Source organism: Bradyrhizobium sp. R2.2-H (assembly GCF_004346455.1).
GTDB lineage: Bacteria > Pseudomonadota > Alphaproteobacteria > Rhizobiales > Xanthobacteraceae > Bradyrhizobium > Bradyrhizobium diversitatis.
Map to the genome: position 1 here is coordinate 393,186 of NZ_SMBR01000001.1, position 113,387 is coordinate 506,572.

At 64.7% G+C, this 113,387-nt stretch carries 102 protein-coding genes and 1 pseudogene (1 of these 103 only partly in view); 51 read left to right on the forward strand and 52 right to left on the reverse strand.

Going from position 1 to position 113,387, the window contains the following annotated elements; translation table 11 throughout:
* Positions 1 to 188, reverse strand: the 5' end (the start) of a protein-coding gene (locus EDE08_RS01895; protein WP_131866622.1) for a hypothetical protein. The gene continues 268 nt to the left of window position 1, outside the view; the window shows 188 of its 456 coding nt (coding positions 1-188); it begins with the start codon at positions 186 to 188; its stop codon lies off the left edge, out of view.
* A gap of 148 nt (positions 189 to 336) precedes the next feature.
* Here EDE08_RS01895 and EDE08_RS01900 point away from each other — a divergent pair, with 148 nt between their 5' ends.
* From EDE08_RS01900 to EDE08_RS38185, 12 genes are all read left to right on the forward strand, one after another.
* Positions 337 to 792, forward strand: coding sequence for a hypothetical protein (locus EDE08_RS01900; protein ID WP_131866624.1), 456 nt, complete (start codon positions 337 to 339; stop codon positions 790 to 792).
* Positions 785 to 2,020, forward strand: a complete 1,236-nt coding sequence (locus tag EDE08_RS01905; protein WP_131866626.1) for an HlyD family secretion protein — start codon at positions 785 to 787, stop codon at positions 2,018 to 2,020. The genes EDE08_RS01900 and EDE08_RS01905 overlap by 8 nt, the downstream gene beginning before the upstream one ends.
* A 14-nt stretch (positions 2,021 to 2,034) precedes the next feature.
* Complete coding sequence (locus tag EDE08_RS01910; protein ID WP_131866628.1) at positions 2,035 to 2,451, forward strand: hypothetical protein; 417 nt, start codon at positions 2,035 to 2,037, stop codon at positions 2,449 to 2,451.
* Between the two features lie 84 nt (positions 2,452 to 2,535).
* Positions 2,536 to 3,327, forward strand: coding sequence for a DUF2092 domain-containing protein (locus tag EDE08_RS01915; RefSeq protein ID WP_131866630.1), 792 nt, complete (start codon positions 2,536 to 2,538; stop codon positions 3,325 to 3,327).
* Positions 3,324 to 3,608: a hypothetical protein gene (locus EDE08_RS01920; RefSeq protein WP_131866632.1), complete on the forward strand. Its 285-nt coding sequence runs from the start codon at positions 3,324 to 3,326 to the stop codon at positions 3,606 to 3,608. Before EDE08_RS01915 ends, EDE08_RS01920 begins: the two co-directional genes overlap by 4 nt.
* 94 nt (positions 3,609 to 3,702) lie before the next feature.
* Positions 3,703 to 5,586 (forward strand): sensor histidine kinase, encoded by a 1,884-nt coding sequence (locus tag EDE08_RS01925; RefSeq protein ID WP_131866634.1) that lies wholly within the window; start codon positions 3,703 to 3,705, stop codon positions 5,584 to 5,586.
* A 129-nt stretch (positions 5,587 to 5,715) separates the two neighbouring features.
* Positions 5,716 to 7,350: a DUF3300 domain-containing protein gene (locus EDE08_RS01930; protein WP_165935718.1), complete on the forward strand. Its 1,635-nt coding sequence runs from the start codon at positions 5,716 to 5,718 to the stop codon at positions 7,348 to 7,350.
* The gene (locus EDE08_RS01935) at positions 7,347 to 8,261 is read left to right on the forward strand and encodes a DUF2950 domain-containing protein (protein WP_131866638.1); all 915 of its coding nucleotides are present in this window, start codon (positions 7,347 to 7,349) and stop codon (positions 8,259 to 8,261) included. The genes EDE08_RS01930 and EDE08_RS01935 overlap by 4 nt, the downstream gene beginning before the upstream one ends.
* A complete protein-coding gene (locus EDE08_RS01940; RefSeq protein WP_131866640.1) occupies positions 8,245 to 8,712 on the forward strand; it encodes a hypothetical protein in 468 nt (155 codons plus the stop codon). Before EDE08_RS01935 ends, EDE08_RS01940 begins: the two co-directional genes overlap by 17 nt.
* A 450-nt stretch (positions 8,713 to 9,162) precedes the next feature.
* The gene (locus EDE08_RS01945) at positions 9,163 to 10,728 is read left to right on the forward strand and encodes a glycoside hydrolase family 17 protein (RefSeq protein ID WP_131867420.1); all 1,566 of its coding nucleotides are present in this window, start codon (positions 9,163 to 9,165) and stop codon (positions 10,726 to 10,728) included.
* A gap of 216 nt (positions 10,729 to 10,944) precedes the next feature.
* Entirely contained in the window at positions 10,945 to 11,778 is an 834-nt protein-coding gene (locus tag EDE08_RS01950; protein ID WP_131866642.1) for a universal stress protein, read from the forward strand.
* Positions 11,779 to 11,905: 127 nt separating this feature from the next.
* Entirely contained in the window at positions 11,906 to 12,103 is a 198-nt protein-coding gene (locus EDE08_RS38185) for a hypothetical protein (protein WP_165935690.1), read from the forward strand.
* A 12-nt stretch (positions 12,104 to 12,115) separates the two neighbouring features.
* On the opposite strand, the gene ppsA is transcribed toward EDE08_RS38185, so the two are convergent.
* The gene (gene ppsA, locus EDE08_RS01960; RefSeq protein WP_131866646.1) at positions 12,116 to 14,536 is read right to left on the reverse strand and encodes a phosphoenolpyruvate synthase; all 2,421 of its coding nucleotides are present in this window, start codon (positions 14,534 to 14,536) and stop codon (positions 12,116 to 12,118) included.
* Between the two features lie 120 nt (positions 14,537 to 14,656).
* Between ppsA and EDE08_RS01965 the strand changes: the two genes are divergently transcribed.
* Positions 14,657 to 15,790, forward strand: coding sequence for an SbmA/BacA-like family transporter (locus EDE08_RS01965; RefSeq protein ID WP_131866648.1), 1,134 nt, complete (start codon positions 14,657 to 14,659; stop codon positions 15,788 to 15,790).
* Here EDE08_RS01965 and EDE08_RS01970 read toward each other — a convergent pair.
* Entirely contained in the window at positions 15,777 to 16,718 is a 942-nt protein-coding gene (locus tag EDE08_RS01970; protein ID WP_131866650.1) for a 1-phosphofructokinase family hexose kinase, read from the reverse strand. The two genes, EDE08_RS01965 and EDE08_RS01970, sit on opposite strands and share 14 nt — an antisense overlap.
* 4 nt (positions 16,719 to 16,722) lie before the next feature.
* Positions 16,723 to 18,159, reverse strand: coding sequence for a GH1 family beta-glucosidase (locus EDE08_RS01975; protein WP_131866652.1), 1,437 nt, complete (start codon positions 18,157 to 18,159; stop codon positions 16,723 to 16,725).
* A 45-nt stretch (positions 18,160 to 18,204) separates the two neighbouring features.
* Between EDE08_RS01975 and EDE08_RS01980 the strand changes: the two genes are divergently transcribed.
* Positions 18,205 to 19,050, forward strand: a complete 846-nt coding sequence (locus EDE08_RS01980) for a CBS domain-containing protein (RefSeq protein ID WP_245524672.1) — start codon at positions 18,205 to 18,207, stop codon at positions 19,048 to 19,050.
* Between the two features lie 40 nt (positions 19,051 to 19,090).
* Here the strand turns inward: EDE08_RS01980 and EDE08_RS38190 are convergent, their stop codons facing one another.
* The 7 genes from EDE08_RS38190 to groL form a co-directional block, all read right to left on the reverse strand.
* Complete coding sequence (locus tag EDE08_RS38190) at positions 19,091 to 19,255, reverse strand: hypothetical protein (RefSeq protein ID WP_165935689.1); 165 nt, start codon at positions 19,253 to 19,255, stop codon at positions 19,091 to 19,093.
* Between the two features lie 28 nt (positions 19,256 to 19,283).
* On the reverse strand, positions 19,284 to 19,484 hold the full coding sequence (locus EDE08_RS01985) for a hypothetical protein (RefSeq protein ID WP_131866654.1): 201 nt from the start codon (positions 19,482 to 19,484) through the stop codon (positions 19,284 to 19,286).
* Between the two features lie 257 nt (positions 19,485 to 19,741).
* Positions 19,742 to 19,921, reverse strand: a complete 180-nt coding sequence (locus EDE08_RS01990) for a hypothetical protein (RefSeq protein ID WP_061878337.1) — start codon at positions 19,919 to 19,921, stop codon at positions 19,742 to 19,744.
* 23 nt (positions 19,922 to 19,944) lie between these two features.
* Positions 19,945 to 20,667 carry a CBS domain-containing protein gene (locus EDE08_RS01995; protein WP_131866656.1) on the reverse strand — a complete coding sequence of 241 codons (723 nt, stop codon included), beginning with the start codon at positions 20,665 to 20,667 and terminating at the stop codon, positions 19,945 to 19,947.
* 77 nt (positions 20,668 to 20,744) lie between these two features.
* On the reverse strand, positions 20,745 to 21,266 hold the full coding sequence (locus tag EDE08_RS02000) for an Hsp20/alpha crystallin family protein (RefSeq protein WP_131866658.1): 522 nt from the start codon (positions 21,264 to 21,266) through the stop codon (positions 20,745 to 20,747).
* A gap of 242 nt (positions 21,267 to 21,508) precedes the next feature.
* Positions 21,509 to 21,727: a ChaB family protein gene (locus tag EDE08_RS02005; protein ID WP_131866660.1), complete on the reverse strand. Its 219-nt coding sequence runs from the start codon at positions 21,725 to 21,727 to the stop codon at positions 21,509 to 21,511.
* A gap of 20 nt (positions 21,728 to 21,747) precedes the next feature.
* Positions 21,748 to 23,370, reverse strand: a complete 1,623-nt coding sequence (groL, locus tag EDE08_RS02010; protein ID WP_131866662.1) for a chaperonin GroEL — start codon at positions 23,368 to 23,370, stop codon at positions 21,748 to 21,750.
* 263 nt (positions 23,371 to 23,633) lie between these two features.
* Between groL and EDE08_RS02015 the strand changes: the two genes are divergently transcribed.
* From EDE08_RS02015 to ftsH (EDE08_RS02030), 4 genes are all read left to right on the forward strand, one after another.
* Positions 23,634 to 24,908 (forward strand): efflux RND transporter periplasmic adaptor subunit, encoded by a 1,275-nt coding sequence (locus EDE08_RS02015; RefSeq protein ID WP_131866664.1) that lies wholly within the window; start codon positions 23,634 to 23,636, stop codon positions 24,906 to 24,908.
* Positions 24,905 to 26,131 carry an ABC transporter permease gene (locus EDE08_RS02020; protein WP_131866666.1) on the forward strand — a complete coding sequence of 409 codons (1,227 nt, stop codon included), beginning with the start codon at positions 24,905 to 24,907 and terminating at the stop codon, positions 26,129 to 26,131. Before EDE08_RS02015 ends, EDE08_RS02020 begins: the two co-directional genes overlap by 4 nt.
* A complete protein-coding gene (locus tag EDE08_RS02025) occupies positions 26,124 to 26,807 on the forward strand; it encodes an ABC transporter ATP-binding protein (RefSeq protein WP_131866668.1) in 684 nt (227 codons plus the stop codon). The genes EDE08_RS02020 and EDE08_RS02025 overlap by 8 nt, the downstream gene beginning before the upstream one ends.
* A gap of 154 nt (positions 26,808 to 26,961) precedes the next feature.
* Entirely contained in the window at positions 26,962 to 28,806 is a 1,845-nt protein-coding gene (ftsH, locus tag EDE08_RS02030) for an ATP-dependent zinc metalloprotease FtsH (protein ID WP_131866670.1), read from the forward strand.
* A gap of 64 nt (positions 28,807 to 28,870) precedes the next feature.
* Here the strand turns inward: ftsH (EDE08_RS02030) and EDE08_RS02035 are convergent, their stop codons facing one another.
* On the reverse strand, positions 28,871 to 29,209 hold the full coding sequence (locus tag EDE08_RS02035) for a hypothetical protein (protein WP_131866672.1): 339 nt from the start codon (positions 29,207 to 29,209) through the stop codon (positions 28,871 to 28,873).
* A 330-nt stretch (positions 29,210 to 29,539) separates the two neighbouring features.
* Between EDE08_RS02035 and EDE08_RS02040 the strand changes: the two genes are divergently transcribed.
* A complete protein-coding gene (locus EDE08_RS02040; protein ID WP_131866674.1) occupies positions 29,540 to 29,767 on the forward strand; it encodes a DUF6894 family protein in 228 nt (75 codons plus the stop codon).
* 181 nt (positions 29,768 to 29,948) lie between these two features.
* Positions 29,949 to 30,155, forward strand: a complete 207-nt coding sequence (locus EDE08_RS02045; protein WP_349627609.1) for a hypothetical protein — start codon at positions 29,949 to 29,951, stop codon at positions 30,153 to 30,155.
* 83 nt (positions 30,156 to 30,238) lie between these two features.
* Here the strand turns inward: EDE08_RS02045 and mgtA are convergent, their stop codons facing one another.
* The 5 genes from mgtA to EDE08_RS39575 all read right to left on the reverse strand — a co-directional run bounded on the left by mgtA (position 30,239) and on the right by EDE08_RS39575 (position 34,988).
* Positions 30,239 to 32,779, reverse strand: a complete 2,541-nt coding sequence (mgtA, locus tag EDE08_RS02050; protein ID WP_131866676.1) for a magnesium-translocating P-type ATPase — start codon at positions 32,777 to 32,779, stop codon at positions 30,239 to 30,241.
* A gap of 110 nt (positions 32,780 to 32,889) precedes the next feature.
* Positions 32,890 to 33,096 (reverse strand): hypothetical protein, encoded by a 207-nt coding sequence (locus EDE08_RS02055; protein WP_131866678.1) that lies wholly within the window; start codon positions 33,094 to 33,096, stop codon positions 32,890 to 32,892.
* 47 nt (positions 33,097 to 33,143) lie between these two features.
* A complete protein-coding gene (locus EDE08_RS02060; protein ID WP_244430020.1) occupies positions 33,144 to 33,497 on the reverse strand; it encodes a hypothetical protein in 354 nt (117 codons plus the stop codon).
* A 583-nt stretch (positions 33,498 to 34,080) separates the two neighbouring features.
* Positions 34,081 to 34,359: a hypothetical protein gene (locus EDE08_RS02065; RefSeq protein ID WP_131866682.1), complete on the reverse strand. Its 279-nt coding sequence runs from the start codon at positions 34,357 to 34,359 to the stop codon at positions 34,081 to 34,083.
* 362 nt (positions 34,360 to 34,721) lie between these two features.
* The gene (locus EDE08_RS39575; RefSeq protein WP_502700557.1) at positions 34,722 to 34,988 is read right to left on the reverse strand and encodes a hypothetical protein; all 267 of its coding nucleotides are present in this window, start codon (positions 34,986 to 34,988) and stop codon (positions 34,722 to 34,724) included.
* Positions 34,989 to 35,412: 424 nt separating this feature from the next.
* Between EDE08_RS39575 and EDE08_RS02080 the strand changes: the two genes are divergently transcribed.
* Positions 35,413 to 35,646, forward strand: coding sequence for a hypothetical protein (locus EDE08_RS02080; RefSeq protein WP_131866686.1), 234 nt, complete (start codon positions 35,413 to 35,415; stop codon positions 35,644 to 35,646).
* 43 nt (positions 35,647 to 35,689) lie between these two features.
* Here the strand turns inward: EDE08_RS02080 and ftsH (EDE08_RS02085) are convergent, their stop codons facing one another.
* Complete coding sequence (gene ftsH / locus EDE08_RS02085) at positions 35,690 to 37,531, reverse strand: ATP-dependent zinc metalloprotease FtsH (protein WP_131866688.1); 1,842 nt, start codon at positions 37,529 to 37,531, stop codon at positions 35,690 to 35,692.
* Positions 37,532 to 37,776: 245 nt separating this feature from the next.
* Positions 37,777 to 38,055, reverse strand: coding sequence for a hypothetical protein (locus tag EDE08_RS02090; RefSeq protein ID WP_131866690.1), 279 nt, complete (start codon positions 38,053 to 38,055; stop codon positions 37,777 to 37,779).
* A 338-nt stretch (positions 38,056 to 38,393) separates the two neighbouring features.
* Between EDE08_RS02090 and EDE08_RS02095 the strand changes: the two genes are divergently transcribed.
* The 3 genes from EDE08_RS02095 to EDE08_RS02105 all read left to right on the forward strand — a co-directional run bounded on the left by EDE08_RS02095 (position 38,394) and on the right by EDE08_RS02105 (position 41,676).
* Positions 38,394 to 38,756: a copper resistance CopC family protein gene (locus EDE08_RS02095; protein ID WP_061878327.1), complete on the forward strand. Its 363-nt coding sequence runs from the start codon at positions 38,394 to 38,396 to the stop codon at positions 38,754 to 38,756.
* 7 nt (positions 38,757 to 38,763) lie between these two features.
* Positions 38,764 to 40,419, forward strand: a complete 1,656-nt coding sequence (locus tag EDE08_RS02100; RefSeq protein WP_131866693.1) for a CopD family protein — start codon at positions 38,764 to 38,766, stop codon at positions 40,417 to 40,419.
* A 69-nt stretch (positions 40,420 to 40,488) separates the two neighbouring features.
* On the forward strand, positions 40,489 to 41,676 hold the full coding sequence (locus EDE08_RS02105; protein ID WP_131866695.1) for a CaiB/BaiF CoA transferase family protein: 1,188 nt from the start codon (positions 40,489 to 40,491) through the stop codon (positions 41,674 to 41,676).
* Between the two features lie 241 nt (positions 41,677 to 41,917).
* Here EDE08_RS02105 and EDE08_RS02110 read toward each other — a convergent pair whose 3' ends face one another.
* The 8 genes from EDE08_RS02110 to EDE08_RS02145 all read right to left on the reverse strand — a co-directional run bounded on the left by EDE08_RS02110 (position 41,918) and on the right by EDE08_RS02145 (position 51,513).
* Positions 41,918 to 42,640, reverse strand: a complete 723-nt coding sequence (locus EDE08_RS02110; protein ID WP_131866697.1) for a DUF72 domain-containing protein — start codon at positions 42,638 to 42,640, stop codon at positions 41,918 to 41,920.
* A gap of 95 nt (positions 42,641 to 42,735) precedes the next feature.
* Entirely contained in the window at positions 42,736 to 43,884 is a 1,149-nt protein-coding gene (locus EDE08_RS02115) for an amidohydrolase (protein WP_131866699.1), read from the reverse strand.
* A gap of 187 nt (positions 43,885 to 44,071) precedes the next feature.
* Entirely contained in the window at positions 44,072 to 45,160 is a 1,089-nt protein-coding gene (locus tag EDE08_RS02120) for a mandelate racemase/muconate lactonizing enzyme family protein (protein ID WP_131866701.1), read from the reverse strand.
* A gap of 148 nt (positions 45,161 to 45,308) precedes the next feature.
* The gene (locus tag EDE08_RS02125) at positions 45,309 to 46,502 is read right to left on the reverse strand and encodes a M20/M25/M40 family metallo-hydrolase (RefSeq protein ID WP_131866703.1); all 1,194 of its coding nucleotides are present in this window, start codon (positions 46,500 to 46,502) and stop codon (positions 45,309 to 45,311) included.
* 33 nt (positions 46,503 to 46,535) lie between these two features.
* Entirely contained in the window at positions 46,536 to 47,780 is a 1,245-nt protein-coding gene (locus EDE08_RS02130; protein WP_131866705.1) for an MFS transporter, read from the reverse strand.
* 104 nt (positions 47,781 to 47,884) lie between these two features.
* A complete protein-coding gene (locus EDE08_RS02135; protein ID WP_245524673.1) occupies positions 47,885 to 48,052 on the reverse strand; it encodes a hypothetical protein in 168 nt (55 codons plus the stop codon).
* 20 nt (positions 48,053 to 48,072) lie between these two features.
* Positions 48,073 to 49,203, reverse strand: coding sequence for a PepSY-associated TM helix domain-containing protein (locus tag EDE08_RS02140; RefSeq protein WP_131866709.1), 1,131 nt, complete (start codon positions 49,201 to 49,203; stop codon positions 48,073 to 48,075).
* 21 nt (positions 49,204 to 49,224) lie between these two features.
* Positions 49,225 to 51,513: a TonB-dependent siderophore receptor gene (locus tag EDE08_RS02145; protein ID WP_245524674.1), complete on the reverse strand. Its 2,289-nt coding sequence runs from the start codon at positions 51,511 to 51,513 to the stop codon at positions 49,225 to 49,227.
* A 144-nt stretch (positions 51,514 to 51,657) separates the two neighbouring features.
* Between EDE08_RS02145 and EDE08_RS02150 the strand changes: the two genes are divergently transcribed.
* A complete protein-coding gene (locus tag EDE08_RS02150; RefSeq protein ID WP_131866711.1) occupies positions 51,658 to 52,338 on the forward strand; it encodes a TetR/AcrR family transcriptional regulator in 681 nt (226 codons plus the stop codon).
* Positions 52,339 to 52,411: 73 nt separating this feature from the next.
* Here the strand turns inward: EDE08_RS02150 and EDE08_RS02155 are convergent, their stop codons facing one another.
* Both EDE08_RS02155 and EDE08_RS02160 read right to left on the reverse strand, forming a co-directional pair.
* The gene (locus EDE08_RS02155) at positions 52,412 to 52,681 is read right to left on the reverse strand and encodes an HGGxSTG domain-containing protein (RefSeq protein ID WP_082821971.1); all 270 of its coding nucleotides are present in this window, start codon (positions 52,679 to 52,681) and stop codon (positions 52,412 to 52,414) included.
* Positions 52,678 to 53,280: a hypothetical protein gene (locus EDE08_RS02160; protein ID WP_131866713.1), complete on the reverse strand. Its 603-nt coding sequence runs from the start codon at positions 53,278 to 53,280 to the stop codon at positions 52,678 to 52,680. The genes EDE08_RS02155 and EDE08_RS02160 overlap by 4 nt, the downstream gene beginning before the upstream one ends.
* A 128-nt stretch (positions 53,281 to 53,408) precedes the next feature.
* On the opposite strand from EDE08_RS02160, the gene EDE08_RS02165 reads away from it, so the two are divergent.
* Entirely contained in the window at positions 53,409 to 53,693 is a 285-nt protein-coding gene (locus EDE08_RS02165; RefSeq protein ID WP_131874984.1) for a hypothetical protein, read from the forward strand.
* 17 nt (positions 53,694 to 53,710) lie between these two features.
* Positions 53,711 to 54,694 carry a Bug family tripartite tricarboxylate transporter substrate binding protein gene (locus EDE08_RS02170; RefSeq protein ID WP_131866715.1) on the forward strand — a complete coding sequence of 328 codons (984 nt, stop codon included), beginning with the start codon at positions 53,711 to 53,713 and terminating at the stop codon, positions 54,692 to 54,694.
* A gap of 10 nt (positions 54,695 to 54,704) precedes the next feature.
* Here EDE08_RS02170 and EDE08_RS02175 read toward each other — a convergent pair whose 3' ends face one another.
* The 5 genes from EDE08_RS02175 to EDE08_RS02195 all read right to left on the reverse strand — a co-directional run bounded on the left by EDE08_RS02175 (position 54,705) and on the right by EDE08_RS02195 (position 59,169).
* A complete protein-coding gene (locus EDE08_RS02175) occupies positions 54,705 to 55,163 on the reverse strand; it encodes an NUDIX hydrolase (RefSeq protein WP_131866717.1) in 459 nt (152 codons plus the stop codon).
* Between the two features lie 68 nt (positions 55,164 to 55,231).
* Entirely contained in the window at positions 55,232 to 56,209 is a 978-nt protein-coding gene (locus tag EDE08_RS02180) for a lytic transglycosylase domain-containing protein (protein WP_131866719.1), read from the reverse strand.
* A gap of 396 nt (positions 56,210 to 56,605) precedes the next feature.
* Positions 56,606 to 56,881, reverse strand: a complete 276-nt coding sequence (locus EDE08_RS02185) for a hypothetical protein (RefSeq protein WP_131866721.1) — start codon at positions 56,879 to 56,881, stop codon at positions 56,606 to 56,608.
* Between the two features lie 78 nt (positions 56,882 to 56,959).
* Entirely contained in the window at positions 56,960 to 57,817 is an 858-nt protein-coding gene (locus tag EDE08_RS02190; RefSeq protein WP_131866723.1) for a VOC family protein, read from the reverse strand.
* A 149-nt stretch (positions 57,818 to 57,966) separates the two neighbouring features.
* Positions 57,967 to 59,169, reverse strand: a complete 1,203-nt coding sequence (locus tag EDE08_RS02195) for a urate hydroxylase PuuD (RefSeq protein ID WP_131866725.1) — start codon at positions 59,167 to 59,169, stop codon at positions 57,967 to 57,969.
* Positions 59,170 to 59,408: 239 nt separating this feature from the next.
* Between EDE08_RS02195 and EDE08_RS02200 the strand changes: the two genes are divergently transcribed.
* Positions 59,409 to 60,734, forward strand: coding sequence for a PQQ-dependent sugar dehydrogenase (locus EDE08_RS02200; RefSeq protein ID WP_502700566.1), 1,326 nt, complete (start codon positions 59,409 to 59,411; stop codon positions 60,732 to 60,734).
* A gap of 270 nt (positions 60,735 to 61,004) precedes the next feature.
* Here the strand turns inward: EDE08_RS02200 and EDE08_RS02205 are convergent, their stop codons facing one another.
* Entirely contained in the window at positions 61,005 to 61,805 is an 801-nt protein-coding gene (locus tag EDE08_RS02205) for an SDR family NAD(P)-dependent oxidoreductase (RefSeq protein ID WP_131866729.1), read from the reverse strand.
* 256 nt (positions 61,806 to 62,061) lie between these two features.
* Here EDE08_RS02205 and EDE08_RS02215 point away from each other — a divergent pair, with 256 nt between their 5' ends.
* Genes EDE08_RS02215 through cyoD form a run of 4 tightly spaced genes read left to right on the forward strand, consistent with a single transcriptional unit; the run spans position 62,062 to position 65,909 of the window.
* Positions 62,062 to 62,895: a cytochrome ubiquinol oxidase subunit II family protein gene (locus EDE08_RS02215; RefSeq protein ID WP_131866733.1), complete on the forward strand. Its 834-nt coding sequence runs from the start codon at positions 62,062 to 62,064 to the stop codon at positions 62,893 to 62,895.
* The gene (gene cyoB / locus EDE08_RS02220) at positions 62,885 to 64,885 is read left to right on the forward strand and encodes a cytochrome o ubiquinol oxidase subunit I (protein ID WP_131867428.1); all 2,001 of its coding nucleotides are present in this window, start codon (positions 62,885 to 62,887) and stop codon (positions 64,883 to 64,885) included. The genes EDE08_RS02215 and cyoB overlap by 11 nt, the downstream gene beginning before the upstream one ends.
* Positions 64,885 to 65,526 (forward strand): cytochrome (ubi)quinol oxidase subunit III, encoded by a 642-nt coding sequence (locus EDE08_RS02225; protein ID WP_131866735.1) that lies wholly within the window; start codon positions 64,885 to 64,887, stop codon positions 65,524 to 65,526. The genes cyoB and EDE08_RS02225 overlap by 1 nt, the downstream gene beginning before the upstream one ends.
* Entirely contained in the window at positions 65,523 to 65,909 is a 387-nt protein-coding gene (cyoD, locus tag EDE08_RS02230; protein ID WP_028177683.1) for a cytochrome o ubiquinol oxidase subunit IV, read from the forward strand. The genes EDE08_RS02225 and cyoD overlap by 4 nt, the downstream gene beginning before the upstream one ends.
* Before the next feature lie 320 nt (positions 65,910 to 66,229).
* Here cyoD and EDE08_RS02235 read toward each other — a convergent pair whose 3' ends face one another.
* Positions 66,230 to 67,018: a thermonuclease family protein gene (locus EDE08_RS02235; protein WP_131866737.1), complete on the reverse strand. Its 789-nt coding sequence runs from the start codon at positions 67,016 to 67,018 to the stop codon at positions 66,230 to 66,232.
* A 201-nt stretch (positions 67,019 to 67,219) separates the two neighbouring features.
* On the opposite strand from EDE08_RS02235, the gene EDE08_RS02240 reads away from it, so the two are divergent.
* The 3 genes from EDE08_RS02240 (at position 67,220) to EDE08_RS02250 (ending at position 70,599) form a co-directional block, all read left to right on the forward strand.
* A complete protein-coding gene (locus EDE08_RS02240; RefSeq protein WP_131866739.1) occupies positions 67,220 to 68,818 on the forward strand; it encodes a GMC family oxidoreductase in 1,599 nt (532 codons plus the stop codon).
* Between the two features lie 223 nt (positions 68,819 to 69,041).
* Positions 69,042 to 69,488, forward strand: coding sequence for a hypothetical protein (locus EDE08_RS02245; RefSeq protein ID WP_131866741.1), 447 nt, complete (start codon positions 69,042 to 69,044; stop codon positions 69,486 to 69,488).
* Positions 69,489 to 69,579: 91 nt separating this feature from the next.
* On the forward strand, positions 69,580 to 70,599 hold the full coding sequence (locus EDE08_RS02250; RefSeq protein ID WP_131866743.1) for a S1C family serine protease: 1,020 nt from the start codon (positions 69,580 to 69,582) through the stop codon (positions 70,597 to 70,599).
* A 199-nt stretch (positions 70,600 to 70,798) separates the two neighbouring features.
* On the opposite strand, the gene EDE08_RS02255 is transcribed toward EDE08_RS02250, so the two are convergent.
* Complete coding sequence (locus EDE08_RS02255; protein ID WP_131866745.1) at positions 70,799 to 74,275, reverse strand: indolepyruvate ferredoxin oxidoreductase family protein; 3,477 nt, start codon at positions 74,273 to 74,275, stop codon at positions 70,799 to 70,801.
* A 165-nt stretch (positions 74,276 to 74,440) separates the two neighbouring features.
* Between EDE08_RS02255 and EDE08_RS02260 the strand changes: the two genes are divergently transcribed.
* The 3 genes from EDE08_RS02260 to EDE08_RS02270 all read left to right on the forward strand — a co-directional run bounded on the left by EDE08_RS02260 (position 74,441) and on the right by EDE08_RS02270 (position 78,111).
* Positions 74,441 to 75,394 carry a hypothetical protein gene (locus tag EDE08_RS02260; RefSeq protein ID WP_165935688.1) on the forward strand — a complete coding sequence of 318 codons (954 nt, stop codon included), beginning with the start codon at positions 74,441 to 74,443 and terminating at the stop codon, positions 75,392 to 75,394.
* A 340-nt stretch (positions 75,395 to 75,734) separates the two neighbouring features.
* Entirely contained in the window at positions 75,735 to 76,433 is a 699-nt protein-coding gene (locus tag EDE08_RS02265) for a cysteine hydrolase family protein (RefSeq protein ID WP_131866747.1), read from the forward strand.
* A 10-nt stretch (positions 76,434 to 76,443) separates the two neighbouring features.
* Positions 76,444 to 78,111 carry a regulator gene (locus EDE08_RS02270; protein ID WP_131866749.1) on the forward strand — a complete coding sequence of 556 codons (1,668 nt, stop codon included), beginning with the start codon at positions 76,444 to 76,446 and terminating at the stop codon, positions 78,109 to 78,111.
* Positions 78,112 to 78,164: 53 nt separating this feature from the next.
* Here EDE08_RS02270 and soxA read toward each other — a convergent pair whose 3' ends face one another.
* From soxA to EDE08_RS02305, 7 genes are all read right to left on the reverse strand, one after another.
* Complete coding sequence (gene soxA / locus EDE08_RS02275) at positions 78,165 to 78,944, reverse strand: sulfur oxidation c-type cytochrome SoxA (protein ID WP_131866751.1); 780 nt, start codon at positions 78,942 to 78,944, stop codon at positions 78,165 to 78,167.
* Positions 78,941 to 79,258 carry a thiosulfate oxidation carrier complex protein SoxZ gene (soxZ, locus tag EDE08_RS02280; RefSeq protein ID WP_061878297.1) on the reverse strand — a complete coding sequence of 106 codons (318 nt, stop codon included), beginning with the start codon at positions 79,256 to 79,258 and terminating at the stop codon, positions 78,941 to 78,943. Before soxZ ends, soxA begins: the two co-directional genes overlap by 4 nt.
* Positions 79,258 to 79,725, reverse strand: coding sequence for a SoxY-related AACIE arm protein (locus tag EDE08_RS02285; protein ID WP_131866753.1), 468 nt, complete (start codon positions 79,723 to 79,725; stop codon positions 79,258 to 79,260). Before EDE08_RS02285 ends, soxZ begins: the two co-directional genes overlap by 1 nt.
* Before the next feature lie 4 nt (positions 79,726 to 79,729).
* Positions 79,730 to 80,152, reverse strand: a complete 423-nt coding sequence (gene soxX / locus EDE08_RS02290) for a sulfur oxidation c-type cytochrome SoxX (RefSeq protein ID WP_245524675.1) — start codon at positions 80,150 to 80,152, stop codon at positions 79,730 to 79,732.
* Between the two features lie 214 nt (positions 80,153 to 80,366).
* Positions 80,367 to 81,638 carry an NAD(P)/FAD-dependent oxidoreductase gene (locus EDE08_RS02295; RefSeq protein WP_131866755.1) on the reverse strand — a complete coding sequence of 424 codons (1,272 nt, stop codon included), beginning with the start codon at positions 81,636 to 81,638 and terminating at the stop codon, positions 80,367 to 80,369.
* Positions 81,639 to 81,764: 126 nt separating this feature from the next.
* Positions 81,765 to 83,948: a xanthine dehydrogenase family protein molybdopterin-binding subunit gene (locus EDE08_RS02300; protein ID WP_131866757.1), complete on the reverse strand. Its 2,184-nt coding sequence runs from the start codon at positions 83,946 to 83,948 to the stop codon at positions 81,765 to 81,767.
* 12 nt (positions 83,949 to 83,960) lie between these two features.
* Complete coding sequence (locus EDE08_RS02305) at positions 83,961 to 84,410, reverse strand: (2Fe-2S)-binding protein (protein ID WP_061878293.1); 450 nt, start codon at positions 84,408 to 84,410, stop codon at positions 83,961 to 83,963.
* 340 nt (positions 84,411 to 84,750) lie between these two features.
* Here EDE08_RS02305 and EDE08_RS02310 point away from each other — a divergent pair, with 340 nt between their 5' ends.
* Both EDE08_RS02310 and EDE08_RS02315 read left to right on the forward strand, forming a co-directional pair.
* A complete protein-coding gene (locus EDE08_RS02310; protein WP_131866759.1) occupies positions 84,751 to 86,370 on the forward strand; it encodes a B12-binding domain-containing radical SAM protein in 1,620 nt (539 codons plus the stop codon).
* A gap of 204 nt (positions 86,371 to 86,574) precedes the next feature.
* Positions 86,575 to 88,770 (forward strand): hypothetical protein, encoded by a 2,196-nt coding sequence (locus tag EDE08_RS02315; protein ID WP_131866761.1) that lies wholly within the window; start codon positions 86,575 to 86,577, stop codon positions 88,768 to 88,770.
* A gap of 27 nt (positions 88,771 to 88,797) precedes the next feature.
* Here EDE08_RS02315 and EDE08_RS02320 read toward each other — a convergent pair whose 3' ends face one another.
* Positions 88,798 to 90,186: an MFS transporter gene (locus EDE08_RS02320; RefSeq protein ID WP_131866763.1), complete on the reverse strand. Its 1,389-nt coding sequence runs from the start codon at positions 90,184 to 90,186 to the stop codon at positions 88,798 to 88,800.
* Between the two features lie 183 nt (positions 90,187 to 90,369).
* On the opposite strand from EDE08_RS02320, the gene EDE08_RS02325 reads away from it, so the two are divergent.
* Both EDE08_RS02325 and cax read left to right on the forward strand, forming a co-directional pair.
* Positions 90,370 to 91,431 carry an isocitrate/isopropylmalate dehydrogenase family protein gene (locus EDE08_RS02325; RefSeq protein WP_131866765.1) on the forward strand — a complete coding sequence of 354 codons (1,062 nt, stop codon included), beginning with the start codon at positions 90,370 to 90,372 and terminating at the stop codon, positions 91,429 to 91,431.
* A gap of 325 nt (positions 91,432 to 91,756) precedes the next feature.
* Positions 91,757 to 92,857, forward strand: coding sequence for a calcium/proton exchanger (cax, locus tag EDE08_RS02330; RefSeq protein ID WP_131866767.1), 1,101 nt, complete (start codon positions 91,757 to 91,759; stop codon positions 92,855 to 92,857).
* 90 nt (positions 92,858 to 92,947) lie between these two features.
* On the opposite strand, the gene EDE08_RS02335 is transcribed toward cax, so the two are convergent.
* The 6 genes from EDE08_RS02335 to EDE08_RS02360 all read right to left on the reverse strand — a co-directional run bounded on the left by EDE08_RS02335 (position 92,948) and on the right by EDE08_RS02360 (position 99,619).
* On the reverse strand, positions 92,948 to 93,271 hold the full coding sequence (locus EDE08_RS02335) for a hypothetical protein (RefSeq protein WP_245524676.1): 324 nt from the start codon (positions 93,269 to 93,271) through the stop codon (positions 92,948 to 92,950).
* 149 nt (positions 93,272 to 93,420) lie between these two features.
* Positions 93,421 to 94,695 carry an aminotransferase class III-fold pyridoxal phosphate-dependent enzyme gene (locus tag EDE08_RS02340; RefSeq protein WP_131866769.1) on the reverse strand — a complete coding sequence of 425 codons (1,275 nt, stop codon included), beginning with the start codon at positions 94,693 to 94,695 and terminating at the stop codon, positions 93,421 to 93,423.
* A gap of 30 nt (positions 94,696 to 94,725) precedes the next feature.
* Complete coding sequence (locus EDE08_RS02345) at positions 94,726 to 96,150, reverse strand: amidase (RefSeq protein ID WP_245524677.1); 1,425 nt, start codon at positions 96,148 to 96,150, stop codon at positions 94,726 to 94,728.
* A gap of 64 nt (positions 96,151 to 96,214) precedes the next feature.
* Positions 96,215 to 97,801 (reverse strand): ABC transporter substrate-binding protein, encoded by a 1,587-nt coding sequence (locus tag EDE08_RS02350; RefSeq protein WP_131866773.1) that lies wholly within the window; start codon positions 97,799 to 97,801, stop codon positions 96,215 to 96,217.
* Positions 97,802 to 98,040: 239 nt separating this feature from the next.
* On the reverse strand, positions 98,041 to 98,745 hold the full coding sequence (locus tag EDE08_RS02355) for a TetR/AcrR family transcriptional regulator (protein WP_131866775.1): 705 nt from the start codon (positions 98,743 to 98,745) through the stop codon (positions 98,041 to 98,043).
* A gap of 130 nt (positions 98,746 to 98,875) precedes the next feature.
* Positions 98,876 to 99,619, reverse strand: a complete 744-nt coding sequence (locus EDE08_RS02360; protein WP_131866777.1) for an SDR family NAD(P)-dependent oxidoreductase — start codon at positions 99,617 to 99,619, stop codon at positions 98,876 to 98,878.
* Between the two features lie 141 nt (positions 99,620 to 99,760).
* On the opposite strand from EDE08_RS02360, the gene EDE08_RS02365 reads away from it, so the two are divergent.
* The 5 genes and pseudogenes from EDE08_RS02365 (at position 99,761) to EDE08_RS02380 (ending at position 105,992) form a co-directional block, all read left to right on the forward strand.
* Positions 99,761 to 100,531: a methyltransferase domain-containing protein gene (locus EDE08_RS02365; RefSeq protein ID WP_131867434.1), complete on the forward strand. Its 771-nt coding sequence runs from the start codon at positions 99,761 to 99,763 to the stop codon at positions 100,529 to 100,531.
* Between the two features lie 198 nt (positions 100,532 to 100,729).
* Positions 100,730 to 101,731: a DctP family TRAP transporter solute-binding subunit gene (locus tag EDE08_RS02370; protein ID WP_131866779.1), complete on the forward strand. Its 1,002-nt coding sequence runs from the start codon at positions 100,730 to 100,732 to the stop codon at positions 101,729 to 101,731.
* Between the two features lie 149 nt (positions 101,732 to 101,880).
* Positions 101,881 to 102,360 (forward strand): annotated as a pseudogene (locus EDE08_RS39460) (TRAP transporter small permease); the annotation flags it as partial.
* Between the two features lie 216 nt (positions 102,361 to 102,576).
* Positions 102,577 to 103,857, forward strand: coding sequence for a TRAP transporter large permease (locus tag EDE08_RS39465; protein ID WP_245524691.1), 1,281 nt, complete (start codon positions 102,577 to 102,579; stop codon positions 103,855 to 103,857).
* 206 nt (positions 103,858 to 104,063) lie between these two features.
* Positions 104,064 to 105,992: an alkyl/aryl-sulfatase gene (locus EDE08_RS02380; protein WP_131866783.1), complete on the forward strand. Its 1,929-nt coding sequence runs from the start codon at positions 104,064 to 104,066 to the stop codon at positions 105,990 to 105,992.
* Positions 105,993 to 106,158: 166 nt separating this feature from the next.
* On the opposite strand, the gene EDE08_RS02385 is transcribed toward EDE08_RS02380, so the two are convergent.
* The gene (locus EDE08_RS02385) at positions 106,159 to 107,229 is read right to left on the reverse strand and encodes a glycosyltransferase family 4 protein (protein WP_131866786.1); all 1,071 of its coding nucleotides are present in this window, start codon (positions 107,227 to 107,229) and stop codon (positions 106,159 to 106,161) included.
* A 275-nt stretch (positions 107,230 to 107,504) separates the two neighbouring features.
* Here EDE08_RS02385 and EDE08_RS02390 point away from each other — a divergent pair, with 275 nt between their 5' ends.
* Genes EDE08_RS02390 through EDE08_RS02405 form a run of 4 tightly spaced genes read left to right on the forward strand, consistent with a single transcriptional unit; the run spans position 107,505 to position 113,383 of the window.
* On the forward strand, positions 107,505 to 109,268 hold the full coding sequence (locus tag EDE08_RS02390) for an ABC transporter ATP-binding protein (RefSeq protein ID WP_131866788.1): 1,764 nt from the start codon (positions 107,505 to 107,507) through the stop codon (positions 109,266 to 109,268).
* Positions 109,269 to 109,326: 58 nt separating this feature from the next.
* Positions 109,327 to 111,531, forward strand: a complete 2,205-nt coding sequence (locus EDE08_RS02395) for an amylo-alpha-1,6-glucosidase (protein WP_131866790.1) — start codon at positions 109,327 to 109,329, stop codon at positions 111,529 to 111,531.
* A 23-nt stretch (positions 111,532 to 111,554) separates the two neighbouring features.
* Entirely contained in the window at positions 111,555 to 112,073 is a 519-nt protein-coding gene (locus tag EDE08_RS02400; RefSeq protein ID WP_165935686.1) for a PRC-barrel domain-containing protein, read from the forward strand.
* Positions 112,074 to 112,096: 23 nt separating this feature from the next.
* The gene (locus tag EDE08_RS02405) at positions 112,097 to 113,383 is read left to right on the forward strand and encodes an MFS transporter (RefSeq protein WP_165935685.1); all 1,287 of its coding nucleotides are present in this window, start codon (positions 112,097 to 112,099) and stop codon (positions 113,381 to 113,383) included.
* The last annotated feature ends 4 nt before the right edge of the window (positions 113,384 to 113,387 follow it).

Here is a 113,387-nt window from a genome sequence, read left to right on the forward strand (position 1 = left end):
GAGGCGAGCTTGATCTTCTCCTCCTCCGACTTCCCGGATGGTTTGGTCAGCCGCTCGATCAGGGCCTGCTTCTCGGCCTCGGCGGCGGCGGCGAGGCGGACATACTGCTCCGCCTTCTCGGCCTCCTTCAGCGCGGCTTCCTTCCGGATCTGCGTTGCACTGGGAATGAGATCGTCAATGCCTGGCATGGCGGCGGCTCCTGATTGTGGTTTGTTCCGGCGATCGAGGCTAGGCGGGGCGAAGTGCATTCCCTTGATGCAAATCAAGCAATTCGGGGCCGGCGCCGTCACTCTCGGCGCAGTTCAGGGGACAAGCGGTCCCGGTCAGGAGGGAACGTTGAGCGAGCAGCTGCACCCGATGGGCCCGCATCATCTGCCCTTCTTCATTGTCGCGCCCGGTGAGACCGACTGGCTGATGGTGGTGACCGGGCTATTCTTGATCGGCGCAGTTTTCAGCGTCGGGCTGTTTTACCTGTATCTGCACAGCCTGCCCGAGCGCATGGCCCACAAGACGCAGAAGCTGCAGTTCGAGATTGTGGCAGTGCTGGCCTTGATCGCGCTGTTCACGCACGAGCATCTCTACTGGATTGCAGCATTGGTGCTCGCGATGATCGAGCTTCCGGATTTCGGGACACCCTTGCGCAGCATTGCAGGATCGGTCGAGCGGATCGCTGACGGTGCGTCGCCGAGCGACGACGAACGGGTGACCGCCGTTGATACGCCTTCGACGGAAACACGGCCCCAGGAACTGCATCCGGCGGCATCCGGCAGCAAGGTACCCAGCCATGCTTGAGCTTGCCATCTGCTCACTCTTGACGATCCTTCCGGACTATCTCTACCGCCGTTTCGCGCAGGGCAAGCGGTTCGGCAAAGAGATCACGCTCTTCTCCGTCTGGTACGAGCTCAGATGGGGCATTACCGGCTGCCTGATGCTGACGGTGGCGCTGATCACGAGCGTCTTCTTCTTCCATCCGGCAACCCAGAACGCGGCGCTGATGTTCCGGACCGTCCCGATCCTGCCCGAGGGCTCGGGGCGCGTGGTCGACGTCAATTTCGGCTACAGCGCGGCGGTGAAGAAGGGCGACGTCCTGTTCACGCTGGACAGTTCGAAGCAGAAAGCCGCGCTCGAAACCGCCACGCGCAAGGTCGCGGAAATCGATGCCTCACTGGAGACCGCGAAGTCCGATGTTGCCAAGGCTGAAGCGCAGCTTGGGGAAGCAAAGGCCAACTATCAGCAGGCAAAGGACGAATTGGACGTCAAGATCGAGCTGCAGCGCCGAAATCCCGGCATCGTGCCGCAGCGCGATATCGAGAAGCTGCAGGTTGTAGTCGATCAGCGGCAGGCGGGAATTGACGCGGCGACGGCCACGTTGCAGTCGGCGGCCTTGCGAGTCTCGACGCTCTTGCCGGCGGAGAAGGCGAGCGCTCAAGCCGCGCAGGCCGAGGCTCAGGTTGACCTGGACAAGACCTTCGTTCGCGCCGGCGTCGACGGACGCGTGGAACAATTCCTCATTCGCGCCGGCGACGTGGTCAATCAGTTGATGCGGCCGGCCGGTATCCTCATTCCCGAGGGGGCCGGTCAGGCCAAGTTGCAGGCCGGATTCGGCCAGATCGAGTCCGGCATCATGCGGGAGGGGATGGTCGCCGAGGCGACCTGCATCTCGAAGCCATGGGTGATCATCCCGCTGGTGGTGACGTCCGTTCAGGACTACATCGCAGCGGGTCAGTTCCGGTCCGGCGAGCAACTCATCGAGGCGCAGAACCTTGCAAAGCCCGGCACCATTCTCGTGTTCCTTGAACCGCTTTTCAAAGACGGTCTCGACGGGGTGACGGCCGGCAGCAGCTGCATCGTCAATGCCTACACCAGCAATCACGACGAGATCGTCAATCCCAAGACGTCGACCGGCCGCAAGATCGCACTCCATGTCATCGACGGCATCGGGTTCGTGCATGCCTTGCTGCTGCGCATCCAGGCTTTGCTGCTGCCATTCAAGACGCTGGTGTTCGGGGGCGGTCACTGATGACGAATATATGCATGCATGATGTGAGCGCGCTGGTCGCCGCGGCAGCGCTATCGCTCGGCGCCTTGTTCGCATCAGCCGGTGGCGCGGGGGCCGTCGAGCTGAACGGCGCCTGGGCGAGCAGCGCGGATCAATGCGACAAGGTGTTCACTCGCGAAGGCGGGAAGCTTGGCTTCACGGACATGTCCGAAGTCTACGGCGGCGGCTTCATCGTCGATGGCAGGCAGCTGATCGGCAAGTTCGCGCGGTGCACGGTCAAGGCACGAAAGGACGACGGTCCAAATGTCAACCTGGTCGCGTCCTGCGCAACGGACATCATGCTGTCCAGTGTTCAGTTCAGCCTGAAGCAGCTCGATGCGAACAGCATCGCCCGGCTGTTTCCGGGGATGGCGGACATGGAGATCATCTATCATCGCTGCCCGTTCAACTGACCAAGCGGTCGCGCAGGCTTGATGCATGTCAAGCAACTGCGTGCGCGCAGGCGTCAAGTGCCGTTCATCCCCGGGAGGATAGACATGAAATCCAACAGACGTGTTCACAAGACGATCTACGCGATGCTCGGAGCGGCGACGGTTGTGGTCGCTCCTGGCCTCCGGGCGCACGCGGACGATCCGGCCAAGATTCTCAAGTCGATGTCGGACTATCTGGCCGGCCAGAAGACACTGTCCGCGTCCTTCGACAGCGACATCGAAATCATCACGCCCGAACTGCAGAAGATCCAGTTCGCGAGCTCCGGCGAGATCAAGATGAGTCGCCCGGACAAGCTCCGGGTCAGACGCACCGGCGGTTATGCCGATGTCGAGCTGGTCTATGACGGCAAGCTGATTTCGATCTATGGCAACAATGCCAAGAGCTATGTTCAGGCGGACGCGCCCGGGACCATCGACAAGATGATCGACGCGCTTCAGGCACGTTCCGGCACCGGGATGCCGGGCGCCGACCTGCTGCTCTCCAATGCGTTCGACGAACTGATGGCCACCGTCATCGAGGGCAAGCATATCGGGCAGGGTGTCGTCGATGGCGTCGAGTGCGAGCATCTCGCGTTCCGCACGCCGGACACGGACTGGCAGATATGGATCGGGGCCGGGGCCAAGCCCGTGCCGCACAAATACGTCATCACCAGCAAAACACTCGCCGGGGCGCCGCAATACACGCTCCGGATCAAGGATTGGAAGACTGACGCTCTGAACGCCGATGTCTTCGCATTCGTTGCGCCGGCGGGCGCCACCAAGGTCGATCTGGAGAGTGCCGCAATCGCAGAGTTCGACGAGCTTCCCCCTGGTACACCGACAGGAGCAAAGAAATGATCGCGTTTCGAAAAGTCATCCTGTTTGCCGCAGGGGTAACCGCCTTCAGCATCGGGTTGTCCTCGAATGAAACAAATGGCCTCATCGAAGGAAAGTTCTTTGCCGAGGCCCAGGCGAGGGTCGGACGCCCCTTGACTCCCATGAGCTATGCCGGTGTTGCCCGGAGAACCACACGCCGCGCGGTCGCCGTAGGAGCGGCGGGAGCTGCTGCCGGTGCCTACTACGGCTCGTCCTGCGTGCAGGTCGTCGATGCCTATGGCCGGGTCGTGACGCGCTGCTGACAAGACCCGCCGGGGCGAGACGCTTCTTCCGTGCGGCCGTGCTCGGATTGTGCTTTGATGAGCCGTTCGATCATTGTGGCCGCCGAAAGAGAGCATGAGCGGACGTGTCCCCAGTGCTGCAGGCGCCTCGTCCGGCCGGGCCGCGTGTCTCGCCGCTTGCCTGGTCGCCTTTCTGGTCGTCGTCTCCGCGCCGGCGATGTGTGCCGAGCGTAGCGCGCCCAAACGGATCTTGTTGCTGCATTCCTTCGGGCGAGACTTTCGCCCATGGAGCGAATATGCGCTGAGCATCAAGGCCGCGCTGGAGCAGCAGGCGCAGTGGCCGCTCGATGTCCAGGAGCACACCCTGCTGACGGCACGGTTCAACAATCCCGGGCCTGAGGAGCCGTTCGTCAACTATCTCCGCTCCCTCTACGCGGGCGTACCTCCAGATGTTGTTGTTAGCATCGGCGCGCCGGCTGCACGGTTTGCCCAGAAATATCGCGATCAGCTTTTTCCCGATACGCCGATGGTTCTGACCGTGGTCGAAGACCGGCTGGTGAACCGCTCGGACCTGACCGACAACGACACCGTGATCTCCGTCCGGAACGACTTCACGGCTACCTTCAACGGTGTCCTCAAGGTCCTGCCGGAGACGAAGACGATCGCCGTCGTGATCGGAGCCTCTCGCCTGGAAAAGTTCTGGCTCGACGAGATCAAGCGCGAGACGGCAGCTTTCGAAGGGCGCGTGGCCTTCGTCTGGTACAATGAACTGTCGTTCGACGAGATTCTGAAGAGAGCATCGGTGCTTCCGCCGCACACGGTTCTGTTCTGGGGCTTGATGTCGGTCGACGGGGCCGGCATTGTCCATGAAAGCGATCTTGCCCTGCGCAGTCTTCGCGCCGTCGCCAATGCTCCGATATTTTCCTACCAGGAGCCGTTCTTCAACGGCTATACGGTCGGCGGCCCGATGCATTCGATCGGCGCGACCACTGCGAAGACGGTCGATGCCGTAATCCGCATCCTGGCCGGCGAGAGACCAGGCACGATGAAGTTCGAGCCCCTCCAGTTGGGGCCTCCGAAATACGATTGGCGTGAGATGCAGCGCTGGGGCATCAGCGAGAGCGATCTGCCCGTCGGAAGCGAAGTTCTGTTTCGGCAGGCGGGCCTTTGGGAGACGTACCGCTGGCAGATCGCAATGCTCGCCGCCGTCATCCTGATCCAGGCGGGCCTGATCAGCGGCCTGCTTTACGAGCGACGCCGGCGGCTCGTGGCCGAGGTCGAGTCCCGGCAGCGCCTTGCGGAGCTGGCCCATGTTAACAGATACGCGGCGGCAGGCGAGCTGACCACATCGATTGCCCACGAGCTGAATCAGCCGTTGGGGTCGATCCTGACGAACACCGAGACGGCGGAGCTGATGCTGAAGAGCGAGTCGCCCAATCTGGCGGAAATCGGAGAAATTCTCGCCGATATCCGGCGCGACGACCAGCGGGCCAGCGAGGTGATCCGCAGGCTGCGCAGCATCCTGAAGAAGACGCCGTTCGAGATCGCCAATATCGACCTCAACGACACGGTGGGGGAGGCAATCAGGCTGTTGTCCGCTGTCAGCGATGGACGCCGAATTGCCCTGAAATTTGCGCCATCCGCCAGCGTGCTGCGGGTCAAGGGCGATCCCATTCAGCTTCAGCAGGTCATTCTCAACCTGATCATCAACGCGATCGACGCGATCTCGCAGGCCGGTGCGACCGAGCGGGAGATCAATGTGGCAACTGCCCAGTCCGATGCGTTTGCGGAGATCCGGATCGGCGATAGCGGGCCGGGAATTGCTCCCGCGGACCTGAAGAACATCTTCAACCCGTTCTTCAGCACCAAGCCGCAAGGCATGGGCATGGGCCTTGCCATCGTCAGGACCATCGTTGAAGCCCACGGCGGCAAGATCGCTGCCGAGAACCAGCCATCGCGCGGTGCGCTGTTCACGATCCGGCTGCCCATCGTGCATTGACCGTCTGTCGCTGAACTGTCGACGGGCTGCATCGCAGCACATCGCATGCGCGTGGTTTCTTTGATCTTTGTCAACGAAGGCCGGCTTGGCGCACCGATGCTGACACTTGCCTCGACGATGGAGGATGCGATGTTTCGTAGCGGCAAGACCCTGATTGCGCTCATGCTGTTCATGGCGACACCCGTCGCAACGTTCGCGCAGACGTCCGACAAGCCAGCGGCCCCGGCGATGCAGCCGGCGAGCCCGGTCGCGCCGTCTGCGGAACTGCTGAAGCCCGAGCAGCTCGAGGCGCTCGTGGCACCGATCGCTCTTTACCCGGACGATCTGCTCGCAAACGTGCTGGCCGCCTCCACCTACCCACTGGAGGTGGTGCAGGCAGACCGATGGCTCAAGGAGCGCAAGTCACTGAAGAGCGATGCAGTGAAGACCGAGGTCGACAAGCAGTCCTGGGACGACAGTGTCAAGGCGCTCGCGAGCACGGCGGACGTTCTCGCCATGATGAGCGACAAGATCGATTGGACCAAGAATCTGGGCGATGCGTTTCTTGCCCAGCAGCCGGACGTGATGGACGCGATCCAGCGCCTGCGTACCAAGGCCTATGACAACAAGAAGCTTGTCACGACGAAGCAGCAGAAGGTCAGCGTTCAAACCCAGGAGAACAAGCAGGTCGTCGTGATTCAGTCGGCGGATCCCGAAGCGATCTACGTGCCGTATTATGACCCGGCAACGGTCTACGGAACGTGGCCTTACGCAGAATATCCTCCCTACTATTTCGGATATCCGTCGTATATCGGCGCCGGCGTAATCGCCGCGGGTCTCGCGTTCGGTACGGCCTGGGCGATCGGACGCTGGGGCAATTATTGGGGCGGCGGTTGCAATTGGGGCAACCGCAACGTCTACGTCAATCACCGGGCCACCAACATCAACGCCGGCTGGCAGCATAATCCGACGCATCGTCAGGGCGTGCGCTACAACAATGCCAACGTGTCGCAGCGTTTTGGCAACAACAATATCAAGGCCGGCGCGTCGGACCGGATGGATTTCCGCGGCCGGGACGGACAGCAGGTGTTGAAGCCCGGCCAGGGCGCGGGTGAGCGTGCCGGAGACCGCGCAGGTGATCGGGGCGGTGATCGGGCCGGTGCCGCGGATCGCGCCGGAAACCGCGGTGGCGACCGCGCGGGTCCGGCAGATCGCGCCAAGGGCGGCGGCGATCGTGCCAAAGCTGGTGATCGTGCCAAAGGCGGTGGCGATCGCGCCAAAGGCGGCGGTGATCGTGCAAAGTCTGCGAGCCGCGGCAGCGGCAATCGTGGCGGCGCGATGAACGTGTCGTCGGGCAGGGCTGCTGCGGCGGCGTCGGCGCGCGGTCGATCCAGCATGGCGAGCATGGGTCCGCGCGGCGGCGGCGGTGCGCCGAGTATGGCCGGACGCGGAGGTGGCGGCGGTGCCGCAATGCGCGGCGGCGGCGGTGGCGGACGAGGAGGTGGCGGCGGCGGCCGGCGTTCCGATGTCGCGCTGAAGCATGATGTCGTCCTGCTCGGCCATCTCGGCAATGGGCTCGGCTACTATCGCTTCAGCTATATCGGCAGCGACAAGGCCTATGTCGGCGTCATGGCGCAGGAGGTCGAGCAAATCATGCCGAACGCCGTCATGCGCGGCAGCGACGGGTACCTGTGGGTCCATTACGAGAAGCTCGGCCTGAAATTCCGCACCTACCGCGACTGGCTCGCCGCCGGCGCGACGATCCCGGCGGAGGTGACGCCATGATCGGTCTGAAATCATGTCGTCGCGCTGTTTTACCGAGCGTCTTGGCGCTCGCGCTGATGTGCAGCGCGAGCCTGGCACAGCAATCCTACCGGACGCCCGAGGAGGCGGGGTCCGCGCTCGCCGCCGCGATCAAGAGTGGTCCGCGTGAGATCCTGAAGGTCCTCGGCAGATCGGCGGCCGACATCGTCTCGTCCGGAGACGAGGTCGCCGATGCCGATATCCGTGCACGCTTCGTCTCCATGTATGACTCCAAGCACGCGATCAAGGCGGAGGGCAACAAGAAAGCCACGCTGATGCTCGGACCTGAGGACTTCCCGTTCCCGATTCCGCTCGTCAACACCAGCACGGGCTGGGAGTTCGACACCGACGAGGGACGCATCGAGGTGCTTCGTCGCCGCATCGGCCGCAACGAGCTCGATGCGATCCAGACTTGTCTCGCCTATGTCGATGCCCAGAACGAATATGCCGACAAGGATCGCGGCGAGGGCGCGGGCGTCTACGCGCAACGCATTGTCTCCACCGCCGGCAAGAAGGACGGGTTGTTCTGGTGGGACGACAGCGACCCGAGCCCGCTTGGCGCACTGGCGGCACAGGCCTCGGCCGAAGGCTACAAGGCTGGTGAGAAACCGGCGCCGTATCACGGCTATTACTTCCGTATCCTCAAAGGGCAGGGGTCTGATGCGCCGGGCGGCGCGCTCAACTACGTGGTCAAGGGCAAGATGATCGGTGGTTTCGCGTTGATCGCCTGGCCCGCGGAGTATGGAAATTCCGGCGTCATGACCTTCCTGGTCAATCACGCCGGCGCCGTCTACCAGAAGGACCTCGGCAGGCGGACGGAGTTCGTCGCGCAGCGCACCACGCTGTTCGATCCCGACCAGACCTGGAAGAAAGTCGATGCTGCCAAGCCTTGACCACATGCGTCCTGCACGGCAGGCGTTCGTCATTCGCCTGGCGGCGCTGGCGCTGCTGGCAGTTGCAGTGCCGGTGACGCCGTCGCTTGCCCAGGCATCCGGCGAGGTGCGGGTTAAGATCGTGAAAGCGGGCCTGCTGGTCGGGGGTGGTGCCGGCAGCGGCGTTCTGACCTATCGTGGCCGCAACTATCCGTTCCGCATCACTGGCGTCAGCCTGGGCATCACCGCTGGCGCGACGGTCGGTCGGCTCGATGGCCGGGCGTCAGGAATTCGCCACATCGGCGACTTCGCCGGCACTTACAGTTCTGTCGGTGGCGGCGCCGCTCTGGTCGGCGGCGTCAATGGCGTCCATCTCCGGAACGACAAGGGCGTCACGATGGTGCTGCAGGGACCCAAGGCTGGGGTGGAATTCGCCGCCAATCTCAGCCGCATCACGATCTCGCTGAGATGAGGAGCCGCCGTGGAAGCGCCTTATCGGGGCCCATATCCATACGATCCGGCCGCGGTCTACTATCCTCGAGACCTTGCTATGCACCGTATGGGCTCATCAATTACGGGCCGCGCGTCGCCGCACCGGAATTGGCATGAACGAACCGGCTTGTGGAAACGTGAGCGATCCTATAATTCCTTCGGGAGCGACCGTCGAACAAGTTCAATTGCATGATCCCCTTGCTTCTCATGCAGTCGCGATCGCAGGCGCGCTCTTGAAGCAATGTGGCGCGTCCGCGACATCGCGGCAGGTGAAAAGCGGCACCTCACGTGTGATCAGTTGGTCCATCCTCGGAAAGCAAGCTGGTTCTCCAGGCTGTTGCTCTCGCCAAGCGAGGAAGCCGGTCACGTCGCGCCTGCCGGAAGTCCGCGGGACGCTGTCCGCGTTTCGCTCGCGCTCTTCCTGATATCGCTGGGCGCCATCGCCGGCGTGTGGTGGTGGTTGGGGACTCCAGTCCATCTGGTGCGCGCACCCATCGATCCAAAGGACAAGGTCCAGTGCATCTCATACGCTCCATTCCGCAACCATCAGACGTCGCTTTCGCCTGCGACGCAGGTATCGCGTGAGCAGATCGCGGAGGATCTTGCCCAGCTGGCGGAGATAACCGACTGCATCCGTACCTATGCGAACGATCTTGGTCTCGACCAGATCCCCGAACTTGCGGCCAAAGCGGGCCTGAAGGTCATCCAGGGCATTTTCCTCGACAAGGACAAGCAGAAGAACCAAACGCAGATTTCGACGGCGGTACGCCTCGCCAGGGAATATCCCGAGACCGTGATCGCGCTCGTGGTCGGAAACGAGACGCTGCTGCGCAAGGACATAACCGTATCCGATCTCGCCGACACGATCCGCTCGGTGAAGGCGCAGGTCAGTGTCCCCGTGACCTATGCCGACGTCTGGGAATTCTGGCTGAGCAATCGTGAACTCTATGACGTCGTCGATTTCGTCACGATTCATATCCTGCCATATTGGGAGAACGTGCCGATCCCGGCGGAATCCGCTGTTGCGCACGCCGACGCAATTCGCCGACAGGTCGCGGCGGCTTTTCCGGGCAAGGAAATCCTGATCGGAGAGATAGGTTGGCCGAGCCAGGGACGGATGCGGGAATCGGCGTTGCCGTCCCCTGTCAATCAGGCTCGGGTGGTCTCGGAGGTCCTCGACCTTGCCCGACGCGAGCATTTCCGCGTCAACCTGTTCGAGGCCTATGACGAATCCTGGAAGCGGGAGATCGAGGGCACGGTCGGCGGATCATGGGGCCTGTTCGGAGGCGAGGAGCGCGTGCTCAAATATCCTGCCGGCATCCCCGTCAGCAACTTTCCGCTCTGGAAGCTGCAAATGTGCAGTGGAATTGCGCTGGCGATGCTGGTCTTCGGCGTGGCGTGGTTGACCTCGCGTCGTAAGCCCGGGCGCGCTGGACTTGCTTCGTGGTTTGGGGTCGCAATATCGGCGACGACAGCCGGAATCCTGTTTGGCGTGGCCGCCCAGAAGGTGTTCTTTGAAAGTATCGGAATGGGTGGCTGGCTCCTGTGGAGCTCTCTGCTGGTGGCCGCCACGGTTTCGCCGGTGCTCGGCGCCAACGCCCTGATATCGGGGCGTCCACTGCCCAGTTGTCAGGAATTGCTCGGCCCCAAAGGCTATCGGACGGAGTCGATGCTCGTGACCATGCACGGGTTGGCCCTGATCGGAACGGCCGTGATCGGTACGGCCACCGCACTCGGACTTGTGTTCGACCCGCGCTTTATCGACTTTCCTTTTGCGGCTCTCACCATGGCGGCGCTACCTCTCGCGGCCGTGACGCTGCTCAATCGGCCCGGGAAGGGAAGCCGTCCTGTGGCGGAGACGTTGTTTGCGGGCGTGTTTGTCGGAGCGGCGGTCTACGTAGGGTTCAACGAAGGGCCGGCGAACTGGCAGGCGATATGGACTTGCGCCGCCTATCTCCTGCTTGCTGCGACGCTGTGGCGGGTGCGCGCCTCTTGATCGCCATCGAGGCCGCCTCGGAGCCGGAGCACGCGATGATCGGCACACGCTTGATCTGACGCTCCTCGAGCGGGAGCTGGTTCTCGGCATCTTGCCGCCTCTCGGGCCAGCCGGATTGTTCGGGATCAAGGAGCGCGACCGAACCGCTTGATTTGCGTCAACGGGACGATCGGGAAACGCGAGATAAGAGTCCCATTCGAGTAATGGAGCAACGACATGTCTCTTGCCAGCTCTCTTGCCAGCGTCATGGTCTACGTCGATTCCGAGCAGCAGGACGAAGGGCAGATTGCCGTCGCCGAGACGGTCGCGAGCGGCTTTGAGGCCGCCTTGCTCGGCGTCTCGGCCGTCGCAATGGATCCTCCGTTCGTCGCCGAAGGCGTGATCATCGAACAGACCACTGAGGAGGATCTCGAGCGCATTCGCGCAACGCTGTCGGACAAGGAGGCGTGGTTCAGGCGCATCGTTCGCCTGCCGAGTGAAAAGGTGGAATGGCGCTGGACGATCGGCTTTCCGACCGAGTTCCTGGTCGAGCAGTCCAGGGCGGCGGACCTCGTCGTGGTGCGGCGCAGCCAGCTGAAGCCGAATTACTCCCGTCACCTCGATGCGGCGGGAGCGATGTTGCGGCTGGGCCGTCCGATCCTCTCGGTGCCGGACGGCGTCACCCGATTTTCGGGTGATCGGATCGTGGTCGGCTGGAAGGATGCCCGGGAGTCGCGCCTGGCCGTTCGGGACGCGCTGCCGTTCCTGACCCGCGCTTCGCAGGTCACGGTCGCCGAAATCTGCACATCGAGCGAACAGGATGCGGCGCGAGACCGGGTGCGGGACGTCACCAGATATCTTCAGCGTCACGGCGTGAGCTGCCAGCACGAGGTGCGCGTGCATACGGCGGAGCCTGACGCGGGCTACCTCGTTCGGCTGGCCGCCGATGTCGGCGCCGACCTCATCGTGACCGGAGGCTACGGGCACAGCCGGTTGGGCGAGTGGGTCTTTGGCGGCATGACGCAGAGCCTTCTGCGGCACGCTCCGGTCTGCCTGCTGATGTCGCACTAGAGCGTTTTCGAGCGAAGTGGATACCGGTTCGCGTCAGGAAAACGCGTCAAAACAAGAGTCTAGAGCCCCGTTCCGATTCCATCGGAACGGAAAAGGCTCTGACGTCCACGTCCCAGGAGAGTGTGCAATGGACAAGGATGGCCAGGCGGCGAAGAAGAGCGTGGCCGAGCGAAAGGCGGAGGTGTCCGCACCTGATCGGGACGCGCCGGTCGACGCACCGGTCCTGGAGACCAGGCCGGCCGACCGCGCGATCAAGGATGCCCTAGAGGACGACGAGGTGCGTCAGGCGCTTGGCGTACATCGCAGGAGTGACGGCTCGTCCTAAACTCATCGCGCTTTAGCCAGCAGCCCGCCGGCCTTCCCCACTGTCGCGCTCCGCAGTGCGGACGATCTCGATGGTCCGCAACACACTCGACGGATTCACGCTGATCGAATCGATCCCGAGCTCAGCCAGATATTTCGCGATCTCCGGATAGTTGGCCGGAGCCTCGCCGCAGATGCCGACGTGGCGCCGGTTGCGCCTGGCGCCGAGGACGGCCATCGACAGCATTTGCAGCATGCCGGGATCACGCTCGTCGAACTCGAAGGCGACGATCTCGGAGTCGCGGTCGACGCCGAGCGTCAGCTGGGTGAGATCATTGGAGCCGATGGAGAAGCCGTCGAACAATTGCGCGAACTGGTCGATCAGGATGACGTTGTTCGGGATCTCGCACATCATGAATATCTCCAGGCCGTTCTCACCCCGCTTGAGGCCGTGAGTTGCCATCGCTGCAATGACCTTGCGCGCTTCCTCGACACGCCGGCAGAACGGAATCATGATCTTGAGATTGGTGAGGCCCATCGCCTCGCGCACCCGCTTCAATGCAGCGCATTCCAGCGCAAAACCCTGCGCATAGGCGGGGTGCGCGTAGCGCGCGGCGCCCCGAAAGCCGAGCATCGGGTTCTCCTCGTGAGGTTCGAAGTCGGCGCCGCCGAGGAGGTTCGCATATTCATTGGTCTTGAAGTCGGAGAGGCGCACGATCACCGGCCGGGGATAGAACGCCGCGGCGATTGTGCCGACGCCCTCTGAAAGCCGCTCGACGAAGAACTCGGACGGCTGCTTGTGGCGTGCGGTCAGCAGCTTGATCTTGCGCCGGTCCCGCCCTGAGGTCACCTTGTCGGGGCAGGCGAGCGCCATCGGATGGATTCCGATATGCTGGTTGATGATGAATTCCATACGGGCCAGGCCGACGCCGTCGCTCGGCAGGGATGCGGTCTTGAACGCGACCTCGGGATTGCCGAGGTTCACCATGATTTCGGTGCGCGGCTTCTGCACGCTTTCGGTCGCGGTCCGTTCGACGTCGTACGGCAGGGTGCCCTCGAAGACGTGACCGATGTCACCTTCCGCGCAGGACACCGTCACCGACGTGCCGGTCTTCGCCTTCTTGCTGAAACCGCCCGTTCCGACCACCGCGGGCACCCCGAGCTCGCGTGCGATGATGGCAGCATGGCAGGTCCGGCCGCCATGATCGGTCACGATCGCGGCGGCGAGCTTCATGACGGGCTCCCAGTCCGGGCGCGTGGCCGTCGCGACAAGCACCTCGCCCGGGCGGAATTTCTGGAGATCCCGTTCGTTCCTGATCAGCCGGATGCGCCCCGCGGCGATCTTTTCCCCGACGGCCCGGCCTTCGGCCAGCGCCGTCCCGGACGATTTCAGGACATAGCTCTCGAGCGCCTCCGGCTTCCGCCGCGAGGCGACCGTCTCGGGCCGGGCCTGGATGATGTAGAGCGAGCCGTCCTTGCCGTCCTTGGCCCATTCCACGTCCATCGGGGTCGGCTTGCCTGCCTTTTGCGAGTAATGCTTCTCGACGAGCAGCGCGCATTCGGCCAGCGTCAAGACCTCGTTGTCATTGATGCAGAATTGCCGGCGCGCGTTCGCCGGCGTTGCCTCGTTCCGGGTCGTGTTGTGCCCGCGGCCGTAGACCATCCGCTTTGCCTTCGATCCCAGGCGGCGCGACAGAACCGCGCGGAAGCCGGCGTTGAAGGTCGGCTTGTGAACGTAGAATTCATCTGGGTCGACGACGCCCTGCACGATATTTTCACCGAGTCCGTAGACGCCGGTCACGAATACGACGTCGCGAAACCCGGTCTCGGTATCGAGCGTGAAGGTGACGCCGCTCGCCGCGAGATCCGAGCGAACCATTTTCATCACGGCAACCGACAGCGCGACCTTGAAGTGATCGAAGCCATTGTCGATCCGATAGGAGATCGCACGGTCCGTGAACAGTGAAGCAAAGCAGCGGCGGCAGGCCTCCATCAGCCCGTCTGCGCCCCGGATGTTGAGAAAGCTGTCGTGCTGGCCGGCAAAGCTTGCTGTCGGAAGGTCCTCGGCCGTGGCCGAGCTACGGACCGCAACCGCGACGTTGCGTCCGTATTCCTGCTCCAGCTGCCGATACGCCTGTCTGACCTGATGGCGCAGATCCTCCCGGTCGGTTGCCGCGTAGACGATCGCGCGCGCGGCGGCGGCGCGGCGGGCAAGATCGGCGATCCGCCGCTTGTCGAGGTCGGCGAGTAGGGAGCCGAGCCTGTCCCACGCGCCGGCTTCGGTCAGGGCGTCCCGATACGCGGCCGCGGTGAGCGCAAAGCCGTTCGGGACCTTGACGCCCTCCGGCGCCAGCGCCGAATACAATTCGCCCAGGGATGCGGTCTTGCCCCCGACCAGCGGCACGTCGGCGAGGCGTATGTCCCTGAACCAGCGAATGTAGCTCGATGCGTCCATGGCGCATTCTCCCGCGCTGCAAAATGGGTCGGAATGGCGACAACTTTCGCGCATCTCCGCGCCGTCGGTTTGCGAAAGATCAAGTACGCAGCACATGCTGGCCTTTAGCTGTGAACATTGATGACGATCGAACCAGACGAGAACGGCTCTTCGCGGGCGAGGTCGCGATTCTGGCAGAGCGCCTCCGGCTTCTGGCGGGGAGCAGCGGCTTGGCGCGTATGGGTGCTATGCGTGCTATTGGTGATGGTCGTCGTCCTCCAGCTCTACGTGCAATTTCGCTTCAATTACTGGAACCGCGACTTCTTCGACGCGCTGGAGAGCCGCGATCCTGCGCGGCTGAGGGGGCAGGCGTTCCTGCTCATCCCTTTGTGCATCGGGAGCATCACGCTCGCCGTGGCGTCGGTCTGGGGCCGCATGACCGTGCAGAGAAAATGGCGGGAATGGCTGACCGGCAAGGTGATCGACTATTGGGTCGAGGATGACCGTTACGCCCGCCTCGCGGCTGTGCAGAGCGAGCAGCAGATTCCCGAGTACCGGATCGCCGAGGACGTCAGGATCGCGACGGACGCGCCGATCGACTTGGCGCTCGGACTGGTGTCCGCGCTGCTCAGCGCGGTCATTTTCATTCAGGTCCTCTGGACGGTCGGTGGCGACATCGCGCTGCCGGTGGGAAGTCATTCCGTCCGGATCCCGGGCTACCTCGTCATCGGCGTGGCGCTCTATTCCGGCATCGTGACCACGGCGATGACGACGGTCGGGGCGCCGCTGACCCGGCTGGTTCAGATCAAGAACCAGGCGGAGGCGGAGTTGATCACGGCGGCACACCAGCTCCGCGATATCGGGGAGGGCATCGCGCCGGAAGGACAACGGCCGGAGGTCTGTCGTGACCTTCGCGGCACCCTCAAGACCACCATAGACCAGTGGCGCCGCCTGTGCTGGCAATTGATGCGGACGACGATCGTGTCGCATGGCAACTCGCTTCTGGCACCGATCATCGGGCTGGTGCTGTGCGCGCCGAAATTTCTCGCCGGGGCAATGACACTGGGCGAGCTCACACAAGCCGCCGCGGCTTTCACGCTGGTGCAGGCCTCGTTCAACTGGATTGTCGACAATTATGGGCGCATTGCCGATTGGAGGTCGTCGCTGGGACGGGTCGGCAGTCTCCTGCTGTCGCTCGACCGCCTCAACCGGGAAACGCCGCCGCAGCAGGCGGAGTCCGCGACGCTTCCGACCGGCTCGGTCAAACTGCCGTAGAGAGAATGACCTGCTCGGCGAGACGTTTGATGTCGTCGGGCCGGCAGAGTTCTGTGCCGGGATTGAGCAGGGCGGCGGCGCCGGCAGCGACCGCCTGTCGAAAGCAGTGTTTGAGGCTGGCTCCAGATGCCAGCCCGTAGACCAGCGCACCGAGAAAACTGTCACCTGCGCCAACGGCGCCGACAGGCACGATCGCGAGAGGTTTGGCGCGCCACACGCGGTCGCTCGTCACGAGCGCGGCGCCGAGATGTCCCATCGTGAGGGCGACCATCGCCGCTTTCCTGCTGCGCACCAGCGTTCCGGCAGCAGCTTCCCATTCGGCGGGATCAGACGGCTCGCGGCCGACCAGCTCGCGCATCTCCCGCAGGTTCGGCTTGACCAGTTCGACTCCTTCCGCCACCGCAGCAACGAGGGCCTGACCCGAGGTATCAAGGATCATCTTGGCGCCGCGCTGTTTGACGATCCTGGCCACCCTTGCATAGAAGTCGTCGGGCACCCCTGTCGGCAGGCTTCCGCTGGCAACCACGAAGCTGGGAAACGGCTGCAGCGCCGACAGCAGGGCAAGGCATCTCTGCCATTCGTGCTCGGCAAGAGGCGGCCCTGGCAGGATGAAGCGATAGGGCTGGCCCGTGCCGATCTCGCGGACGAAGAAATCTTGCCGGGTCTCGCCGGCGATCGGAAATGTCAGGCTTTCGACGCCCTCCTTGTCCAGCAATTGACGCAGCAGATCTCCCGTGAGGCCGCCCACCGGATAGAGCGCGGTGGCATTGCCGCCGAGGCGCTTGACCACGCGCGCAACGTTGATGCCGCCGCCGCCGGGATCGCGGCGCTGCCCGATGCCGCGCAGCTTGGCGACAGGAATGATCCTGTCCACCGCCGTCGACACGTCGACCGCCGGATTGGGCGTGATCGTGAGGATCGCGCTCATCGGCCTAGCTGGAGACCGTGGAGGCGGCCATCGCGCCGGGCGTTGCCGTCACGTTGTCGAGCCCTGCACGGTCTGCGGCAATCTGCGACCGTCGTGCCGACCGGATGAGATCGGAATACCAGTTCGCCGACGCTTTCGGGGTTCGCTTCTGCGTGGCAAAATCGACATGAACGAGACCGAAGCGTTGCGAATAGCCCGATGCCCACTCGAAATTGTCGAGCAGCGACCACACGAAATAGCCCTTGACGTCGGCTCCGGCCCGCATCGCTTCCTGCATTGCCCTTGTGTAGGCGTCGAGATAGGCAATTCGTGTGGTGTCCTGAACGCGGCCTGTATCGTCCGGCTTGTCGTCCGCGGCGGTTCCGTTCTCCAGCACGTAGATCGGCAACCGGAAGCGCCGGTGGATGTCGAGCAGCGTATCGCGGAACGCGTCGGGAATGATGGGCCAGCCGATAACAGTCCGGTGCACGCCATCCGGCGGTGCACCGAAGCCGGCGCCGATCGGATTGCTGTCGGCCTTGACGTAGTGCGGCGAATAGTGATTGAGCCCGAACCAGTCGACTGGCCGGGCGATCTGCGCCATGTCGCCGGGCTTGACGTAAGGCTCGATGGCCTCGGCAAGCTCGAGGGGATAGTGGGCAAAGTGCTGCGGATACGGGAATGCGTCATTCCAGTACGGCGCAAAGCGTCGCGTCGCCGCAACATCTTCCTCCCGCGTGGTGACGGGATAACAGGGCTGGCGGTTGTGAATGGCACCGAGCGATGCGCCCGTCACCGATTGCCGGAGCACGTCGATGGCGCGGCCATGACTGAGGTTCACGTGGTGAATGGCCCGGTGCAAAGCGGCCTTGTCGGCAATGCCGGGCGCGTTCCAGCCGAGACCGTATCCGAACAGCGTGAATACGCATGGCTCGTTGAAGGTGGCGAACCGCTTGACGCGGTCGCCGAAGCGGTGGGCCGCCAGCGCGGCATAATCGGCGAACCATCCCGCGATGTCCCGGTTCTGCCAGCCGCCGAGGTCCTGCAGCGCCTGCGGCAGATCCCAGTGATAGAGACAGATCCAGGGTTCTATGCCGGCAGCCAGGAGTGCATCGACGAGCCTGTCGTAGAAATCGAGGCCCGCCTCGTTCGCAGCCCCACGACCGCGAGGCAGGACGCGCGGCCACGAGATCGAGAAGCGGTAGGCGCCGACGCCGATATCGTGCATCATCGCGATGTCTTCACGGTAGCGGTGATAATGATCGCAGGCGATATCGCCGGTATCGCCATTCTTGATGCGGCCCTTCTGTCGGCAATAGCTGTCCCATATGCTGTCGCCGCGCCCATCCACATGGGAGGCGCCCTCGATCTGGAAGCTCGAGGTCGAGACGCCCCACAGAAATGGTTCTGCTGCCGGCACGCGCGTTTGAGGTGAGGGAGCGGCTCCGTCTGTCGTTGTCATGTGCCTGCCTTGCGATGGCGCAGTTCAGAGTGTGTTTGGTCCACAATGCTGCTCTTTGCCGATCGACGTTTGACCGAGATCAAGACCCTGTCGGGGGTGGTGACTACCTGTGAGTTCTCTGGAGTTGAAGACATGCGCGCGCACCAGATCATGTCCCGGCGGGTGATGACCATTCGGCCCGAGGCTTCGATCGCCGATGCCATCAGGGTCATGCTCGGTCACCACATCAGTGGACTGCCGGTCACGGATGCTGCGGGAAAGCTCGTTGGCATCATTTGCGAAAGCGACTTCCTCAGGCGGGCGGAGCTCGAAACGGAGCACACGCGCAACCGGCTGCTGACCGTCCTGCTCGGAACGGACCTAATAGCGCGTGAATTCGTCAAGGAGCACGGGCGCAAGGTCGAGCAGGTGATGACGCGTGATCCGGCGACGACCAGAGAGGATGCTCCCCTCGAGGAGATTGCCGATCTGATGGAGCGCCGAAACCTGAATCACGTTCCGGTCATGCGCGATGATCGCGTTGTCGGCATCATTACCCGGTCCGACTTCCTGTCCGCAGTGGCCGGCCCGTTGACCGGCGCACCCGGCTATTCGGAAGACGACAATCAGATCCGCCGGACGGTCCTTGCGACGATGGCCGGGATGCCCTGGCAGCCCGTCGGTTTGAACGTGAGCGTCAGGGACGGCTTCGTGACGCTGCGCGGTGTCGTCAAGGGTGACAACGCCCGCCGGGCGGCTGTCGTGGCCTGCGAGAACGCTTCAGGCGTTCGCGGCGTCGATGACCGCCTGTGCCTTCAATCGACCTGCGCCGATCCGGAGGACGATTACGGCGGCGGTGACTTCGTCTCGCTGCAGGCAGAACCATCCACGCGCGATGACGAACCGTTGTAACGATCGTTACCGACGCCGCGGTCTCGCGACGCGGATCGACCTAGTCCTCCGCCACGGGACGGGTGAGATCGGGATTCGCGGTCCGGCCGGGTGTCGAACGAACCGGCTGCCTGGCAGCTCTGGCGGTCGACGAAATATAGAGCGCGAGCTCGAGGATGCCGTACATGGCGAGTAGCATCAGCGCCTTGATTGCCTCGTTGGTCATCTGAATATCCTCCAACAGCCGATCTCGACTAGCGTTGGGCCATTTCGGTCAGTGCGTGCATCGGACGTGCCTGGTGGACGGCCAGCATCTTCGCCTTCTGCAAGCCCAATTCAGGCTGGGCCAAGTGCGCGGTCACCGTGGTCGCTGCGACGGTGATGCCGGCAAGCAATCCGGCGACCACCACCTTCAGATGCGTTGCCTTGTCCGCAGTGTAGATCGAGTGGTTCATTTGCAGGCCCCTTGCCGGTGCGTGCTGACAAACCCTTACTAGCGGATAAATTGTCCGGCCGAAATTTGGGAGCTTCACCTAAGGTGAAGTCCGTAGCCGCACGAAAAAGCGCGCGACGTCTGCACTCCTGGAGTACCGGCTCACCGCCATACCTTTGCTGTGCCGGCCGACGCCATCGGGCGGCTTCGCACATCGGTTCGGACAGGAGCGGGCGAGCCGGTCGGCGGCAGGGGCCGGCCACCGTGTCGCGTCGGCAGCTAGCGCGGGGCCTGTCGGTCCCGCCCGGTATATGCGGCAATCAGCCCGACCAGGACAGTCACGAGCAACATGGTCACGATGGTCTGGATCAAGCCGAAGTTCAGTGCATCACGTGCCACGAACAGCGCCGTGATCGGCGCTGCTATGGCGAAGAGAATCCGAACGAACCATCCGAGCATGGTGACCTCGATCCGCGGGGAGTTCAGCCGGCGGCCTTCATGTCTTCGGGCGATTCGACGTAGAATCCGGTGTAGGTATCGACGAAGCAGAGGTGGTCGTGAACTTCCTTGACCCCGGCAGTGCTCTCGGCGGCAACGATTGCGGCCCGACGCGCCTCGTCGGTGGTGACGAGGCCGTGCAGATGCACGACGCCATTGCGGACATTCACCTCGAAGCCGATCGGACGCCAGTCCGTGCCGTTGACCGCGCGCGTGATGCGCTCGCGAATGTGCTCGTCATCGGCGGTCGGATCCGGAATTTCGTGCAGGAGGCTCGCCACGGCCTGCAGCAGGTTCGTCCTCGTGACGATCCCGACGGGCGCCTTGCCCCGCAATACGGGGACGCGCTTGATGTCGTTCTTCTCCATCAGGTCGACCAGTTCGGCCAGATCCGTGTCTTCCTGCACCGAGACGACCTGCTTCGTCATGACGTCCTCGACCTTGCGACCGCGCTCGTGAACGAACTCGGCAGCCGCGCGTCCTGGTCCCATGAAGAACTTCAGCCAGGCGGCGTGCCTGCGGCCGGTTCCGATCTCGCTACGCCGGAGGAAGTCGCTTTCCGAGACCACGCCGACGAGATTGCCGGCATCGTCGATGACGGGCAGGCCGCTGATGTGCATTCGGAGCATGATCCTGGCCGCCTCCTCGATCGTCGTGTGCGGCGTTACGGCAACGAGGTCCTTCGTCATGATATGATGCGCGCGCATGGTGTGTCCTCGAGTTCGCTGGCGAATGTCCTGGGTGAGGCGAGGCTGCGGCTGTCGCAGCCTCGCGTCGGCGGCCGTCAGGCGGCCTTCACGCTGATGGTCTTGGCCGGCTTCTGGGCTTCTTCGGTCTTGGGAAGGACGACCTTGAGCACGCCGTTCTTGAACGTCGCCTCGATCTTGTCGGCGTTGACGCCGTCGGGGAGCGCGAAGTAGCGCTCGAACGAGCCGTAGCGGCGCTCGGAGACGTAGTAGTCCTTCTTCTTCTCTTCGGTCTCTTCCTTCTTCTCGCCTCTGATGGTGAGACCTCCGTTGACGAGCTTGACGTCGATGTTCTTCTCGTCGAGGCCGGGAAGCTCAGCCGTGATCTCGTAGGCCTTGTCGCTTTCGGCGACGTCGACGGCCGGCGCATTGAAGTTCTTGGACAGATCGCGCTCCAGCCGGGCAAGCGAGCGGAACGGCCGTTTCCAGAAGCCGTTGCCGAAATCGTCGAAGATCTGGTCGATTTCGTTTCTCAGCGCCTGGAACGGCTGCCATGCCTCGCCGGCAGCTGCCGGGGCGGTGGACGTCTTGGTGACAGGAAGTTTGGTTTCGGTCGCCATGATCATTTCTCCTTCGAGTTGACCATTCCGGTCGCTGGAAAGAATAGCCATGGCGCGTCGTGCGCTGGTTGATTTCGCTCAAACTCGACAACCTCGCATGCGAGATCAGACGTGTCGGCAGGTCATGGGATGATCATGCCCAATGCGGCTGTGGAACTCGTCGTTCCACATCCGACGTCCCGCAATACGGGCAGATACATGGACGTTTCTCGATGGCCGGGGCAGTCGAGAGTGATGGACCCTCATGAATCCGGTCGTTTTGGCAACCATTGGTCGCCAAATTTCACGTAGGAGCGCTTCACCGCAGCCCAGGCCGTGCGGTGAGCGATCTCTTCCTGCCGGAGGTCCCCGGCATGCGAGGCAAAGGAATGGTTGAATGCCTCCCGGTAGATGTCCAGGGCATGAGGCGGCAAATGGTGCCGCACGCCAGGGGGAAGGTCCTTGTTCGAGCGATAGGGCATCGCCGCAGGGCCTGCGGCTGCTACATCGCCATGTCGGGCTCGGGCATCCGCTCGCGCTTCGGCTCCGGAATCTCCGTCATCGTCGCCTCCGTCAGAAGAAGCACGCTTGCGACGGACACCGCATTTTCGAGCGCGATCCGTACGACCTTCACGGGATCGACGATGCCGGCTTCCACCAGGTCGACATAGACCTTCCGGGCGGCATCGAAGCCGGAATTGCCTTCGCTCGCCAGCATCCTGGCAACGACGACGCCGCCATCGGTTGCGGAATTTTCGGCGATCTGGCGTGCGGGAGCTTCGAGCGCGCGCTTCAGGATCTGCACGCCCGTTCGTTCGTCGCCCTCGCAGGTGGCCTCCTCCTTGGCCACCGCCGCGATCGTGCGGAGCAGGGCAAGCCCGCCGCCCGGCACGATGCCCTCGGCCACGGCAGCTTTGGTCGAGCTGATCGCATCGTCGAGCGCCTCCTTCTTCGCCTTCATCTCGGCTTCGGTCGGTGCTCCCACCCGGATGACGGCGACGCCACCCGACAGCTTGGCGAGGCGCTCTTCGAGCTTCTCGCGGTCGTAGTCGCTGGTCGTCTTCTCGATCTCGACGCGGATTTGCGCGAGCCGCGCGTCGATACGGGCGCGATCGCCGCCACTCCCGATCAGGGTGGTATTCTCCTTGTCGGCGACCACCCGTGCGGCGCGACCGAGCTGCTGGAGGGTGGCACTTTCGAGCTTGAGCCCGATCTCCTCCGAGATCACCTGCGCGCCGGTGAGGATGGCAATATCTTCCAGCATGGCCTTGCGCCGGTCGCCGAAGCCGGGTGCCTTGACCGCGCAAGCCTTGAGCACGCCGCGAAGCTGATTGACGATGAGCGTCGCCAGCGCTTCGCCCTCGATGTCCTCGGCGACGATCAGAAGCGGACGGCCGCTCTTGGCGACCTGCTCGAGCAGGGGAACCAGATCGCGCAGGGCGCCGATCTTGTGGTCACAGAGCAGCACATAGGGGTCCTGCAGCACGGCTTCCATGCGGTCGGCATCCGTGACGAAGTAGGGCGACAGGAAGCCGCGGTCGAACTTCATGCCTTCCACGACCTCCAGCAGCGTCTCGGTGGTCTTGGACTCCTCCACCGAGATCACGCCGTCACCGCCGACCTTCTCGATCGCATCCGCCACCAGCTCGCCGATGGAGATGTCGTTGTGCGCCGAGATCGTGGCGACCTGGACCTTTTCCGCCCTGGTCTTCACCGGTTTCGCCATGGCATGCAGGGCGGCGATGGCAGCCTGTGTCCCGCGATCGAGGCCGCGTTTGAGATCGATCGCGCTCGCGCCGGCGACGACGTTCCGGACGCCGTCTGCAAGGATGGCATGGGCCAGGATGGTCGACGTGCTGGTGCCGTCGCCAACGACATCGCCGGTCTTCTCGGCGGCCTGCCGCAGCACCTGGGCGCCCAGGTTCTCTTCTGCGTCCTTGAGATCGAATTCCTTGGCAATGGTGACCCCATCGTTGCACACGATGGGCGCGCCCCACGACTTCTGGATCAGGACGGATTTCGACTTCGGGCCGAGCGTGACGCGCACGGCATCGGCGAGAAGGGACGCGCCGCGCAAGACTTTCTCACGAGCCGCCGAGTGAAACAGGACCTGCTTGTGCGCCATTTCTCATGTCCTCTGCTTTGCTGCCGCTGCCCACGCGATTTTGCGGGCCAGTTTGGACGAGTGAGCTGCGGCCGGATTGATCTTCGTCAACGTGCGCATGCCGGCGTCGAAGCCCCAGGAGCTGTCGACAGGCCGTCGATCGATGCTAACGCGACAATGTTTTGAGACCGCGCGCATTTTGCCGGCAGGGCGTTGACTTGGCGCAATCTGAAACCGGGGTGGTGCGGTATTGAGTTCGGCGGAATTCGCAGCAGCGCAGAGCCATGGTCGAGCAAACACTACCTCTTCCGAAGCAGGAGCATACGGGTCGGTTCTCCGCCGCGTCGGCGTGGTCGGGAGTCCTCGCCCACAAATGGTTCGTGCTCGCGATCCTCGTTCTGCTCGCCCTTGGTGCCTGGCAGGGCGTCCGCATCCTGTTCGGACCTGCCGTCGTGGTCGACCAGGTCGCGCGCGGGCGATTGATCGAGACCGTGGTGGCGAGCGGACATGTCGAGACACCGTACCGCGTCGAGATCGGCAGCCAGATTACCGGCACGGTTGCGGACGTGCTGGTGCAGGAGGGCGAGAAGGTCAGCAAGGGGCAGCCGCTGATCTCGCTGGAGGCACGGGAACTCAAAGCGAGCGTGATCCAGGCGCAGGGGGCGGTAGCCCAGGCCGAAGCCCGGATCAGGCAGCTCGAAGAGCTGACGCTGCCTTCCGCGAAGGAGGCGCTGACCCAGGCGCAAGCGACGCTTCTGAACGCCCAGCAGACCTATGACCGCACGGCGCAGCTCGAACGCAACGGTTACGCGACCAAGGCAGCCTTGGATGACGCGCAGAAGACGCTCGACGTCGCGCGCGCCGTGAAGCGCGCGGCGGAGTTCCAGGTCTATACCGCAAGCCCGGGCGGCAGCGACTATGTCATGGCGCAAACGCAGCTCAACCAGGCGCGCGCCAATCTGGACACGGCGGATTCCCGCCTGGGCTATGCGACGATCGTGGCCCCTCGCGACGGCGTCCTCATCACCCGGAACGTCGAGCGAGGCACCGTGGTGCAGGCGGGGAAAGCGCTCCTGGTGCTGGCGCCGTCAGGTGACCTGCAGCTGGTCTTGCAGATCGACGAGCGCAATCTCGGCAAGCTCGCGCTCGGACAGAGCGCGCTTGCCTCCGCGGATGCCTACCCGGACCGGCGTTTCGCCGCCAAGGTCTCCTACATCAATCCGGGCATCGACATTTCCCGCGCGACTGTCCAGGTGAAGCTGACGGTGGTGGAGCCATCCGACGACCTGCGCCAGGACATGACCGTCTCGGTCGACATCGAGGTTGCCGCGAAAGACAATGCGAAGGTGCTTCCCGTCCGCTCGGTCCATGACATCCTTTCCGGACAGCCCTGGGTCCTGACCGTGGAGGGCGGTCGTGCGGTCAAGCGTCCGGTGAAGCTCGGCCTGCGCGGCAACAGCAACATCGAGATCGTCGAAGGGCTCGAAGGCGGTGATGTCGCGATTCCGCAAAGCTCCGGCGTCGTGACCGGGCAGCGCGTGCGGCCCGTCCTGCCATGAATCGCTGGCTTCCCTTCGAGTGGATCGCTGCCGTGCGCTTCCTGCGTGAGGGCAGATTGCAGACCGCCTTCATCATCGGCGGCATTTCGATCGGGGTTGGCGTCATTGTCTTCATGTCGGCGATGCTTGCGGGCATGGAGGCGAATTTCATCAAGCGCGTGCTGACGTCGCAGCCGCAGATCCAGCTCCTCACGCCGGATCAGGTCGCGCGCCCGTTGCGCAACGCCGCCGGCGAGATCGAGGACGCGGTGGTGCAGCGGCCGAGCCAGCGGGTGATCTCGATCGACCAGTGGCCGAAGATCAGGGCCCAGATGCTGGCGATGCCCGAAGTCACCGCGGTCTCGCCCACCATCACCGGATCCGCGCTGGCGATCCGCGGCGACGCCAGCCGGGCGGTGACGCTGACCGGAATCGAGCCGGACACCTATTTCAACATCGTCAAGGTGCCGGACTACATCGTCGCCGGCAGCGCGCGGCTGACCAGCGAGGACATCATCATCGGCACCGAGCTCGCCAAGAATCTCGGCGCCACCGTGGGCGACAAGCTGAACCTCCAGGCGGCAAGCTCCGCCAACCGGGTGCTGACGATCTCCGGCCTGGTCGATTTCGGCAACAAGGGCGCCAATCAGCGGGTGGCCTTCATCGCACTGCGGACGGGACAGTCTCTGCTCGGCATGATCGGCGGCGTCACCACCATCGACATGACGATCAAGGACATCTACGCGGCCGAAACCATCGCCAGGCGGATCCAGGCTGCGACGGCCGTCGAGGCCGATAGCTGGATCGCCACCAACGCGCAGTTCTACACCGCGGTCCAGGCGCAGATCTACACGAACACCTTGATCCGTGTGTTCGTTGGCCTGTCTGTGGCCTTTGGCATTGCCGCGGTGCTCATCGTGTCTGTGATCCAGCGCTCCAAGGAGATCGGCATCCTCAGGGCAATGGGCACCTCGCGCGGCCAGATCCTGCGGGTGTTCCTGCTCCAGGGCGGTCTGCTCGGCTTTGTCGGCTCGCTGTTCGGCGCGGCGATGGGCGCGTCTGCGCTGATCTATTGGCACGCTGTCGCCCGCCAGGCGGATGGAAGCGAGTTCTTTCCGTTGATCCTGGAGCGAAACCTCTTCATCTATACGGCGGTGCTCGCCACGGTCACCGGCCTGTTGGCTGCGACAGCGCCGGCGGTGCGCGCCGCGAAACTCGATCCGGTGGTAGCGATCCGTGGCTGAGGAAATCCTGAGGCTCGAGCGCGTCTGCAAGACCTACAATGTGGGCCTGCCATCGGAGGCCGAGGTACTGCACGACATCGATCTCGAGCTCGGCCATGGCGAGTTTCTGGCTTTGATGGGTCCGTCGGGCTCCGGCAAGAGCACGCTGCTCAACATCGTCGGTCTGCTCGATCGGCCGACGTCCGGCCGGCTCCTCATCAAGGGGCGCGACACCGGGCTGCTGGATGACGACGAACTCACGCATCTCAGAGGTCACACCATCGGCTTCGTGTTTCAGCATCATTTGCTGATCTCTGCCTTCACCGCGCGCGAAAACATCATGATGCCGATGCTCGCGGATCGCGGATTTCCGAGCGCGGAGATCGCGGCCCGGGCCGATCATCTCCTTGCCGAGGTCGGTCTCGAGAGATTCGGAAACAATCTCGCCAACAACATGTCGGGCGGCCAGCAGCAGCGGGTGGCGGTGGCCAGGGCGCTCGCGATGAATCCGGATCTCGTGCTGGCGGACGAGCCGACCGGAAATCTGGATTCGAAGTCGGCCGATGCCGTCTTCGAGCTGATGCGACGGGTCAATCGGGAGAGCGGCACGAGCTTCCTGCTCGTCACACATAATCTGGACCTCGCGCGCCGCTGCGACCGTATCATCGAGGTGGTCGACGGCCGGATTGCGCATTGAACGCTGGGACTCCGGCGCAAGCGTCATGTGCTGTCAGCCCTGTCGAGCTCATCGGCCCGGTCGTGTGGGACCGCGGTGTTGACCTGAATCAAGCAGAGGTCGCCGTTCCCTCGTTACCATTCACGGCGCAGCCGACGGTGATGGGAGAAGCAGAGTGGAGTCCGATCAAGGTTCACGGAAGCAGAGCATGGTCATGGCCGCTGTCTTGGCGGGCGGCCTGCTGCTCGTCATGCTGCAGTTCGGGCTCGCGACGTACAGTTCAATCGAAACCATTCCCTACAGCCAATTCGAGCAGCTGCTGGCGCAGGACAAGATCGCCGAGGTGTCCGTCGGCTCGGATATGATTCAGGGAAAATTGAAAGAGCCGCTTCCGAGCGGAAAATCTGCATTCATCACGGCGCGAGTCGACATGGCTCTGGCCGAGAAGCTCGCGGCAAAAGGCGTGAGCGTGACCGGCGTTCCCAGTGGCGGTCTGCTGCAGAGCCTGCTGTCCTGGATCCTTCCGGTCATCGTTTTCTTCGTGATCTGGTTCTGGATCGGCCGCCGCATGGGAGGCGGCCAGGGCCTGGGCGGGTTGATGGCGATCGGCAAGTCCCGCGCAAAGGTCTATGTCGAAAAGGACATCAAGGTCACCTTCGCGGATGTCGCCGGAGTGGACGAGGCGAAGTTCGAGCTCCAGGAAGTCGTTTCATTCCTCAAGGACCCCACGAGCTATGGCCGATTGGGGGCGCATGTCCCCAAGGGAATATTGCTGGTCGGACCGCCGGGGACGGGAAAGACGCTGCTGGCGCGCGCCGTGGCGGGAGAGGCCGGCGTTCCGTTCTTCTCGATCTCGGGCTCGGAATTCGTTGAGATGTTCGTCGGTGTCGGCGCAGCGCGCGTCCGGGATCTGTTCGAGCAAGCCCGAAAGGCGGCACCGTGCATCATCTTCGTCGACGAGCTCGACGCGCTGGGACGCAGCCGCGGGCCGCTGTCGTTCGGAGGTTACGACGAGAAGGAGCAGACCCTCAACCAGCTGCTGTCCGAGCTCGACGGCTTCGACCCGAGCGCCGGTGTCATCCTGCTGGCGGCGACCAATCGCCCCGAGATCCTGGACCCCGCACTGCTGCGCGCGGGCCGGTTCGACCGCCAGGTTCTGGTTGACCGGCCGGACAAGAACGGGCGCGTCGCCATTCTCAAGGTCCACGTCCGCAAGATCCGTATGGGCAAAGACGTTGACCTCGACAAGGTGGCGGGACTCACCACCGGCTTCACCGGCGCCGACCTCGCAAACCTCATCAACGAAGCCGCGATCGCCGCGACCAGACGGAGCGGTGAGGAGGTCACGTTCGACGATTTCGTCACGGCGATCGAGCGGATCGTGGCTGGCATCGAGAAGAAGAGCAGGGTGCTCAGCAAGGACGAACGGCGCAGGGTCGCCTATCATGAGATGGGCCATGCCCTCGTTGCGGCCAGCCTGCCCGGCGTCGACCCGGTGCAGAAGGTCTCGATCATTCCGCGCGGGATCGGCGCATTGGGATACACCATCCAGCGTCCGACCGAGGACAGGTTCCTGCTGACGATCGAGGAACTCAAGAACCGCATCGCGGTGCTGATGGGGGGACGCGCATCGGAGCGTCTGATCTTCGACGGTGCGATCTCCACCGGTGCCGCCGACGATCTTCAGCGTGCGACCGAAGTCGCGATCGAAATGGTGACCAAGTACGGCATGGACGAGACGGTGGGGCAACGCACCTATGCGCCCAAGCCGCAAGCGTTTCTCGGGGCGGCCCAGGACAAGATCGTCGGGGCGGCCGAGGCAACCGGCCGCGAGATCGATCTCGCCGTCCGCAACCTGATCGAGGAGGGCGACCGCCGGGCCCGGGACATCCTCCAGCGGCGGCGTGGCGACCTCGATGCCGGTGTCGAGCTGTTGATCGCCAACGAAACGGTGACGTCCGAGCAGTTCGCGCCGCTGCTGGGCCAACGCAGCGGGGAGAGCAAGCCGGTCGCCGCGTGATCGCGGCACGCATCAAAGGCCGCGGCTCGCTTTGCAGCAGCGCGCATCAAGCCCGCCGACTCGATCAAGAGCCGCGCGAGTTGATCTTCCGGCGCAGGCGATGACACGCATCTTCGAGGAGAGTTTGAAGATTCTCGATGTTCACCAGGTGCTCCTCTGCCTGTCGCCGATCTGGCGTTCCGAACGCAAAGCCGTCGCGTAGATGCGCTACGGTCTCTACGCGCTTGCGTCCGGCTGCGGCTCGATTCTCGAAGAACTCGAGTTGCTCCAGATCATGGCCGAGCCCGTCCGCTTCGGAGATCAGCAACTTGGTGATCGCGCTTCGGCGGTCAGGCATGAGGTCGGCGCCGTTCAACAGCGCGATGTAATGGTCGACATTCGCCCGAGCGATGTAGTGATGCATGGCGCACTCCACCGTCACACAACCCTATATTACCACCGTAAGGGCAGCCGACGAGAGATGACCGCCTTTGGGTGGGTGGGCCATCGGGTATTATAGTAGCGCGGACGAGAGCGGTAAACCAGATTATCCGTGATCTTCCTGAAGGGCGATCCAAGTCGCGAAACAGATGTCGCGGCAGTCGGGCTTGATCCCGATCAAGCTCGGGCTTCGCGGACTCGTTAGGATTATCTCGCGTAACAAGACCCACGGTTACGCCCCCATAGTCGCCGCCGAGGTCCATCCCACCGCATTTCGGCGGCTCTTTTTCTTCCAATGATTATGAATGAGCCGATGCCCACCTACTATTTCGATATCAAGGACGGCGTGCCCGTCCGCGACAAGGCAGGATTGGAACTCGTGAGTGATGGCGCAGCCATCGCACACAGCAAGGATCTCGCCGACAAGGTGCGCAGAGAGAAACCGAAAGGGCATCCCGAGCTCCAGATCGTCGTCATCGAAGAGAGCGGCCGGGAAGTTCACCGCGAACAGATATATTTGACGCGACCTGAGCACCGGTAAAGGGATGTAGCGCAGCTCGCTCCCTGCCGCAGTCTGATCGCTCACATCGCGGAATTCGGCCGCCTCATTGATCTGGCGCAAAGCCTTGGGCCAATCGGCTTGTAGCTTAAATCAAAAGCGCCGGGTCGAAGTGACGGTGTCCCTCGCCCAACAGGTGCTGAACGGAAGGTGCCTGGGAGGGGTGATCACTGTGAAGCGGCACCACGTCAAGCAGACCGTATCGTTTCAGGACCGCCTTTCGGCGTGGGCCGAACAGCTCCGTGAGCAGGCCGCCAAACTGAAGCATGGCCGCGAGCGGGACGACCTGCTTGCTAAGGTTCGCCAGGCTGATGTCGCAGCTCACCTCGACAAATGGGTCAACTCTCGCGGTCTTCAGCCACCGAAGTAGGTTGCTTTGCCTCCAGCTGGATGCAGGCCAGGCGCGCTGTCGCCTTCACGCACGGCATCGAACCAGGTTGATCGTCTCGGGTGTCAAGCCTCTGGGATTGCGAGGCGCTTGGCGGCGTTCGCCGAGACCAGATAGGCCGCCGCGATGGCAATGATCGCAGCAAGCAATCCTCCCGAAAGCGCGGTAAAGCCGAACAGCCCGCGCCACGGACCAAGCGCAAGCGCCAGCCCGGCGAGAAGGGCGCCGACCGACGTCGCGATCAGGATGTTGTGGGGCCGGTTCGCGCGCCATGGCATGCGGCGAGACCGGATGACGAAGATGACCAGGATCTGGGTGAAGATCGATTCCACGAACCACCCGGTTCGAAACAGTGTTGCATCCGCCTCGAACACCTCGAGGAGAACGACGAAGGTGATCGCATCGAACAGGGAGGACGCCATTCCCATGATGATGGAGAAACGCAGGATGCCGGCCATGTTCCACGTTTCGGGCTGGGCCACGTCTTCGCGGTCGACCTCGTCGAACGGGATTCCGATTTCGGAGAGATCGTAGATCAGATTGTTCAGCAGGATCTGCAGCGGCAGCAACGGCAGGAATGGAAGAACGATCGACGCCAGGGCCATCGAAAGCATGTTGCCGAAATTCGAGCTCGTTCCCATTCGGACATATTTCAGGATGTTGGCAAAGGTTCTGCGGCCCTCGCGCACGCCGGCCGCAAGCACTGACAGGTCGGGAGTCACCAGGATGATGTCGGCGGCTGCGCGGGCGACCTCGGTCGCGCCCGTGACGGATATGCCGACATGTGCTGCGTGGATCGCCGGCGCGTCATTGACGCCGTCTCCCATGAAACCGACGACGTGATTGCGGCGTCGGAGTGCGGCAATGATCCGCCGCTTCTGGTCGGGGTCGATCCGGGCAAACAGATCGACGTCATCGACCCGGGTGACGAGTGCGGCATCGCTGAGCTCTGAGATCTCGGCTCCGGTCATGACCCGTTCCGAAGGGAGACCGACCGCTCGCGCGACATGGGAGACCACGGCGTCATGGTCACCCGAGAGGATCTTGATCGTCACGCCGAGCGAGGTGAGCGCTTCGATCGCCGAGGCCGCATCCCGCTTCGGCGGATCGGCGAAGACACAGAAGCCGAGCATGGTCAGATTGGTCTCGTCACCGACGGCGATCGTCCGTTGCCCGGCCGGAATGGACCTGATCGCGACGGCAAGAAGCCGGAAGCCGTCGCGGGCATATCGAGCCTGGATGTCCGCCATTTTCTGTTGCCATGCGGCGTCGAGCGGATGGGCCTGGCCATCGATCTCCACGGCAGCGCAGCTGGCCAGGATGGATTCCGGAGCCCCCTTTGCGATCAGCGTGTGCTCGTCGTGCCGAGCGGCGAGGACGGACAAGCATCTCCGCTCGAAGTCGAACGGGACTTCCGAGAGCCGGACCCAGCCGTCCGCGTCATCGCGGCCCGCTGACAGGATCGCGTCGTCGAGGGGGCTTCGGACGCCGGCCTGGAACGTGCTGTTCAGGCGCGCGAAGCTCAGCACGCGGTCGCTGGGCCGATCCTGCGGATCGATATGCGCCTCCAGCGTGATCCTGGCTTCCGTCAACGTGCCGGTCTTGTCGACGCAAAGCGTGTCCATCGCGCCCAGGTCGTGAATGGCGGACAGTCGCTTGACGATGACCTTTCGCCGCGCCATGCGCAGCGCGCCGCGGGCGAGGGTGACCGTCATCACCATGGGCAGCAGCTCGGGTGTCAGCCCGACGGCGAGTGCGACCGCGAAGAGGAAGGACTCCATTGCGGGACGATGCGCGACGAGATGAGTCATCAGCACGAAGAGGGTGAGAAAGAGCGTCAGTCGAAGGATCAGAACGCCGAGCCTTCGGACGCCCTCCTCGAGAGCCGTCGGCGGTGCGTCGGCGGCCATTGCGGCGGCGATCGCGCCGAAGCGCGTCCGGCCTCCGGTCCACACGACCAGCATCCTGCCGCTTCCGCCCACGGTGCTGGTTCCCGCAAAAAGGGCGTTCGTGGCGTCTGCCGGCAATGCCGCCGCGCAAGGAGCGTCCGTCTTGAAGGCCGGAAACGGCTCGCCCGTCATCAGGGCTTCATTGACATGCAATTCCTGGGCATCGAGGACGATGCCATCGGCCGGTATCAGATCGCCGATGCGGAGCTTCACGACGTCCCCGGGGACGAGAGCCGTCACCGAAACGGTCGTGTCGCTGCCGTCCCTGATGACGTCGGCCTGAATGGCGACGGATTCCCGCAGCGCTTCGGCCGTCCGCTCGGCGCGATGCTCCTGAACGATATCGAGCGTGATGGACAGGGACAGCACCGTCGCGATGATGGCAAAACTGCCGAAGTCGCCGCTCAGCCCGGATACGAGCGCAGCCGCCAGCAGCATCGCAATCAAGGGATTCCAGAGGCGTTGGCCGAGCTTGCGCAGGGCAGACCGGGTTTGGGAGGCGTCGGCGCGGTTTGCTCCGAAGATTGCCAGCCTTCGTTTCGCTTCGGTTTGTGTCAGGCCTTCCGGACCTGAGCCGAGCGCGCGGCAGAGTTCGTCCTTTGGCGTTTGCCAGAACTCGGCAGCCAAAGCTTCCGCCGGAATGGATTGCGCGATCATTGGAAGGGCTCGCCGGTCACTGACATCTGGGCCTGGCGAGGGTAAGAGGCTGCCCGATCCCCGGGTTGATGCAGCTCAACCCGGTTTCGGGTGACACAGCCCGTGCATTGCTAATAGACGGATACAGCACGACCTGCGTCTGCGTGAGCACCGTCCTGATGCGGCCGATCGATAGCGGCGAGGGCGGCCTGTTCCTGCGACAGGCGCCACTCGATGTAGTTGCGCTCGACATCGGTGAGATGCGTCTTCAGCAGGCGATGATAGCGCTCGATATTCCTGCTGTGGGCGCGACTGAGCGCGAAGCTGGCTGCCGGCATGTCACCTCCTCGTGCTGACGTTCAGAGCTGCGCGCCGCTTCAGCGCATCATTTCTTCCGGCTGTTCGCCGATGGCGAGAATATCTGGTTGGCAGGTGGTTGCCCGCCGGTCGGAACGGCGATGGTCACGAAGCCGCGGCCCATCGCGGTGTGGCAGGCGTTGCAGCCGTCGGTCAGCGCGCGCATGGAAGCGACGAACTTGCGATCATCTCCCGCCGCGATCGCGTCGGCGACCGAGACCAGCGGCTCCCTCATCGTGGTCACATTGCTGATGGGCACCGCCGGATAGAAGACGGCTGCTTCGGCCAGGCTATTCGTCAGCTGCCTGAGCTCATACGCGGCCAAGTCCCAGTTCTTCGCCTTGCCTGCATACCACAGCTTGAGATGCTCGAGCTGCGCCATGCCCATGACCTCGACGAGGCGAGGGACCTCCTGTTTCGCGCTCGCGGACGGCGGAAAGTCGGATTGAGCAATCGCGGATGTGACCGCACCCGCCGAAATCACGAAAACCACGCACCAATGTCTTAGCGTCATCCGAGCATTCCCTGTCAGTTTCGCCCTTTACTATCAGGCTCCCGTTCCAGGCCCTTGCGCTGAATCAAGCTTTCGCGTTCCCGCCGCCGGATCTCGTCAGGGAGAGGCGCAGCGAACAGGGCGAGAGAAGCAGCGGACGGTGAATTCGAAATTGGTGCCTCGGCGCGAAGCGCCCGAGCGGGATCAATTCAGCCTTCCAAGAAGTCTGCGGATGATCTTCCTCAAATTGTCGGCGTACTCGTCGATGACCTGGCGCCTCTCGGCCGATGGCGAAAGTCGACGATCATCGCCTTCGTCCGCTGACGGAGTATCCGCCCGGGATCCCCCGCGGATGATGGAGGCAGGGGGCTTTGTCGGCTTCACGGGAATCCTGCCCTCTGGATAAAGCTGTGCGCACTGCTCAGGATAGGAACCAGTTCCATCTGCCTGATCCCGTTCACCCGCGCCGGGCTCAACGCCCCGGGGCCGTCGGATCGCATTTGGGGCAGCATCCGTCGGCGGCTGCTCCGAGCTGACGGCCAATCTCCATCCTGAGGGATTCTTTCTCCCATTTCGTGCCGTCACTTCTGGCCATTCGCTTCACGCGTTCGAAGGCGTGGCTCTCGGCAGCGTCATCTCCGATGCGGACGATCACGTCGCGGTGGAAGGGACAAACAGTCGTCGCGCGGGTCGTCTCCAGTGCGTGGCGCACGACCGCGGCGAGATCGTCGGTGTGAGTGTCGGTAAGCATGTCGGCTCTCCTGCTAGCGTACTCCTTTGCCCGGACGATCCCAAGGGTTCGACGAAAATCGGCCCCGGGCTCCACGGGAGCGCCGAGGCCGATTGTTCGCTTGGTTCTTCCATTCAGAGTCCGAGCTCGTCCAACAAACCCGCGTTGCCGACTTTCGTTCCATCGAACTCTCCGGCGGAGCCGCGCTGCGGCCTGCTCCATGCTCGCGGTTTTCTGCACCTGTCTATGGAGGCGCCGCCCGGAATGCCTGGGAATCCGAACTTCGCTTCCTCCGGCAACGGTACCTCAGCAAGCGTTCCCGATGCCGATATAACGCTACAATCGGGGTCGCCAACATGTCTTGATCCAGCTCAAAGGCGCGATCAGGCGTTCATGTCCCTGAGGTGCTGACGATTGCGCGGCGCGATCTGCCTGGCACCGGAAAAGCCGAGAATGCCTCCGCTGTGGAGTGGGATAGTCCCCGCGTGAATCCGTTCAGGACAGTTGCCTAAGTATTGGCCCGCAATTTCAATGCCGGAGCGGCGGGCGCATATCGTCAATATGGAGCGCAACATCATCTTCAAGTGCCCGCGCACCGGCATGACCGTGCAGCACTGGCTTCCCGGCGCAATGTCGGGAGCCGCGGACACGCACGTCTCCGTCCGATGTCCCGCTTGCGGCTCGCTGCACTTCGTCAACATCGCCACTGGCAAGATGTTGAGCGAAGGGCGTCGTCCGGCGTCGAACGACTACGGCTCCAGCCGGTCTTGGCGCCCAGCCTGATCCCTCACATGCTTGACGCGCTGAGAGTCGCGCCCGCGCTCCGATGCGCCGGGATAACGCGATCACTCCACCCGCCAGAGCCGCCGTTCCGCGTCCCCGTCGCTGCGCTGTCCACCGCGCTCACCCGGCGCATGCTCTGTACGATCCGCCTGACCTCCCCAGCATCGCGCAGCGGCGAAGGAGACTACCAGCTTCTTCTCCGCTGCCGACAGGCTCTTGAAACGCGCAGCTTCCATTCCAATTTGGTCCACGCACGTTCCGATTTGGCTGCACGCATGCTTGACTTTTGGAATGAATGACTATCGTGACCTTGTCGGCGCGGCTCTTGCGCTGCTATGTGCCGGCCTGATGTTGGTGGCCGGCCATATCTTGCTCGAATGGCGCGCCAGGCATGCCGATCCCGGCATAGGGATCGTGGCGCCCAGGAGCGAAGGCACGCCATCGCCGCTCATCTCGAACGGTTCGCCGCCAGACCGGAGGATGATCGAGCTCCCGGCCGGGATCAGGCGGAAGCGCGCTGCGTGAAGCCGCCTTGTGCCAGGGCGCGTGTTGAACGCCGGCGCGAACCCTAGATGGCGCGCAGCGCTTCCTTGGGCATCTCGCGGATCAGCACATCGATATCACTCTGCTCGAGTGTCTCCTTCTCCAAGAGCTTCTTCGCGGCGCGGTCCAGGATCGGCCGCCGTGTGCTCAGGATGCCCTGAGTGCGCTGGAAGACCTGGTCGACGATGGCTTTCACCTCGCGGTCGACTGCGGCCGCAGTCTCTTCCGCATAGTCGCGCTCGCGAACCGGATAGGGGCGGTCGGCGCCGGCAAGGAAATTGCCGGGATCACGCTCATAGGCGACGCTGCCCAGTCTCTCGGACATGCCGTAGCGCGTCACCATGCTGCGGGCGATGTCGGTCACGCGGCGCAGATCGTCGGCTGCGCCGGTCGACAAGTGCCCGAACACGATCAGCTCCGCGGCGCGGCCGCCGAGCAGCACCGCCATCTTGTTCTCCAGCTCTTCCTTCGTCATCAGGAACCGGTCTTCGATCGGTCGCTGGATGGTGTAGCCGAGCGCGCCCACGCCGCGCGGGATGATCGAGACCTTGTGCACTGGATCGGTCCCCGGCAGTGAGAGCGCGACGAGGGCGTGCCCCATCTCGTGATAGGCGACGATCTCGCGTTCCTTGGCGTTGAGCAGGCGGTTGCGCTTTTCGAGGCCCGCGACCATGCGCTCGACTGCATTGTTGAAGTCACTCATGCTCACCGCCTCGGCAGCGCGACGTGTCGCCAGAAGCGCCGCTTCGTTGACGAGATTGGCAAGGTCCGCGCCGGTAAAACCCGGGGTGAGTGCGGCAACGGCGTCTGCATCGACACCGTCCGCCAGCCGCACCTTCTTCATGTGCACCTTGAGGATCTCGATGCGGCCCCTCTTGTCGGGTCGGTCGACCAGCACCTGCCGGTCGAAGCGGCCGGCACGGAGCAGGGCAGGGTCAAGGATTTCCGGCCGGTTGGTGGCGGCGAGGATGACGAGCCCGGAGCGCGAATCGAAACCGTCGAGCTCGACCAGCAGCTGGTTGAGCGTTTGCTCCTTCTCATCGTGGCCGCCGGCGAAAGGGCCGATGCCGCGGGCGCGGCCAAGCGCATCGAGCTCATCGATGAAAATGATGGCCGGCGCCTTTTGGTGGGCCTGCTGAAACAGGTCCCGCACACGCGCGGCGCCGACGCCGACGAACATCTCGACGAACTCCGAGCCCGAGATCGAGAAGAACGGCACTCTGGCCTCGCCGGCGACGGCCTTGGCAAGGAGGGTTTTGCCTGTGCCCGGAGGTCCCACCAGCAGCACGCCTTTCGGCATACGGCCGCCGAGCCGGCCATAATCGGTCGGGTTCTTCAGGAAATCGACGACCTCGCGAAGCTCGTCTTTGGCTTCGTCGACGCCGGCGACATCGGCAAAGGTGACGCCGGTATCGGATTCGACATACACCTTGGCCTTGCTCTTGCCGATCGCCATCAGCCCGCCGCCGATCCCGCCGCCCTCGGCCATGCGGCGGCCGATGTACCACCAGATGCCGAAGAACAGCAGCACGGGCATGACCCACGACAACAGGTCGCGCAGAAACGTGCTCTCGATCTGCCCGGTGAAGCGGACGTTGTATTTCTCCAGTTCCTGCGCGACGTCCTGGTCGACGCGCGTGGTGACGAATTGCTTCTGGCCGCCAGGCAGCGGCTCCTTCAGTGTGCCCTGCAGGGTGCGGTCGGAGATGCCGACGGTATCGACTTTCCCCTGGCGCAACAATTGTTGGTATTCACTGTAGGGGATCACCGCGATTTGGTGCGCCGCGGAGATCAGATACTGAATCAAGAAGACCGCGAAGATCGCCGCGACAGCATATCCGAGATTGAAACGGACATTCTTGTTCATGCGAGAACCAGATCCGATCGTGTTACGCGGCCGGGCTACGTCGAAGCGCATTGTTGCGCGCCCGTTCGGGCCCGGCACGCGTCCGGAACTGCATCCTATCCACAGAACTTCTCCCGCTGCCTTCTGTTCCGGGCAGACCATCGGGCTCGGGTTGGAGGCACTCGCATTCGCAAGGGCCGTGTTCAGGCGATCGGGATGTGAGGCAGCGACAATGCCCGGCTGCAGGCCGGGGCCTTATTCTCGGCTTACCAGGGATACCAATAGGGGTATGCCGCCGGATAATAGCGGACGGTCCGATAGTATCGCGGTCCGTAGTAATATGCCGGTGGACCATAGACCGGCGCATAGTAGACCGGAGGTGCGGTCGCCGCCGCCAGTGCTCCGGTGAACAGGCCGAGCGCCACGGCCGGACCTATCCCTGGACCACCCCAGTGATGATGGCCCCGCCAGTGGGCCGAGGCCGGCGCAACCGTTCCAATGAGGAGCGTTGCTGCCGCGGCGATTGCAAGAGCAAGCTTTCTCATGTGCCTTCCCTCGAACATATGCCCGCGCAAGCGACGGGCTTTTCCTAACCTCAGCATCAGTGTTGATATCGCCGGACCTGCGGGTTCGGCTGTGTTTGACTTAGAATTGCTCGCGTCGACTTCAAGTCTCCGTGCTTGGCTCGACGCGTGCCTCCCGCATCGGCATTTTGCGGCGGCCGGTGTGTCGCGGCGGCAACAGCCGATCCTTTTCCGTCGATTGTAACCGGCTGGCGGCTCGCGCGCCCTTGGCGAAGTGCGCCGCGGTTCCAACATAGGCACGGACCACGCGCCGGGGGCGGTGCAGTGGCGGGACGGCTGCCGACAGCGAGTGACCAACCATGCGCGTATTCGTTCGAATCGCGATCCTTCTATCCGCCATCTGGTGTCTTGCCGACCCGAATGCAGCCTCGGCACACGCCATCATCGTGTCGTCATCGCCGGCGGCCGGTGCGACCGTCTCGGGGGACGCCGTCGCGATCAGCCTGCATTTCAACAGCAGGATCGATCGCGCCCGTTCCAAGCTGACGCTGCTGGCGCCGAACGGCGCCACGCAGGCGCTGACGCCCGCGGCCAATGCGCCGGCCGACGAGCTCAAGGCCGAGGCGACGCGGCTTTCCGGCGGCGCATGGCGCCTGCGCTGGCAGGTGCTGAGCGTCGACGGGCACATCACGCGCGGCGACATTCCGTTCATCGTTCATTGACCTCGCCTTGTACCTGTTTCTCGACATCTTCGGCTATCTGTCGGTCGTTCTGCGCGGCCTGATCCTGATCGCCCAAGCCTTCACGCTCGGCGGTCTTGCCTTTCAGATGCTGTTGTGGTGGCCGCTGCAGCCGCAGCTGTCGGTGTTCGGTCTCACGATCGAGGAGAAATGCCTGACGGTGCTGAAGGTCAGCGCCTTCGCCTGGGCGCTCCTCACCATCGCTTCGCTAGGTCTCAATGCCGCCGCGCTGGTCGGGACGCTTCAGGTGTCGTGGCGCGAGGCGATCAGTGCCGATTTCGCCCGGGCCGGCCTCGTCATTGCGGCGAGCGCATTCGGCCTTGCCGTGCTGGCAAATGGACGCGCGCAGGGTCTGCGATCCCTGGCACTCCTCGCGCTTGCGCTGCTCGCGCTCGCGATGCAGACCCGGCTGACCCACGCGGCGAGCCGGCCGGTCCTCAGCTGGCCGCTGCTCCTGTCCGATGCCGGCCACATGCTGGGCGCCGCGATCTGGATCGGCGGGCTCCCCTATTTCCTGATCGCGCTGAACGGCTGCAAGGTGCCCTCCGACTGGCGCCTCATCGCACGGCGCTACTCGCTGATGTCGATGGCCGCAGTCGCGGCCATCGTCGGCGGCGGCCTCGTCATGGCCTTCGATTACATCGGCTCGATCGAGGCGATCTACGGCACCGCCTATGGCGTCATGCTCCTCGCCAAGATCGGGTTGCTGCTGATGCTGCTCGCGCTTGGCGCGGGCAATTATCTCTTGGTCGAGCGGCTGCGGCGCGACCCCGCAACGCCGATCCTCCGCCTCAAGCGCTTCGCCGAGGTCGAGGTCGGCATCGGTCTCACCGTTCTGCTCGCGGCTGCGTCGCTGACGTCGCTGCCGCCCGGCGTCGATCTGCCGCGCGACCGACTGAGCTGGCAGGAGATCGCCGAGCGCGCCGCGCCGCAATGGCCGCCGCGCCTGACCAGCCCGGACTACGACAAGCTGACCATCGCGCAACTCCAGGCCAGGATCACCCTGGCCGATGCCGGCCGCAGCAGCGCACCGGCCGCCTACGTTCCCGGCGAAGGCACGATCCTGCCGCGCAACGCCGAGGACATCGCCTGGTCCGAGTACAATCATCACTGGGCCGGCGTCTTCGTGGTGCTGATCGGCCTGCTCGCCTTGATCGAGCGGTTTCGCTGGGGCCGCTGGGCGAGGCATTGGCCGCTGCTGTTTCTCGGCATGGCGGCCTTCCTGCTCCTCCGCGCCGACGAGCAGGCCTGGCCGCTCGGGCCGGCCGGATTCTTCGAATCGCTGCGCGATCCCGAGGTGGCGCAGCACCGCATCTTCGTGGTGCTGATCGCAGTATTCGGACTGTTCGAATGGCGCGTGCGGCTGCGCGGCGACAAGGCCGGACGCGCGGCCTTGGTGTTCCCCCTGACGACCGCGCTCGGCGGCGCGCTCCTGCTCACGCATTCCCATGCCATCGCCAACATCAAGGACCAGCTCCTGATCGAGATGAGCCACACGCCGCTTGCGCTGTGCGGGATCGCCGCGGGCTGGGCGCGCTGGCTCGAATTGCGGCTCGACGGCCGCGTCCGCGGCGTCGCGGCGTGGATCTGGCCGGTCGCCTTCGTCCTGGTCGGGCTCGTCCTGCTGGACTACCGCGAGGCCTGAGCGCCGGCGCCATCTTGCCGCGGCGATCATTCCCTGTAATTCTTAAGCAAAACACCGGGGAAGAAGCCGATGCGAGGAGTCTTGGAGGGCGTGCGCGTGCTCGATTTCGGGCGCTATATCGCCGGGCCCTATTGCGCGACATTGCTGGCCGAGTTCGGGGCCGAGGTCATCCGGGTCGAGAAGCGCGACGGCAGCGAGGATCGTTTCGTGGCGCCGGTGGGTGAAGGCGGCGAAGGCGCGCTGTTTCTCCAGGTCAATCGCAACAAGAAGTGCATCACGCTCGATCCGATGAAGGCGGAAGGGCAGGAGGTGATGCGCCGCCTGGTCGCGACCGCGGACGTCGTGGTCGCCAATCTGCCGCCGCAGACCCTGCGCGCGATGAAGCTCGATTATGAGTCGCTGAAGGCGATCAAGCCGGACATCATCCTGACCACGGCGACCGCGTTCGGCGGGCCGGGGCCGTGGTCCGACCGCGTCGGTTTCGACGGCGTCGGGCAGGTGATGTCGGGATCGGTGTACATGACCGGCGCTGGCGATCCGCCGTACCGGGCCGCGGTGAACTGGGTCGATTTCGGCACCGCGCTGCACTGCGCGTTCGGCACGCTCGCCGCCCTGATCGAGCGCGGCAAATCCGGGCGCGGGCAGATCGTGGAGGGCGCGCTGCTCGCAACCGCGTTGTCCTTCACCAATGCGACGCTGATCGAGCAGGCCGTCATCGACGTCAACCGCGTGCCGACCGGCAATCTCGGCCAGACCGCGGCTCCCGCCGACATCTACCGCACCCGGGACGGCTGGGTGCTGTGCCAGGTGACGGGTCATCCGCTGTTCAAGCGCTGGGCCAGGCTGATGGACGAGGAGGAGGTGTGGCTGAACGATCCGCGCTTTGCCGACGATATCAGCCGCGGCAACAACGGCCGCATCATCAGCGAGCGGATGGCGCGCTGGTGCGCCGAGCGCACCACGCAGGAGGCCGTCGATGCGCTGGGCCAGGCGATGATTCCGACCGGCCCCGTGCTCTCACCGCAACAGGCGCTGGATCATCCGCACATTCGCGCCGCCGGCTTCATGCAGGACGTCGATTATCCGGGCCTGCCGAAGCAGGCGCCGGTCGCCCGCGCCGCGGTGCGGCTGTCGGAAACGCCGGGCGAAATCGTGAGCCGCCCGCCGACGCTCGGCGAGCACACCGATCTCGTTCTCGCCGAACTCGGCTATGACAGCGCAACGATCGCAGCGCTCCGGCAAGGCGGCATCATCTAGAGCGGAATGGTTTTAGGTTGAATCGATTACCACGGGCTCGGTGCGACCTCTCCCGCTTGCGGGAGAGGTCGGCGCGTCCGGGCGATGCGAAGCATCGTCCCGCGCGCCGGGTGAGGGCTTTCTCCTCTTGGGGATTGTCCCATTGCGAAAGCACCCTCTCCCCAACCCTCTCCCGCAAGCGGGAGAGGGAGCGCACCTCCATCGTTGCGCGATCAAGCCTCATTCCATCGCGCTTTGGGCGTCACAGCAGCTGCTTCAACGCCTTTGCATCGGCCGGCGCCGCGCTCTTCTGGTCGTTGTCGAAATAGACGTAGACGTCGCAGCCCTGCCGCTTCCAGGACTTGATGCGCTTCGCCCATTGCCCCAGCGTGGTCTTGGTGTAGTGCCCGTGATAGCGCCCGCCGGGGCCGTGTCCGCGCACATAGACGAAATCCGCCGTGCGCTTCCACGGCGCCGGCGCATCGTGATGGTCGGACAGGCACAGCGAGATATTCTCGTCGGCCAGCATCCGCAGGATGCGCGGTTGATACCAGCTCGGATGACGAAACTCGAAACTGTAGCGCCGCTTGCGCGACAGCAGCTTGAAGAAGGAGGCGAGCCTGTCCGCGTTCGCCTCGAATTGCGGCGGCAGCTGGAACAGGATGGGGCCGGCCTTGCCGCCGAGCCCGGAGATGCGGTCCTCCAGGAGCTCGAGGCTGTTGACGGAGCGGTCGGACAGCCGCTTCCAGTGCGTGATGAATTTGGACGCCTTCCAGGCGAACACGAAGTCGCGGCCGGTCTGCTCGCGCCATCCCGTCACCGCCTCCGGCGTCGGCGTGCGGTAGAACACCCCGTTCAGCTCCGTGGTGTCGAACTGCCCGGCGTAGTAGCGCAGCTGCTCCTTCAGCGTCACGCCCTCCGGAAAGAACGGGCCGCGCCAGGAGGCGTAATGCCAGCCGGAAGTTCCGATCAGAACGCGCGCCATGTCTTACGTGCCATCCCTTGCCATGTGCCGGGAGGGAACGCCCGTGCCGCCGATACGTTGCTCGTCGGATTGATCTACGCAGGACCGGAACAGAGTTAGTTCGAGGCCAGCGCCGCCTTGGCCACTTCGGCCATCCAGCCGGACGCGACGGGCAGGATTGCGTCGTTGAAATCATAGCGCGGACCGTGCAGCTCCGCGCCGTCACGCAACTCGCCATTGCCGATCCAGACGAAGGCGCCCGGCCGCTGCTGCAAATAGTGGGCAAAATCCTCGCCGGCCATGCTCGGCGCGAGGTCGCGCCGCACGGGCGCCTGCACCTTCTCCGCGGCGATGCGCGCGAGCTCCGCCTCATCAGGCGTGTTGATCACGACACCCACGCCCCAGACGATCTCGGGCGTGACCTTGACGCCGAAGCTGGTCGCAATGCCGGCGCAGCTGCGCTCGATACCATCGAGGATGACGTCCTTGACCGCCTCGCGATGGTAGCGCAGCGTGCCGCGGAGGGTGACGCGCCCGGCGATCTGGTTCGGCGCGGTGCCGCCTTCGATCGTGCAGAGCGACAGCACGGCGGTGTCGAGCGGATCGACGCTACGCGAGACGATCGATTGCAGCGCCACGATCAAATGACCGGCCGCCACGACAGGATCGCGCGTCAGATGCGGCATGCCGGCGTGCCCGGCATGTCCCTCGATGGTGATGGTGATGCGCCCGCCGGAAGCCATGACGACGCCGTCGTGCACCGCGATGGTGCCGGCGGCAAGGCCCGGCCAGTTGTGGAAGCCGAATATCCGCTCCATCGGAAAGCGGTCGAACAGCCCGGCCGCGACCATCGCGCGCGAGCCACCAAAGCCCTCCTCCGCCGGCTGGAAGATGAAATCGACCGTGCCGCTCCAGCTGCTGTCGGCGGCAAGCAGCGCGGCCGCGCCCAGCAGCGCGGCGGTGTGCCCGTCATGGCCGCATGCATGCATCACACCGGGAGTCTTTGAAGCATAGGGCAGGCCGGTGTCCTCGGTGATCGGCAGCGCATCCATGTCGGCGCGCAGCCCGACGCGGCTCCGTGCGTGGCCGCGCGTCAACGTCGCGACGATGCCGTGCCCGCCGATATCGGCCTCGAAGGGAATGCCAAGCTCGGCGAGCTTGTCTTGCACGAAAGCGGCGGTGGCTTGTTCCTGGAGCGACAGCTCCGGGTGCGCATGAAGGTGCCGGCGCCACGCGGTCAGTTTCTGGTGCAGTTCGGGTGTCAAGCGGGTGTCTCTCGCAGGGTGTCGATTACTGCCACCATAACGGATTGTCGGGCTGACGCATCCTGCGCCAGCGAATGGCTCGCGTGCAGCCACATCGTCATGGCCGGGCTTGACCCGGCCATCCACGTCTTCCTCTCGGCACAAAGAACGTGGATGCCCGGGACAAGCCCGGGCACGACGGCGTGCTCTACCCCGCCAGCTTCGCCAGCCCCGCCCAGTCGAAGTTGATGCCATGCCCCGGCCTATCAGGCGCGCGCGCAAGTCCGTCCTTCAGCACCAGCGGATGCTCGATATGTTTGTCGAGCCCGAAGCCGTGCGCCTCCAGATAGGAGCGGTTCGGGCAGGCCGCGAGCAGATGCACGGTGATGTCGTGCGCGCCGTGGCTGGTGACGGGCAGGTTGAACGCTTCCGCGAGCCGCGCGATCTTCATGAAGGTGCTGACGCCGCCGCAGTTGGTGACGTCGGGCTCGGGATAGGACACCGCGCCTGAGGCGATGTAGTTCTTGAACTCCCACAGTGAGCGCAGATTCTCGCCCGCCGCGATCGGCACGCCGCCGGCCTGCATGATGCGCACATGGCCCGCGACGTCGTCGGGAATGATCGGCTCCTCAAGCCAGGTGAGGTCATAGGGAACGAAGGCGCGGGCGGCGCGGATCGCCTCCTCGACCGTCCATTTCATGTTGGCGTCCACCATCAGCGGAAAACCGTCGCCGAGATGCTGCCGCATCGCGGAGACCTTCGCGACGTCGGATTTCAGGTCGGGCCGGCCGACCTTCATCTTGATGGCCCGAAAGCCCTTGGCGAGATTGCCGTCGGTCTGCTTGAGCAGGGCATCGACGGAAAGGTCGAGGTCGATGCCGCCGGCATAGCATGGCACGCCCGCATCGAAGCCGCCGAGCAATTGGTACAGCGGCAGCTTGGCGCGCCGCGCCTTCAGATCCCACAGCGCGATGTCGAGCGCCGAAAGCGCCAGCACCGCCGGCCCGCCGCGCCCGCCATAATGCAGCGCCCACCAGACATGATGCCAGAGCGCCTCGGTATCGTCGGCCTCGCGTCCCTCGACCAGCGGCGGGATCTCGCGCTTGAGAATGTCGGCGACCGCGCCGCCATTGCGTCCCACCGTATAGGTGTAGCCGACGCCCTCGGCACCGTCGGCATCGCGAATCCGGCAGGTGATCAGCTCGAACGCCGCGATCTCGCCATGGGTGGAGTCGGACAGCGTGACGGGGAGGGGAATCCGGTAGAGTCCGGTCTCGGTGTTCGCGATGCGCGGCATGGTGCCTCCCTTTTGTTCTTGTTTCGTAGGGTGGGTTAGCCGAAGGCGTAACCCGCCATTCTTCATATCCGCGGAAGCAGAAGAGGTGGGTTACGCCCCGTGACTGCGCTTTGCGCAGCCCAGGGCTAACCCACCCTCCAGACGCAACTCACCGCATCGTCGCGAGTTGCACCGCCAGCGCGCAGGCGCGGTCATATTCGTCGAGATTGATCCATTCGTCGACCGTGTGCGCCTCGTTCTGCCCTGCGCCGAACGTCACGGTCGGAATGCCGTGGCGGACCATCCAGTTGGCATCTAGGCCGCCATTGGCCGTGCGCACGTTCGGCGTGCCGCCGACCGCGGACACGGCCTCGACCGCGCGCTTGATCACGGGCTGGCTGTCCTTCATGCGGAACGGGTAATAATCGGTCTCCGCCTTGAACTTCACCTTGCCGGACTTGCCCTGCGCGCTGGTCACCTTCTTGGCCGCCTTCTCGAACGCGGCCTTGTAGGCCTTGGTGATCTCCTTGAAGAACTTGCCGTCATGGCTGCGGCTTTCGCCGCGCACATGCACGTAGTCGGTGACGACATTGGTGGCATCGCCCGCCGGGCGGCCTTCGCCGCCGGTGACCGGGCCGACATTGCTGGTGCCCTGCCGCTTGCCCTTCACCACCTTGCCGAACCAGCCGCCGGCCTTCACGTCCGCAAGCGCGAGCGCCATGATCATGGTCGCGGAGATACCGCGCTCCGGCGCGACACCGGCGTGCGAAGCGCGGCCGAAGATCTCGACGCTCCAGCGGTCGGCGCCGACCGCGCCGATGACGACGTTCGAGGCGGCGCCGCCGTCATAGTTGAACGCCATCACGGGCGAGCCGAGTTCGTCCAGCTTGACGTGGCGCGCGCCATAGAGCCCGCTCTCCTCGCGCACGCAGAACAGCAGCGTGATCGGCGGGTGATCGAGCTTCTGCCTGGCGAGCTCGGCGGCCAGCGTCACCAGCACGCCGCAGCCGCAGCGGTTGTCGCCGCCGAGCGCGGTCCTCGCTTCGTTGACGATCTTGCGTCCCGATTTCTTCGGCTTCGCACCGGCGCAGAGCGGCACGGTGTCCATGTGGGTCATGAACATGATGCGCGGCTGGTTGTGCAGCGCGCCGCGGCCGGGCAGGTCGACGATGAGGTTGCCGGTCTCGGTCGGCACCGGAATGCGGGTATTGGCATCGTCGAGCCGGATCGCCTTCGCCGGCACGCCGGCCTCCTTCAGCGCGGCGGCAAGCTCGCGCCCGATCGCCGCCTCCTGTCCGGTCACGCCCTCGACGGCGAGGAAGCGCATGAGGCGGTCGGTGGCGGCCTTGGTGTCGACGGGCATGAGTGATTCCTTTGGCGAGCGGGGTGCGTCATCCTATGGGCCCCGCGAGGTGTAAGCCAAGAAGATCAGCACACCGAGCGCCAGCATGGCAGCCATGAACAGCAGCACCGCCGGCAAGCCCGCGAGCGCCGCCACCGCGCCGGTCACCGACTGCATCAGCGCCGCGCCGAGGAAGAAGGCGAGGTTGACGGCGGCGAGCGCCTTGCCCGCGACTTGCGCGTCCACCAGCTGCCTGGACATGCCGAACAGCAGCGGCTGGGCGGAGGTCGCAAGCCCGATCAGCACGAACAGCACGAGGTCGTATTGCGGCGGCATCATGGGCAGGCCGAACAGTGTGGAGACCGCATGATGCGGCGCGCCGAACGCCATCAGCGCCAGCAGCACCGCCCCGGCCATATGCGAGCCCGCCACCAGCGCGCGGCGGCGACCGAGCCTGCGGTCGATCATGCCGATGCACAGGGGGCCCGCGATCATCGCCAGCGTGAACGCGCCGAGCTGGTTGCCGGCCTCGACCCGCGAGAGTCCCTTGGCGTCCATCAGCCACGGCCCGCCCCACAGGCCGCGCAGCACCAGCGAAGTTGCCAGCGACACCAGCGCCAGCGCGATCAGCCCGCGCAGCGGGCGCGAGAGGCCGAGCCTGAGCACTTCGATCATCTGCGTCAGCGGCGAGGCCTCGTCCTTGTGCTCGGCCGGCTGGTGTGGGACCAGCGCGAACACCGCAAGCGCCACCGCGATTCCGCCGATCGCCGACATCCAGAATCCGGCGCGCCAGCCGTAGGCGTCCACCACGAAAGCGAGCGGGCTCGACGACAGCAGCATGCCGATATTGCCGATCGAGAGGATCGCGCCCGACCACAGCCCGAAGCGGGCCGTCGACAATTGCTTGGCCGCCAGCGTCATCGGGCACATCAGCATGCCCGAGGTGGCAACGCCCAGCAGCAGCTGCCCGACGGCAAAGCTTTCCGGCCCCGTCGCAAACCCCGACGCGACCGCGCCGAACACGGTCCCCGCGAGCAGGCTCAGCGACACCGGCCGCACGCCGAACCGGTCCATCGCCGCCCCGACCGGGATCTGCGCCGCCGCAAAGGCGAAAGGATAGATCGACGTGAGGCTCGCCAGCGCCTGCGGCTCGATATGGAAATCCGCCGCCATCAGATCGAGGCTCACGGCCGGAATGGTGCGCAGCAAGGTCGAGAGCATGTGGCCGCAGGCAAGCGCCACCAGCGCGAAGATCAGCGCGCGGGTGGCGGTGCCCGCGTCGTTGGCGGCTTTGGTCATGAGCGTTTCGTCCCGGCAAGGGTTTTGGCCGGGTTACACGATTTTGCGGGAGGCCGCCAATGGCGAAAGGTGTAGCGTCGGCGCGGGGGCCGCCTGACCTGACGTCAGGGCTTTTGAGGCGGCGGCATCAAGCCCCGAACGAGGTAATAGAGACTGCAGACGCAGGGAACAGCCAGCGTCGCCCACGAAAGCGGCCACCAGATGCCGCCTTCGCCGATCAAGGCGGCCAGCAGGCCGAGCAGCGTCACGAGCGCCAGCAACGCGGGGATCATCCACAGTGTTCGCCTCGACGTCATCGGGCGAACCCCGTCGAGGCCGCTCGCATGTCGGCCGCGGCCGCGCGGCTTGTCCGCCATCTCGCGAGCCAGAGATAGAGGCCGCTGGCCAGGATGACGATGGTGACGATATCGAGCACGGCCCAGATGATTTTGAGCGGCAGGCCGCCGTAATCGCCGAAATGCAGCGGCTGCGACACGAACAACGCGGTCGCGTACCACGGCATGTCGCGCACCGCGACGACCTCGCCGCTGGCTGCATCGATGATGGCCGGCTTGAGAATGCGGCTCGTGAGCGGCGTATCCCCGGTCAGGAACGCCGCGTAGTGGGTTGGCGTTGAAAACGGGCTGCCGGGAAAGGCGAGCGTCGTGACAGTCATCCCCGGTACGGCCGCGCGGACATTGGCGAGCACCAGATCAACCGGAGCTTTGCGATCGCCCTGCGCTTGCCCGCGGTTTTGCGCGGCCATCTCAAGCAACTGGTTGGACTGCCACATCAGCTCGATCGGCCCCGCCAGCGTATTGATCACTCCCGTCAGCGTGACGATGCCGGACCAGGCCAGCGTGATGATGCCGAGCAGATTGTGCAGGTCGAGCCAGCGCAGCCGGTTGCTGTGCCGCTTGCGTATCTCGCCGAATCTGAGGCGCCGCGCGAACGGCCCGTACAGCACCATGCCCGAAAGGATCGAAACGGTCAGCACCAGCCCCATGCCGCCGAGGAATAGCGTGCCCTTGATGCCGGCAAACAAATCGACATGGAGCCGAAGCATGACGTAGAGGAAACCTTCGTTGGGCTGATCGACGCTGAGTGCCTTGCCGGTCCTGATGTCGAACACCTTGTAGAAGAAGGTGTCAGGAGCGGACGTCATGCTGGCGGCCGTCGGCACTTTCACCATCGGCTTGTCGCGATCGTAGAACAGATAAGGCACTACCTCACCCGGCCGCTCGGCGAGTGCCTCGGCGATCATCTTGTCCACTGACGCGCGGACGCCGGGTTCGACGACCTCGTCGATCGCCGGATTCGGTCCCAGCTCCTCGTGAAAGATGAGCGGCAGCCCCGTGAGACACAGCAGCAGCGCAAAGATCGTGCAGATCAAGCTGCTCCACTTGTGAATCCAGGACCACCATCGCAGCCGTTTCGCCGTCATGGCCGGCACAACATCATGCGATCACCACCTGTAGCGCAGGCCCGCCAGCACGAGGCGGCCATTTCCGAACTGGCAGTAGAAATTGGAGCTGCAGCTGGTGTAGTAGCTCTTGTCGAACAGGTTGGTGACGTTGAGCGTGACCTCCGCGCCCTTCCAGGCTCGCACGAGATTGGCAAGATCGTATCGCACGGCGGCATCGAACACGACGTATCCCGGCGACACCAGGCTGTTGATGTCGTCGCCATAGCTCGGGCCGACCGAACGCACGCCGCCGCCGATGGTCAGGCCGGCAAGGCCGCCGGTAAGAAAGCTGTAGTTGGCCCAGAGCGATTCGAAATGCGTCGGCACGGCTTGCGGGCGCTTGCCGATCGCTGTGAGATCGGTCGATTTCGTCACCTTGGTGTCGAGGAAGGTCGAGGCCGCGATGATCTCGATGTTCTCGGTCAGCTTGCCGCGCGCCTCCAGCTCGACACCGCGCGAGCGGATCTCGCCCTGCTGCACGCTGAAGCCCGGTATGGCGGACGGCGTCAGCGTGTTCTGCTGGCGCAGGTCGAACACTGCCGCCGCCGTGAACAGCATGTCGGCGAAGGCCGGCTTGTACTTCAGGCCGCCCTCATACTGCTCCCCCGTCGTGGGAACGAAGGGCAGGCCGTCGGCACCGACGCCGATGGTCGGCTCGAACGACGTCGAATAGCTGACATAGGGAGCAAGGCCGTTGTCGAACAGATAGAGCAGGCCGGCGCGATAGGTTTGCTTGTCGCTCTCCTGCGACGTTTTCGTCGCGGAGATACGGTTGTCGTTGCTCTGCTCGGTCCAGTCGTGCCTTGTGCCGAGCGTCAGGCGGAAGCCGCCGAACTTCATCTGGTCCTGGACGTAGAGTCCGGTCTGCGACAGCGACTGGTCGTTGTTGATGAACGGGAACAGCGTTCCCACCGGCTGGTAGTAGGCGGGGTTCACGACATCGAGCGACGTCGCACCGCCGAATTGGTAGAGCCACGAGCTGTGCGAATTCTGCTGGTCCCAGCCGGCGAGCACGGTGTGTTCGACAGCCGATGTCCGGAAGTCGAAGCGCAGGCGGTTGTCGGCGGCGATGCCGTCGGCGCTCTCGATCGACCGGATCGCCGCGCGGGGGATGGTCCCGGCCGCGGTCAGCGGGCCCGCCATCTGCAGCGACTGGAAATCGGTGTCGACCTTGGAGTATCGCAGGGCCGAGTGGAAGCTCACGACGTCGTTCAGGCGGCGGTCGAACACATATCCGACGCCCGATTGCTCGCGCTCGAAACGATCGAAGCCGGGATCGCCGATGTTCAGGTTGCGATTGAGGTACGGCCGGTACGCTGCCGGCGCCAGCGACTGCGGATAGAGCGAGTTGAAATAGCCGCCCTTCGGATCGCGCTGGTAGAAGCCGGACACCGTCAGCTGCGTATCGGCATCCGGGCGCCACGTAATCGCCGGCGCTACGCCGAAGCGCTGCTCGTCCACGTCGTCGTAACGCGTGCCGGACATCCGGCCGATCGCGCTGATGCTGTAGAGCCATTGATGCGCGGCATCCAATGCGCCCTGGCTGGTGATGCCGCCCTGGACGCGGCCGTGGCTGCCGCCTTCGATGCGCGCTTCGTTATAGGAAATGTCGCTCGGCTGGCGGCTGACCAGATTGACGAGACCGCCGGGGCTGATCTGCCCGTACAGGACGGCCGAGGGGCCCTTGATGACCTCGATGCGATCGAGCAGGAACGCGTCGATCGACGTGACCGCAAAAGCCTGGCCGCGCGGCAGCTTCAATCCGTCGAGGAAGCTGACGAAATTGGTGGAGGTGCCGAAGCCGCCGATGCCGCGCAGGAACACGCTGTCATAGCGGGTGGTCGCGTCGCGCTCGGAGAGGACGCCTGCCGTGTATTGCAGGGCATTGCCGACGGTCTGCGGATTTTGCGCGTCGATCTGCCGGCGAGTCACCGTGGTGACGGATTGCGGCGTTTCCAGCACCGGCGTGGAGGTCTTCGTTGCCGTCGACTGGCTGGTTGCAACCATCTGGTCGCGCGTGTCTTGTCGGGCCGTCGCCGATGCAGCCGCGGCGGGCGTGGCCCTCGCCGGCGCGTCGGAGCTCGTCCTCGACCGGTTGCTGCGCCGTGTCGCGCTCTGCTGTCGCTGCGATGTCACGTTCCGGGCCGTCCGCTGCGCCTGCGGCGCGTCCACCGTCACCGGCGGCAGCGCGGTGTTCTGCGCAAATGTCGGCCCGTCCAGCGCAAGAAAGGCAGTCGAGCCAAGCAGCAGTGCCGCACCTTGCAGAACCCGCTGCGATCCCCCCGTCATTCCCATCGTCAAAACCCCACCCCAAATCCGGCGGGCAGGGTTAAAACAAAACGGGACGATAGTGTCCAGTTATGAGGTTGGCTTTTTCGAGTATTTAGAACTATTAAAAGTCCAGAAGCGATTCCGGATCGCGCAGGGGAAGGCATGAAGCAGGCAGTCAAGACCGGCAAGCGCACGAAGAGGCGCATCGGCGAAGGTCGTGGCGGGCGACCGACCAAGGCAGAGGCGCAGGCGATCGAGGACCGGATCCTTGCGGTGGCCGCGGATCTATTCGCCCGGGATGGCTATGCCGCGACATCCATGGAGCGAGTCGTCTCGGAGTGCGGCGCAGGCAAGGACACCATCTACCGGCGCTATCCGTCGAAGCGCGCAATTTTCGATGCAGTCCTCGACCGAAGCCGTGGGCGCATCATGGCGCGCCTCGGCGACCTTCAGGTGAGGCAGTCGAGCCAGGACAGCCTCGCGCAGCTCAAGGAGCTGACGAGCCTCCTGCTCGACATCAATCTCGATCCGGAACTGGTTGCCTTCAAGAGGATCGCCGCCAGCGAAAGCCTAGTTGCCGCCGGCAGTCATGCCGCGCCGGAGCCGGATGCCATCATGTCTCTGCTGCGAACATTGGTGACGAAGGCCCAGGCGGATCGGCACATCGTTCCGGGCGATGTCAATTTCCTGACCGATTTTCTCATCAACAGCATCATCGTGGGCCCGACCACGCTGGCGATGTTCGGATACAAGCCGCTCGCCTCGCCCAGGGAGCGGAAGCTGTATTTCGAGAAGGCGTGGAAATTATTCTTGGGGGGAGCTGCCGGTCGGCGGGACGGGTGAGGGCTGCCGTGTTGCCGGCGGCGGGCCGGACTTGATGTGCTGCCGCGGCCGCAGCAGGACGCGACTTCGGAGATCAGGTCATCTCTTTCAGCAATTGCTGCGCCTCATCCAGCAGAGAATCGATACGTTTTCGTTCCTGAATCGCATCCCTGGTAAACAGCCCGTGCTTCCATGCATTCCGGTTTCCTCCTGGCGCTCCCGATCGCCGCGCTCCGCCGTGCATGCGACATCGCTGCTTACCCTTGATGGCCGGTGCGCGGCAGCTAGTCCCATTGCGGGTCATCGCGCCGCAGCGAAGGCTTGACTGCATCGACGCCGTGTTGCGGGCGTGGTCGCCGGTCATCGGTTCGCTGCTTGCATTGCGTCCGAGTTTGCGTCCGAGACAAGTACGCTCGCATGCTGCGTGACGTTGCCGACGATCGCCCGTCCGCCGTCCTGCACCGACAGGTTCTGCACCGTAATCGCGCGCTCGTCGCTGTTGCGGTGGCGGTTCAGCGCTTCGACCTGGGCGGCGAAGGTGCGGGAGAGCCGGGTCAACGCGCGGGCGATGCCCTCCTGCTGCGCGAGATCGTCGGTGCAGGCGAGCCGGCAGGCGCAGCGCATCGCGGCCATGTGCACCGACACCATCTGGGCCACCAGCAGGGCCTCGATGGAATCCTTCGGCGCGATGCTCCTGATCGTCGAGATCATGAAGGCGAGATTGGCCTCATCCGGCGTCTGGCCGACCACGCTGGCCTTGACCAATTGCCTCAAGATGCCGTGCATCGCATCGCGGTCGGCGGCGCCGAGCGCCTCGGCCAGCAGCCGCTCGCCGGCCTGCGAGTCGGGATGGCTGATCGCGATACGCCGCTTGTAGAGCTTGACGCGCGGGGTCACGGCGGGGGCGCTGCGATCGTTTGCCGCGAGCGGCGAAGTGATGGGACGCGAGAGGGCTGTCGTCATGTGCTGTGGTCCTTCTGGCGGCGCAGGCGCGAACGGCCGTTCGCTGCTGCGCGCGAACGCGGATTTCGGGATGTCGATGAAGGGTTTGGGCGCAACCACGTCGGGACGGCTGCGATGGGCAGGCCGTGATGCTCACGCGTGTTGCGATGATGCCATTATGCCACTGTTTTGCCCGACGCGGCAGAATTTATTTTGTAAATCCGAAAAATTTCCACGGCCCTGCGCAAGCCTTTGTTCTGAAAGGGGCGGCCTACTGTGCATGGGGTTGTTTTCGCGCTTTTGTTTTGGAATCGGCGCGTACGTGCCGTGCGACGGAATGCCGGCGCCCGAACGCGATTGCGAAATCCGGCGTGGCCGCTATTCATGATCCTCGAATGCGTCGCACCAACAAACATGCACAAGCGGCGCTGTGAGGCCTGGGAGAGAACGAATGCAACGAACGGTCCGCCTGCTGGCAGTCATCGCCGGATTGTGCGCCTCTGCGGCGTCGACGCAGGCCCTGGCTCAGAAATACCCGGTGCGGCCGGTCAAGGTCATGGTCGGCTTCAGCGCGGGCGGCCCGGTCGATGTGGTCGCGCGCATCGTCGGCGATCGCCTGAGCAACAAGCTCGGACAGCCCTTCGTCGTCGAGAACCGCGCCGGGGCCAACGGCATGATCGCCGCCGAAGGCGTCGCGCGTGCGGACGCGGACGGCTACACCATGCTCGCCTGCAACTCGTCCACGATCACGCTGAACAAGACGCTGTTCAAGGAAGCCCGCTACGACCCGCAGGGAGACTTCGCGCCGCTGACGACCGTCGTCTCGGCGCCGCTCGTGCTCGTCGTCAATCCCGAGAATCCCAAGACGGCCAACATCAAGACCGTCGCCGATCTCGTCGCCGCGGCCAAGGCCGCGCCGGGCGCGCTCGCCTACGGTTCGGGCGGCAACGGCAATCTCGCACATCTTGCCATGGAGCTGCTCGGCCAGAAGGCCGGCATCAAGATGATCCACGTGCCCTATCGCGGCGGTTCGGCCGCCGAGGTCGGCATCCTCGCGCAGGAGGTGCTGGCGGTGTTCGACCCGCTCTCCGCCGTGCCGCTGGTCAAGGCCGGCAAGCTGCGCGCGCTCGCGGTGTCGTCGGCCGAGCGGTTGCCGGCGCTGCCTGACGTGCCGACCGTCGCGGAAGCCGGCTATCCCGGCTTCGACATCTCGTTCTGGGTCGGCTTCTTCATGCCGAAGGCGACGCCGGCGCCGATCCTGGAGACGCTGCACCGGGAGATCGTCACTGCCGCCAAGGATCCCGCGGTTGCGGAGAAGCTCGGCTCGCAGGGCGTCGTCAGCGTGCTCAGCCCCGTCGACTACGCCGCGAAGATCGCGAAGGAGACGAAGGAGCTCGCCGAAGTCGTCGCGGCCGCGAACATCAAGGCGGAGTAGGCGCGAGGCACTAGCCGCCGATCAGCTGCGCCAGCCGGTCAAGCAGCGGACGTTGTCCGGCGTTGATCTTCTGCTGCGCCGCTTCGAGCGTGAACCATGCGGCGCGGTCGACCTCCGGGAACGTCTGCCGTTTGCCGCTGCGCGGCGGCCATTCCATCTCGAACGTGTTGCTGCGAATGCTGGCCGTGTCGATGTCGAGCTCGGCCGCGAACGCGGTGACAACCTTTCCGCCGCGTTGCTTGACCTGACCCAGCGCGATCAGCGGCACCGTCACCTCGAGGCCGAGCTCCTCTGCAAACTCCCGTCGCGCGGCGGCTTCCGCATCCTCTGCGTCCGCGTACTCGCCCTTCGGAATCGACCACGCGCCGAGATCCTTGTTGCGCCAGAACGGCCCGCCGGGATGAACGAGGAGCACCTCGATCATCCGATGCTTTCGATAGGCGATGATCCCGGCGCTCCTCGATGGCATGGCAGGTTCCGTGCAGCAGCGCTCCGGCTTTCTCTCCGGAAACGTGGAGCCGCGCAAGCGGGCTCCGATCACGAGCCGGGTGGCCGATCGCCCGATGCGAAGCGAACGGCGCGCGCCTTTGCGCTCTTGCCGGCGGCGCGTGCCGCGATCATGCTGCGTCCCTTGCGGTGGGCCGCGGCCTTGTTCCGTTGCCGGGTTGCAAACCGCTTATGCGCGCGGTTCGTCGTCGCCCGAGCGGCGATCTGCTCGGCCTTGCGAATGATGCTCGCGACCGAAGCCGTCAGGTTGACCGGAACCCAGGCGACGTCCTTGGCCTTGGAGAGACTGCCGATGCCTTCGCACGGCGCTTCACGCGGCAGGTCGATCCGGATCGCGAGTGCTTCGGAGCGTTCGATCCAGTCCTCGGCCTTGGTGCCGGTGATGATGCGGACATAGTCGCGCGTCTCGCGCGGCAGCCCGCTCTCTCGGGCCAGCCATTTCTGGATGCGGCCGGGACCTGCGTTGTAGGCGGCTGCGGCAAGGCCGAGATTGCCGAAATCGTCGCGAAGTTTGCGCAGAAATTTTGCCGACGCCGGCAGCGCCTTCATCGGATCGAAGGGATCGTCGAGCCCGACCTCCGCGGCCGTCTCCGGCATGAATTGCGCGACGCCCTGCGCGCCGGCATGGCTGACCTCGTTGGACTTGAAGCGGCTCTCCTGCCAGATCAGGCGCGCGAAGAACGGCACGGGAATGCCGCTGGCCTCGGCGGCTTCACGAAGCGCGTGACAGAATTGTTCGGTTGGTGAATCCGGTGCCCGTACCGCCGGCTCGACGGCGCGCGGCGGCTCGATCACCTGCTCGATCACCTGCTCATGGGCAGCGTGCGCGTTCGCGAGCTCGATGGCCTGCACGCTGGCGACGAAGAGTTCGACCACCGGAACAAGTCGCGAGGCATGAATGTTCTGAAGAATGGTGGTGTGGGACGATGATGCTTGCCGGGATGTCGACGGATCGAGGTCGCACATCAGAATCAGGAATGCGGCGCAAGCCGCGACGACAAATCGCATTTGCGGAGACAACCTCGAACTGTGGGATGAACGGTCGGCGACGCGCCGGCGACAAGGAGTTCTTAACCGTCCGATTGCGGCAAAGCTGCGATCTCGTCGGTTCCTTCGGTGCTAATACGGTGTTCCCGAAGTGAAACTCCCGCGACTCTCGGCCGCTTGCGAGGGGGATGTGCGATGACGATGCGATCGATGCTTTGCGCGGTGATTTTCGCTGTGGCTCATCGGCAAGGTCTTCGCGGAGCAGAACGGTATCGCGTCCGACTAGAGCAATAGCCCCGGAAGTGGGACAAGCTGACAGCAGCGAGCGAGGGTCGCATCGCTGACCAATTGGGACGCTCGCGTGATCGGCGAGAACGTCAAGCGCGGCACGCGGCCCACAGCGAGGCGCGCCTCGAACTAGTCCTTGGGGAAATCCTTGCGCATCGCGATCTCGGCGGCATCGCCGGGCGACAGCACGGTCTGCTGGAACGCCGGTTGTGGCGTCGTCATGATGTCGTAGAGTGAGATGCCTTTGATCGGCTTGCCCATGAGCTCGCGGACGCATTCGGCGAGCGTGCCGTTGTAGACGAGATAGGGCGGGCCCCGATCCTTCAGCCTCTCGCCCTTCAGCGACGGCCACTTCTTCAATTCGGCCGGCGCGTCATAGGCGATGGGCGATTCCTCTTTGAACATGCCTATGGTCCCGGCGACTTGGATTGCCGGGAATCCTAGCGCCGCCGGGGTAAACACCCGTTAAAGAATTAGTTCAAATCAGCCGGCAACGAAGGCGAGCAGGGTGCCGTTGGCCTTGGCCGGCGGCACGCAGATCGCATCGCCGCTTCGGACGGCGGCTGAACCCAGCGCCTTCGCGGTTGCCGCGAGATCGCCGCTGAACAGCACCAGCGCTGCACCGCCGCGCTCGGAGAGACCGGTCAGCGGCACGCCGGGATAGCGTTTGCCGAGCTGGTCCAGCGTCAGATAGACGAAGTCGGCGCGATCGCCGCCGGAAGGTACTGTGACCGCGCCGTCCGCCTCAGTTTTCGGCGCGCGGTCGATGAGCCGGCCGAGATGCGCGGCTTCCTGCGCCGGCTCGGGCGTTGCGATCAGCGCCTGCTTGATCCGCCTCGCCGCATTGGCGTGCTGCATCAGTTCGGGAATCCACACGGTCTCGCGCGTCTTGTGCTGGCATGCGAAGATGCGCACGCCGCCGGGCGCTTCCGCGGTCGGCCACATGAAGGTGCGGAATTTCGCCGCCGAGATCGTGCCGTCAGGCAGCGTCACCGGCCGCTCGAAATCGGTCGGGCCGATCGGCGCCAGGCCCCGCGCGCGGATCTCCTCCGCGCCGGCGGCGGAATCGACTGCAGTGAACGCGATGCGCTCGATGCCCTCTCCCTGCCTGTCGAGGAACGCGCGCGCCGGCGCGTTCTGCTCGGTCGCGGCGAGCACGCCGAGCAGCTCCATATAATCAGGGTCGAACATGATGGTGTAGTTGCCGGTGCCCATATGCGCGCTGTGGGTGCCGCGCGGCGACACCGTGAAGCCGAGTTGCCGGTAGGTCTCGGCGGCCTTGTCGAGGTCCTTCACCATGACCACGGCGTGGTCGATACCGATGACGTTCTTGAGGGCCACTGTTCTTTCCCCGATTGCCAACTGATCTTGCGCCGCGCGTCGGCGGCCATGGTCCTGTCTACGCTGGTTAGGCGGTCAAGTCATTTTCATTTCAGCAGGGGAAGCGGAAATTCATTCCGCCGAATGGTCTGGCCGCGCAAGACGGCGCGTCAGCGCGCCTGCGCGATATAGGCGGCGAGGACGGCGCGCTCCTCGCTGGTCATCTCGGTGATGTTGCCCGGCGGCATCGCGTTCGACCAGGCCGCGACACGGCCGATCAGGCGGATGTTGCGATGGATGTGCTCGGGCGCGTCGAGCAGGATGCCCTTCGGGGCGGTCACGATGCCGGCCCAGACCGGTTCGGCTGCGTGGCACATGCTGCAGCGGGTCATCACGATCTCCTCGACATTGGCGAGCGTCGGCTGCGCCGGCAGCGTGCTTGTCTTGACATCGCGCGGGCCGGCCGCGGAGAGGAACAAGATCGCGACCACGCCGACTGCCGCCACGCCCCACGCCCACCACGGCGATTTGCGCCCCGCGTGTCGCTCGTTGAAGAAGTGGCGGATCACCGGGCCGAGCGCCAGAATGATCGCGACGATGATCCAGTTGAAGCGCGTGGCGTAGAGCAGGGGATAGTGGTTACTGATCATCAGCACGACGACGGGGAGCGTCAGATAGTTGTTGTGGACCGAACGCTCCTTGCTCGCCTTGCCGAGCTTCGGATCGGGCGCCTCGCCTGCGATCAGGCTGGCCACGATCTTCTTCTGGTTCGGGATGATCAGCGCGAAGACGTTGGCGACCATGATCGTGCCGATGATCGCCCCGATCTGGTTGAAGGCGCCGCGGCCGCTCAGCACGTGGGTGAAGGCGTAGGTCAGCGCGACCAAGAACAGATAGCCGCCGATGGCGAAGGGCAATTCGTGCTGCGCAAGCCCGCTGCGACAGGCGGCTTCATAAAGCAGCCACGCCAGCGCGAGGCTGCAGAAGCTGAACAGCCCGGCCTGGAAGGGCGTGATGTCGAGGATCGCCTTGTCGACCAGGAACAGGTCGGCCTCGAGATAATACACCACCACCATCAGCGCGAAGCCGGACAGCCAGGTGGTGTAAGCTTCCCATTTGAACCAGGTCAGCTCGTCCGGCATCCGGCTTGGGGCCACCAGATACTTCATGATCCGGTAGAAGCCGCCGCCATGAACTTGCCAGGCCTCGCCCTGCACGCCATCGGGCAGATCGCCTGTCAGGTTGCTCCTGGACCTGAGGCTGAGGTCGAGGGCGATGAAATAGAAGGAACTTCCGATCCAGGCGATCGCCGCCACGACGTGCAGCCAGCGCAGCAGGAGGCTCGCCCATTCCGATATCACGGATCCCCACATGATCTTCCCATCAGTCGCGACGGCGATGTCGCAGCTTTCATGGCTGCAACCGCACCCTTACAATGTGTCGCATCTATCTGCGGTATTTTCCAGTACGGTGGGTGCACCTGATGCACATCGTGCGGGCATGAGCTGACGTCGAATGCGGCGGGCGTTTGACCTGCCGCAGAACGTTTGCCGATGAACGGCGTTGACGCCCGGTACGTACAGGTGGGGAGGAAGACGACGTGAAGAACAGGATGTCGTTCGTGGTAATATCCGCGGGGCTGCTGGTCGCGGTTGCGGCCGGCGCGCAGGCCGAGCCGGTGTTGCAGGGCAAGGACGCCTATGGCGACTGGCGGGCCGACAAGCCCGGCACCGTCAGGTTGATCCAGCCGCAGGATCTGGTCAGGCCCGGCGCCACGCGCTCGGTTGCGAGTTCCGCGCGCGTAGTCCCACGTCCGCAAGAAGCCTCGCTCCAGGTGCCGGCCGGCTTCAAGATCGAGCTGTTCGCCGAAGGCCTGCGCGCGCCGCGCATCATACGCGTGGCCCCGAACGGCGACGTCTTCGTCGCGGAGACACGGGCCGGTAACATCCGCGTGTTGCGCGCGGGGGAGGGCGGCAAGGTCGCGACCAACGAGGTATTCGCCAGCGGACTGCGGCAGCCGTTCGGCATTGCCTTCTTTCCGAACGGCGACAATCCGCAATGGGTCTATATCGCCAACACCGACAGTGTCGTCCGCTTTCCCTATCAGGCCGGCGATCTCAAGGCGCGCGGCAAGGCGGAGACGATCGTGGCAAGCCTGCCGCATGACGGCGGCCATTCCACGCGCGACATCGCCTTCACGCTCGACAACAAGCGCATGCTGATCTCGGTCGGTTCGCTCAGCAACGTCGCCGAAGGCATGGGCACGCCGCCGGGCGGAATGGAGGCGTGGTCGAGAACGCAACCGCTCGGCGCGGCCTGGGCGAGCGAGACCGAGCGCGCCACCGTGCTGGCCTTCAACCCTGACGGCAAGGAGCGGAAGATCTACGCCACCGGCCTCCGCAACTGCGTCGGCCTCGCAATCCAGCCGCAGACCGGTCTGCCCTGGTGCTCGACCAACGAGCGCGACGGCCTCGGCGACGACCTCGTCCCCGATTACGTGACCAGCGTGAAGGAGGGCGCGTTCTACGGCTGGCCCTGGTTCTATGTCGGCAGCAATGAAGACCCGCGCCATGCCGGCGCGCGGCCGGACCTGAAGGACAAGGTGACGGTGCCCGACGTGCTCATCCAGCCACATTCGGCCTCGCTCGGCATGACCTTCTACCAGGGCGCGCAGTTTCCGAGCGAATATCAAGGCGACGCCTTCGCCGCCGAGCACGGCTCCTGGAACAGATCGAAGCGCACCGGCTACAAGGTGATCCGCATCAAGATGAAGGACGGCAAGCCGACCGGCGAATACGAGGATTTCGTCACGGGGTTTGTGGTGAGCGACTCTGAGGTGTGGGGCCGTCCGGTCGGCGTCGCCGTGGCGAAGGATGGATCGCTGCTGATCTCGGAGGATGGGAATGGGACGATCTGGCGGGTGACGCATTCGCGGTGAGCGAACATGCTTCGCCTCTCCCCGCAAGGGCAGGGCAATCGCATATGGTATCACTCGCGAGCTGGGCGCGCGCCTCGTCCTTCGAGACGACGCGCTTCGCGGTCTCCTCAGGATGAGGCTAAGTGGCATCGGTGCAAGCTGAAACTGCTGCCGCGCACTCCGTCCTCATCCTGAGGGCCCGCCAAAGGCGGGCGTCTCGAAGGATGGCCGCAGGGAAAAGCTCTCATCTGCGATAGCCCTGCCGCAGGCGGGGGGAGGAAGAAGTAAGACCTACCCCCGCCTCACGCTTGCGCCGCCGTCCACCGGCAGTGTCACACCCGTGATGAAATTCGCCTCCTCGCTCGCCAAGAACAGCGCGGCGTTGGCGACGTCCCATCCGGTGCCCATCTTCCTGCGCAGCGGCACCTTGCTGTCGCGTTCGGCTTCGACCTCGGCGCGGGTCTTGTGCCATTCGCGGGCGCGGGTGTCGACGGCCATCGGCGTGTTCATCAGGCCGGGCAGGATGACGTTGGCGCGGATGCCGTACTCGGCGTTCTGATACGCCAGCTGCTCGGTGAAGGCGATCATCGCCGATTTCGTCGCCTTGTAGGCGACATAAGGATACGTTGTGATCGCGGCCATCGAGGAGATGTTGATGATCGCGCCGCCTCTCTGCGCGCGCATGATCGGGATCACTTCTTTCGCGGCGAGTATGCAGCTCTTCAGATTGATGGCGACGACGCGGTCGAACGCCTCCTCGGTCAGTTGCAGCAGCTCGGCGTCGCCGCCGGACAGGCTGACGCCGACATTGTTGTGCAGCACGTCGATCCGGCCCCAGCGCGATTGCGCGTCGGCCACCATCGCCTTGATGTCGGCCGCCTTGGTCACGTCGGCCTTGAAGGCCGCGGCGGTGCCAAGTTTCGCGGCGATCATCGCCACCGTTTCCTGCGCCGACTCCAGATGATGGTCGACGCACAAGACCTTCGCGCCTTCGCGCGCGAAGGTGAGCGCGGTGGCGCGGCCGTTGCCCATGCCTTCGCCGGGACTTTGCCCGGCCCCGACGACGATCGCGACCTTGTCCTTCAACCGCATCTCGGTTCACTCCCCGGCACGGGCACCATTCGCCCCTTATTTTCGTGCAGATTAGCAATCGCCCCGACCGGAGAGAAGGGCGTGGCTCCTGCGTGCATGTCATTGACATCACATGGAATTGCATGTCGCGGCCAGCCTGTCGCGCATGACTGAGTCTTGCGGTGCAGGAACTGTTCCGAGGACGCAGCGTTTGCTGCCGGAGCCTTTCCCGCGCTAGGCTCGCTCCCGGGGGCTCTCAACCGCCAGTGGCTTGCCGATGAATCTGCTCGATCCGCAAGGGCCCGTGGCTGCGGGCAACAGCACCATCCTGGTCGATTCCGTCTTCATCATGCTCGTGATCGTGGTGCCCACCATCATCGCGATCCTCGGCTTCGCTTTCTGGTTTCGCGCCTCGAACCCGAGAGCGCGCTACCAGCCTGGCTTCGTCTATTCCGGCCGCGTGGAAATGGTGGTGTGGTCGATCCCTGCACTCACGGTCATCCTGCTCGGCGGTGTCGCCTGGATCGGTTCGCACCAGCTCGATCCGGCCGCGCCCGTGCCGGGCACCGGAAGCCCGGTGCGGATCCAGGCCGTGTCGCTCGACTGGAAATGGCTGTTCATCTATCCGGACCAGCGCATCGCCACCATCAACACGTTGACGGTGCCCGCGGGTGCCGAGCTGAATTTCCAGCTGACATCGTCGAGCGTGATGAATACGTTCTTCATCCCGCAGCTTGGCAGCATGATCTACACCATGAACGGCATGGTGACGAAGCTCAACCTGCGCGCCGACAATGAAGGCAAGCTCCAGGGCCTGTCCGCGCATTTTTCCGGCGATGGGTTCCCCGACATGATGTTCGACGTCAACGTCGTCTCGCCGCTCGCCTTTCCGGAATGGGTGGCGAATACCGCGAAGACGGACGCGGTGTTGAATGCGGACAGCTACAAGAAACTGATGCAGCAGGGTATCGAGAAGGGCCGACCTGTCTACCGCCTGGACGATCCGCGGCTGTTCGACCTGATCGCGAGCCAGCACATTCCGCCGGGGCCGGGGCCGGAGCTCGCATCCGAAGCAGGCCGGTCGCACAGTGGAGGGCATGATGCTCGGTAAGCTCGATTGGTCGGCCATTCCGCTTGATCAACCGATTCCGCTCGTCGCCGGCGCGGTGGTGCTGGTCGCAATCCTCGGCGTCCTGACGTGGGTCGTGGTGAGGGGACATCTGCCCTATCTCTGGAGCGAATGGATCACCAGCGTCGATCACAAGCGCATCGGCGTCATGTACATCCTGCTCGCCTCGGTGATGCTGCTGCGCGGCGGCAGCGACGCCATCATGATGCGGATCCAGCAGGCGGTGGCCTATCAGTCGCAGGGCTATCTGCCGCCGGAGCACTACAACCAGATCTTCTCCGCGCACGGCACCATCATGATCTTCTTCGTGGCGATGCCGTTCGTGATCGGGCTGATGAACCTCGTCGTGCCGCTCCAGCTCGGCGTGCGCGACGTCGCATTTCCGACGCTCAATTCGGTCGGCTTCTGGCTGACCGCGACCGGGGCGCTGCTGGTCAACGTCTCGCTCGTGGTCGGGGAGTTCGCGCGCACCGGCTGGCTCGCCTTTCCGCCGCTGTCGGGGCTGGTCTACTCGCCCGGTGTCGGCGTCGACTATTACGCTTGGTCGTTGCAGATCTCCGGCGTCGGGACGCTGGTCGCCGGCATCAATCTCGTTACGACCGTGCTGAAGCTGCGCACGAAGGGCATGAACTATCTGCGCATGCCGATGTTCTGCTGGACCACGCTGGCCTCGAACCTTCTCATCGTCGCGGCCTTTCCGATCCTCACCGCCACGCTCGCGATGCTGCTGCTGGACCGTTACCTTGGCTTCCACTTCTTCACCAACGAGGCCGGCGGCAACGTCATGATGTTCATGAACCTGATCTGGGCCTGGGGCCATCCCGAGGTCTACATCCTGGTGCTGCCAGCGTTCGGCATCTTCTCGGAGGTGGTCTCGACCTTCTCCGGCAAGGCGCTGTTCGGCTATCGCTCCATGGTGCTGGCGACCATGGCAATCTGCGTCGTCTCGTTCATGGTCTGGCTGCACCACTTCTTCACGATGGGGGCGGGGCCCGACGTCAATGCCATCTTCGGCATCGCCAGCATGATCATTGCGATACCGACCGGCGTGAAGATCTACAACTGGCTGTTCACGATGTATGGCGGCCGCATCCGTTTCGCGACGCCGATGTTGTGGTCGGTCGGCTTCATGGTCACCTTCATCATCGGCGGATTGACAGGCGTCCTCGTCGCGGTGCCGCCGGCCGACTTCATGCTCCACAACAGCATGTTCCTGGTCGCGCATTTCCACAACGTCATCATCGGTGGCGTGCTCTTCGGCGCCTTCGCCGGCCTGGAATACTGGTTTCCGAAGGCATTCGGTTTCCGCCTCGACGAGCGCTGGGGCAAGGCCGCATTCTGGTTCACCTTCATCGGCTTCTACGTCACCTTCATGCCGCTCTACATCGCCGGCATGCTCGGCATGACCCGTCGCCTGCAGCATTACGACGTCGCGGCCTGGCGGCCCTGGATGATCGTCGCGGCAGTCGGCGTGGCCGTGCTGACGATCGGCGTGATCTGCCAGATCGTGCAGCTCGTGGTCAGCATCCGCAATCGCGAGGCGTTGCGCGATCGCACCGGCGATCCCTGGGACGGGCGTTCGCTGGAATGGGCGACCTCGTCGCCGCCGCCTGTATTCAACTTCGCCTTCAATCCCGATGTGCGCGGCGAGGACGCCTATTGGGAGATGAAGGTCCACGCCCGGCAGCAGTCGCTCGCGCACGAACAGCCGCAATACCAGGACATCGAGATGCCCCGCAATTCGCCGACCGGCTTCGTCTGCGCATTCTTCGCCACCATCATGGGCTTCGCGCTGATCTGGCACATCTGGTGGATGGTGATCCTGGGCGGTATCGGCGCGTTCGCGACCTTCGTCGTGTTCGCCTGGCGCGACCATGACGAATACGTCATCCCGGCCGAGGAGGTCGCCCGCATCGACCGCAGCAACATCGAGGAACGGCGCAACCTCGTCAGCATGGCGGGAGCGGTCTGATGGCGATGACCACGACTGCCGACCACGCCCGGGCCGATCCCCATCACATCGGCGTCGTCATCGAGCATCCCGGGCCTGCGCCGAAGCGGATCGTGACCGCCTACGGCTTCTGGGTCTTCCTGCTCTCCGACATCGTGATGTTCTCCTGCTTCTTCGCGGCCTATGCGGTGCTGTCCGGCCAGACCGCCGGTGGCCCGAAGGGCGCGGAGATCTTCGATCAGAGGAATGTCGCGATCGAGACGGTCTGCCTGCTGCTCTCGAGCTTCACCTGCGGAATGGCCAGCATCGCCGCCGACGTGCGCAACCGGTTGTGGTTCTATCTCGGCATGACCGTCACCTGCGTGCTCGGGCTCATATTCCTCGTGCTCGAGTTCCGCGAATTTGCCGATCTCATTGCGCGCGGCTATGGTCCGTCGCGCAGTGCGTTCCTGACCGCCTTCTTCTCCCTGGTCGGTTGCCACGGCCTGCATGTCTCAGCCGGCGTGCTGTGGCTCCTCACCATGATGGCACAGGTGTTCGCAAAGGGCTTTCGCGCCGACATTCTGCGCCGGATGATGTGTTTTGCGCTGTTCTGGCATGCGCTCGACATCATCTGGGTCGCAGTGTTCTCGGTCGTCTACCTGCTCGGAGGTGCGCCATGAGTGAGCAGACGCATGGGATGGTCAAGCACGACCTCGCACCGGGTGAGGAAGAGCAGCATAGTGTCGGCACGAGGGTCGTCGGATACGTGGTCGGCCTCGTGCTCGCGCTGCTGCTTACGGCGACCTCGTTCTTCATCGCCGGCACCGATCTGGTCTGGCAGCCCTCGATTCCGGTCGCGCTGATCGTGCTTGCGATCGCACAGATGGGTGTGCATCTCGTGTTTTTCCTGCACATCACCACGGGGCCCGACAATACCAATAACGTGCTGGCGCTCGCCTTCGGGCTGCTGGTCGTCTTCCTGGTGGTGGGCGGGACGGTCTGGATCATGGCGCATCTCAACGCGAACATGCCGCCGATGGACCAGATCATGCGGATGCAGTGATCACGCGCAACGATCGCAAAAAAGGCGTCACGGTGCATCCGGAGCGCTGACGTTCCTGCGGCGTCATGGCTCGTCCCGGGCACGACGCCTCGGCTTGCAGAGCGGTGCACAGAAAAGAACGGCCGCTTGCTCGTGACAAGCGGCCAAGTCTAGGGAGGAAACGCCCGAGCAAAGACAATCGGGCCGGAGCCGGATTGTTGCCAAGGAAACGCTCGCGCAAGGCGCTCGCGTAGGCATACAAATGCAGCAACTGCCGACGAAGTTCAATCCCGGATCAATACGTAGTCGGAATACTACTCACAGGTGCGGAACCCGCCCGTTCACTTTGACCGGCGGCAATTATAGGCCTTGCGGAAGCCGGCGGCCTGGGCGTCGTCCTCCGAGCAGAACCAGCGGTCGGGTCTGGTGGTCGCGGGATAGCTAGGGCAGCCGCGCAAATGATAGATGCCGATATTGCCGGTGACGCGGGCGCGCACCGCAAGCTTGCCCTTGATGCTGCAGCTGGGCGGCATCGTCAGTTCCTCCGGGAACAGCACGGCGCGAATCTCCTTGTCGCGGTCGGGCCGGCAGGCGGCGCCCAGGAGTGTGCCGTCCTTCTTGCCGGCGCGAAAATCTTGCGGTGCAACAAAGCAGCCCTTCCAGATCCCGGCGGCGGCTGTCTTGGCTTCGGCGGCGGCGGGCTTGACGTTGGCCTTGATCGGCTCCCGGGCGACGGCAAAGCCGAGCCTGACCAGCTGTTCGTTCAGGGTCGACTTGTCGCCCTCGGCCGTGCAGATCGCGCGGTGTCGCTTGCCGAAGCTCTTTTCCGGCCCGACATCGTCGCAGCGCACCACGCGTCCCTTGATCAGCTTCGTGAGCTGATCCCGGGCCTCGATGCCGCAGGTCCAGGCATCGGCGTGATCGTCGATGCAGACCTGGTCCAACTCGGGCGCGTCGACGCCGTCCAGCCGATATGTCACGTCGCCAAGCTGGATGGAGTTGCCGTCGCGGGCCGTCGCGGCGCCGGTCCGCGCCGAGGCAGGGGAGGAGGCGCCCAGAAATCCGGACAAGGCGAAAAACGAAATGAGCGCAAAAGCGCGGGCGCTGGCAATGTAATTTCGGAAGGACATACGGTCTCGCTATCGATGGGCTCGTGCGTCCCGTTCCTAGCATCGGGATGTGGCGATACCAATGGTCTGCACCCCGCGAAGCGCGACATTCCGGCCTCGCGGCTTTACTAGGCCGTCGCTCTGACCCTATCGTTCGCCGGCCTCGCTAGCCGCGAAAGGCCGAATCGCCCGGGAAGCGGCGAGGGGGAGGAAAAGCTTGCGATGAAAGATCCCGTGGACGTCCTGATCATCGGCGCCGGCGCTTCAGGCGCGGCGGTGGCGTGGTCGCTGGCCGAGACCAAGATGCACATCCTCTGCCTTGAGCAGGGCGGCTGGATGAATCCGGCGGAATATCCCAGCACCGGCCGGGATTGGGAGGCCAAATTCTACGGAGAATGGTCGTCGAGCCCCAACGTCCGCGGCCGGCCCGAGGACTACCCGATCAACGACGACAACTCCCCGATCAAGGTCGTCAACTACAATGCGGTCGGCGGCTCGACGGTGATGTACACCGCGCATTGGCCGCGGCTGCATCCCTCCGATTTCAAGGTGAAGACGCTGGACGGCGTCGCCGACGACTGGCCGATCGATTACGACGCGCTGACCCCGTTCTTCGAAGAGAACGACCGCATGATGGGGACATCCGGCCTGTCAGGCGATCCACTCTCGCCGCTGACGCATCCGCCGATGCCGCAACAGCCGATGGGCCTGTCCGGCGCCGTCATCGCCAAGGCCATGAACGAGCTCGGCTGGCACTGGTGGCCCTCGGACACCACGGTCGCGACGATGGACTACGAGGGCCGGGCGCGCTGCATCAATCTCGGCCATTGCACGCCGGCCTGCGCGCAGGGCGCAAAGTCGTCCACCGACATTACCTATTGGCCCCACGCGATCCGCGCCGGCGTCGAGTTGCGCACCCATTGCCGGGTGCGGGAGATCAGCACCGACGAGAACGGCATGGCTTCGGGCGTGGTCTACTACGACAAGGACGGCGTCGAGCAGTTTCAGCCGGCGCATGTCGTCATCATTGCCTGCAACGGCGTCGGCACGCCGCGGCTGCTCTTGAACTCGGCCTCGGGGCGCTTTCCGAACGGGCTTGCAAATTCGTCAGGCCTCGTCGGCAAGAACCTGATGTTCCATCCCTATGCGCAGATCTACGGATTCGTGAAGGAGCCGACCGATAGCAATCGCGCGCCGCCGACCTGCCTGTGGAGCAAGGAGTTCTACGACACCGACCTGTCGCGCGGCTTCGTGCGCGGCTACGGCATCCAGTTCGGCCGCGGCGCGGGGCCGGTGTTCGAGGCGGTCGCGAGCGAGCAAAAAGGCATTCTGCCATGGGGCGCCGACCATCATCGCGTATTCCGTAAGCTCAACGGTCATCGGCTCGCGGTGTCGGCAATCTGCGAGGACCTGCCAGAGGAGCACAACCGCGTCACGCTCGATCCCGTGCTGAAGGACAGTCACGGCATCCCCGCGCCGAAGGTCGACTATACGATCAGCGAGAACAGCCGGAAAATGATGGAGCACGGGCTGGCGCGCGGCCGCGAGATTCTCGAGACCGCCGGCGCGACCGACATCTGCATCAACAATCCGATCCCCTGGGGCGGCTGGCATCTGCTCGGCACCGCGCGGATGGGCACCGACCCTGAACTTTCCGTGGTCAACGAATGGGGCCGCGCGCACGACGTGAAGAACCTCTTCATCGTCGACGGCAGCATCTTCGTCACCTCGGGCGGCGTGAACCCGACGTCCACCATCCAGGCCCTCGCGCTGTACATCGCCGACCAGATGAAGCAGCGCCTCGCCAATTTGTTCGATTGACAATGATTGCATTCAAACGCAGCCGCGCGCTCCCTGCACCTCTCCCGCTTGCGGGAGAGGTCGGCACGTCCGGGCGATGCGAAGCATCGTCCCGCGTGCCGGGTGAGGGCTCTCTCCTCTTGGGGAATCCCTCTGTGGAGATACCCTCTCCCCAACACTCCCCCGCAAGCGGGGAGGGAGCGCACCGGCAACTTGGCCGCAACGTTTCGATGCGAGGAACGCCATGACTGATCAACTCACCCTCACGCCGCGGCAGCGCGATGACCTCCGCACCATCGCCGCGATGATCATTCCTCCGAGCGAGGAATATCGCGTTCCAGGCGCCGATGACGACATCATCCAGGCCGACATAATCGCAACGCTCGGCCGCGACACCAAACAGGTCGTGACGGCGCTGGATCACCTGTCGCGGCTCGCCGGCATGCCGCTCGCCGAGCTCGATGCCGCCAGGCGCGATGCGGTGGCGCAGGAGTTTCGCAAGAGCGGCGTCGCCGCCGCAACGCTCGTCCGCGTGGTCCTGCAATGCTACTACCGCGACGACCGCGTGCTCGGTTCGCTGGGGCTCGAGCTCCGCGCGCCATTCCCCAAGGGCCATGTGCTTCCCGACGGCGACTGGTCACTGCTCGACCCGGTCAAGGCCAGAGGCGGCTCGCTGAGGCGGACGTCCTAGCCATCTGGGCAGTCCAGCCCTGCGCTCCAGGCGGGCACCTTGCGCGGCAGGACAGAGGCCACCATCTGTGTGAGCCTCAAGGACTCTTGCCATGCTGGACTTCACCTCAGACATCGTCGATGACGCCCCGTCATCGCGAACGACGACATCTGCCCCTGTCGACGACCGGGCCCTGCTGGATGCCTATTCCAATGCCGTGATCGACGTGACCGACCGCGTCGGTCCCGCGGTCGTGCGCGTCGAGACCGGGCCGAAGGTGCCGAACGGCCGCGAGCGCGGCGGGCTCGGCTCGGGTATCGTGATCTCGCCTGATGGACTCGTGCTCACCAACAGCCATGTGGTCGGCTCCTCCAAGGAGATTCGGCTGCGCGACGTCGAGGGCCACGTCGGCGACGCCCAGGTGCTCGGCGTTGACCCCGACACCGATCTTGCCCTGCTGCGCGCCAATGGCGCGCGCCACTTGCCCTATGCCGCGCTCGGCAACTCCAAGACGTTGCGGCGCGGCCAGCTCGTGATCGCGATCGGCAATCCGCTCGGCTTCGAATCGACCGTGACCGCCGGCGTGGTCTCCGCGCTCGGACGGTCGATCCGCTCGGTCAGCGGGCGCACCATCGAGGACGTGATCCAGACCGATGCCGCGCTCAATCCCGGCAATTCGGGTGGCCCGCTGGTGTCGTCGAATGCCGAGGTGATCGGCATCAACACCGCCATCATCAACGGCGCGCAAGGGATCTGCTTTGCGGTCGCCAGCAACACCGCGCAATTCGTGCTGTCTGAGATCATTCGCCACGGCTACGTCCGCCGCGCCTATATAGGCGTTGCCGGGCAGACGGCACCGGTCCCGCGGCGGCATGCGGTGCTGGCCGGCGTCGAGAACAAGATGGGCGCGCTCTTGATGCAGATCGAGCCGGATGGACCCGCGGCCAAGGCGGGCCTGCTCCCCGGCGACGTCGTGATCAGGCTCGACGGCGTCGAGATCAACGGCGTCGACGATCTGATCCGCGTGCTCGATCGCGACCGGATCGGCCGGCGGCTCGCCATGGACGTATTGCGGCTCGGCCGCCTGCGGGCGATCGACATCGATCCGATCGAACGCAAACCGGCGCGCTGAACCGGGCAGACGGAGATTTCCGTCTAACCGCCTCCACTGCTGTCATGCCCGCGACGGCGGGCATCCAGTACGCCGCGGCTCATCGATTCAACCACAACCGTCTCGGCGTACTGGATCGCCCGGTCGAGCCGGGCGACGACACTGAATGTGTGGCGAGCGCGTCTCCACAATGCCGGTGGTGACAGCGGTTCGTCCTTCGCTACTCCGCAGCGGCCGCAAAGCGGCTGTTCTCGAGCTCTGCTTCCAGCCGCGCCGTCTCGGCCGCCGCCAGCTTGATGTTGGCTTCCTTGACATGGCCGAAGCCGCGGATGGTCTGCGGCACGCGCGCAAGCCGCGCCAGCAGCGGGATCTGTGCCGCTTGCAGCCCGACGATCCGCTGATCGATCATCGCCAGATAATCCGCGATCAGCTTCCGCTCGGTCCGGCGCTCCTCGGTGCGGCCGAACGGATCGAGCAGGCCGCCGCGCAGGAACTTGAGCTTGGCGAGAATGCGGAAGGCTTGGATCATCCAGCCGCCGAACTCCTGCTTCTGCAGATGTCCCGTCACCTTGTCGCGCTTCGCGAAGATCGGCGGGGCAAGGTGGTACTTCAGCGTGAAATCGCCGTCGAACTTCTCTGACACTTTCCTGGCAAAGCTGCCGTCAGTGTAGAGACGGGCGACTTCATATTCGTCCTTGTAGGACATCAGCTTGAACAGGTTCTTTACGACCGCTTCGGTGAGCTCGGTTGACCCCGGCGAAGCCGCGCTCTCCGCCTTGCGCACCTTGGCGACGGCTGCGAGGTAGCGGTCGGCATAGGCCTTGTCCTGATAGAAGGTCAGGAATTCCGCGCGCGTCGCGATGATGTCGTCGAGCGATTTCGCTGGCGCCGACGCACGGGCCTTGAACTGCAGCACGCTGCGCACCCGCGACATGTCATGGGCGGCGAGGCGGCCCCAGGTGAAGGCGAGCTTGTTCATCTCGATCGCGGCGCCGTTGATCTCGATGGCGCGCAGCAGGGCCTCCAGCGACAGCGGGATCGCGCCCTTCTGGAAGGCGAAGCCGAGCATGAAGGGATTGGTCGCGATGCTGTCGCCCATCAGCGCCGAAGCAATGCCGGTGGCGTCGATGATGTCGAGGTTGTTGTCGCCGACGGCGTCGCGCAGCACGGTCTGCATCGTGCCCATCTCGAAATCGAGATCGGGATTTTGCACGAAGCTCGCGGTCGGCTGCAAATCGGCGTTGATATAGGCCTTCGTCACGCCGCGTTCGGCGCGGCTCAGCGCACTTGGACCGGCCGAGACGATCATGTCGCAGCCGAGGATGACGTCGGCGCCGCCCGGGGTTATGCGGACCGCCGAGATGTCCTCCGGCTTCGGCGCGATGCGGACATGGCTCATCACCGCGCCGTTCTTCTGCGACAGGCCGGTGAAGTCCAGCGCCGAGCAGCCGCGGCCGTCGACATGGGCGGCCATGCCGAGCAGCGCGCCGATGGTGATGACGCCGGTGCCGCCGATGCCGGTGACGAGGATGTTGTAGGGACCGTCGAGCTCACGCACGGGCGGCAGCGGCAGGTCGGCGAACAATTGGCCGGAGTCCACCGCGGAGGTTTTCATGCGCTTGAGGCTGCCGCCATGCACGGTGACGAAGCTCGGACAAAAGCCCTCGACGCAGGAAAAGTCCTTGTTGCAGTTCGACTGGTCGATTTGGCGCTTGCGGCCGAACTCGGTCTCCAGCGGCTGCACCGAGACGCAGTTCGAGGCCTGCGAGCAGTCGCCGCAGCCTTCGCAGACGAGTTCGTTGATGAAGGCGCGCTTGGCGGGATCGGGATAGAGCCCGCGCTTGCGACGGCGGCGCTTTTCCGCAGCGCAGGTCTGGTCGTAGATGATCACCGTGAGGCCCTTGATGTCGCGCAGCTCGCGCTGCACGGCGTCGAGCTCGCGGCGATGATGGATCGTGGCGCCCTGCGGGAAGTAGTTGCCTTGCGGGTATTTGCTCGGATCGTCTGAGACGATCGCGAGCCGCTTGACGCCCTCGGCCCAGACCTGATGGGCGATCTGCGCGACGTTGAAGGCGCCTTCGGCCGGCTGGCCGCCGGTCATCGCGACGGCGTCGTTGTAGAGGATCTTGTAGGTGATGTTGATGCCGGCGGCTGAGGCGGCGCGGAGCGCCAGAAGACCGGAGTGTGTGTAGGTGCCGTCGCCGAGGTTCTGAAAAATGTGCTGCTCGCTGGTGAAGGGCGACTGGCCGATCCAGTTCACGCCCTCGGCGCCCATATGCGAGATCAGGTCTGTGCGGCGGGTCGGCATGCTCAGGGCCATGCCGTGGCAGCCGATGCCGGCCATGGCGCGGCTGCCCTCCGGCACGCGCGTCGAGGTGTTGTGCGGGCAGCCCGAGCAGAAGAACGGCGTGCGCGCGAGCTTGATCTGCGCGCTGGTGGTGACGGGATTGTCGAACGCTTCGAGCCGCGCGAGGCGCTGTTCCAGCACCGGGCTGTGATGGCCGAGCTTGCGCAGGCGCGCCACCAGCGCGCCGGCGACAATGGTCGGCGTCAACTCGCCCTCGCTCGGCAACAGCGGTGCGCCGCGCTCGTCGCGCTTGCCCGTGACGGTCGGGCGCCTGGACGCATCGATATTGTAGAGGATGCGCATCAGCTGGTCTTCGATGAAGCCGCGCTTCTCCTCGACCACCAGCACGTCCTGAAGGCCTTCGGCAAAACGCCTGGCGCCGCTTTCCTCGAGCGGCCAGGTCAGCGCGACCTTGTAGATGCGCAAGCCCAGATCCTGCGCGTCCTTGTCCGTAATGCCCAGATCGGCGAGGGCCTGGCGCAGGTCGAGATAGGCCTTGCCGGTCGCGACGATGCCGAGCCGCGCCGGCTTGGAATCGAGCACGATGCGGTCGAGCTGGTTGGCGCGGGCGAAGGCCTGCACGGCGGCCATCTTCGGGCCGAACAGGCGCTTCTCGGCTTCGAGCGGCGGATCGGGCCAGCGGATGTTGAGGCCGCCGGGCGGCATCTCGAAATCGTCGGGCAGCTTGATCTGGATGCGTTCGGGATCGCTGTAGATCGACGCCGAGCTCTCCACGGTCTCGCTGATCGCCTTGAAGCCGACCCAGCAGCCGGAGAAGCGCGACAGCGCGACGCCGTAGAGGCCGAGATCGAGATAGTCCTGCAGCGTCGCGGGATTGATCACGGGAATCATCGCCGCCGCGAACACCTGCTCGCTCTGATGCGCCAGCGTCGAGGACTGACAGCCGTGGTCGTCGCCGGCAAGCGCGAGCACGCCGCCGTTCAGCGAGGTGCCGGCTGCATTGGCATGCTTGAGGGCATCCACCGAGCGGTCGACACCGGGGCCCTTGCCGTACCAGATGCCGAACACGCCATCGACCTTGGCGCCAGGAAACAGGCCGACCTGCTGGCTGCCCCACACCGCGGTTGCCGCGAGATCCTCGTTCAGGCCGGGAACGAAGGCGATGTCATGCTGCTGGAGGTGTGCCTTCGCCCGCCACAACGCATGGTCGTACATGCCGAGCGGGGAACCGCGATAGCCCGAGATGAAGCCGCCGGTGTTGAGCCCCTGGAGCCGGTCGCGTTCGCGCTGCAACATCGGCAGTCGAACCAGAGCCTGGGTGCCGGACAGAAAGATCCGCTTCGATTCGAGCCGGTATTTGTCGTCCAGCTCGACCTGCATCAGCGTCATTTCGGGCGTCCTTGTCTTTCGTTCGGCGTGGAGTTTGCGCTGCGGGAGGGGAGTGCGGCGGCGCGACGCGAATTGTGACAGTCAAGAGTATGTGTGGGTGAAGTCAATATCGCTGGCAGCATCCGTGGCGCTCCTGCTAGTCATGGCTGCCCTGTGGAGAACATCATGGCTGCAAATGCATTCGACACTGAGATCGCCGAGACCGCTGAGGCGCTGATCGGGCCGTGGCGCCAGCCGCGCCAGATGCTGCAAACGCAAACCTACGACGCGCATGCCTCGATCCACGACGACGCGACCGCCCAGAAGCTCGGCTTCAAGGGCGGCACCATCGAAGGGCCGACCCATTTCAGCCAGTTCGCACCGCTCGGCGAACGGCTCTGGGGTCGTGGCTGGTTCGAGACAGGCTGCCTGTCCGCGCATTATCGCAGCGTCTGCTACGAAGGTGAGGAGGTGCAGGCGATCCTGTCGAAGCCATTGCCCGGCACGAGCCAGTGCCAGATTCAGATGGTCAAGCGCGACGGCACCGAGGTGCTGCGCGGTACGGCCTCGGCCGGCGGTGCGCCGGTTGCTACCGCGCTCGAGACGCGCCTTGGCGAGCTCAAGCCGCTTACCGATCCCGTGATCCTGCGCGATGTGAAGGTGGCGCAGACCGGCAAGCGGCAACCGGTACGCATGGCCTTCGATCAGAACATGGGCGACCTCTATCCGTTCTCACTCCGGCAGAAGCTCGCCGTCATCACCGAGAACTCGCCCTACTACTCGAGCGCGGATAGTCCCTGGGGCAGGCCCATCATCCCGATGGAGATGCTGAGCGTGCTGTTCCAGTACCGCTCCAAGGACGATCCGTTGCCGGCCAAGGGCCCGGCTGTCGGCCTGTTCGCCGACCAGGAGATCCGCCTCGTGAAGGGCCCGCTCTTCGTTGGCGAAGAGTACGAAGTCGAGCGCGAGGTGGTCGCGCTCTCCGGCAGTCGCCGCACCGAAAGCGCTTGGGTGAAAACGCGCGTGTTCGACAGGGCGGGCGCAATGGTGGCGACCATGCTGCTGAACATGGCGACGCTGAAGGACTCGTATGCGCCGTATGAGAGCGAGTACCGGCAGCTGTATGGGGCGGGGCGGTAGGGGCAAGGCGTCGCCACACACCTGCGTCGTCATTCCGGGTGACGCGTAGCGTCGAGCCCGGAATCCATTTCACCTCAGGTACTGCGGCCCGATGGATTCCGGGCTCGCGACTGCGTCGCGCCCCGGAATGACGGCTGGTGAAAGTCCCGCCACCGCTTAAGCATTGAGCAAATGCACGCCGTAAAAGCGCCGCGCAGCGAATGAGCACACGCGCACTTAAGCTCGTAACATTTTGACAGGGCAGATAATTTCTCGAAGATCTCCTTCCAATCGCAATTGTACACAATGGCACGGCGCTTGCAGAACTCCTGGCCAAGAGAGTTCTCGCGAGGCCTGCGTCATGTTGAACTCAGCCAAGCCGATAAAGGGCGTCGTCAGCGCCGAGCCCGAGCCGATCACGGTCGACTGGCCCGCCACCGCGCTTCTCATCATCGACATGCAGCGCGACTTCATGGAGCCCGGTGGCTTCGGTGAAACGCTCGGCAACGACGTCAGCCAGCTTGCACGCGCGGTGAAGCCGATCGGCGCGGTGCTGGCGGCGGCGCGCGACACCGGCATGCTGGTCATCCACACCCGCGAGGGGCATCTGCCTGATCTCTCCGACGCCCCGCCGGCGAAGGTCGAGCGCGGCGCGCCGAGCCTTCGCATCGGCGATCCCGGTCCGATGGGGCGCATCCTCATTCGCGGCGAGGCCGGCCACGACATCATTCCCGAGCTCTATCCGCTCGACGGCGAAATCGTGATCGACAAGCCGGGCAAGGGGGCGTTCTACGCGACCGAGCTCGGCGACGTCCTTGGGAAATACGGCATCGAGAATTTGCTGGTGTGCGGCGTCACCACAGAAGTGTGCGTCAACACCACCGTGCGCGAGGCCAATGATCGCGGCTATCGCTGCGTCGTCATCTCCGACGGCTGCGCATCCTACTTCCCCGAGTTTCACGAGATGGGCCTGAAGATGATCAAGGCCCAGGGCGGCATCTTCGGCTGGGTCGCGAGCTCAGCCGCAGTCCTGGAGGCGATGAGGATTTCGACCACATAGGGGTATGACCATGAGCACATTGACGGGGACGGCCGGCAAATCTGAAATCGATACGTCCGGATTCAAGCCGGCGCTATGGACATCGGGCGACTGGAACGCGTTTTTCGGCTTCGGCACCAACATCCTCGTCAACATGCTGGTGCTCACGGGCCTGTTGCGCTTCGTGCTGAAGATGCCTGATAGCCTCGTGTTCGGCCGCATCCTGCCCGCCCTCGGGCTGATGATGTGCCTGTCCACCTTCTATTATGCGTATCTCGCGTACCGGCTCGCGCAGAAGACCGGCCGCAACGACGTCTGCGCGCTGCCCTCCGGCGTCAGCGTGCCGCACATGTTCATCGTCACCTTCGTGATCATGCTGCCGATCACGCTGAAGACCGGCGACCCGCTCAAGGGCTGGTCGGCCGGCCTCGTCTGGGTGTTCTTCCAGAGTTTCATTCTCATGATCGGCGGCTTCATCGCGCCGTTCATCCGCAGGATCACGCCGCGCGCAGCGCTGCTCGGCACGCTTGCCGGTGTCTCCGTCACCTTCATCTCGATGCGGCCGGCGCTGGAGATGTACATGACGCCGCAGATTGGTCTGGTCTGCTTCGCCATCATCCTGGTGAGCTGGTTCGGCGGTGTGAAGTATTGGCGCGGCATTCCCGCCGGTCTCGTCGCCATTGCCGTCGGCATGGTCATCGCCTGGGGCTCGAACCTGTTCGGGCTCGGCCTTGGCGGTCTGAGCATCTCCGGCGTTGGCGCTGCCTTCGCCAATTTCGGCTTCTCGGTGCCGATCCCGGCGATAGGCTATGTCTTCTCCGGCTTCGAGTTCCTCGGCATCATCCTCGTCACCGCCATTCCGTTCGGCATCTACGACCTCGTCGAGGCCATGGACAATGTCGAGAGCGCGGAAGCGGCCGGCGACGACTATCCGACCACGCGTGTGCTGACCGCGGACGGCGTCGTCAGCCTGGTCGGCTGCCTGATGGGTAATCCCTTCATCAACGCCGTCTATATCGGCCACCCCGGCTGGAAGGCGATGGGCGGCCGGATCGGCTACTCCGCAGCGACCGGCATCATGGTGGTCGTGCTGTCCTGGTTCGGCATCATCTCGGTGCTGCTGGCACTCGTGCCCGTCGTCGCGATCTCGCCGATCCTGCTCTATATCGGCATGCTGATCGGTGCGCAGGCGTTCCAGACCACGCCGGTCAAGCACGCGCCCGCCATCGTGCTGGCGCTGACGCCGCATCTGGCCGCCTGGGCCAAGCTCCAGATCGACACCATGCTCGGCTCCACCATGAACGCGGCGGCAACCGTCGGCGGCCTGGCGGCCGACAAGGCCGATGCAGTCAAGGCCGCCGCGATCGCCGCGCTGCCGCAGCAGGGCGTATTCTATCATGGGCTTGAGGTGATGGGCGGCGGCTCCATCCTCGGCGGCCTCATCCTCGGCGCGATCGGTGTCTTCATCATCGAGCGCGACTTCGAGAAGGCGTCGGCCTTTGCGCTGGTCGGGGCGGTGCTGACTTATTTCGGCTTCATGCATGGCGAGGCCGTCGGCATCGGCGGCGGCTTTGGCGTGACGCCCGCGGTCGCGCTGGCCTACGCTGTGATGGCCGCCGGCCTGTTCGCCGCCGCCAAGCTCGGCGCTAGCGAGCCCTACGCCGCGCATCCGGAGATGTCGGCCGCGCCGGCGGAGTAGGCGCGGCTTTCAATTCGGCGGAGCGGCCGGGCAATGGCCCGGCCGCTCCTGTTTCAGGGACGCACCGCCGGCGTCTCCATCGGCAGGCCACGCGCCCGCGACATCAGATAGAGCTCGAGCGCGACCAACTCGGGCGAACCGTAATCATAGGCCTGGGCGCGGACGCCCGTCATGCAGCTCCGCAGCCGCCGCTCAAGCGATCCCAGGGTTTGCCACTCCAGACGGTAGAGTGGATAGCCGGTCGGTTGTCCCTGCGTGATCGGCGCGCCCGCAAGGCGCTTGTCGAAATTGTCGTCATGGCAGTTGGTGCAAGCGAGGTTGAGCTGGCCCTCGCGCTGCATGAAGAGCGCGCGGCCCTGCGCGACAAAGGGTTTGGCTTGCGGATCGTCACCGGCCGTGATCAGGATGCCGCGCGACTGGTGGGCGACAAAAGCGGATAATGCGAGCAGGTCGCGGCTCTCGTAGGGCAGCGGCACCGCCTGCTGATGATCGGCGCGGCAAAGATTGATCCGCTGATCGAGCGTGACGGGACGGCCGAGGGACTTGTCGAAGGCGGGGTAGCGCGCCGCGACGCCCTTCATGCTGCTGCGTGCATCGCCATGACAATCGGTGCAGGCCCTGTTGGCGCTGCCGGTCTTCTTCGCCCAGAGCGCTTCGCCGTCGAGCACGAACAGCATGCCGGGATTGGTGGTGTCGTCGTCCTGCATGGCGCGCGTGTCCGGGCCCATGAAGGTGTAGCCGGAGCGGCGTGCATCGGGTGGGATTTCACCGGCGAGCAGGGCAGGAGCTGCGGTGAACAAGGTTGCCACCGCTATCGCGCGCCAGGAGATCATTCGACCGTGATCGATGCCGACGCGGTTGTCGAATAGCCGTTATCTCCGATCCATTCGAACTCGAATTTGCCGCTGTCCTTCGCGACCGTGAAGAACGACAAGTACGGGTTCGCCGCGATCGCCGGAAACAGATCGGCGCGAAAAATCTCCGTGCCGTTGTAGCGACATGCAAAGCTCGTGATGATGTCGCGCGGCACCAGCTTGCCATCGGCGGTGTGGCGGAAGCCGGTCTCCATGATGTGCGAGGTCAGCGTGCGGATCTCGATGATGTCGCCGCGTTTGGCTTTCGAGGGAACGTTGATGAGGGCGGCCATCAGTTCGTCTCCTCGGTGCAGGCGGCCAACGTCACGACGACGTCCGCGGCAACCTGCCAGAACGTGTCGTCGGAGAGATGCGCGATCGCGACGACCTTCTGGGTATCGGCGAGCCGGATCCGGGTCGAGACCTGGGCTCGGCCGGAGGAGGGGCCGAGATAGAAATTGCCGATGTTCGGCTGCGGGTTCTTTTCGTTGAAGACGTGGATGCTCTTGACGTGGTCATCGGCCGTCATCGGGCTTGCAACGCTCACCGTCATCGGCACCGTGTTGCCGTTCTCGACCAGCGGCGGAATGTCGAGCTTCACCCTGCCGTTGCGAATCTGTGCTTCGCCGACGACGTTGCGGATCGCGGTGTTGAGCATTGCCGGCGTTGCTTCGATCGGCCGCAGCGTGACGATCGGGATGGTCCCGGCGACCGTCACGCCGCCGGCGAGGCTCAGGAATTGTCGTCGCGTGGTTGGCATGACCCTAGTCCCGAAGCGTTGCAAGAAAAGCCACGATGTCCTCGATCTCCGCAGCCGACAATATCGGCTTGCCGGCGAAATTGCGTCCGACGCGGACGAGGCCGTCGGTGCGATAATAGGACGGCATGATGGTCTCCGGGTTGAAACGCGAGGCATCGACCAGTCGAAGCCGCAGCTGGCTCACCGACCACCGGTTCCCGGCGCCGGTGAGATCAGGCCCGAGATCACCCTGGAACCGCGCTTCCGGGAATGGGCCGGAATGGCAGAGAATGCAGGTCGTGGTGCGCGCGAGCACCAGAGCGCGGCCGCGCGCGGCATCGCCGGCGGAGCCTGTGAGCGAGTCCGGAATGCCGTCGTTGACGATTGTGTAGGGCAGGAGCTCTTCGGCTCTCGCGCCGGCGGCAAGTGCAGGGCTTAGCGCGATCACCGCAGCGACAATCGAAGGAATGTGAGACCAGAGATCGAGCCGCGGCCTCCTCTTGCCTCTCCCGCTTGCGGGAGAGGTCGGCGCGCAGCGCCGGGTGAGGGTTCTTTCCTCTGGGGGAGTCTTCGCTGTTGAGACACCCTCTCCGCAACCCTCCCCCGCAGGCGGGGGAGGGGGCGCACTGTGGTCGTGGCGGCAGGCCCGTTCCATCATTGCTCTAGCCAAACGTCTCCGCCGTGATGGCCTGAAACCAGCGCTCGGCTTCAGTCGCCTGGCGCGCGCGCAATTCGCGAGGCGCATCGACCGGGCTGGTCGCGCTGCCCTCGACCTCGGCGAAGATGTCGCCCCTGGGCTGGTAGTTTCCGGCGAGCGAGAAACCGTAGCCGGGCGCGACGGTGCTGTAGCAGACCCCTGTGAGTCGTGGCGCCTCCGGTGTGCGACCCGCGAGCAGGCTGACGATCGCGGCGGCGCAGGCCTTGCCCTGCGCGCTTGCAGCGGAGGCCGATTTTGGGATGCCGCCGCCAAGGCAGGCGTCGCCGATGACGTGGACGTTCGGGACGAGTTTCGACTCGAACGTGACGGGATCGATCGGGCACCAGCCGGTCGCATCCGCAACACCCGCGAGCCCGGCGATGCGGCCGGCGCGTTGCGGTGGGATGACGTTGGCGACATCAGGGGTGTAGTTGCCGAATTCGGTGACGATGGTTCTGGTCGCGGCATCGATTGAGGTGACGCGGCCGCCTTGCGACAGTGCGACGCGTTCGATCATGTCGCCGTAGAGCTCCTTCCATGCCTGTTCGAACAGCCGCTGCAGGGAGAAAGTGTCCTTGGCATCGAGGATCAGAACTTTCGAGCGCGGCTTCTTCGTCTTCAGGTAATGCGCGATCAGGCCTGCGCGCTCGTAAGGCGCGGGCGGGCAACGAGAGGGATTGGCCGGGATTGCGATGGCGACGGTGCCGCCATCCGGCATCGCTTCGAGTTGCTTGCGCAGCAAAAGCGTTTGCGCACCGGCCTTCCAGGCGTGCGGCATCGTCTCCGATGCGGCCTCGTCGTGGCCGGGCAGGGCTTCGGGATGGAAGTCGATGCCGGGCGAGAGCACGAGCCGGTCATAGCCAAATGCGGTGCCATCGCCCGTGGTCACACGACGCTTTTGCGCGTCAATGGCCGTTGCAGCCTGGGCGACGACGGTGATGCCGGCGGCGCCGAGCCTGTTATAGCCGAACTGCTGCGCCTCGATCTCGCGCAGGCCCGCGATCACCTCGTTGCTGAAGGGGCAGGAGATGTAGGTCTTGTTTGGCTCGATCAGGGTGACCTGCAATCTGGCGTCGGCGCGCTTGAGAGCGCGGGCGCAGGCCGCGCCGCCAAAGCCGCCGCCGACCACGACGACGCGGCCCGCCGATTGCGCGCGCAGGATCGAAGGTGCGGCGAGCGATGTGGCCGTGACGGCGATGCCGAGGACGGCATTCCGCCGTGTCACCGGCGCATTCATGAAGCTTGTCCGGAAAATGCTGCGGCGGCCGGCATGGCCGCCGCGAGTCGTTGTTAGAGCATGATCTTTTCCGGAAAACCGCTTCGCACTTTGCGCTAACGCGGCCCTTCGGGTCCGGATCATGCTTTACGCGAACGTGATGTTCTGGTCCCGCAGCGGCACCGAGCGGATGCGCTTGCCGGTCGCGGCGAAGTACGCATTGAGCACGGCCGGCGCTGCGACGCCGATGGTCGGCTCGCCGACACCGCCCCAGAACCCCCCGCTCGGCACCATCACCGATTCCACCTTCGGCATCTCGTTGATGCGCATCGAGTTGTAGGTGTCGAAGTTGGTCTGCTCGATCTTGCCGTCCTTGACGGTGCAGCCGCCATAGAACAGCGCGGAGAGGCCATAGACGAAGGAGCCGGCGATCTGCCGCTCCACCTGCGCCGGATTGACGATGTAGCCGGGATCGGTGGAGGCGACGATGCGATGCACCTTGATCTTGCTGCCGTCGGTCACCGAGATCTCGGCGGCGCCGGCGACATAGCTGCCGTAGCCCATGACCTGCGCGATGCCGCGATAGACACCCTGCGGCGCCGGCGTGTCCCAGCCGATTTTCTCGGCCACGGCATTGAGCACCGCGAGGTGCTTGGGATGATTGCCCATCAGCTTGCGACGAAATTCGAGCGGGTCCTGGCCTGCGGCCTGAGCCAGCTCATCCATGAAGCATTCCATGTAGATCGCATTGTGATTGACGTTGACGCCGCGCCAGAAGCCCGGCGGAACGTGCGGGTTGCGCATCGCATGCTCGATCAACAGGTTCGGCACCGAATAGCCGAACGCGGCGTCTCCGGACCGGGCGACGCCCTGGAACGCGACGGGATCCATGCCGTTCTGCAGCGCCTCGGGGCGAAGCGAGAACAGGATCGACTGGCCGGACAGGCGGTAGTGCAGCGCGACCAGATTGTTGTTGGCGTCGAACGCGCCGGTCATCTTGCACTGGGTGATCGGGTGATACCTGCCCTGTGCCATGTCCTCTTCGCGCGACCACAACAGCTTGATCGGCGTGCCCGGCATCTGCCTGGCGATCATGACCGCCTGGCGCACATAGTCGGTCTGACCGCGCCGGCCGAAGCCGCCGCCTGGCATCACCTTGTGCACGTCGCACTTCTCGGCCGGCAGGCCGGAAGCCTCCAGCACGGCGGCGAAGGCCGCCTCGCCATTCTGCGTGCCGCACCAGACCTCGCATTTGTCCGCCGTGTAGATCGCGGTGGCGTTCATCGGCTCCATGGTGGCGTGGTTCTGGTAGGGATAGCTGTAGACGGCCTCGACCTTTTTCGCGGCGCCGGCGATCGCCGCCTTCGCATCACCGTTCTTGTTGCCGACATAGGCCGGCTGCGCGTCGTCGAGTCCCTCGGCCAGCCACTTCGCAATCGACGCACTGGAGACCTTGGCATTGTCGCCCTCGTCCCAGACGATCGGCAGCGCCTCCAGTGCGGTCTTGGCGTGCCACCATGTGTCGGCAACGACGGCGACCGCGGTATCGCCGACCTTGACCACCTTCTTGACGCCTTTCATGCCGGCGATCTTGGTTTCGTCGAAGCTCTTCAGCTTGCCGCCGAACACGGGGCAGTCCTTGATCGCGGCGTTCAGCATGCCCGGCAGCTTGACGTCGACGCCGTAGATCATGGCGCCGGTGGTCTTGTCGACGGTGTCGAGCCGCTTCACACCCTTGCCGATCAGCTTCCAGTCCTTCGGATCCTTCAGCTTGACGTCCGCTGGCGGCGTCAGCTTCGCCGCAGCCTCGGCGACCTTGCCGTAGGTCGTGGTCCGGCCCGAACGTGTATGGGTGATGACGCTGTTCGCGGCCGTGCACTCGGAGGCCGGCACTTTCCACGCATCGGCGGCCGCCTGGATCAGCATCACGCGCGCGGTGGCGCCACCCTTGCGGACATAGTCCTGCGAAGAACGGATGCCGCGGCTGCCGCCGGTCGAGAAATCGCCCCAGACGCGCTTGCGCGCGACGCTCTGGCCCGGGGTCGGATATTCGGTCGTGACCTTGGTCCAGTCGCATTCGAGCTCCTCGGCGACGAGCTGGGCGAGACCGGTGAGCGAGCCCTGGCCCATCTCGGAGCGGGCGATGCGGATCACCACGGTGTCGTCGGGCCTGACCACGACCCAGGCGCCGATCTCGGGCGAGCCGTCGGCGGCGCGCACCACGGCGGGGCCGAAGGGAAGGTCGAGGCCGATGGCGAGGCCGGCGCCGACCGCGGCCGTGCCGATGACGAAGGCGCGGCGATTGAGCCGCGGCGAGACATGCTTGTTCATGTGGGGATTTCCTTACGCGCTTGCGATCGTGTGGATCGCCTCGCGCACCTGCTGGAAGGTGCCGCAGCGGCAGATGTTGGTGATGGCTTCGTCGATGTCGGCGTCGGTCGGCTTCGGCTTCTCGTTCAGCAGCGCCGCCACCGCCATGATCATGCCGCTCTGGCAATAGCCGCATTGCGGCACGTCCTGGGCGATCCAGGCTTCCTGGACCTTGTGCAGGGAATCGGCGGATGCGAGCCCTTCGATCGTGGTGATCTTCTTGCCCTCGGCCTCGCTGACCGAGATCCCGCAGGAGCGCATCGCCACGCCGTCCATGTGGACCGTGCAGGCGCCGCATTGTGCAATGCCGCAACCATATTTGGTCCCGGTCAGGCCGGCGTTCTCGCGGATCGCCCAGAGCAGCGGCGTATCCGGCTCGACGTCGAGAGTGAAGGTTTTTCCGTTGATTGTTAGGTTTGCCATCGCAAGTCCCCTGATTGGCCCAATCCACCGATCGAACTCAGGGGCGCAATCTGTCCGGCAAACTGGAACTGTTCAAATCAACAGTCCGAGGGCTAGCCGGGAGGCATCGCCCGGCGCGCGAGAGTATGGACCGCGGCGCTGTTTTGCCTCATCCCTTCGTCGATCGATTCGGGTTGACGTCTGCTCCATGGGCGCCAATCCGTGGCTTCAGGCGACGACCGGCCGTCAAGGCCGGTTCCAGGCCCGGGTCGCGCCCCGCACAGCGGCGACAGTTTGTCCCTTTTGCCGGGATGCAAGACGCCTGCGCTCTGGTACACTGAGCCGAAGCAAAAGGAGTTCCATGAACGTGCCGAGTCCCTGCAACGTGCTGATGCTCTACCCGCTGTTCTCGGCAGAGTCCTTCTGGAGCTTTGGCGAATCCTGCAAAGTGATGGGCGTCAAGCGCCCTGCCGCCCCCTTGGGCCTGATTACCGTTGCCGCGATGTTGCCCGAGAGCTGGACGGTCCGGCTGATCGATTGCAACACTGCGCCGCTCGGCGACGATGATCTCGCCTGGGCCGACGTCGTGTTCACCGGCGGAATGATGCCGCAGCAGGCCGACACGCTGCGCCTGATCGAGCTGTGTCGCGCCGCCGGCAAGCCGGTCGTGGTCGGCGGTCCGGATCCCACCTCGAGCCCCCACCTCTATGAGCGGGCCGACTTCCGGGTGCTCGGCGAGGCCGAGAGCGTCATCGACGAATTCATCGCGGCCTGGGAGAGCGGCGCACGTTCGGGCACCTTCACCGCGCCGAAGTTCCAGGCCGACGTCACCAAGACGCCGGTGCCGCGCTTCGACCTGCTCAAGTTCGAGGACTATCTCTATCTCGGTGTGCAGTATTCGCGCGGCTGTCCCTTCACCTGCGAATTCTGCGACATCATCGAGCTCTACGGGCGCGTGCCGCGGACCAAGACGGTCGAGCAGATGTTCGTCGAGCTCGAAACGCTCTACCGGATGGGCTACCGCGGCCATCTCGACTTCGTCGACGACAATTTCATCGGCAACAAGAAGTCGCTGCGGCAATTCCTGCCGAAGCTCGCCGAATGGCAGCGCACGCACGGCTATCCTTTCGAATTCTCCACGGAAGCCTCGGTCAACCTCGCCGACGATCCGGAGCTGCTGGAGCTGATGGGGGCGGCCAATTTCTTCGGTATCTTCGTCGGCATCGAAAGTCCGGACCCGGCGACGCTGGTCGCGATGCGGAAGAAGCAGAACACGCGGCGCAACATCGCCGAGAGCATCCACAAGATCTACGCCGCCGGCATGCTCGTCACCGCGGGCTTCATCGTCGGCTTCGACAACGAGAAGGTCTCGATGGCGGAGGCCATGATCGAATTCATCGAGGAGGCCGCGATTCCCGTCGCCATGGTCGGCCTGCTCTATGCCTTGCCGAACACGCAGCTCACGCGCCGCCTCGAGCGCGAAGGCCGGCTGCATCCGGGCCATGATGTGGCGCCGACCATCGGCGCCGATCAGTGCACGGCCGGCATCAATTTCGATCCCGTCCGCCCGTTGCGCGACATCCTGTTGGACTATAGGCGGGTGCTGGAGCACACCTACAGCCCGGCGGCCTATGCAGGACGGGTCGACCGCCTGATGACGCTGCTCGACCGATCCAGGCAGCGCCCCGAACTGGCCGAAGGAGATATCCGCGCCAGACTCGGGGCGATGGAGACGGTGCACAAGGTGGTCTCCGCCCTTCCCGAGGCACGGGGGCCGCTGTGGCAGACCTTCATGAATTGCGCCAAGCGTGACACCTCGTCCGCACGCATCGCCGTGCAGATGATCGCGGCCTATGCGCATCTCGGACCGTTCTCGCGCAAGGTGATCGCGGCTATCGACGAGCGTCTGGCCGCGTTGGGCGAGCACATGCCCAATCCCGTCGTAGAAATGGACGCGACCGAGATTCGACATCTGGCCTGAGATCCGGAGGGCCTACGGGGGCCGCGGGGCGCTTCGATGCGCCGCCGGGCGGGCCTTCCGGCAATCAAAGTGGCTGTCATGTGCGAGATCCCGGCTTGACAGCCGAACAACCTCAAGCTGATCGTCATCAGGACGACACCGGGCCTGCCATGATTTCGGTGCGCCGCTGCGTCATTGCGGGATTGGCTTTAGCGGGGTTGAGCCATGTTCAGGAAGGTGATCCGCTGGTCGATTGCATTGATTGTCGTGGCGGTTCTGGCCTTTGCGTATCTGCCTTCCTTCATCACCGATTCCATCTACAAGAACGTCGACGACATCACCGACGGCGAGATGCCCGCCACGGTCACCGCCTTTCAATCGGGGCCGGACGTCGTCAGCACCATCGGCGGCAGCGGCGAGGGCTTGAACTGCAGCCTGCCGCCCTGGGCCAACATATTGTTCGATGGCGGAAAGGATTCCAGCCAGAAGCGCCATCTCGTCCTGCAACGCTTCAGGCAGGCCTGCGTCTTTCACGACCTGTGCTATCGCCACGGCCTTGCGACCTACGGCTATAACCAGAACGATTGCGATCGCATTCTACAGAACGCGGCTTTTCGGCTGTGCGTCTACATACGAAACAGCAGTCAGGAAAGCAGCGCGGCGCGCTGTCAGACCGATTCCAAGATGGTTCTGGCCGGTGTGAGTCTGGGAGGATATGACGCCTATCGCGGCTGGGACCGATCGACCTATTTCGAATTCGATTCGGATCCGTCGCGGTCGAACGGATTTCAGGTCAGCCGCGTGGTCGATCATCCATTCAAGGCGATCCTACCTGCCAAATACGCAGATGACCCCGATCAGGTCATTCTCATGTTCGAGAACCTTCGCTCCAATCTGGCCGTGACGTGCATCACCTGCGCGACGGTTCCCGTTCTCGAGTGGACCACCGATCCCAACGCCGTCAGCGCCGAACTGCGCGCGGTCGGGGTGACGCGGTTGCCGGACGTGCTGCTCAAGCGCGTGCCCATGCTGACCGAAACCATGCCGGTCTGGTTGCCGCCACGCCGGCGGCACGCGGCGCCCCATCTCCTGGTCGATGGAGCGGGCAAGAACCATCTGATCTGGATGAGCCGGAATAACTCGGAGAACAGCATATCCTGTGTCGTCAGCGCCGATGCGGCGCGACTCCTCACCAATACCTTGCCGACCCGGGATCTCTGCTCGGTCGATGCGGGTCCATCGCTGACCCGCGTGGAAGTCGACATGTTCGCGACCTCTCCGCTTCCGATGGAGGTACCCGGAAGTTCGGATCTCATCTATGCGACCTCGGCCAGCCCACAGAAGACGACAGAGCACCATCTGAGCTTCTGTTCGCGCTCTGCGTCCCGGAAGGTCGAGGAGACCGACCATGACGATCGGTCCAAATGCGTCACCTTCCCCGAAACGGAGGTCCGCAACGGCGCGGCGCTCGGCGCATTTCAGAACTTTCCGCTGGTTCGCCCCGGGCAGCAGATCTATTTCGCGCGGGACATCGCGCTGCAGACGGACTCGCTGCTGACCGCCGCCCGGCAGCGCGCCTTCGGCAATAGCTTTTCGCCCGAAGGCGCCCTGCTCGTGATCGACGTTGCACCGCCGCTCGTCGCAAAAGGACCCCTCTCGGCCAGGCTGAAGAAGATCGTTCGGTTCGACATCGACGATCGCTTCGATCCGATGATGCCGATCACGCGCAAGGTGGACGACCTGCGCTTCCTGAGCCTCGAGGCGACGAAGTCGAACGTGCACCTTCGCATGATCGATTTCGCCAAGGACAAGCCCTCCGTCGGCAATGTGCAACTGATGATGGGCAACGGCGAGGTGGAACTGGATCGCTCCTGGGCGGAGAGGCCCGTGCTGGTGCTGGAGACCAGGGACGCGCGACCCAGAACCAAGCTGGTGTTCTCGCGCGGAGAAGTTGCGGTCCAAGCGGGCAAGCCCGTCACGTCCGACGCGACGACGGAAGCGTTGACGCTGCAGACATTGGTTTTCGAACGCGATGCCGCGGCGCCTTCGAATATGCCCTTCGTGAAATCGGCCGGAGCGGCGTGCCAGGTCGTGTACGAGTTCGCACCGAACCACACCGACTGGCCGTGCTACCGCGCGTTCGATCCCGAACGTACGATGCGGGCGTCGCCGGCGACGCGGATGCAGGCCTCCCAGATGCTGGTCGGGCGGTTCACCCGAGCCGGCGGCCATGGCATCGCATTTCCCGATCTCTGCCTGAAATCAGAGCCGATCATTCTGGCGCCGCAAGGAAGCACGTTTGTGCCCGTGAGCGAGACCGCGGGTTGGACAGGGCCGCCAAGGCTGACACGGACGGTCAAATGCGAGCCGCTCGATACGGCGGCAGTCGTGAGCCGTCCGATCGCGCAGAAGGTGCCGTGAGGCCAGCCGGAAAAGCGTGCCAACGGTCTACTTCACGGCGAGCCGCAGGAAGCTCATCACGCTGCCGAGCGCGGCGAAGCCTGCGCCAAGCGCCAGCGCCAGTGTCGCGCCGTCATGACCCGCGAGCGCGAAGCAGGCCGCGGCGAGCGCCGCGCCGGTCGTCTGTCCCGTCAGGCGCGCAGTGGCGACGATGCCCGAGGCGCTGCCGCTGCGGTGCGGCGGCGCGCTCGACATCACCGCCTTCATGTTCGGCGCCTGGAAGAAGCCGAACCCCATGCCGCAGATCACCATGCGCCAGATGATGTCGGCGATCGCAGGATTGGCCGGCAGCATGGCGAGCAGCGCCATGCCGAGGCCGAGCAGCACGAGGCCGATGCCGCCGAGCAGGCCGACGGCATAGCGGTCGGAGAGGCGTCCCGCGATCGGCGCCATGATGCCGACCACCAGCGGCCAGGGCGTCATGAAGAAGCCGGTCTCGACCTGTGAACGCCCGAGCACGTCCTCGAAGTAGAACGGCAGCGAGACGAAGGCGAGGCCCTGCACCGCGAAGGAGCACACCGCAGTCGCCGCCGACAGCGCGAACATCGGCCGGCTGAACAGGTCGATCGGCAGCATCGGCGCGGGATGGCCGGCATGGCGGCGGGTCAGGATGAAGCCGAGCGCGAGGGCGGTGACCAGCTCGATGCCCACGACCACCGGCGACAAATTGTGCGCGGCGCTGCCGATGCCGGTGATGAACAGGCCGAGGCAGGCGACGGCGAGGGTCGCGCCGAGAAAGTCGAAGCCGTGATCGGCGCGCGGGGTCTTCGGCAGCATCGCAAAGCCGATGCCGATCGCGACCAGGCCGAACGGGATGTTGACGGCGAACAGCCAGGGCCACGGGCCGATCGCCAGGATGGCGGAGGCGATCGAGGGACCGAAGGTGAAGGCGGTCGCGACCACCAGCGCGTTGTGGCCGAAGCCGCGGCCCTGCATCCGTCCGGGATAGACGAAGCGCACCAGCGCGGTGTTGACGCTCATGATGCCGCTCGCGCCGAGCCCTTGCAGCGTGCGCGCGACGAGCAGGCTGTCCAGCGACCACGCCACCGCGCAGAGCAGCGAGGCGATGGTGAACAGGATCAGGCCGCCGAGATAGATGCGCTGGTGTCCGACGATCTCGCCGAGCGCGCCCAGCGGCAGCAGCGTCGCGACCAGCGCGATCTGGTAGACGTTGACGACCCAGACCGACTGCTCCGGCGTGACGTGCAGATCGGCGGCGATGGCGGGCAGGGCGATGTTGGCGATCGCGGTGTCGAGCGAGGCCATCGCCAGCGCGGTGAAGATCGCAGCGATGGCCCAGCGCCGCTGGCCGGCCGGCAGGCCATCGGACATGGTGTGATCGGGCTCGCGCGTGGCGGCCGGTAACGTGATTGTCATTGCCTCGTTGTCGTTGCGTTCGCGCGTTGCTCCGGCGCCGGAGCTGGGGCCTCTCGGCATGTACTACGGCCGGGCCGCCTGCCACAGGCACAAGCGCGCATGCTGTGTATGCGCGAAGGTTGGGCGCTGATGCCATCCACCGGCGTATGATCGCGGCGGCTGTTGCAATCTCAGGAGAGCGCCATGCACATCGTCGTGTTGCCCGGTGACGGCATCGGACCGGAGATCACGACCGCGACAACGGGCGTGCTGCGGGCAGCCTCCGAGCGCTTCCAGCTCAATCTGCGGCTGGAGGAGCACGCGGTCGGTCACGTGAGCTTGAGGCTATCAGGCACCACCGTGCGCCCCGAGCTGCTCGACATCGTCCGCACGGCCGATGGCCTGATCCTGGGGCCGACCGCGACCTTCGACTTCAAGGACGAGGCGCATGGCGAGATCAATCCGTCGCGCCACTTCCGCAAGAGCCTCGATCTCTACGCCAATGTCAGGCCCGCGCGCACCTATGCCGGGCGGCCCGGCCGCCTCGGCGAGTTCGACCTCGTCGTGGTGCGCGAGAACACCGAAGGATTCTACGCCGACCGCAACATGGAGCAGGGCAATGGCGAGATGCTGGTCACGCCTGACGTCGTGATCTCGCTGCGAAGGATCACGCGGGCGTGCTGCGAGCGCATCGCGCACGCCGCCTGCCGGCTCGCGATGAAGCGGCGCAAGCATCTGACCATCGTGCACAAGGCCAATGTGCTCAAGATCGGGGACGGCATGTTCCTGGACATCTGCCGCGCGGCGGCAAGGACATATCCCGGTCTCGTGGTCGACGACATTCTGGTCGATGCCATGATGGCGCATGTGGTGCGCAATCCCGATCGCTTCGACGTCATCGTCGCGACCAACATGTTCGGCGACATCCTGTCGGATCTCACGGCGGAACTCTCCGGCAGCCTGGGCCTCGGCGGCTCGCTCAATGTCGGCGACCGCCATGCCATGGCGCAGGCCGCGCACGGTTCGGCGCCCGACATTGCGGGGCAGGACGTCGCCAATCCGGTGTCGTTGATCCTGTCGTCGGCCTTGCTGCTGGCCTGGCATGGCGAGAACAGCGGCGCCGTGCGCTATGAGGAGGCTGCGCGCGCGATCGAGGCAGCGGCGGCGAAGGCGATCGGCGAGGGCAGGGCCACGCGCGACGTCGGCGGCAGGCTCGGCACCATCGCGGCGGGGGCTGCGATTGCGGAGATCCTGCAGGGAGGGTGAGGAGGTCTCGCGGAATTTTTTTTCGGTGGGCTCAAGACAAAATCGCGAAAACAACCCCATGCACAGTAGAAGGCCCTTGATCGACAAGGGATTTTTCGAGGAGCCTCGCGACGACATCCGTGACCTCGATCACGTTGATCCGTCGGGCAAAACACTGGCATGATGCTACGTGCCAGCGGTCGTGAACGAGGGCGCATTCTCACGATGCGTGATGTCCGGCCTCACGCCATTTGGCGGCGCGCCGTCTCGCCTTGAGGCAGATCAATACTCACCCCGCAGGGCCGCCAGACCATCCATCAACGCATCAATGGAAGGCGGCGTCGATATGGCGGCTTTGCTCAGGGAAATCCGGGACACCCCTTTGCTCTGGATGCTGGTCTTTGTACCCATCGTGCTGGTGGCCGATGCGGCTGCGCCGCACTCCCACACGCTGCTCTTCGTGCTGGCCGTGCTTGCGATCGTGCCGCTGGCGGCGCTGCTCAGCCACGCCACAGAAGCGGTCGCTGCCAAGACCGGCGATGCCGTGGGCGGACTGCTCAATGCAACGCTCGGCAATCTGACGGAGTTGATCATCGCCATCACGGCGCTGCGGGCGGGCCAGTACATGCTGGTGAAGGCCTCGATTGCGGGCGCGATCGTGACCAACGCGATATTCATGCTCGGCGCCTGCCTGCTGATCGGCGGCATGCGCTACCATGTGCAGGAGTATAACCGCGCCGGCGCGCGGCTCTCGTCCGGCTTGTTGTTGATGGCAACGGTCGCGCTGCTGGCGCCTTCGGCCGTCGCCGACCTCGAACATCTGCCGCAGGGCGGAGGCGTCCTTCACAAGCTGAGCGTCGGCATTTCGATGCTCCTCATCGTCGCTTACGCGCTGGGCCTGTGGTTCTCGCTCGGGACACACAAGGAATTGTTCGCAAGCGCCGATCACGGTGAGCACGAGGAGGCGCACTGGCCGATCGGGGTTGCCGTCGGAACGCTGCTGGTCGTCACCGTGCTGGTCGCGCTGGTGAGCGAGATCTTCGTGGAATCGGTGCAGAAGGCGGCGGAAACCTTCGGAATGAGTCCGGCCTTCGTCGGCTTCATCATCGTTTCGCTGGTCGGTGCGGCCGCCGAATTCGCGGTGGCGTTTGCCGCGGCGCGCAAGGACCGGCTCGACATGGTCGTCAGCATTGCGCTCGGCAGCGCCTCGCAGATCGCGCTATTCGTTGCACCTGCACTGGTGCTGCTGAGCTACGTCGTGGGACCGACGCCGATGAACCTTCAGTTCTGGCCGGGCGCCGTCACAATGGTGATGATTGCAACTGTTACGGCGACCTTCATCACCACAAGCGGTCGCTCGGCATGGTTCGTCGGCGCCTTGATGATCTTCATCTACGCCGTGTTTGCCCTGACCCTGTATGTCGTCCCGCCGGCGGGTCAGGAATGAGGTGCTGCCTGTCGGCACGGGCGTGAATTGGCCTGTCGGGGAATGGCGGCGCGCGGCAAGCCATCCTCCGAAGAGGCGAATGCGTTCCCGCTAATAGGCCCAGTAGCTGCCGGAGGGCGAGCAATTGTCGCCGCCATAGCCATAGTTGCCGCCGCCATAACCGTAATACGATGCGGCCGGGGAGCTGTAGCCGTAGGCCGGATAACCGTCATAGTAGCCACCGCCACCGTAGTACCCGCCATCGCCGCGGTAATAGGCGCTCCGCGCAATCGCGCCGCCGACGACGGCGCCGGCAACCGCACCATAACCGAGCCCGCGATAACCGTAGCCGCGATAACCCCAGCCGCCGCGATAGCCCCAACCACCACCGCGATAGCCGTAGCCGCCGCCGCGCCAGCCGCCAACCCATCGCACTTCAGTGGTGTCCGATCGACCATCGATTTCATCGTCGAAAGATGCGTCGGGATCGCCCCGGCCTGGGCGACTGTGCCTGATAGCAGCGCTCCGGCTCCGGCTGATGGCGCTGCTCAGCCTTCAGCGCCCATCGTCTTCAACGCCCAGGTTCAAAGTCCAAGGCGTTGCAGCACCAGTTCGTTCGATTGGGCGGGCAAGGACGGCAGCCGCCGCTTCAGTTCGGCGAAGGCTCTATCCGTGATGTCGAGCGTGTTGTCGATGTCGTCCGTCGTCAGGGCGGCGTTGAAGAACATGTTGTGATAGGGGTGAAGGTAGGCCCCGGATCGAACTGCAAAGCCGGCCCAGAAGTAACCCTTCCGCATGTCTGGATCGTCGTCGAACAGGATTTGCGGCATCTGCGACGGTCCGGTCTGGCGAACCCCGATGCCGTGTGCGGAGGCCTGCGCCGCAATGCCGGCGCGCAGCCGCGTGGAATTGGCGACGATCCGTTCGAGATAATCGGTTGTCCGGATCTCCCGCAGGGTCGCGATTGCCGCCGCCATCGGCACGGCGGAGAACCAGAAGGATCCCGTGACGTAGATGCTCGACGCTGCGCTGCGGGCCTTCTCCGAGCCGAGAAGGGCCGAGATCGGATAGCCGTTGGCGAGCACCTTGCCCCATGCGCTGAGATCGGGCTGAACCCCGTGTACCGACCAGCTGCAGTCGCGCGAGAGGCGAAAGCCGGTGCGTACCTCGTCGAGGATCAGCAAAGCATCCGCATCATCGCAAAGCTTCCTCAGTCCAAGCGCATATTCGGCCGAGGGCGCGTACTGGTCGTTGAACGTCTCGTGACGGAATGGCGTCGCGAAGACGCCGGCGACGTCGCCGGCGGCCTTGCGAAACGCCTCCGTCGCACTGTCGAGGTCGTTGTAGTCGAAATAGATGATGTGGGCACGGTCCTCCGCTGTGATGCCCTTCATGTTGGGAGTATTCCAGGGGGCGGCGCCGTGATAGGTGCCCTTCGCGACGAGAATTTTGCGGCGATCCCGATAGGCCCGTGCCGTCACCATCGCCATCGAGGTCGCATCGCTGCCGTTCTTGCAGAACATGGCCCAGGCCGCATGCCCGATCATCGATACGAGGTCTTCCGCAAGCACGACCATCGCTTCGGACGGGCCGGTCATGGTGTCTCCCATCGCGGCCTGGGCCCGTGCGGCTTCCTCGATGGCGCGGTGCCGGTAGCCGAGCAGATTGGGACCGAACGCACACATGTAGTCGACGTAGCGGTTGTGATCGCAGTCCCAGAGATAGGCTCCCTCGGCTCGCGAGAAGAATTGCGGAAAGTCCTCCGAAAGAAGGGCGACCGATTCGTGACCATACATGCCCTTCGGGATCACCTGCCGTGCGCGTTCGCGCAGTTCGGAGTCCTTCGAATTTCTCATCATGGATTGTCCTGCCGGATTTGTGGCCGCGCGTCAGCTCGGCATCGCGATGTCGGGACGACGCTGTCTCCACGGCATTGCAGCCTCGAAGGCGGCGGCTGCCTGCAGGACGCTAAGATCGTCGAAGCGACGGCTGACGATCTGCAGGCCCACGGGCAGGCCGGCGCGGGTCATGCCGCAGGGCACGCTCGCGGCCGGGTGGCTCGACATGTTGAAGGGGTAGAGGAATTCCGCCCATTCAAGCCAATCCCAATCGTGCTCGGGCCAATGTTCCGGCCTGACCCGCTCGACGGGAAAGGCCGCAACCGAGGCGACCGGCGTGATGAGATAATCCCAATCCTCGAGGAAGGTCGATATCTCGGCGACGTAGGCGTATTTGCGCTCGCGCATGTCCATGAATTCGGTCGCCGAGTAATTGGCGCCCTCGCGGATGCAGGCGACTAAGTCGCTGTCCATCTGGCTCTCCCATTGCGGCAGCAGGCCGGCCCTTCGTCCCCACAGGACCGCCCAGAAGAACCGCCCGAGTTCCGGTCCCTTCGGGCCCCATGGCGGCGTCACGATCTCGACCTCGGCCTGAAGCTCGTCGGCAAAGACCTTGGCCGCCGACGCGACGATCGCTGCGATCTCGTCGTCGACGCGGGCATGGCCGAGGTCGGGGCTGAAGGCGATACGCTTGCCCTTCATCGAGCTCTTCAGCTTCGCGAAGTAGGCATCGGGCGCCGCTTCGCAGGAAGTGTGGTCGAGCGGATGCGGGCCGGCCATTGTCTCCAGCATCAGCGCGGCATCGGCGACGGTCCGCGTCATCGGGCCGATATAGGTGGCGTAGTCGTTGTTGGAGACCGGCGCGTAGGGGACCCGGCCAAAGGTCGGCTTCAAGCCGAATACGCCACAGAAATGCGACGGCATCCGGATCGAGCCGGCTCCATCCGAGCCGAGGTGCAGCGGTCCGTAGCCGGCCGCTGCACCTGCGCCTGCGCCTGCAGACGAGGCGCCGGCATTGAAGCCGCGTTTCCATGGATTGTGCGTCACGCCCGTCACCGGATTGCGGCTGATGCCGGACCAGCCGAATTCGGACATCGTGGTCTTGCCGAGAATGATCGCGCCGGCATCGCGCAGGCGCGCCACGACGATGTTATCCTCGCGAGCAACGGGGCCCTTCAGCGCATGCGTGCAGGTCGCCGTTTCGTAGCCGGCGACGCCGAAGGCGTCCTTGATCGTGACCGGAATTCCTTCGAGAGGGCGAGCCTCTCCGCTGCGCAGGCGCCGCTCGGAGTCCCGTGCTGCCGCCAATGCGTCGTCTCTCATCACCACGGAAAATGCGTTGATCGCCGGCTCGAGCGCCGCGATCCGGTCGAGGATCCCCGATACGGCCTCTACCGGCGAGAGCTCGCGGCGTTCAAAGCGCGCCTTCAGTTCCAGCGCGGTTGCGTAACCCAGTTCGGCGTGCAAGTCGTTCATGTTTTCGGCCATCCACCGAGGTGTTGATTGCATGGGTCGAGGTGTGATCGACGGGCCCCGAGGATCAGGCCTTCTTCACACCGTAGAACTGGGAGAAGCCCAAGGGAATGCCGCTGAGCTTCTGGGAGTACGCGGCCGGCTGCGCAAAGTAGCCGAGCGGCAGATACGGGGTGTCCTGCATGGCCTGCGCCTGGATTTCCCGAACCAGCCGCTGTCTTTCCTTGTCGTCCTCGGCCGACAGAAATGCGAGGCGCAGGGCCTCGATCTTCTCGCTGCTCGGCCAGCCGAAGGTGCCGGCCTTGCCGATACCCCTGAGATAGGAGTGAGCGGCAGGATTGATCGCGGACGCGCCGGGGACGTAATTGCACCATGCGCTCCAGCCGCCCTGGTCGAGCGGGCGTTGCGACGCAATACGCTGCAACACGGTGCCCCAGTCGGACACCTGGTAGTCGACCTCGAGGCCGATCTTGCGGAACATGTCGGCGGCGACCAGGCTCATGGAATTGAGGGCGTGGAGGTCGGTCGGGACGACGAAGACGATACGCTCGCCCTTGTAGCCCGCCGCCTGTAGATCGCGCTTGGCCTTGGCGTAGTCCGGCGCGCCCGCGAAGACGTCCATGCCGGCATCGTTTGCGAAGGGGGAGGCGGGCAGGAAGAAGCCGACATTGTCCTTCCAGAAATTGCCATTGGTGCCCATGACGGCCGTCATGAATTCCGTCTGGCTGATGGCCGACAGGATGGCGCGACGGATTGCGGGATTGTCAAAGGGGGGAACGAGATGATTGAGCCTGATCATCGCGAGATAGCCGCCGGTGTCCTTGACCTCGACCTTGATGTTGCCTCGCTTGGCGAGCAGCGGCAACAAGTCCGGAGTCGGTTGCTCCCACCAGTCGACTTCGCCGACCTGAAGGGCGGCCGCAGCCGTCGCAGCATCCGGCAGAACGCGCCAGATCACGCGGTCGAGATGGACGGTCTTGGGGCCGGCCATGAAGCTGGCGGTGCCTGACGCTCGCGGGACGTAACCGTCAAACCGCTTGTAGACGACCTGGGATCCGACGATGCGTTCGTCCGGCACGAACTGGAACGGTCCGCTGCCGATCATCTCCTTGACCTGCTCCGTGCCCGGCGTGAGCGCAAGGCGCTCGGGCATGACGGGGCACACGCTCGATGGCTTGCCCAGCGCATAGGCCAGCAAAGGAAAAGGCTTCTTCAAGTCGAAGACGATCGTATTGTCGGACGTTGCGGAGAGTTCAGCGGTGGCGCTGCGAAGATCTCCACCGAAGACGTCTCGGCTCCACCAGCGCTTGATGCTGGCCACGGCGTCCCGCGCCAGGACCCGTTCGCCGTCGTGAAACTTCAATCCCTCGCGCAGCGTCAATGTCCAGCGCAGGCCGTCGCGGTCGATCTCGTGACCAGCCACCATCTGCGGCTGTGCTTCGAAGCGTTCGTCGACGCCGTAGAGCGTGTCGAACACCATCAGTGCATGGTTGCGGGTCACGAGCCCCGTCGTCTGCACGGGATCGAGCAAAGTGAGATCGGATTGCGGAACGAAGGTCAGGACCTTCTCACCCGCCGCCGACGCGAGGCGAGGCGCTGCAACTGTGGCCGTTGCCGTGGCGGTTGCGGCTTTCAAGAAGTCTCGGCGGTTCATGGCACTCCTTTCAGGGGAAACGGAGATCAGGCGGCGGACCTCACCATGCGCGGGATGATAATGATATAAATTTCGATTATAAAGCGGAGTCTTTGGGCGCGTCCTCCAGGGAAAGATCCCTGCATTTTCACGATCATACGTAAATATGAGCAAAAATTGGTCAGCGAGCCGCCCACGGCGGAAGCGGGGAGCGGCGGCGGCTCGAGAGATAGCAGAATTTTATATGATTAGAGGAGGGGTCAGGGGGCGCGCCGATCGACGACTTCCGGCAGGTAGCATCGCAAATATGCGATGGAGCATCTGATCGATTCCTCGAGATATTCCGGGGTGATGGATCGATGGAGGCTGTAGGACAGCGCCCAGATTCCGTCCACGAGCGCGATCGACACCGCGACCCATTTCTCCAGATCCGGTACCTTGGGCATGTCGAACGTCGCACGCAGATAGGCGGTACGCTGCTTTGCGAGATGGGCGTTGCCGCTGAGATCCGTGTTTCTCACCTCGACACTGACACCTGCGCCCATGAAAAGGCGCAGCGCTGCAGGATTGCGGTTCAGATGCGCCGCGCCGGCCTTCTGGCTGTTGGCGATGTAGTGCTGCCAGGTCTGGGGACGAGGATGAACCGGGCCCGCGGCGCGTGCCGCGATCTCGGCGTGGTAGCGTTGCGCCAAGGCTACAAAGGCGGCGCCTCGGTTCGGAAAGAAGTGATAGACCGAGGCGAGAGGCACATCTGCTCGCTCGGCGATTTGAGCGAGACTGATATCCTCGTCGAGCCGTTCGGCGAGCAGGTCTGCGGTGGCATCGAGCAGAAGCTGAAGCCGCTCGCGACCGCGCTTGCGCATCGGCGAACGACGTCCAGCACCCAATTCTTTGCCGTTCCCCAAACTGTTCGCCATCACGCACAGAGATTCAGACGAAGCACGGCGCGAAATACTGAAATGCACTGCGCTCTTCGACAGCCGGGCGTGTACCGGTCATCGTAATTATCACCAACCCCTTGGCCAGATCAACCGGCGCTGCCGACGTGAAGCCGTCGCATCGCGTCGGCCGCGGGGCGTCGCAGTCGTACCCTCCCTAAAACTGATATCTCCGCAATCCCCCATCCACCGGGATCACCGTGCCCGTGATGTAGCGCGCCACCGGTGAGGCCAGAAACACCGCGAGGGCCGCGAGATCTTCCGGTTCGCCCCAATAGCCCACCGGGATTTCCTCCTCGGCAAAACGCTCGCGATAATCCGGCGCGTAGTTGCGGCGGATCTGTTCGCTCATGATGCGGCCGGGCGGGATGCAGTTGATGGTGATGCCGTGCGCGCCGATCTCGCGCGACAGGCCCTTGGCCCAGGCGTGCACCGCGGCCTTGGCGGCGAAGGCGGCGTTGAGGCCTTCCGGCTCGGACTTGCCGGTGATGTTGACGATGCGGCCCCATTTGCGTTCGATCATCTGCGGCAGCAGCGCGTGCGCGATGCGGCGATAGCTGGTGAAGTTCAGCGCGATCGCCTCGTCCCACTTGCTGTCGGGCGCATCGACGGGGAGGGGACGGCTGCCGCCGGCATTGTTGACGAGGATGTCGACATGGCCGAGCTCCTTCAGCGCGAAGGCCGCAATGTTCTCGGCGGCGTCCTTGGCCATCACGTCCTGCTCGAACGGCGTGATCAATCCGCCGCCGACGTCTTTCGCCAGTTCGGCCAGCAGGTCGGTACGGCGCGCCACGCCGATGACGCGCACACCTTCGGCTGCGAGGCCCTTGGCGATGGCGCGGCCGATGCCGATACTCGCGCCGGTGACGACAGCGGTTTTCGATTTGAGCCCGAGGTCCATGGTCGCACGCTCTCTTGGTTGCTTTGCGTTTTGCCGTTCGTTTCCTGCCCCGCCCCGCGTGCGGCGATTTGCCGAACCGAGACGAGCAGTGGTAACCAGGAGCCTCGGCGAAGGAAACACGAAAAAGAAAAGGCTGACATGATGGTCTGGGATCCGCAGCAATATCTGAAGTTCTCCGGCCATCGGCTCCGGCCCGCCGTCGACCTCCTGATGCGGATTCCGGATTTTGCCCCGCGCGCGATCGCCGATCTCGGCGCCGGCGCCGGCAACGTGACGAAGCTGATCAGGGAGCGCTGGCCGGATGCGCGCGTGACCGGCGTCGAGGGATCGGCCGAGATGGTTGCCGCGGGGCGGAAGGCCGCGCCGGACGTGGAATGGTCGCATGAGGATCTCGGCCATTGGAGACCCGCCGGGCAGTACGACCTGATCTATTCCAATGCCGCACTGCACTGGCTGCCCGATCATGCGGCACTGTTTCCGTCGCTGATGGAGAATGTGGCGCCTGGGGGCATCTTAGCGGTGCAGATGCCGCGCAACTTCGCCGCGCCTTCGCATGTGCTGATCGGCGAGACCGCGCTGGACGGTCCGTGGCGGTCCAAGGTGGAGCATCTCGTCACCCCGCCGCCGGTCGAAGGGCCGGCCTTCTATCACGATCTGCTTGCGCCGATGTCGGCCAACATCGACGTCTGGGAAACCGAATATCTCCAGGTGCTCGAGGGCGAGAACCCCGTGAAGGAATGGACCAAGGGGACCTGGCTGACGCGCTATCTCGACGTCTTGCAAGGCGAGGAGAAGATCGCGTTCGAAGCCGCCTATGGGATGCGCGTCGCAAAGGCCTATCCGAAGAATGCCGCGGGGCAGACGCTGTTCCCGTTCCGCCGCCTCTTCATGGTCGCCCAGCGCAAAGGCTAATTGCGGTGCCGCATTGCGGCATAAGCGCTCGTTCCCTCTGGACTGGCGCGGACACCGGGTTGCGCATGCAGCGGTCCTCAAGTTAGCTTGGCTGCGGCAAACAGGGCTTGGGTCCAGTTGTTCGGGTAGCGGATTGCTGCCAGGACTGACCTGAAAAACAAGAAGAACCCGGTTTCCGAGTTGTTGGGAGGTACGTTCATGCGCAAGCTGCTTGCCGCGGTCGCCGCCGCGGCTGTTTTCTTGGCTCCCGCCATCGCCCAAGCCCAGAGTCCCATCGTCATCAAGTTCAGCCACGTGGTCGCCAACGACACCCCGAAGGGCAAGGGTGCGCTGAAATTCAAGGAGCTCGCCGAGAAATACACCGAGGGCAAGGTCAAGGTCGAAGTCTACCCGAACTCCACGCTCTACAAGGACAAGGAGGAGATCGAGGCGCTGCAGCTCGGCTCGGTGCAGATGCTTGCGCCCTCGACGGCGAAATTCGCGCCGCTCGGCATCAAGGAGTTCGAGGCGCTCGACCTGCCCTGGCTGTTCAGGGACGACCAGACCTATGCCAGCGCGATGAAGGGCACGATCGGCAAGTGGCTGTTCCAGAAGCTCGAGGCCAAGGGCATCACCGGGCTCGCCTATTGGGACAACGGCTTCCACATGCTGTCCGCCAACCGTCCCTTGCTGAAGCCGACCGATTTCCAGGGGCTGAAATTCCGCATCTCCGGATCGAAGGTCGCCGACCAGTATCTCCGCATCATGGGCTCGATCCCGCAGATCATGGCGTTCTCGGAAGTTTACCAGGCCTTGCAGACCGGCGTGGTTGACGGCTGCGAGAACACGGCGTCAAACTACCTCACGCAGAAGTTCTACGAGGTGCAGAAGGACATCACCGTATCCTATCACGCGCATCTGCAATATGCTGTCATCGTCAATTCGAAGTTCTGGTCAGGTCTTCCGCCCGATATCCGCACCAAGCTGGACAAGGCGATGACGGAGGCGACCGACTACACCAACTCGATCGCGCGGCAGGAGAACGAGGACGCGCTGGCCGAGATCAAGAAGACGGGGAAGACCAATCTGCATTATCTCACCGACGCCGACCGCAAGGCCTGGCAGGAGGCGATGCAGCCGACGTATAAATGGGCAAAAGGGCGGGTCGGGCCGGAGGTGCTCGATCTCCTCGCCAAGGAACTCGACGTCAAGATGAACTGACGGGCTGCGCCCCAACAAGAACAATACCAACGGTCGGGGGTGATCGCACTCCCGGCCGTTGCGCTTGAACGATCCAATCCGGGGGGACCAAGTTGCTGCGCGCGCTGAATCGTTTTCTCGATCATCTCGAGGAGTGGCTGATCGCGACGATGATCGCGGCTGCGACATCGCTCATCTTCGTCGCCGTGCTGCACCGCTACGGTGCCGGGCTGTCGATCGACATCGCCAAATGGGCGGAAGCGCGAAATCTCGCCTTCCTTGCCGTGCCGGCGCGAGCGGTGTTCGTGTGGCTTGCCGCGCTCGACCTGTCCTGGGCACAGGAACTCTGCATCTACATGTTCATCTGGATGGCGAAGTTCGGCGCCGCCTACGGCGTGCGCACGGGCATCCATGTCGGCGTCGACGTGCTCGTCAACCTGCTTCCCGGCGGATCGCGCCGGCGCGTCATCACCTTCGGTCTGTTGTGCGGTGCGCTTTTCACCGCCATCGTCGGCTATTTCGGGGCCGTCTTCGTCGGCCACATGTGGCAGAGCGGCCAGCAATCCAACGATCTCGAAGCGCCGATGTGGATGGTGTATCTCACGATCCCGCTCGGCTCCGGCCTGATGTGCTTCCGCTTCCTGCAGGTCGCCTGGTCGTTCTACCGCACCGGCGAGCTGCCGCATCACGACATGGCGGGCGTCGAGGGTGTCGAGGCGGATCCGGTGCATCCGGCGCCGGTCACGCCGAGCCAGGTCGTCCGCGACGAGCGCAGCCCGCTCGGCTGGATCCTGATGCTGCTGCCGGTCCTGATCGTCGCGATCTGCTTTGCCCATGCAGGCCATCTCATCACGCTGCCGCAGGGCGTGCGCGTCGCCATCGTGTTCGCGCTGCTGCTCTCGCTGATGCTGACGGGCATGCCGATCTCGATCGCGCTGGGTCTGACCGTGCTCAGCTTCATGTTCACGCTGACCGACGTGCGAACGGAATCGGTGGCGCTGAAGCTGTTCACCGGCATCGAGAATTTCGAGATCATGGCGATCCCGTTCTTCATCCTCGCCGGCAGCTTCCTGACCCATGGCGGCGTGGCGCGGCGGATGATCACCTTCGCAACCTCGCTGGTCGGCCATTGGTACGGCGGTCTGGCTCTGTCGGGCGTGGTCGCCTGCGCGCTGTTTGCCGCGATCTCCGGCTCCTCGCCGGCGACCGTCGTGGCGATCGGCTCGGTGATCCTTCCCGCGATGGTCGCGCAAGGCTTTCCGAAGCGGTTCGGCGCGGGCGTGATCACGACGTCGGGCTCGCTCGGCATTCTCATCCCGCCGTCGATCCCGATGGTGCTCTACGCCGTGTCCACCAACAGCTCGGTCGGCAAGCTGTTCATCGCCGGCATCGTGCCGGGGCTTGCGCTCGCCTCGCTGCTCGGCGCAACGACGTTCTACCGGGCCTGGCGCAACGACTATCCGCGGATGCGCAAGGCCACCTTCCGCGAGCGTCTCGATGCGTTCCGCAAGTCGATCTGGGGCATCCTGCTGATCGTGATCGTGATCGGCGGCATCTACAGCGGCCTGTTCACGCCGACCGAAGCTGCCGCCGTCAGCGCGGTCTACGCCTTCATCGTCGCCGTGTTCATCTACAAGGATCTCAGGCTGCGCGACGTTCCGCGCGTGTTGCTGTCATCGGCGAATCTCTCCGCGATGCTGCTCTACATCATCACCAACGCCGTGCTGTTCTCGTTCCTGATGACCTACGAGAACGTGCCGCAGGCGCTGGCGCAATGGATGATCGACCAGGGCCTGGGGTGGATCGGCTTCCTGCTGCTCGTCAACCTGCTGCTGCTGATAGCGGGCAACGTGATGGAGCCGTCCTCGATCATCCTGATCATGGCGCCGATCCTGTTTCCGGTCGCGGTCAAGCTCGGCATCGATCCGATTCATTTCGGCATCCTGATGACGGTCAACATGGAGGTCGGGCTGTGCCATCCGCCCGTCGGCCTCAACCTCTACGTCGCCTCCGGCATCGCCAAGATGGGGATCACCGAGCTCACGGTCGCGGTGTGGCCGTGGCTGCTGACCATGCTGGGATTCCTCGTCGTGGTGACGTATTGGCCCGGCCTGTCGCTCTGGCTGCCCCGCTTGCTGGGCATGTAGTGGCGCGAGCGGCACGAATGCACCCTCTCCCCGGTCGGAACACCCCCTGTGGGAGAGGGTACATCGCAACGAAGCGGCGAGCCGGGTGAGGGGTCTCTCTCCTCACGAACAGTATTGCGAATGGAAAGAACCCCTCATCCGGCGCTTCGCGCCACCTTCTCCCACAAGGGCAGAAGGGAAGAGAACTCCGTCTTGGAGGAACGAGCATGACCGAACTCAGCAACGGGCCGAAGGACGCATCGCCGTCCGTCATCGCGCAGCAAACGGTGATGCTGAACGCCTTGCCGTTTTCCGACACACGCGACTTCGACGACGCCGCGCGCGGCTTCCTCGGCACGATCGAGAATGCAACGATCACGAATCCGCAAGGGCGGACGGTCTGGAGCCTCGAGCCCTATGGCTTCCTGTCCGCCGAGCAGGCACCGCCCACGGTCAATCCGAGCCTGTGGCGCCAGTCTCGCCTCAACATGCAGCATGGCCTGTTCGAGGTCGTGCCCGGCGTCTACCAGGTGCGCGGACTCGACATCGCCAACATGACGCTGATCGAGGGTGACAGCGGCGTCATCGTCGTGGATACGCTGACCTCGATCGAAGGCGCCCGCGCCGCGCTCGATCTCTACTTCAAGCACCGCGGCACGCGACCGGTCGCGGCGATCATCTTCACCCATACCCACACCGACCATTGGGGCGGCGCGCGCGGCGTGCTGGCGGACGATGCGCTCGCCACCGGCGGCGTGCCGATCATCGCGCCGAACCTGTTCATGGAGCACGCCGTCTCCGAGAACATCATCGCAGGACCCGCGATGCTGCGCCGGGCGCAGTATCAGTTCGGCCCCCTTCTCGCCAAGGGCGCGCGCGGGCAGGTCGATTGCGGCCTCGGCAAGTCGATGGCGGCTGGCTCCGTCGCGCTGCTGCGCCCCACGGACCTGATCATGGCGACCGGCGATACGCGCGTGATCGACGGCGTCGCATTCGAATTCCAGATGGCGCCGAACAGCGAAGCGCCGGCGGAGATGCACTTCTTCGTTCCGCGCTACAAGCTGTTGAACCTCGCGGAGAACTGCACGCACAATTTCCACAATCTGCTGCCGTTCCGCGGCGCCGACGTGCGGGACGCGCTGGCCTGGTCGAAATATCTCGGCGAAGCCTTGCAGCTCTGGGACGGCAAGGCCGAGGCGATGTGTGGCCAGCACCATTGGCCGGTGTGGGGGGCTGAGCGCATCGGCACGATGATCCGGCAGCAGCGCGACCTCTACAAGTTCGCGCATGACCAGACCATCCGCCTGATGAACCACGGCCTGACCGCGGCCGAAATCGCCGAGACGATCCAACTGCCGAAGAGCCTGGAAGGCGCCTGGCACGGTCGCGGCTATTACGGCCACATCCGGCACAATGTGAAGGCGATCTACCAGAAATATCTCGGCTGGTACGATGCCAATCCGGTCAATCTCGATCCGCTGCCGCCGGTCGAGTCGGGCAGGAAGTATGTCGAGTACATGGGCGGCGCGGACGCCATCCTGGCGCGGGCGCGCACCGATTTCGACCAGGGGGAATTTCGCTTCGTCGCGCAGGTGCTCGGCCATCTCGTCTTTGCCGAGCCTGATCATGCGGCGGCGCGCGCACTCCTGGCCGATACGCTGGAGCAGCTCGGTTATGCCGCCGAGAGCGCGACCTGGCGCAACGCCTATCTGTTCGGCGCACAGGAATTGCGCCAGGGCATGCCAAAGGTGCCGGCGCGCCCGCCGATGCCGCGCGAGACGCTGGCGGCGCTGCGCACGGAGCAGCTTTGGGACGTGCTCGGCATCCGCCTCAACGGTCCCAAGGCGGAAGGCAAGCACATCGTCCTGAACTGGCGCTTTTCCGACACCGGCGAGACCTTCGTGCTCAATCTGGAGAACTGCGCGCTCACTTACACCGAGGGCGCGCAGGCGGAAAACGCGGACGCCAGCTTCACGCTCGCGCGCGCAACGCTCGATGAGGTGATCGCGAAGCTGACAAGCTTTCCGGAGGCGGTTGCTGCAGGCAAGGTCAAGCTCGCGGGCAATCCGATGAAGCTTGCCGAGCTGATGGGACTGATGGACGAATTCCCGCGGATGTTCGAGATCGTGGAGCCGAAGCGTGCAGTGGTGGTGTAGGGGGCTCGTGCCCCGGACGCAGCGCAGCGCTTCTTCAGCGGTGCGCTGCAGAGCCGGGGCCCATGTTTCCGCGAGCATCTCCGACCGCGTGGGTCCCGGCTCTGCGCCGCAACGCTTAGGAGCGTTGCAGCGCGTCCGGGACACGAGAGTGGTAAGTGCCTCCGCACTACTCCGCGCTGCTCACCAGCTTGATCCGCGGCGTCCGTGCCTCGGTCAGGCTGCGATAGGCCGCAAGATAGTCCAGCGCCATGCGCCGCGCGGTGAAGCGGGTCTCGAACTGCTTGCGGATCGCGGCGCGGTCGAGTTGCGGCAGGCGTTTCACCACACCGGCGGCGCTGATCACGTCCTCGACGATGAAGCCGGTCAGCCCATCGTCGATGATCTCCGGAACCGAGCCGCGGTTGAAGGCAACCACCGGCGTCCCACAGGCCATGGATTCGATCATGACGAGGCCGAACGGCTCCGGCCAGTCGATCGGCAGCAGGAGGCCGAGCGCGCCGCTCAGGAAGTCCGACTTCTCGTGATCGCTGATCTCGCCGATGAACTCGATCAGCGGATTGTTCTCGATCATCGGCCGGATCAGCTCGTCGTAATAATCCTGGTCGGCGCGATCGACCTTGGCCGCGATCTTGAGCGGAATGCCGCAATGGGTCGCGATCTTGATGGCGCGGTCGACGCCTTTTTCCGGCGCGATGCGGCCGAGCACGGCGAGATATTCCTGTTTCGCCGGCTTCGGCGTCAGCAGGGTCTCCGGCAGGCCGTGGTGGATGGTCGTCACCCAGTTCGCCTGCGGCACCGGCCGCCGCTGCGCGTTGGAGATCGAGATGACGGGCATCTTGGAGAAGGTTTTGAAGACCGGCTGATGCTCCGGCAGGTCGAGCCGGCCGTGCAGCGTGGTCACGAATGGCGTCGGCTGCCGGTGGAACAGCGACCACGGATAATAGTCGAGATGGAAATGGAGGAAGTCGAACTCCTCGTCGTCACATTTCTGCCGCACCCGCTCCAGCAGCACCATGTGCAGCGCATTGGGATCGCGCACGGAACCGTCGAGACGGAGCGCCTTCGGCCACAATGCATCCAGCTTGCCTGATGTCTGCGAGTCGCCGCTGGCGAACAATGTCACGTCGTGTCCAAGGGCTACCAGCTCCTCCGTCAACCAATGCACCACCCGCTCGGTGCCGCCATACAGCTTGGGTGGAACAGCCTCCGTCAACGGAGCTACCTGCGCGATGCGCATCTCACCATCTCCTCTGCGATCATGAACGTTGGAAGCCCCCGCGTGTCGGCACCGGCTATGCCAGCCAAGGGAACGTTCCCGCACTTGCGAAGTTCCTTTCTTCAAACGTTACATATTCGACACGTCGAGGGACCGTCGCGATGCTGCCACCAGATCTTCGCACATCGCCCGCATCCGCATGTCGTGATGACGTTGCCCGGGAACCGAGGCGAAGCGGTCGATGTTCACTCGGCCAGTAACGAAAACGAAAATCAGCATAACGGGGCGATAGCCATATGGATCAGCTTTCTGGATACGCGCGCAGGCCATTTGCCTTTGTCTTGCGCTATCTCCGGCGTCGTCTCGCCTCGCATCTGGTGATCCTGGCCGCCGTCGTGGCGGCAGTTGCCTGCTCAGTGGGCACCCAGTACGGCGTCAAATCCCTGGTCGACAGCCTGTCCGCCGGACCGGGGCAGGGCGGCAGCGTATGGCTGGCATTCATTCTGCTCATGTCGCTGATTGCGGCCGACAACTTCCTGTGGCGGATCGCCAGCTGGACGGCGAGCTTCACCTTCGTGCGTGTCACGGGTGATTTACGGCGTGACATATTTCGTCATCTGACCGGACATGCACCGAGCTACTTCTCGGACCGGATGCCCGGCATGCTGACAAGCCGCATCACGGCGACGTCGAATGCGGTGTTCACCGTCGAGAATATGTTCGTCTGGAACGTGTTACCGCCGTGCATTGCCACAATTGCGGCAATTGCCCTGATTGGAACCGTCAGTCCCTACATGGCCCTCGGCCTGGTCGTGATCGCCGGCGGCATGGTGGTTGCGATGTTCCATCTGGCAGCCGCCGGTAAGCCGCTGCATGACGATTTCGCCGACAAGGCCGCGGTGGTCGACGGCGAGATGATCGATGTCATCAGCAACATGCCCCTTGTCCGTGCCTTCTGCGGCATCGGCCACGAGCATGAGCGGTTCGACGCGACGGTGAACCGGGAGCTCACCGCGCGAAGCCGCAGCCTGCGTTATCTGGAAAAGCTGCGGCTGTTGCATGCCGCCATCACCGTGCTTCTGACGATCGCGCTGATGGCCTGGGCAATCACGCTGTGGCAGAAGGGTCAGGCGACGACCGGCGATGTCGTGCTGGTCTGTACGCTCGGCATCTCCATTCTGAGCGCCACGCGCGATCTTGCGGTGGCGCTGGTCGATGTCACCCAGCACGTCGCACGCCTGACCGAGGCGATCGCCACGCTGCTGGTGCCGCACGAATTGCGCGACCACCCCGAGGCCGAGCCTCTGGTGAAGAGCGGCGCTGCAATCGCGTTCAACAACGTCACCTTCGGCTATCCCGGCGGCGAGAAGATCTTCGAGCGGTTCAGCCTGCGCCTCCAGCCAGGCCAGCGCGTCGGCCTCGTCGGGCATTCCGGCGGCGGCAAGTCGACCCTGTTCACGCTGCTCCAGCGCTTCTACGACGTCGACGAGGGCAGCGTCACCATCGATGGCCAAGACATCTCCAAGGTGACGCAGCTGAGCCTGCGCGAGGCGATCTCCGTCGTGCCCCAGGACATTTCCTTGTTTCATCGCTCCATTCGCGAGAACATCCGCTACGGCCGGCCGAATGCGACCGACGACGAAGTGCTGCGCGCGGCGATCGCTGCGCGCTGCGACTTCGTCGAGAGCCTGCCTGACGGCCTCGACACCATGGTCGGCGACCGCGGTGTCAAGATGTCCGGCGGCCAGCGCCAGCGCATCGCCATCGCGCGTGCCTTCCTGAAGGATGCGCCCATCCTGCTGCTGGACGAGGCGACTGCCGCGCTCGACAGCGAGTCCGAGGAGGCGATCCGCGAGGCGCTGTCGCGCCTGATGCGCGGCCGCACCGTGATAGCGATCGCCCATCGGCTGGCGACGCTGCGTAATTTCGACCGCGTGGTGGTGCTGAGAAATGGTAAGATCATCGAGGACGGCTCGCCCGAGCGTCTGATGCAGGGCCACGGGCCGTATCGTGAGCTGGTCACGCAGGAAATGAGCCGGCTCGCGCAAGCTGCCGCGTAAACCAATAGTCGCGTTCTCGAGTCGGTTGCGTTCTGAAACAGGCGCAGGGGAGCAGCTCATGTCGGCCGAAGCCGTCACCCAATTCGTCTCCGTGACGCGGACCTCGGAACAGGTCGCGGAACAACCCTTCTATATTCCGATGACGGGGCCGTCGGCACGGCCGCGGCGTTCGCTCAAGCACGATGACACTTTCATCGTGCTCGACAGCCATGGCGACATCGGCGCATCCGCCGGCGGGCCGGACGGCCTGTTCCATCACGATACGCGCTACCTCGCGCGGCTCGAGCTCGTGCTCGACGATCTCCAGCCGCTGCTGCTCGGCTCGAACCTGCGCGACGACAATTCGGCGTTGACCGTCGATCTCACCAATCCGGACATCTACCGGCAGGGCAGCCTCGTTCTCCAGAAGGACCTGCTGCACATCGTGCGCACGGTCTTCCTGTGGCGCGGCACGGCCTATCAGCGCATCGGCGTGCAGAACCATGGCGACCGGCGCGCCTGCGTCGACCTGACGCTGCTGTTCGGCAACGACTTCGCCGATCTGTTCGAGGTCCGCGGCGAGCGGCGGCCGCGCCGCGGGATCGGAACCAGCCGGCTGCTCGGGCCGACCCACGTCCTGTTCGAATATCGCGGCCTCGACGAGGCCGAACGTACCACCGGACTGCATTTCGATCCGCGTCCGACGCGGCTCTCGGCCAATGCCGCGACCTGGGAGCTCGACCTGGAGCCGCACCAGGCCAAATCGCTGTTCGTGGCCGTGTCCTGCAACCGGCCGGTGACGGAAAAGCCGGTACGGTTCTTCCCGGGCCTGCTGGCGCACCGCCGCGAGATGCGGCAGTCGACCATGGGCGCGGCCAGCATCGAGACCTCCAACAACATCTTCAACGAGGTGCTGTGCCAGGCCATGGCCGACCTCAACATGCTGATGACCGAGACGCCGCAGGGGCGTTACCCCTATGCCGGCATCCCCTGGTACTCGACGACCTTCGGCCGCGACGGCCTCATCACGGCGCTCCAGATGCTCTGGATCGATCCGCGCGTCGCCAAGGGGGTCCTGCGCCGGCTCGCGCATTTCCAGGCCAGGGCGATCGACCCGCTCGCGGATGCTGCGCCCGGAAAGATCCTGCACGAGATGCGCGGCGGCGAGATGGCGGCGCTCGGGGAGGTGCCGTTCGCGCATTATTACGGCAGCGTCGATTCGACCGCGCTGTTCGTGCTGCTCGCGGGAAGCTATTTCGAGCGCACCGGCGACGAGGCTACGCTGATCGAGCTGTGGCCGGCGATCGAGGCGGGGCTGGCCTGGATCGACGGCCCTGGTGATCCCGACCAGGATGGGTTCGTCGAATATCAGCGCGCGACCGAGAAGGGGCTGGCGAACCAGGGCTGGAAGGATTCCTACGACGCGATCTTCCATGCCGACGGCCAGCTTGCTGAGGGCAATATCGCGCTCGCGGAGGTCCAGGGCTACGTTTTTGCTGCGAAGCAGCTCGCGGCGCGTTGCGCGCTGCGGCTCGGCAAGCCGGACCGCGCGCGCAAGCTCGAGGCCGAAGCCAGAGCACTCGCCGAGCGCTTCGAGGAGGCGTTCTGGTGCGAGGAGCTCGGCACCTATGCGCTCGCGCTCGACGGCGAGGAGCGGCCCTGCAAGGTGCGGACCTCGAACGCCGGGCAGGTCCTGTTTAGCGGCATGATCCGTGAGGATCGCGCCCGCCTCGTCGCCGCCGATCTGATGGGGCCGCATTTCTTCTCGGGCTGGGGCATTCGCACCGTCGCGCAGGGCGAGGTGCGCTACAATCCGATGTCCTATCATGACGGGTCGATCTGGCCGCACGACAATGCGCTGATTGCGCTCGGGCTCGCGCGCTACGGCCTCAAGCATTCAGTGGCGCATGTCTTCAAGGGGCTGTTCGATGCCGCGACCTATATGGACCTGCGCCGGTTGCCCGAATTGTTCTGCGGCTTCCGGCGCGAGAAGCGGCGCGGCCCGACGCTCTACCCGGTCGCCTGCGCGCCGCAGGCCTGGGCCAGCGCGACGCCGTTCACGCTGCTGGAGGCGGCGCTCGGCCTCGAGTTCGACGTGGCGCGCGGCGAGATTCGCCTGCGCAATCCGCATCTGCCGGCGTTCCTCAACGAGGTGATCCTGCGCGATCTGCGCCTCGGCGAATCCAGCGTCGATCTTCGCGTCAGCCGCCACGGCGACGACGTGGCGCTGGAGGTGCTGCGCACACGCGGCCAGATCCAGGTCTCGATCGTGCTGGCGCGCTAGCGGTGCATCGTGAGGAGGGTGTCATGCGTGCGACCGGAGCGTTGATCCTGAGCGTGGCGATCGTGACCGGCCTGACGGTCGCACCATTGCGCGCCGCGGAGGATCAGCCCGCAGGCCGGAATGAAGCGAACGTGCCGCCGACGGCACCGCCGGTCTCGACCGTTCCGGTGACGCCCAAGGATGCCGCGCCGCCACCCTCGGTGACCATCATCGGCGCGAGCGAGGCCCACGGCGTGCTCGGCCGCGACGTTCGCAGCGCCGCCGGCGAGGACATGGGCCGTATCGTCGACGTCATCGTCGATCGCACCGGCCATGTGCGGGCCGCGGCGATTGATTTCGGCGGCTTTCTCGGCGTCGGCAGCCGCAAGATCGTGGTGGACTGGAACGCGCTGCGCTTCGGCAAGATCGCCAACAAGAAGGACAGCATCACGCTGGAATTGACCAAGGCGCAGGTCGCGGCCGCGCCGGAATACAAGGAGGACACGCCGATCGTCGTGCTCGGCGCGTCCGGCAGCCTTCAGCCGCTGCAAGCGATCCAGTGAGGTGCCGGGAGGGCTCATCGCCTGTGCTGTTGTCGAGGAAGCCGAACCATGCGGAGCACGGCGCCCGCGCCGAGCAGGACAAGGTCGCCGCGCCGTCGGCCGCGGCTATTCCGGCGCCCTCGCGCCAGAGCCTGCGCGGCCTCGACTGGTTCATCTTCTTCCTCGCCGACGTGCAGACCGGCTTCGGCCCCTTCATCGCGGTCTACCTCACGACGCAGAAATGGACCCAGGTCGAGATCGGCCTCGTGCTGTCAATCGGCGGCATCGTCGCGTTGATCGGGCAGATGCCGGGCGGCGCGATCATCGACGCCGCGAAGTCGGAGCGCCTGGTCGCCGCCCTCGCGATCGCGACCATCGGCGTCTGCGCGCTTGCCTATGCCGCCATGCCGATCTTTCCGGTCGTGGTTGCCGCCGCGACCTTGCACGCGGCGGCGAGCTGCGTGCTCGGGCCGGCGATCGCCGCGATCAGCCTTGGCCTCGTCGGCCCGCTCGCGATCGGCGAGCGGCTCGGCCGCAACGCGCGCTTCGCCTCGCTGGGCAATGGCGTCGCGGCGGCGGTGATGGGCACCGCGGGCTATCTCCTGTCGAGCCGCTCCGTGTTCCTGGTCACTTTCCTGCTCGCGATCCCGACCCTGATCGCGCTCTCGCGCATCCGCGAGAACGAGGTCGACATCAGGCGCTGTCACGGCGAGATGCCGCCTGAAGCCGCGGACCGCGGCGATACCAACGTCTGGCACCTGATCCGGCAGCGTCCGTTCATCGTCTTCGCGCTCAGCGTGCTGTTGTTGCAGCTCGCGAACGCCGCGATGATGCCGCTGATGGCGAGCGCGGTGACGGCGCGGTCGAGCCAATGGGCGACCGTGCTCGTCGCCGCCTGCATCATCGTGCCGCAGGCGATCGTGGCGCTGCTGTCGCCGACGGTCGGGCGCAAGGCGCAAGCGTGGGGCCGGCGTCCGCTGCTCCTGATCGGATTCGGCGCGTTGACGATTCGCGGACTGCTGTTTGCGACCGTGCGCGATCCCTACCTGCTGGTGCTGGTGCAGGTGTTCGACGGCTTCACCGCGGCGGTGTTTGCGGTCATGATTCCGCTGATCGTGGCCGACGTCGCCTTCGGCAGCGGTCATTTCAACCTGGCGCAGGGGATCGTGGGGACTGCGACCGGCATCGGCGCATCGCTGAGCACGGTGCTCGGCGGCTATGTCAGCGATAAGTTCGGCAATGCCACCGCATTCATCGGGCTGTCCGGCGTCGCCGCGACGGGGCTGCTTCTGATCCTGGTGATGATGCCGGAAACCCGGCGCACGGCCTGATCGC

What these genes read in the sequence shown, in the direction of transcription:
- EDE08_RS01905 (WP_131866626.1), top strand. Translation starts at nt 785, where the DNA reads ATGCTTGAGCTTGCCATCTGCTCACTCTTGACGATCCTTCCGGACTAT.
- EDE08_RS01910 (WP_131866628.1), top strand. Translation starts at nt 2,035, where the DNA reads ATGCATGATGTGAGCGCGCTGGTCGCCGCGGCAGCGCTATCGCTCGGC.
- EDE08_RS01915 (WP_131866630.1), top strand. Translation starts at nt 2,536, where the DNA reads ATGAAATCCAACAGACGTGTTCACAAGACGATCTACGCGATGCTCGGA.
- EDE08_RS01920 (WP_131866632.1), top strand. Translation starts at nt 3,324, where the DNA reads ATGATCGCGTTTCGAAAAGTCATCCTGTTTGCCGCAGGGGTAACCGCC.
- EDE08_RS01925 (WP_131866634.1), top strand. Translation starts at nt 3,703, where the DNA reads ATGAGCGGACGTGTCCCCAGTGCTGCAGGCGCCTCGTCCGGCCGGGCC.
- EDE08_RS01930 (WP_165935718.1), top strand. Translation starts at nt 5,716, where the DNA reads ATGTTTCGTAGCGGCAAGACCCTGATTGCGCTCATGCTGTTCATGGCG.
- EDE08_RS01935 (WP_131866638.1), top strand. Translation starts at nt 7,347, where the DNA reads ATGATCGGTCTGAAATCATGTCGTCGCGCTGTTTTACCGAGCGTCTTG.
- EDE08_RS01940 (WP_131866640.1), top strand. Translation starts at nt 8,245, where the DNA reads ATGCTGCCAAGCCTTGACCACATGCGTCCTGCACGGCAGGCGTTCGTC.
- EDE08_RS01950 (WP_131866642.1), top strand. Translation starts at nt 10,945, where the DNA reads ATGTCTCTTGCCAGCTCTCTTGCCAGCGTCATGGTCTACGTCGATTCC.
- EDE08_RS38185 (WP_165935690.1), top strand. Translation starts at nt 11,906, where the DNA reads ATGGACAAGGATGGCCAGGCGGCGAAGAAGAGCGTGGCCGAGCGAAAG.
- ppsA (WP_131866646.1), bottom strand. Translation starts at nt 14,536, where the DNA reads ATGGACGCATCGAGCTACATTCGCTGGTTCAGGGACATACGCCTCGCC.
- EDE08_RS01965 (WP_131866648.1), top strand. Translation starts at nt 14,657, where the DNA reads ATGACGATCGAACCAGACGAGAACGGCTCTTCGCGGGCGAGGTCGCGA.
- EDE08_RS01970 (WP_131866650.1), bottom strand. Translation starts at nt 16,718, where the DNA reads ATGAGCGCGATCCTCACGATCACGCCCAATCCGGCGGTCGACGTGTCG.
- EDE08_RS01975 (WP_131866652.1), bottom strand. Translation starts at nt 18,159, where the DNA reads ATGACAACGACAGACGGAGCCGCTCCCTCACCTCAAACGCGCGTGCCG.
- EDE08_RS01980 (WP_245524672.1), top strand. Translation starts at nt 18,205, where the DNA reads ATGCTGCTCTTTGCCGATCGACGTTTGACCGAGATCAAGACCCTGTCG.
- EDE08_RS38190 (WP_165935689.1), bottom strand. Translation starts at nt 19,255, where the DNA reads ATGACCAACGAGGCAATCAAGGCGCTGATGCTACTCGCCATGTACGGC.
- EDE08_RS01985 (WP_131866654.1), bottom strand. Translation starts at nt 19,484, where the DNA reads ATGAACCACTCGATCTACACTGCGGACAAGGCAACGCATCTGAAGGTG.
- EDE08_RS01990 (WP_061878337.1), bottom strand. Translation starts at nt 19,921, where the DNA reads ATGCTCGGATGGTTCGTTCGGATTCTCTTCGCCATAGCAGCGCCGATC.
- EDE08_RS01995 (WP_131866656.1), bottom strand. Translation starts at nt 20,667, where the DNA reads ATGCGCGCGCATCATATCATGACGAAGGACCTCGTTGCCGTAACGCCG.
- EDE08_RS02000 (WP_131866658.1), bottom strand. Translation starts at nt 21,266, where the DNA reads ATGGCGACCGAAACCAAACTTCCTGTCACCAAGACGTCCACCGCCCCG.
- EDE08_RS02005 (WP_131866660.1), bottom strand. Translation starts at nt 21,727, where the DNA reads ATGCCCTATCGCTCGAACAAGGACCTTCCCCCTGGCGTGCGGCACCAT.
- groL (WP_131866662.1), bottom strand. Translation starts at nt 23,370, where the DNA reads ATGGCGCACAAGCAGGTCCTGTTTCACTCGGCGGCTCGTGAGAAAGTC.
- EDE08_RS02015 (WP_131866664.1), top strand. Translation starts at nt 23,634, where the DNA reads ATGGTCGAGCAAACACTACCTCTTCCGAAGCAGGAGCATACGGGTCGG.
- EDE08_RS02020 (WP_131866666.1), top strand. Translation starts at nt 24,905, where the DNA reads ATGAATCGCTGGCTTCCCTTCGAGTGGATCGCTGCCGTGCGCTTCCTG.
- EDE08_RS02035 (WP_131866672.1), bottom strand. Translation starts at nt 29,209, where the DNA reads ATGCATCACTACATCGCTCGGGCGAATGTCGACCATTACATCGCGCTG.
- EDE08_RS02040 (WP_131866674.1), top strand. Translation starts at nt 29,540, where the DNA reads ATGCCCACCTACTATTTCGATATCAAGGACGGCGTGCCCGTCCGCGAC.
- mgtA (WP_131866676.1), bottom strand. Translation starts at nt 32,779, where the DNA reads ATGATCGCGCAATCCATTCCGGCGGAAGCTTTGGCTGCCGAGTTCTGG.
- EDE08_RS02055 (WP_131866678.1), bottom strand. Translation starts at nt 33,096, where the DNA reads ATGCCGGCAGCCAGCTTCGCGCTCAGTCGCGCCCACAGCAGGAATATC.
- EDE08_RS02060 (WP_244430020.1), bottom strand. Translation starts at nt 33,497, where the DNA reads ATGGCGCAGCTCGAGCATCTCAAGCTGTGGTATGCAGGCAAGGCGAAG.
- EDE08_RS02065 (WP_131866682.1), bottom strand. Translation starts at nt 34,359, where the DNA reads ATGCTTACCGACACTCACACCGACGATCTCGCCGCGGTCGTGCGCCAC.
- EDE08_RS02080 (WP_131866686.1), top strand. Translation starts at nt 35,413, where the DNA reads ATGAATGACTATCGTGACCTTGTCGGCGCGGCTCTTGCGCTGCTATGT.
- ftsH (WP_131866688.1), bottom strand. Translation starts at nt 37,531, where the DNA reads ATGAACAAGAATGTCCGTTTCAATCTCGGATATGCTGTCGCGGCGATC.
- EDE08_RS02090 (WP_131866690.1), bottom strand. Translation starts at nt 38,055, where the DNA reads ATGAGAAAGCTTGCTCTTGCAATCGCCGCGGCAGCAACGCTCCTCATT.
- EDE08_RS02095 (WP_061878327.1), top strand. Translation starts at nt 38,394, where the DNA reads ATGCGCGTATTCGTTCGAATCGCGATCCTTCTATCCGCCATCTGGTGT.
- EDE08_RS02105 (WP_131866695.1), top strand. Translation starts at nt 40,489, where the DNA reads ATGCGAGGAGTCTTGGAGGGCGTGCGCGTGCTCGATTTCGGGCGCTAT.
- EDE08_RS02110 (WP_131866697.1), bottom strand. Translation starts at nt 42,640, where the DNA reads ATGGCGCGCGTTCTGATCGGAACTTCCGGCTGGCATTACGCCTCCTGG.
- EDE08_RS02120 (WP_131866701.1), bottom strand. Translation starts at nt 45,160, where the DNA reads ATGCCGCGCATCGCGAACACCGAGACCGGACTCTACCGGATTCCCCTC.
- EDE08_RS02125 (WP_131866703.1), bottom strand. Translation starts at nt 46,502, where the DNA reads ATGCCCGTCGACACCAAGGCCGCCACCGACCGCCTCATGCGCTTCCTC.
- EDE08_RS02130 (WP_131866705.1), bottom strand. Translation starts at nt 47,780, where the DNA reads ATGACCAAAGCCGCCAACGACGCGGGCACCGCCACCCGCGCGCTGATC.
- EDE08_RS02135 (WP_245524673.1), bottom strand. Translation starts at nt 48,052, where the DNA reads ATGATCCCCGCGTTGCTGGCGCTCGTGACGCTGCTCGGCCTGCTGGCC.
- EDE08_RS02140 (WP_131866709.1), bottom strand. Translation starts at nt 49,203, where the DNA reads ATGACGGCGAAACGGCTGCGATGGTGGTCCTGGATTCACAAGTGGAGC.
- EDE08_RS02145 (WP_245524674.1), bottom strand. Translation starts at nt 51,513, where the DNA reads ATGACGGGGGGATCGCAGCGGGTTCTGCAAGGTGCGGCACTGCTGCTT.
- EDE08_RS02150 (WP_131866711.1), top strand. Translation starts at nt 51,658, where the DNA reads ATGAAGCAGGCAGTCAAGACCGGCAAGCGCACGAAGAGGCGCATCGGC.
- EDE08_RS02155 (WP_082821971.1), bottom strand. Translation starts at nt 52,681, where the DNA reads ATGACCGGCGACCACGCCCGCAACACGGCGTCGATGCAGTCAAGCCTT.
- EDE08_RS02160 (WP_131866713.1), bottom strand. Translation starts at nt 53,280, where the DNA reads ATGACGACAGCCCTCTCGCGTCCCATCACTTCGCCGCTCGCGGCAAAC.
- EDE08_RS02165 (WP_131874984.1), top strand. Translation starts at nt 53,409, where the DNA reads ATGCTCACGCGTGTTGCGATGATGCCATTATGCCACTGTTTTGCCCGA.
- EDE08_RS02170 (WP_131866715.1), top strand. Translation starts at nt 53,711, where the DNA reads ATGCAACGAACGGTCCGCCTGCTGGCAGTCATCGCCGGATTGTGCGCC.
- EDE08_RS02175 (WP_131866717.1), bottom strand. Translation starts at nt 55,163, where the DNA reads ATGCCATCGAGGAGCGCCGGGATCATCGCCTATCGAAAGCATCGGATG.
- EDE08_RS02180 (WP_131866719.1), bottom strand. Translation starts at nt 56,209, where the DNA reads ATGCGATTTGTCGTCGCGGCTTGCGCCGCATTCCTGATTCTGATGTGC.
- EDE08_RS02185 (WP_131866721.1), bottom strand. Translation starts at nt 56,881, where the DNA reads ATGTTCAAAGAGGAATCGCCCATCGCCTATGACGCGCCGGCCGAATTG.
- EDE08_RS02195 (WP_131866725.1), bottom strand. Translation starts at nt 59,169, where the DNA reads ATGTGGGGATCCGTGATATCGGAATGGGCGAGCCTCCTGCTGCGCTGG.
- EDE08_RS02200 (WP_502700566.1), top strand. Translation starts at nt 59,409, where the DNA reads ATGTCGTTCGTGGTAATATCCGCGGGGCTGCTGGTCGCGGTTGCGGCC.
- EDE08_RS02205 (WP_131866729.1), bottom strand. Translation starts at nt 61,805, where the DNA reads ATGCGGTTGAAGGACAAGGTCGCGATCGTCGTCGGGGCCGGGCAAAGT.
- EDE08_RS02215 (WP_131866733.1), top strand. Translation starts at nt 62,062, where the DNA reads ATGAATCTGCTCGATCCGCAAGGGCCCGTGGCTGCGGGCAACAGCACC.
- cyoB (WP_131867428.1), top strand. Translation starts at nt 62,885, where the DNA reads ATGCTCGGTAAGCTCGATTGGTCGGCCATTCCGCTTGATCAACCGATT.
- EDE08_RS02225 (WP_131866735.1), top strand. Translation starts at nt 64,885, where the DNA reads ATGGCGATGACCACGACTGCCGACCACGCCCGGGCCGATCCCCATCAC.
- cyoD (WP_028177683.1), top strand. Translation starts at nt 65,523, where the DNA reads ATGAGTGAGCAGACGCATGGGATGGTCAAGCACGACCTCGCACCGGGT.
- EDE08_RS02235 (WP_131866737.1), bottom strand. Translation starts at nt 67,018, where the DNA reads ATGTCCTTCCGAAATTACATTGCCAGCGCCCGCGCTTTTGCGCTCATT.
- EDE08_RS02240 (WP_131866739.1), top strand. Translation starts at nt 67,220, where the DNA reads ATGAAAGATCCCGTGGACGTCCTGATCATCGGCGCCGGCGCTTCAGGC.
- EDE08_RS02245 (WP_131866741.1), top strand. Translation starts at nt 69,042, where the DNA reads ATGACTGATCAACTCACCCTCACGCCGCGGCAGCGCGATGACCTCCGC.
- EDE08_RS02250 (WP_131866743.1), top strand. Translation starts at nt 69,580, where the DNA reads ATGCTGGACTTCACCTCAGACATCGTCGATGACGCCCCGTCATCGCGA.
- EDE08_RS02255 (WP_131866745.1), bottom strand. Translation starts at nt 74,275, where the DNA reads ATGACGCTGATGCAGGTCGAGCTGGACGACAAATACCGGCTCGAATCG.
- EDE08_RS02260 (WP_165935688.1), top strand. Translation starts at nt 74,441, where the DNA reads ATGGCTGCAAATGCATTCGACACTGAGATCGCCGAGACCGCTGAGGCG.
- EDE08_RS02265 (WP_131866747.1), top strand. Translation starts at nt 75,735, where the DNA reads ATGTTGAACTCAGCCAAGCCGATAAAGGGCGTCGTCAGCGCCGAGCCC.
- EDE08_RS02270 (WP_131866749.1), top strand. Translation starts at nt 76,444, where the DNA reads ATGAGCACATTGACGGGGACGGCCGGCAAATCTGAAATCGATACGTCC.
- soxA (WP_131866751.1), bottom strand. Translation starts at nt 78,944, where the DNA reads ATGATCTCCTGGCGCGCGATAGCGGTGGCAACCTTGTTCACCGCAGCT.
- soxZ (WP_061878297.1), bottom strand. Translation starts at nt 79,258, where the DNA reads ATGGCCGCCCTCATCAACGTTCCCTCGAAAGCCAAACGCGGCGACATC.
- EDE08_RS02285 (WP_131866753.1), bottom strand. Translation starts at nt 79,725, where the DNA reads ATGCCAACCACGCGACGACAATTCCTGAGCCTCGCCGGCGGCGTGACG.
- EDE08_RS02295 (WP_131866755.1), bottom strand. Translation starts at nt 81,638, where the DNA reads ATGAATGCGCCGGTGACACGGCGGAATGCCGTCCTCGGCATCGCCGTC.
- EDE08_RS02300 (WP_131866757.1), bottom strand. Translation starts at nt 83,948, where the DNA reads ATGAACAAGCATGTCTCGCCGCGGCTCAATCGCCGCGCCTTCGTCATC.
- EDE08_RS02305 (WP_061878293.1), bottom strand. Translation starts at nt 84,410, where the DNA reads ATGGCAAACCTAACAATCAACGGAAAAACCTTCACTCTCGACGTCGAG.
- EDE08_RS02310 (WP_131866759.1), top strand. Translation starts at nt 84,751, where the DNA reads ATGAACGTGCCGAGTCCCTGCAACGTGCTGATGCTCTACCCGCTGTTC.
- EDE08_RS02315 (WP_131866761.1), top strand. Translation starts at nt 86,575, where the DNA reads ATGTTCAGGAAGGTGATCCGCTGGTCGATTGCATTGATTGTCGTGGCG.
- EDE08_RS02320 (WP_131866763.1), bottom strand. Translation starts at nt 90,186, where the DNA reads ATGACAATCACGTTACCGGCCGCCACGCGCGAGCCCGATCACACCATG.
- EDE08_RS02325 (WP_131866765.1), top strand. Translation starts at nt 90,370, where the DNA reads ATGCACATCGTCGTGTTGCCCGGTGACGGCATCGGACCGGAGATCACG.
- cax (WP_131866767.1), top strand. Translation starts at nt 91,757, where the DNA reads ATGGCGGCTTTGCTCAGGGAAATCCGGGACACCCCTTTGCTCTGGATG.
- EDE08_RS02340 (WP_131866769.1), bottom strand. Translation starts at nt 94,695, where the DNA reads ATGATGAGAAATTCGAAGGACTCCGAACTGCGCGAACGCGCACGGCAG.
- EDE08_RS02345 (WP_245524677.1), bottom strand. Translation starts at nt 96,150, where the DNA reads ATGAACGACTTGCACGCCGAACTGGGTTACGCAACCGCGCTGGAACTG.
- EDE08_RS02350 (WP_131866773.1), bottom strand. Translation starts at nt 97,801, where the DNA reads ATGAACCGCCGAGACTTCTTGAAAGCCGCAACCGCCACGGCAACGGCC.
- EDE08_RS02360 (WP_131866777.1), bottom strand. Translation starts at nt 99,619, where the DNA reads ATGGACCTCGGGCTCAAATCGAAAACCGCTGTCGTCACCGGCGCGAGT.
- EDE08_RS02365 (WP_131867434.1), top strand. Translation starts at nt 99,761, where the DNA reads ATGGTCTGGGATCCGCAGCAATATCTGAAGTTCTCCGGCCATCGGCTC.
- EDE08_RS02370 (WP_131866779.1), top strand. Translation starts at nt 100,730, where the DNA reads ATGCGCAAGCTGCTTGCCGCGGTCGCCGCCGCGGCTGTTTTCTTGGCT.
- EDE08_RS02380 (WP_131866783.1), top strand. Translation starts at nt 104,064, where the DNA reads ATGACCGAACTCAGCAACGGGCCGAAGGACGCATCGCCGTCCGTCATC.
- EDE08_RS02385 (WP_131866786.1), bottom strand. Translation starts at nt 107,229, where the DNA reads ATGCGCATCGCGCAGGTAGCTCCGTTGACGGAGGCTGTTCCACCCAAG.
- EDE08_RS02390 (WP_131866788.1), top strand. Translation starts at nt 107,505, where the DNA reads ATGGATCAGCTTTCTGGATACGCGCGCAGGCCATTTGCCTTTGTCTTG.
- EDE08_RS02395 (WP_131866790.1), top strand. Translation starts at nt 109,327, where the DNA reads ATGTCGGCCGAAGCCGTCACCCAATTCGTCTCCGTGACGCGGACCTCG.
- EDE08_RS02400 (WP_165935686.1), top strand. Translation starts at nt 111,555, where the DNA reads ATGCGTGCGACCGGAGCGTTGATCCTGAGCGTGGCGATCGTGACCGGC.